Annotated in this window: 83 protein-coding genes and 2 tRNA genes; 34 read left to right on the forward strand and 51 right to left on the reverse strand. The window is 42.5% G+C overall.

Features of this window, described 5'->3' with window-relative positions; all coding sequences use genetic code 11:
- Nucleotides 1–161: 161 nt before the first annotated feature.
- From CQA49_RS01395 to CQA49_RS01410, 4 genes are all read right to left on the reverse strand, one after another.
- A complete protein-coding gene (locus CQA49_RS01395) occupies nt 162–1,082 on the reverse strand; it encodes an FkbM family methyltransferase (protein ID WP_115574257.1) in 921 nt (306 codons plus the stop codon).
- Between the two features lie 300 nt (nt 1,083–1,382).
- Nucleotides 1,383–2,735 carry a class II 3-deoxy-7-phosphoheptulonate synthase gene (locus CQA49_RS01400; RefSeq protein WP_115574179.1) on the reverse strand — a complete coding sequence of 451 codons (1,353 nt, stop codon included), beginning with the start codon at nt 2,733–2,735 and terminating at the stop codon, nt 1,383–1,385.
- A gap of 26 nt (nt 2,736–2,761) precedes the next feature.
- Complete coding sequence (rny, locus tag CQA49_RS01405; protein ID WP_258864152.1) at nt 2,762–4,327, reverse strand: ribonuclease Y; 1,566 nt, start codon at nt 4,325–4,327, stop codon at nt 2,762–2,764.
- Nucleotides 4,284–5,048, reverse strand: a complete 765-nt coding sequence (locus CQA49_RS01410; RefSeq protein ID WP_181882574.1) for a 5-formyltetrahydrofolate cyclo-ligase — start codon at nt 5,046–5,048, stop codon at nt 4,284–4,286. Before CQA49_RS01410 ends, rny begins: the two co-directional genes overlap by 44 nt.
- Before the next feature lie 71 nt (nt 5,049–5,119).
- Here CQA49_RS01410 and CQA49_RS01415 point away from each other — a divergent pair, with 71 nt between their 5' ends.
- The 4 genes from CQA49_RS01415 (at nt 5,120) to typA (ending at nt 10,162) form a co-directional block, all read left to right on the forward strand.
- Nucleotides 5,120–5,893, forward strand: coding sequence for a hypothetical protein (locus tag CQA49_RS01415; RefSeq protein WP_115574182.1), 774 nt, complete (start codon nt 5,120–5,122; stop codon nt 5,891–5,893).
- 21 nt (nt 5,894–5,914) lie between these two features.
- Nucleotides 5,915–6,925: a signal recognition particle-docking protein FtsY gene (gene ftsY / locus CQA49_RS01420; RefSeq protein ID WP_115574183.1), complete on the forward strand. Its 1,011-nt coding sequence runs from the start codon at nt 5,915–5,917 to the stop codon at nt 6,923–6,925.
- An 11-nt stretch (nt 6,926–6,936) separates the two neighbouring features.
- Nucleotides 6,937–8,286, forward strand: a complete 1,350-nt coding sequence (gene radA / locus CQA49_RS01425; RefSeq protein WP_115574184.1) for a DNA repair protein RadA — start codon at nt 6,937–6,939, stop codon at nt 8,284–8,286.
- 76 nt (nt 8,287–8,362) lie between these two features.
- The gene (gene typA / locus CQA49_RS01430; protein WP_115574185.1) at nt 8,363–10,162 is read left to right on the forward strand and encodes a translational GTPase TypA; all 1,800 of its coding nucleotides are present in this window, start codon (nt 8,363–8,365) and stop codon (nt 10,160–10,162) included.
- A 407-nt stretch (nt 10,163–10,569) separates the two neighbouring features.
- Here the strand turns inward: typA and CQA49_RS01435 are convergent, their stop codons facing one another.
- The 5 genes from CQA49_RS01435 to CQA49_RS01455 form a co-directional block, all read right to left on the reverse strand.
- The gene (locus CQA49_RS01435; RefSeq protein ID WP_115574186.1) at nt 10,570–11,319 is read right to left on the reverse strand and encodes a fumarate reductase iron-sulfur subunit; all 750 of its coding nucleotides are present in this window, start codon (nt 11,317–11,319) and stop codon (nt 10,570–10,572) included.
- Nucleotides 11,319–13,301, reverse strand: coding sequence for a fumarate reductase flavoprotein subunit (locus CQA49_RS01440; protein ID WP_115574187.1), 1,983 nt, complete (start codon nt 13,299–13,301; stop codon nt 11,319–11,321). The genes CQA49_RS01435 and CQA49_RS01440 overlap by 1 nt, the downstream gene beginning before the upstream one ends.
- Nucleotides 13,302–14,069: a fumarate reductase cytochrome b subunit gene (locus CQA49_RS01445; protein WP_115574188.1), complete on the reverse strand. Its 768-nt coding sequence runs from the start codon at nt 14,067–14,069 to the stop codon at nt 13,302–13,304.
- 191 nt (nt 14,070–14,260) lie between these two features.
- On the reverse strand, nt 14,261–15,970 hold the full coding sequence (locus CQA49_RS01450) for an ABC transporter ATP-binding protein (protein ID WP_115574189.1): 1,710 nt from the start codon (nt 15,968–15,970) through the stop codon (nt 14,261–14,263).
- A 21-nt stretch (nt 15,971–15,991) separates the two neighbouring features.
- Nucleotides 15,992–16,192, reverse strand: a complete 201-nt coding sequence (locus CQA49_RS01455; protein ID WP_115574190.1) for a heavy-metal-associated domain-containing protein — start codon at nt 16,190–16,192, stop codon at nt 15,992–15,994.
- A gap of 163 nt (nt 16,193–16,355) precedes the next feature.
- Here CQA49_RS01455 and rpmE point away from each other — a divergent pair, with 163 nt between their 5' ends.
- From rpmE to CQA49_RS01490, 7 genes are read left to right on the forward strand one after another with little or no spacing between them, the layout of a single operon-like run.
- Nucleotides 16,356–16,559 carry a 50S ribosomal protein L31 gene (rpmE, locus tag CQA49_RS01460; protein ID WP_066388536.1) on the forward strand — a complete coding sequence of 68 codons (204 nt, stop codon included), beginning with the start codon at nt 16,356–16,358 and terminating at the stop codon, nt 16,557–16,559.
- Between the two features lie 13 nt (nt 16,560–16,572).
- Nucleotides 16,573–17,589: a 16S rRNA (cytidine(1402)-2'-O)-methyltransferase gene (gene rsmI / locus CQA49_RS01465; protein WP_115574191.1), complete on the forward strand. Its 1,017-nt coding sequence runs from the start codon at nt 16,573–16,575 to the stop codon at nt 17,587–17,589.
- Nucleotides 17,586–18,410 carry an RNA methyltransferase gene (locus CQA49_RS01470; RefSeq protein ID WP_115574192.1) on the forward strand — a complete coding sequence of 275 codons (825 nt, stop codon included), beginning with the start codon at nt 17,586–17,588 and terminating at the stop codon, nt 18,408–18,410. The genes rsmI and CQA49_RS01470 overlap by 4 nt, the downstream gene beginning before the upstream one ends.
- Nucleotides 18,411–18,414: 4 nt before the next feature.
- Entirely contained in the window at nt 18,415–19,494 is a 1,080-nt protein-coding gene (locus CQA49_RS01475; RefSeq protein WP_115574193.1) for a hypothetical protein, read from the forward strand.
- Between the two features lie 3 nt (nt 19,495–19,497).
- Entirely contained in the window at nt 19,498–20,307 is an 810-nt protein-coding gene (locus CQA49_RS01480) for a hypothetical protein (protein ID WP_115574194.1), read from the forward strand.
- 26 nt (nt 20,308–20,333) lie between these two features.
- The gene (locus tag CQA49_RS01485; RefSeq protein WP_115574195.1) at nt 20,334–21,551 is read left to right on the forward strand and encodes an LL-diaminopimelate aminotransferase; all 1,218 of its coding nucleotides are present in this window, start codon (nt 20,334–20,336) and stop codon (nt 21,549–21,551) included.
- Nucleotides 21,548–22,828, forward strand: coding sequence for a homoserine dehydrogenase (locus tag CQA49_RS01490; RefSeq protein ID WP_115574196.1), 1,281 nt, complete (start codon nt 21,548–21,550; stop codon nt 22,826–22,828). The genes CQA49_RS01485 and CQA49_RS01490 overlap by 4 nt, the downstream gene beginning before the upstream one ends.
- A gap of 24 nt (nt 22,829–22,852) precedes the next feature.
- On the opposite strand, the gene yedF is transcribed toward CQA49_RS01490, so the two are convergent.
- From yedF to CQA49_RS01555, 13 genes are all read right to left on the reverse strand, one after another.
- A complete protein-coding gene (gene yedF, locus CQA49_RS01495) occupies nt 22,853–23,473 on the reverse strand; it encodes a sulfurtransferase-like selenium metabolism protein YedF (protein WP_115574197.1) in 621 nt (206 codons plus the stop codon).
- Between the two features lie 95 nt (nt 23,474–23,568).
- Nucleotides 23,569–24,525, reverse strand: coding sequence for a thiamine-phosphate kinase (locus CQA49_RS01500; RefSeq protein WP_115574198.1), 957 nt, complete (start codon nt 24,523–24,525; stop codon nt 23,569–23,571).
- 2 nt (nt 24,526–24,527) lie between these two features.
- Nucleotides 24,528–25,361 carry a carboxylating nicotinate-nucleotide diphosphorylase gene (gene nadC, locus CQA49_RS01505; RefSeq protein ID WP_181882580.1) on the reverse strand — a complete coding sequence of 278 codons (834 nt, stop codon included), beginning with the start codon at nt 25,359–25,361 and terminating at the stop codon, nt 24,528–24,530.
- Between the two features lie 59 nt (nt 25,362–25,420).
- Nucleotides 25,421–26,779, reverse strand: a complete 1,359-nt coding sequence (nhaA, locus tag CQA49_RS01510; RefSeq protein WP_181882575.1) for a sodium/proton antiporter NhaA — start codon at nt 26,777–26,779, stop codon at nt 25,421–25,423.
- 33 nt (nt 26,780–26,812) lie between these two features.
- Nucleotides 26,813–28,393 carry a phosphoglycerate dehydrogenase gene (gene serA, locus CQA49_RS01515; RefSeq protein ID WP_115574200.1) on the reverse strand — a complete coding sequence of 527 codons (1,581 nt, stop codon included), beginning with the start codon at nt 28,391–28,393 and terminating at the stop codon, nt 26,813–26,815.
- 41 nt (nt 28,394–28,434) lie between these two features.
- A complete protein-coding gene (locus CQA49_RS01520; RefSeq protein ID WP_115574201.1) occupies nt 28,435–28,905 on the reverse strand; it encodes a hypothetical protein in 471 nt (156 codons plus the stop codon).
- A 15-nt stretch (nt 28,906–28,920) separates the two neighbouring features.
- On the reverse strand, nt 28,921–30,594 hold the full coding sequence (locus CQA49_RS01525) for a 30S ribosomal protein S1 (protein ID WP_115574202.1): 1,674 nt from the start codon (nt 30,592–30,594) through the stop codon (nt 28,921–28,923).
- Between the two features lie 65 nt (nt 30,595–30,659).
- Entirely contained in the window at nt 30,660–31,721 is a 1,062-nt protein-coding gene (locus tag CQA49_RS01530) for an AI-2E family transporter (protein WP_115574203.1), read from the reverse strand.
- A gap of 26 nt (nt 31,722–31,747) precedes the next feature.
- The gene (locus CQA49_RS01535) at nt 31,748–32,899 is read right to left on the reverse strand and encodes an Opr family porin (protein ID WP_115574204.1); all 1,152 of its coding nucleotides are present in this window, start codon (nt 32,897–32,899) and stop codon (nt 31,748–31,750) included.
- A 111-nt stretch (nt 32,900–33,010) separates the two neighbouring features.
- A complete protein-coding gene (locus CQA49_RS01540) occupies nt 33,011–34,318 on the reverse strand; it encodes a polysaccharide pyruvyl transferase family protein (protein WP_181882576.1) in 1,308 nt (435 codons plus the stop codon).
- On the reverse strand, nt 34,315–35,817 hold the full coding sequence (locus CQA49_RS01545) for a Coenzyme F420 hydrogenase/dehydrogenase, beta subunit C-terminal domain (protein WP_115574206.1): 1,503 nt from the start codon (nt 35,815–35,817) through the stop codon (nt 34,315–34,317). Before CQA49_RS01545 ends, CQA49_RS01540 begins: the two co-directional genes overlap by 4 nt.
- Complete coding sequence (locus tag CQA49_RS01550; RefSeq protein ID WP_220271716.1) at nt 35,814–36,203, reverse strand: ATP-binding protein; 390 nt, start codon at nt 36,201–36,203, stop codon at nt 35,814–35,816. Before CQA49_RS01550 ends, CQA49_RS01545 begins: the two co-directional genes overlap by 4 nt.
- A 139-nt stretch (nt 36,204–36,342) precedes the next feature.
- Nucleotides 36,343–37,503 carry an FtsW/RodA/SpoVE family cell cycle protein gene (locus CQA49_RS01555; protein WP_115574208.1) on the reverse strand — a complete coding sequence of 387 codons (1,161 nt, stop codon included), beginning with the start codon at nt 37,501–37,503 and terminating at the stop codon, nt 36,343–36,345.
- A gap of 17 nt (nt 37,504–37,520) precedes the next feature.
- Here CQA49_RS01555 and CQA49_RS01560 point away from each other — a divergent pair, with 17 nt between their 5' ends.
- Nucleotides 37,521–37,730 carry a hypothetical protein gene (locus tag CQA49_RS01560; protein ID WP_147288639.1) on the forward strand — a complete coding sequence of 70 codons (210 nt, stop codon included), beginning with the start codon at nt 37,521–37,523 and terminating at the stop codon, nt 37,728–37,730.
- A 2-nt stretch (nt 37,731–37,732) separates the two neighbouring features.
- Here CQA49_RS01560 and CQA49_RS01565 read toward each other — a convergent pair whose 3' ends face one another.
- Nucleotides 37,733–43,321 (reverse strand): S6 family peptidase, encoded by a 5,589-nt coding sequence (locus tag CQA49_RS01565; RefSeq protein WP_115574210.1) that lies wholly within the window; start codon nt 43,319–43,321, stop codon nt 37,733–37,735.
- 222 nt (nt 43,322–43,543) lie between these two features.
- Between CQA49_RS01565 and CQA49_RS01570 the strand changes: the two genes are divergently transcribed.
- The 6 genes from CQA49_RS01570 to CQA49_RS01595 all read left to right on the forward strand — a co-directional run bounded on the left by CQA49_RS01570 (nt 43,544) and on the right by CQA49_RS01595 (nt 50,472).
- A complete protein-coding gene (locus tag CQA49_RS01570; protein WP_115574211.1) occupies nt 43,544–43,951 on the forward strand; it encodes a DUF1104 domain-containing protein in 408 nt (135 codons plus the stop codon).
- Nucleotides 43,952–44,099: 148 nt separating this feature from the next.
- A complete protein-coding gene (locus CQA49_RS01575) occupies nt 44,100–44,477 on the forward strand; it encodes a FixH family protein (protein ID WP_181882577.1) in 378 nt (125 codons plus the stop codon).
- Between the two features lie 13 nt (nt 44,478–44,490).
- Nucleotides 44,491–45,972 carry a TolC family protein gene (locus CQA49_RS01580; protein WP_115574213.1) on the forward strand — a complete coding sequence of 494 codons (1,482 nt, stop codon included), beginning with the start codon at nt 44,491–44,493 and terminating at the stop codon, nt 45,970–45,972.
- A 20-nt stretch (nt 45,973–45,992) separates the two neighbouring features.
- Complete coding sequence (locus tag CQA49_RS01585; protein WP_115574214.1) at nt 45,993–47,021, forward strand: efflux RND transporter periplasmic adaptor subunit; 1,029 nt, start codon at nt 45,993–45,995, stop codon at nt 47,019–47,021.
- A complete protein-coding gene (locus CQA49_RS01590; protein ID WP_115574215.1) occupies nt 47,018–50,176 on the forward strand; it encodes an efflux RND transporter permease subunit in 3,159 nt (1,052 codons plus the stop codon). Before CQA49_RS01585 ends, CQA49_RS01590 begins: the two co-directional genes overlap by 4 nt.
- A 50-nt stretch (nt 50,177–50,226) precedes the next feature.
- On the forward strand, nt 50,227–50,472 hold the full coding sequence (locus CQA49_RS01595; RefSeq protein ID WP_115574216.1) for an RNA-binding S4 domain-containing protein: 246 nt from the start codon (nt 50,227–50,229) through the stop codon (nt 50,470–50,472).
- Here CQA49_RS01595 and CQA49_RS01600 read toward each other — a convergent pair.
- Both CQA49_RS01600 and CQA49_RS09970 read right to left on the reverse strand, forming a co-directional pair.
- On the reverse strand, nt 50,467–51,630 hold the full coding sequence (locus CQA49_RS01600; RefSeq protein ID WP_115574217.1) for an MFS transporter: 1,164 nt from the start codon (nt 51,628–51,630) through the stop codon (nt 50,467–50,469). The two genes, CQA49_RS01595 and CQA49_RS01600, sit on opposite strands and share 6 nt — an antisense overlap.
- A gap of 131 nt (nt 51,631–51,761) precedes the next feature.
- Nucleotides 51,762–51,938, reverse strand: coding sequence for a hypothetical protein (locus CQA49_RS09970; RefSeq protein WP_181882578.1), 177 nt, complete (start codon nt 51,936–51,938; stop codon nt 51,762–51,764).
- 218 nt (nt 51,939–52,156) lie between these two features.
- Here CQA49_RS09970 and CQA49_RS01610 point away from each other — a divergent pair, with 218 nt between their 5' ends.
- The 4 genes from CQA49_RS01610 (at nt 52,157) to CQA49_RS01625 (ending at nt 55,254) form a co-directional block, all read left to right on the forward strand.
- Nucleotides 52,157–52,690, forward strand: coding sequence for a DUF308 domain-containing protein (locus tag CQA49_RS01610; protein ID WP_147288640.1), 534 nt, complete (start codon nt 52,157–52,159; stop codon nt 52,688–52,690).
- On the forward strand, nt 52,687–53,355 hold the full coding sequence (locus CQA49_RS01615; protein ID WP_115574220.1) for a uroporphyrinogen-III synthase: 669 nt from the start codon (nt 52,687–52,689) through the stop codon (nt 53,353–53,355). The genes CQA49_RS01610 and CQA49_RS01615 overlap by 4 nt, the downstream gene beginning before the upstream one ends.
- Before the next feature lie 100 nt (nt 53,356–53,455).
- A complete protein-coding gene (locus CQA49_RS01620) occupies nt 53,456–54,283 on the forward strand; it encodes a peptidylprolyl isomerase (protein WP_115574221.1) in 828 nt (275 codons plus the stop codon).
- Between the two features lie 47 nt (nt 54,284–54,330).
- Nucleotides 54,331–55,254: a class II fructose-bisphosphate aldolase gene (locus CQA49_RS01625; RefSeq protein ID WP_115574222.1), complete on the forward strand. Its 924-nt coding sequence runs from the start codon at nt 54,331–54,333 to the stop codon at nt 55,252–55,254.
- A gap of 163 nt (nt 55,255–55,417) precedes the next feature.
- Here the strand turns inward: CQA49_RS01625 and CQA49_RS01630 are convergent, their stop codons facing one another.
- Together CQA49_RS01630 and CQA49_RS01635 are read right to left on the reverse strand one after the other, a co-directional pair.
- Nucleotides 55,418–56,623, reverse strand: coding sequence for a cytochrome-c peroxidase (locus CQA49_RS01630; protein ID WP_258864149.1), 1,206 nt, complete (start codon nt 56,621–56,623; stop codon nt 55,418–55,420).
- Nucleotides 56,624–56,656: 33 nt separating this feature from the next.
- On the reverse strand, nt 56,657–59,410 hold the full coding sequence (locus tag CQA49_RS01635; RefSeq protein ID WP_258864150.1) for a TonB-dependent receptor plug domain-containing protein: 2,754 nt from the start codon (nt 59,408–59,410) through the stop codon (nt 56,657–56,659).
- A 295-nt stretch (nt 59,411–59,705) separates the two neighbouring features.
- On the opposite strand from CQA49_RS01635, the gene CQA49_RS01640 reads away from it, so the two are divergent.
- Nucleotides 59,706–60,125 carry a hypothetical protein gene (locus tag CQA49_RS01640; protein WP_115574223.1) on the forward strand — a complete coding sequence of 140 codons (420 nt, stop codon included), beginning with the start codon at nt 59,706–59,708 and terminating at the stop codon, nt 60,123–60,125.
- Between the two features lie 58 nt (nt 60,126–60,183).
- On the opposite strand, the gene CQA49_RS01645 is transcribed toward CQA49_RS01640, so the two are convergent.
- From CQA49_RS01645 to CQA49_RS01670, 6 genes are all read right to left on the reverse strand, one after another.
- Nucleotides 60,184–60,495, reverse strand: a complete 312-nt coding sequence (locus tag CQA49_RS01645; RefSeq protein ID WP_115574224.1) for a hypothetical protein — start codon at nt 60,493–60,495, stop codon at nt 60,184–60,186.
- 30 nt (nt 60,496–60,525) lie between these two features.
- Entirely contained in the window at nt 60,526–62,082 is a 1,557-nt protein-coding gene (locus CQA49_RS01650; RefSeq protein ID WP_115574225.1) for a DUF5644 domain-containing protein, read from the reverse strand.
- Nucleotides 62,075–62,557 (reverse strand): hypothetical protein, encoded by a 483-nt coding sequence (locus CQA49_RS01655; protein WP_115574226.1) that lies wholly within the window; start codon nt 62,555–62,557, stop codon nt 62,075–62,077. The genes CQA49_RS01650 and CQA49_RS01655 overlap by 8 nt, the downstream gene beginning before the upstream one ends.
- Nucleotides 62,558–62,567: 10 nt before the next feature.
- Entirely contained in the window at nt 62,568–64,415 is a 1,848-nt protein-coding gene (locus CQA49_RS01660) for a M3 family oligoendopeptidase (protein ID WP_115574227.1), read from the reverse strand.
- A gap of 56 nt (nt 64,416–64,471) precedes the next feature.
- Nucleotides 64,472–65,797: a histidine--tRNA ligase gene (gene hisS, locus CQA49_RS01665; RefSeq protein WP_115574228.1), complete on the reverse strand. Its 1,326-nt coding sequence runs from the start codon at nt 65,795–65,797 to the stop codon at nt 64,472–64,474.
- A 77-nt stretch (nt 65,798–65,874) separates the two neighbouring features.
- Nucleotides 65,875–66,336 carry a hypothetical protein gene (locus tag CQA49_RS01670; protein WP_115574229.1) on the reverse strand — a complete coding sequence of 154 codons (462 nt, stop codon included), beginning with the start codon at nt 66,334–66,336 and terminating at the stop codon, nt 65,875–65,877.
- Between CQA49_RS01670 and CQA49_RS01675 the strand changes: the two genes are divergently transcribed.
- The 3 genes from CQA49_RS01675 (at nt 66,319) to CQA49_RS01685 (ending at nt 69,992) form a co-directional block, all read left to right on the forward strand.
- Complete coding sequence (locus CQA49_RS01675; RefSeq protein WP_115574230.1) at nt 66,319–66,510, forward strand: hypothetical protein; 192 nt, start codon at nt 66,319–66,321, stop codon at nt 66,508–66,510. The genes CQA49_RS01670 and CQA49_RS01675 overlap by 18 nt on opposite strands.
- 27 nt (nt 66,511–66,537) lie before the next feature.
- A complete protein-coding gene (gene nadB, locus CQA49_RS01680; protein WP_115574231.1) occupies nt 66,538–67,983 on the forward strand; it encodes an L-aspartate oxidase in 1,446 nt (481 codons plus the stop codon).
- Between the two features lie 89 nt (nt 67,984–68,072).
- Complete coding sequence (locus CQA49_RS01685) at nt 68,073–69,992, forward strand: tetratricopeptide repeat protein (RefSeq protein ID WP_115574232.1); 1,920 nt, start codon at nt 68,073–68,075, stop codon at nt 69,990–69,992.
- Nucleotides 69,993–70,016: 24 nt separating this feature from the next.
- Here CQA49_RS01685 and pbpC read toward each other — a convergent pair whose 3' ends face one another.
- The 6 genes from pbpC to CQA49_RS01715 all read right to left on the reverse strand — a co-directional run bounded on the left by pbpC (nt 70,017) and on the right by CQA49_RS01715 (nt 77,834).
- Nucleotides 70,017–72,377 (reverse strand): penicillin-binding protein 1C, encoded by a 2,361-nt coding sequence (pbpC, locus tag CQA49_RS01690; RefSeq protein WP_115574233.1) that lies wholly within the window; start codon nt 72,375–72,377, stop codon nt 70,017–70,019.
- Nucleotides 72,378–72,431: 54 nt separating this feature from the next.
- Nucleotides 72,432–73,004 (reverse strand): aminodeoxychorismate/anthranilate synthase component II, encoded by a 573-nt coding sequence (locus CQA49_RS01695; RefSeq protein WP_115574234.1) that lies wholly within the window; start codon nt 73,002–73,004, stop codon nt 72,432–72,434.
- Nucleotides 73,005–73,102: 98 nt separating this feature from the next.
- Entirely contained in the window at nt 73,103–74,590 is a 1,488-nt protein-coding gene (locus tag CQA49_RS01700; protein WP_115574235.1) for an anthranilate synthase component I family protein, read from the reverse strand.
- A 3-nt stretch (nt 74,591–74,593) separates the two neighbouring features.
- Nucleotides 74,594–75,232: a tetratricopeptide repeat protein gene (locus tag CQA49_RS01705; protein ID WP_115574236.1), complete on the reverse strand. Its 639-nt coding sequence runs from the start codon at nt 75,230–75,232 to the stop codon at nt 74,594–74,596.
- An 18-nt stretch (nt 75,233–75,250) separates the two neighbouring features.
- Nucleotides 75,251–75,871 carry a tetratricopeptide repeat protein gene (locus CQA49_RS01710; RefSeq protein ID WP_258864151.1) on the reverse strand — a complete coding sequence of 207 codons (621 nt, stop codon included), beginning with the start codon at nt 75,869–75,871 and terminating at the stop codon, nt 75,251–75,253.
- 217 nt (nt 75,872–76,088) lie between these two features.
- The gene (locus tag CQA49_RS01715; protein WP_115574238.1) at nt 76,089–77,834 is read right to left on the reverse strand and encodes an L-lactate permease; all 1,746 of its coding nucleotides are present in this window, start codon (nt 77,832–77,834) and stop codon (nt 76,089–76,091) included.
- A 324-nt stretch (nt 77,835–78,158) separates the two neighbouring features.
- Here CQA49_RS01715 and CQA49_RS01720 point away from each other — a divergent pair, with 324 nt between their 5' ends.
- The 7 genes from CQA49_RS01720 to CQA49_RS01750 all read left to right on the forward strand — a co-directional run bounded on the left by CQA49_RS01720 (nt 78,159) and on the right by CQA49_RS01750 (nt 84,007).
- On the forward strand, nt 78,159–78,905 hold the full coding sequence (locus CQA49_RS01720; protein ID WP_115574239.1) for a (Fe-S)-binding protein: 747 nt from the start codon (nt 78,159–78,161) through the stop codon (nt 78,903–78,905).
- Between the two features lie 21 nt (nt 78,906–78,926).
- On the forward strand, nt 78,927–80,396 hold the full coding sequence (locus tag CQA49_RS01725) for a LutB/LldF family L-lactate oxidation iron-sulfur protein (protein WP_115574240.1): 1,470 nt from the start codon (nt 78,927–78,929) through the stop codon (nt 80,394–80,396).
- Nucleotides 80,389–81,072, forward strand: a complete 684-nt coding sequence (locus CQA49_RS01730; RefSeq protein ID WP_115574241.1) for a lactate utilization protein C — start codon at nt 80,389–80,391, stop codon at nt 81,070–81,072. Before CQA49_RS01725 ends, CQA49_RS01730 begins: the two co-directional genes overlap by 8 nt.
- A 2-nt stretch (nt 81,073–81,074) precedes the next feature.
- Nucleotides 81,075–81,701, forward strand: a complete 627-nt coding sequence (locus CQA49_RS01735; protein ID WP_115574242.1) for a ribonuclease HII — start codon at nt 81,075–81,077, stop codon at nt 81,699–81,701.
- 153 nt (nt 81,702–81,854) lie between these two features.
- The gene (locus CQA49_RS01740; RefSeq protein WP_115574243.1) at nt 81,855–82,700 is read left to right on the forward strand and encodes a fumarate hydratase; all 846 of its coding nucleotides are present in this window, start codon (nt 81,855–81,857) and stop codon (nt 82,698–82,700) included.
- An 18-nt stretch (nt 82,701–82,718) separates the two neighbouring features.
- Nucleotides 82,719–83,282, forward strand: a complete 564-nt coding sequence (locus CQA49_RS01745) for a Fe-S-containing hydro-lyase (RefSeq protein WP_115574244.1) — start codon at nt 82,719–82,721, stop codon at nt 83,280–83,282.
- Nucleotides 83,283–83,401: 119 nt separating this feature from the next.
- The gene (locus CQA49_RS01750) at nt 83,402–84,007 is read left to right on the forward strand and encodes a bacteriohemerythrin (protein ID WP_115574245.1); all 606 of its coding nucleotides are present in this window, start codon (nt 83,402–83,404) and stop codon (nt 84,005–84,007) included.
- Between the two features lie 58 nt (nt 84,008–84,065).
- On the opposite strand, the gene rimP is transcribed toward CQA49_RS01750, so the two are convergent.
- From rimP to CQA49_RS01805, 11 genes are all read right to left on the reverse strand, one after another.
- The gene (gene rimP, locus CQA49_RS01755; RefSeq protein WP_115574246.1) at nt 84,066–84,659 is read right to left on the reverse strand and encodes a ribosome maturation factor RimP; all 594 of its coding nucleotides are present in this window, start codon (nt 84,657–84,659) and stop codon (nt 84,066–84,068) included.
- Nucleotides 84,660–84,680: 21 nt separating this feature from the next.
- The gene (gene rbfA, locus CQA49_RS01760; RefSeq protein ID WP_115574247.1) at nt 84,681–85,040 is read right to left on the reverse strand and encodes a 30S ribosome-binding factor RbfA; all 360 of its coding nucleotides are present in this window, start codon (nt 85,038–85,040) and stop codon (nt 84,681–84,683) included.
- Between the two features lie 73 nt (nt 85,041–85,113).
- Nucleotides 85,114–86,532, reverse strand: a complete 1,419-nt coding sequence (gltX, locus tag CQA49_RS01765) for a glutamate--tRNA ligase (protein WP_115574248.1) — start codon at nt 86,530–86,532, stop codon at nt 85,114–85,116.
- Between the two features lie 12 nt (nt 86,533–86,544).
- The gene (locus CQA49_RS10595; protein ID WP_115574249.1) at nt 86,545–88,329 is read right to left on the reverse strand and encodes a methyl-accepting chemotaxis protein; all 1,785 of its coding nucleotides are present in this window, start codon (nt 88,327–88,329) and stop codon (nt 86,545–86,547) included.
- A 31-nt stretch (nt 88,330–88,360) separates the two neighbouring features.
- Nucleotides 88,361–88,597 carry a hypothetical protein gene (locus CQA49_RS01775; protein WP_115574250.1) on the reverse strand — a complete coding sequence of 79 codons (237 nt, stop codon included), beginning with the start codon at nt 88,595–88,597 and terminating at the stop codon, nt 88,361–88,363.
- Between the two features lie 19 nt (nt 88,598–88,616).
- Nucleotides 88,617–89,963, reverse strand: a complete 1,347-nt coding sequence (locus CQA49_RS01780; RefSeq protein WP_115574251.1) for a DUF3373 family protein — start codon at nt 89,961–89,963, stop codon at nt 88,617–88,619.
- A gap of 406 nt (nt 89,964–90,369) precedes the next feature.
- Nucleotides 90,370–90,456, reverse strand: a tRNA-Leu gene (locus CQA49_RS01785).
- A 36-nt stretch (nt 90,457–90,492) separates the two neighbouring features.
- Nucleotides 90,493–90,577 (reverse strand) — tRNA-Leu (locus CQA49_RS01790).
- Nucleotides 90,578–90,611: 34 nt separating this feature from the next.
- The gene (locus tag CQA49_RS01795) at nt 90,612–90,944 is read right to left on the reverse strand and encodes a F0F1 ATP synthase subunit C (protein WP_115574252.1); all 333 of its coding nucleotides are present in this window, start codon (nt 90,942–90,944) and stop codon (nt 90,612–90,614) included.
- Nucleotides 90,945–91,088: 144 nt separating this feature from the next.
- Complete coding sequence (locus CQA49_RS01800; protein ID WP_115574253.1) at nt 91,089–92,471, reverse strand: peptidase U32 family protein; 1,383 nt, start codon at nt 92,469–92,471, stop codon at nt 91,089–91,091.
- A gap of 93 nt (nt 92,472–92,564) precedes the next feature.
- On the reverse strand, nt 92,565–93,272 hold the full coding sequence (locus CQA49_RS01805; protein ID WP_115574254.1) for a chemotaxis protein: 708 nt from the start codon (nt 93,270–93,272) through the stop codon (nt 92,565–92,567).
- Nucleotides 93,273–93,534: 262 nt separating this feature from the next.
- Between CQA49_RS01805 and htpG the strand changes: the two genes are divergently transcribed.
- Entirely contained in the window at nt 93,535–95,433 is a 1,899-nt protein-coding gene (gene htpG / locus CQA49_RS01810; RefSeq protein ID WP_115574255.1) for a molecular chaperone HtpG, read from the forward strand.
- A 69-nt stretch (nt 95,434–95,502) separates the two neighbouring features.
- Here the strand turns inward: htpG and CQA49_RS01815 are convergent, their stop codons facing one another.
- A complete protein-coding gene (locus tag CQA49_RS01815; protein ID WP_115574256.1) occupies nt 95,503–96,456 on the reverse strand; it encodes an ABC transporter substrate-binding protein in 954 nt (317 codons plus the stop codon).
- Nucleotides 96,457–96,826: the final 370 nt, after the last annotated feature.

The following is a 96,826-nucleotide window of genomic DNA, read 5'->3' on the forward strand; positions in this document are numbered from 1 at the left end:
AGTGGGTATCAATGAAGTTAAAATATTTGGGAAAAAAGGAAGCCAAATGAATTTGGGAAACGCAATATTACAAATGGAAGGCTTAAAGTTGGCTTATAGAAAATAGTTTTTCACAAGAAAAATGAAAATTTCTTGTGAAAATTTAGATTCTCTCTTGCAAATTAATCCAAAACCTCGCAGTAAAGTGCTGTTTCAGTGCTTATACTAAAATCAAGTGGCTTATGGATTTTAAAGCTGTAGCCCAAATTCCAAGATTCTATCATGGGCTTAATCTCAAAGAAATCCGCCCCATTATGATAAATACTAATAAGCATCGCGGGCTTTTGAGCTTTTATCGTCTCCATCGCGCCCTTTAAAAACTCCTGCTCAAAGCCTTCAATATCAACCTTTATAAAGCCCACCTCGATATTATTTTCTTTCACATAAGAATCTAGTGTGATGATTTCCACTTCCTCACTTTTAAGCTCTTTATTAAAAGCAATATAATCATCACACAAAGTCGAACAAGCGCCATTTGTGTGCATACTTAGAGTTTGCTTTTGTGAACCTAAGCCTTTATTGATAGGCACAACGCGTGTGGCATTGTTAAGCTTAAGCGTCTCCAGCAAAAGCGTAAAATTTGATTTTGTCGCCTCAAAAGTGTGAATCTTTTTGTCGGTAAAGTCCTCAAAAATCACCGCGCTATCACCCATAAAACCACCAACATCAATAATATCTTTTTGTTTAATTTTTTGAAGATTCTTAAAATTCTCCATATTATGCTTATGCCAATGTACGCTTACTTCAGCACGCGGGCTAACAGGGAAAAAGTAGCCATTGTAATAAAAAAGTTTTTCAGACAATTGGCAAATATTTGGGAAAAACTCGGTATGTAGGCGTCTTTGCGTCTCAATCTCTTCATTTGTTAGCGACGCACAAACATTGCTTTGATTATAGTAAGCTTCCCTGTGGCGTGAAAGTATGCGATATATACATTCCTTACTTTGTGAATCTAGCCCTCTGCAAAGATTCTGTATTTTTGGGCTTTCTAAACCGCTTGTTTCTAGCTCGTCTAAAATATATTTTATAATCGAAAGTCCCATGCCTGCGGTATATAAAGCAAAAGCCTGCTCACTAGAAGATTTATTTTTATAAACTTTTAAGCCTAAAAGGTAATATTTATAAAGATATATTACCCCCCCCCATAGTAACGCCGCATGGATTAGCAATCCTACAAATTAATGGCAAGAAAAACATCCTTAGCGTTATTTTTCTTTCATTGCCCTTGCTTGCCCTCTCAATTCCAAAAAATTTCATTCTTGCTCCTTTTATTTTAATTTTGGCGCCGTGATTGTAGCAAGATTCTAAGAATTTGCAACGCCACAAATACCAAATCCCAGAATCTACCTACTTTGCTTAATCATATCCGCGATGAGAAACGCCATCTCAATTGCCTGCGTAGCATTAAGGCGCGGATCGCACTGCGTGCTGTAATTACACGCTAAGCCTTCTTCAGTAATTGCCTGCGAGCCACCCACGCATTCTGTCACATCTGCGCCTGTCATCTCCAAATGCACGCCCCCAGCGATGCTCCCATTTGCCTTGTGAATCTCAAAAAAGCTCTTCACTTCATCAAGCACACACGCAAAATCGCGCGTTTTGTATCCACTGCTTGCTTTAATCGTGTTCCCATGCATAGGATCGCAGCTCCAAAGTATCTCGCGCCCTTCACCACGCAGAGAATCTAGCAGTTTTGGGAAATTCTGCTTAATTTTCTCCGCGCCCATACGCACGATGAGATTTAGCCTACCTGCTTCATTTTGCGGGTTGAGTTTCTCGCAGATTCCCATCACTTCTTCTTTTGTAGCTGTTGGTCCGATTTTCACACCTAGTGGATTTTTCACTCCTGACAAAAACTCGATATGCGCTTCATCTAGCCCCCTTGTACGCTCACCAATCCAAAGCATATGCGCCGAGCAGTCATAAAACTCCCCACTTAGGGAATCTTCCCTTGTAAGCGCCTCCTCATAATGCAACACAAGCGCTTCATGCGAAGTGTAAAAATCCACCTCGCGCAAAATCGGAAACTTTTGAGAATCTATCCCGCACGCGCGCATAAAATCAAGCGCTTGCGTGATTCTGCTCGCTAACTCCTCGTATTTTTTCCCAAAGGCATTGTCTTTGACAAAGTTTAGATTCCATTTATGCACTTGATTAAGATCTGCAAAGCCACCTTGCGCGAATGCACGCAAAAGATTGAGCGTTGCGGCACTTTGATTGTATCCTTGCAAAAGTCGCTGTGGCTGGGCTAATCGCGCATTTTTTTCAAACTCCACGCCATTAATCAAATCCCCGCGATAGCTCGGCAATTCCACACCATTAATCGTTTCCGTATCGCTTGAGCGTGGCTTTGCGAACTGCCCTGCCATTCTGCCGATTTTGACAATCGGCAAACTCGCGCCATAGGTGAGAATCGCGCCCATTTGGATAATGACTTTAAACAAATCGCGGATATTCACCGCATTAAATTGTGAAAAACTCTCCGCACAATCCCCACCTTGCAAAACAAACGCTTCTCCCGCGCATGCCTTTGCAAGCTGGGATTTCAGCGCGCGTGCCTCACCTGCAAATACAAGCGGCGGGTAGCTTGAAAGCGTTTTTTCCACCTCCTCTAGCTCTCTTGTATTCTCATACACGGGGTGCTGTTTGATTGGCTTTGTGCGCCAAGATTGCTTATTCCATTTATTTTGCGACATTTTTTCCTCCTTAGATTTCTATTAAATTATTTAGCGTACTCAATCGCGCGCATCTCGCGGATAACGCTCACCTTGATTTCGCCCGGATATTGCAAAGTGCCTTCTATCTCTTTGGCGATTTCGCGCGCAAGCACCACGCTTTCTTCATCGCTTACCAAATCCGCGCGCACAATCACGCGCACTTCCCTACCCGCGCTTATCGCATACGCTTGCTTCACGCCAAATTTATCCATCGCAATTCGCTCTAATTCCTGTACGCGCTTTAAAAAGCTCTCCAACACTTCGCGCCTTGCCCCCGGACGCGCCGCTGAAAGCACATCCGCGGTGCAAACTGCCGCGCACTCAATACTTTTCACCTCTTCATATCCGTGATGAGCGAGTATGGCGTTAATCACCACAGGATGCTCTTTGTAACGCGAGCAAACTTCCACGCCTAGCTCGACATGATTCCCACCGACTTCTTGCGTCAAAGCCTTTCCTATATCATGCAAGATTCCCGCCCTGCGCGCTAATTTTTCATCGCCCCCTAGCTCACCTGCGATAATTGCCGCAAGATTTGCTACTTCAATAGAATGCCCGAGCGCATTTTGTCCGTAGCTTGCGCGGTATTTCATCTTGCCGAGCAGTTTTTTTAGTTCTGGGTGCATATAGCCTAGCCCCATGTCTAGCACGATATTTTCTCCATCTTGCAAAATCTGCTCCTCCATTTGCGCCTTTGTTTTTTCATACACTTCTTCGATGCGGGAAGGCTGGATTCTCCCATCTTCGATAAGCGCTTCTAAGGTTTTGAGCGCAATTGCGCGCCGATAGAGGTTAAAGCTACTTACAATAATCGTATTTGGCGTGTCATCGATGATAATATCCACGCCACTTATCATTTCAAGCGCTTTGATATTGCGCCCTTCTTTGCCTATGATGCGCCCTTTTAGCTCATCGCTTGGCAAAGTTAGCACATTTATTAAACGTTCCGTAGCAAACTCGCCCGCATAGCGCGTGGTGGCTTGCGCTAGGATATAATGCGCCTTTTTTTGCGCTTCTTGCTTTGCCTCAAACTCATAGCGCCGTATCATATGCGCCTTTTCATCTGTGAGCTCCTCATCAAGGTAGCCCAAAAGCATATCTTTTGCCTCTTGAATGGTGATGCCAGATTGATTGCTAAGCACTTTTAGCGCCTCTTTTCTGGCGGATTCATACTGCTGGCGCACCTTTTTATTTTCAGAATCCACATGCAAGATTCTATTTTCCAAGCGATTTAGGCGCTGGCGCTCATCGTTAATGCTTTGCCTCTCACGCTCAATGCTTGTTTTTAACTTTTCCTCATCTTTTTCTAGCGTACAAAGTTTTTGCTCATATTCCCTATTAAGCGCGTTTTGCTTCTTTTCATATTCTTGTCTAAGGCTGATTTCTTGCTCTTTATATTTAATTTTAGATTCATTTAAAAACTTCTCCGCCTCATATTCTATGGCTTTGGCGCGCGCTTTTGCCTGCTCTAAGAGAATATTTGCATTTGAGTTAAAAATCTTTTTCGCAACAAAATAAGTGATGACACTAGCGAGAATCCCAAAGGTTATACACCCTATCACTTCTAATATTATTTCCATACTCTGCCCTTTTACACCACATAGCCGCACTTACCAAACAATCCCCCTTCAAATCATGGGGCTGGCTAAGAATCTGCGCGCTCACGCAAGGAATGCGACTTACAAAAATGATAGGAATTTGTTTCTTTCTTGTGTATTTTTTTGCTGCAAACACTCTATCATACATTCCTTTGCCAAAACCTACACGCCCAAAGCTTCTATCAATGCCAAGAACCGGAACTACGGCTATATGAATTTTTGTTAAATTAAATTGAGATTTTGTGCTTTCATAAATGCCATACTGATTTTTTTGTAATGGCAATCGAAATGGTAGCATTTTAAAGCTTATTCCTTGTATATAAGGGATAAAAATTTTCTTTTTCTTTGCTCGAAGTGTGAAAATAAGCCTAAAAATATCGGCTTCAAACCCAAAGGGCGCGTAAAGTAAGATATTTTTACATTTAGAGACATTTTGTAATTTTTTCTCTTTTAAAAAAAATTTGCGCGCTTTAAAATCCCGCGATTTTTGAGAATCTAAGATATTTAAAAGCGTTTTATTAATGCGTGCTGACTGCGTGTCAAAGCGTGATTGTTGAAAATCTTGCGCTTTTTGCAATGTTTTGCGTGCTTTGGCTCGGAAGGCTTTTTTTGCGCATTCTCTTTCTAAACTCTCTAAAGGTGCGTTGGGATCGTGGCAGGGAGCGTATTTGGCAGGATTTTTCTTGCTAGTCAAAATATTCTCCAAAATTTTTGTATAATCATAACACACAAATTTCTTAAACCCTTTGCAGGAGACTTTAGCCCATGACAAAACTTAAAAAAAACTTCGCAAAATCCCTTTTGGCGCTTTTTTGTGGCGTTTGTATTGCGTGCATTTTTAGCGCGTGTAATGATGAAGAAAAAAAACAATCCAAAAGCCCGGAATCTAAACGCGATATTTTTACCTATATGACTTTTGAGCCAGATATGACTTTTGAGACAGACACCACTAGGCCAATGCATTGTCCTGTGGGTGTGATATGCGATCTCGGACCAGTTCGCATACCTTCAGATGAAGAGCTTACTATCGAGGTGCTAGATTCTCAAAGTGAAAAGCTTAGCTTTAGCACAAGAGGTGAGAAAAGCATTTTTGATAAGGACAAACCAACGATACTACTTTTTGTCGCTAAAGATTGCAAAAACTGCCTCAATCAAGCCCCGCACATCATTAATCTTGCGCAAAAATATGCTCCTAAAATAAATCTTTTTATCCTTTCTGCAGACGACCACTACGAATACTCTTTTGAAGCTGTCAATCTCTATAACACAAAAAAGCCGCTCGGTGTGTATTATAGTTTCAATAACACAAGGCGTTTGGACGAGTTTTTGCAAAAAGATATTTCTGAAGGCTATGTCGCGCTTTTTGATGCCAATGGAGAAAAAATCATCGATTATGTGGGGCTAACGCCTGAAGAGATGATTGAGCTTAGTATCCGCGATACGCTAGATTCCATGGGGGAAGACTTGCAAGAAAGTGCTGTCGGGGATTTACAAGCGCAAGAAAATACAGAATCTAGCGAAGTAGATTTAGCGCAATAACCCACATTTAAGGCTCATATGATGTTTTCACTCCTTAGCAACACGATGAAAAAAACCACGAGCAATATCACTTCCTTGCTCGGTGGCAAAAAAGAAAAAATCTCAAAAGAGCAGTTGGAAGAGATTTTGATTGAATCTGATATGGATTATGATCTTCTTGAAAAGCTTTTAGATTCCCTGCCTAGCAACATTTCACGCGAGCAGTTGGAATCTGCGCTGTTAAATTTGCTTGTGCCAAAAGAGGCGCAAAATAAGGCGCAAGATTCTCAAAACAAAGATTCCCAAAATAATAGCGCGTCAAATGACACAAACGCGCAAAACACACTTCAAGTAAAGCTCATCATCGGCGTGAATGGCGCGGGCAAAACAACCACCATCGCCAAACTCGCGCGATTTTACAAATCGCAAGGCAAAAAGGTGCTTTTGGGTGCTGGGGACACATTCCGCGCAGCCGCGATTGAGCAAATCAAATCATGGGGGCAAAAGCTAGAAATCCCTGTCATCGCCACACAGCATGGGCATGATTCTAGCGCGCTTGCCTTTGATGCGATAACGCATGCCTGCGCGAAAAAATACGACATACTTTTGCTTGATACCGCTGGGCGCTTGCATACGCAGACAAATCTAACAAATGAGCTTTTAAAAATTATCCGCGTGAGCCAAAAAGCCCTAGATTCTCAAAATACAAGCACAAAAATCGCTAAATATCTCGTGCTTGATGGCACGCAAGGTAGCTCAAGTGTGAATCAAGCAAAATATTTTACCGAGCATTGCGAGTTTCAAGCTAGCCCCCTACAAAATGGCGCGTCGCAAAATGGCACTTCACAAAATAGCGCGCAAGATGGAATCATCGTCACCAAACTTGATGGCACAAGCAAGGGCGGGGCGATTTTTAGCGTTGTAAGCGAGCTCAAGCTTCCTGTGCTGTTTTTAGGCGTTGGCGAGCGCGCGGAGGATTTGGTGCGTTTTAATCCGCAAGAATTTGTCAAAACACTGCTAGATTCTATTTTCACCACAGAATCTAAGGGCTAAAAAGGGAGTCTATGGCAAAAACAAAAGCGCTTTTTGAGTGCCAGCACTGCGGATTCCAAAGCTCAAAATGGCTAGGAAAATGCACAAATTGTGGCGCGTGGGAATCTTTTCTAGAATTAAAAGATGAACAAATAAAAGTGCTCAAATCCCTGCAAAGCGCACAAACTCAACTACAAAAAGCCACGCCAATAACTGAGATTCAATCCCAAGATTTGCAAAAATTTACTTCCTTTGAAAATGAGCTTGACATTGTGCTAGGCGGGGGAATTGTAAGCGGCGGGCTGTATCTCATCGGTGGAAGTCCGGGTGTTGGGAAATCTACGCTCTTGCTTAAAATCAGCGGAAATATCGCTAAAAATGCGCGCAAAAAGGTGCTGTATGTGAGTGGAGAGGAAAGCCCAAGTCAGATAAAACAGCGCGCTAGCAGGCTTGAGTGCGTGGATTCTAACCTTTATCTTTTAAATGAAATCAATTTAGAGCAAATCCGCGCAAATCTCTTGCAAGAATCTTTTAGCATGTGCGTGATAGATTCTATCCAAACGCTCTATGCGCCCGATATCTCAAGTGCGCCGGGTTCAGTCACGCAGGTGCGAGAAATCACCTTTTCGCTTATGCGTTTGGCAAAGGAACGCAATATCGCAATTTTCATCATCGGGCATATCACCAAAGAAGGCTCAATCGCCGGTCCGCGCGTGCTGGAACATATGGTTGATTGTGTGTTGTATTTTGAAGGCGATCCTAGCAGGGAACTTAGAATCTTGCGAGGCTTTAAAAATCGCTTTGGTGCGACAAGCGAGATAGGGATTTTTGAACTCAAAGAAAATGGGCTTGTGAGTGCGAAAAACGCTTCAAAGCTCTTTTTCTCGCAACGACAATCACGCGCAGGAAGCGCAATCAGCGTGATTTTGGAAGGCTCAAGGGCGCTTGTGATTGAGATACAAGCTTTGGTGAGTGAAAGCAGTTTTGGCAATCCTAAGCGCTCTTGCACAGGCTTTGACACAAATCGCCTCAATATGCTTCTAGCCCTTTTGGAGCGCAAAATGGAAATCCCGCTCAACCGCTATGATGTCTTTATCAATGTCACGGGCGGGATTAAGATAAATGAGACGAGCGCGGATTTAGCTGTGATTGCCTCTATCATCTCAAGCTTCCGCAATCGCGCGTTAAGCAACAAAACCGCCTTTATCGGCGAAGTGAGCCTCATAGGCGACATACGAGAAACGCACAATATCGACACGCGCTTAAAAGAGCTAGAAAGCTATGGATTTGAAAAAGTCGTGCTTCCTAAAAAACCCACGCAAAAATCGCAAATCAAGTGCTTTGAAGCCATAGAAGTCAATCAAATCGTAGAATGGATGTAGCGCAAAAATCAAATCTTAAGCTTAAGGATTCTATAATTGCGCCTTTTTTACTAAACTTCACATAAAGAGAAACCCCATGCAAAATATTCGTAATATCGCTGTAATCGCCCATGTCGATCATGGCAAAACAACCTTAGTAGATGGACTTTTGCGCCAGAGTGGCACATTTAGCGAGAGAGAGCAAATTGATGAGCGCGTAATGGATTCTAATGACTTAGAAAAAGAGCGCGGGATAACGATTCTTTCTAAAAACACCGCTATAAATTATAAGGGGACGAAAATTAACATTATCGACACGCCCGGACACGCGGACTTTGGCGGAGAAGTGGAGCGCGTGTTAAAAATGGTAGATGGTGTGCTCTTGCTTGTCGATGCGCAAGAAGGCGTAATGCCACAGACAAAATTTGTCGTCAAAAAAGCCCTTAGCTTTGGAATCCGCCCAATTGTCGTGGTAAATAAAATCGATAAACCCGCCGCAACGCCTGATAAAGTAGTCGATGAAGTGTTTGATTTATTTGTAGCGATGGGGGCGAATAACTTTCAGCTAGACTTCCCCGTGGTGTATGCTGCGGCGCGCGATGGCTATGCGATAAAAGAGCTAGATGATGAGAAAAAGGACTTAGAGCCGCTATTTGAGGCGATTTTGGAATTTGTCCCGCTTCCAAGTGGCGGGAGCGAAAATCCACTGCAAATGCAGATTTTCACGCTAGATTATGATAATTATGTAGGGAAAATCGGCATTGCGCGCGTGTTTAATGGCGTGGTGAAAAAAGGCGCAAATGTAATGCTAGCAAAAGGCGATGGCGAGAAAGAAACAGGGCGCATTACTAAGCTTATCGGATTTTTGGGGCTTGCGCGCACAGAGATAGAATCTGCAGAAGCTGGCGATATTGTGGCGATTGCTGGATTTAACGCCATTGATGTGGGGGATTCTGTCGTGGATCCTGCAAACCCTATGCCGCTAGACCCAATGCACTTAGAAGAGCCTACGATGAGCGTGTATTTTGCAGTGAATGACAGCCCGCTAGCTGGGCTTGAGGGCAAACATGTAACGGCAAATAAGATAAAAGATAGGTTGCTTAAAGAGATGCAAACAAATATCGCTATGCGTTGTGAGGAAATGGGCGAGGGGAAATTCCGCGTTTCAGGGCGCGGGGAATTGCAAATCACAATCCTAGCAGAGAACTTGCGCCGTGAAGGCTTTGAGTTTAGCATTTCTCGCCCAGAAGTGATTATCAAAGAAATCGATGGCGTGAAATGCGAGCCATTCGAGCATCTAGTAATCGACACGCCGCAGGATTTTAGCGGTAGCATCATCGAGCGACTAGGCAAGCGCAAGGCGGAGATGAAAGCTATGAATCCAATGAATGATGGCTACACAAGACTAGAGTTTGAAATCCCAGCGCGAGGGTTGATTGGCTATCGTAGTGAATTTTTGACGGACACTAAGGGTGAAGGAATTATGAATCATAGCTTTTTAGAATTCCGCCCTTATAGTGGGAGCGTGGAGTCGCGCAAGAATGGTGCGCTCATCTCTATGGAAAATGGCGAGACGACTGGATTTTCACTTTTTAACATCCAAGAGCGCGGTGTTTTATTTGTAGGTGCACAGACGAAGGTGTATGTGGGGATGGTGATAGGCGAACATAGCCGCGATAATGACTTAGATGTAAATCCTGTCAAAAGCAAGCATCTGACAAATATGCGCGCAAGCGGAAGCGATGAGGCAATCAAACTCACGCCACCGCGCGATTTGACGCTGGAGCGCGCGCTAGAGTGGATAGAAGATGATGAAATCCTAGAAGTAACGCCCCAAAATATCAGAATCCGCAAAAAAATCCTAGAGCCAAACCAGCGCAAGAGAGCGAAGAAATAATTAGAGATTCTATAAATTCCCAAACCGCGTTGCAGAATCTTAGAATCCCTAATAACAAAATACTCGCTTATATATACGCAAAGCAAAGGCGAAGCGGGATTCACTCCCGCAGACAATATATTTTAATGAATAGACTCTAAAAGCCTTGCATTAAAAATAGCCTAACGCGGATTATTCTACTAACCCTCTTTTATTGCCCTGCTTAAGCTACCCACCAAAATTGCGCCTTTACATAGAATCCTAATCTTTGTCAATTAAAATTTCGTATGTTTGCAAAAAAGTAGCGTGCAAGAAGTATATAAGGAATCTAAAGCGAGATAAAGTGCGATTTATCCGCGTGAAAAATATGCAGTTTTAAAAAATAGAATCTCCAAAGCTTGCACTTTAAAGATTCTATAAAGCAAGAATTACTTGCTCATACCCACCGCTACCATTTTACGGCGCAAATAAGCGATTTTGCTTTGCAGTGGTAATTCTTTCGGGCATACATCATGACAAGCAATAAGGCTCATACAGCCAAACACGCCATCATCATTGCCCACGAGCTCGTAAAAATCCTCATTTGTGCGCTCATCATGTGGATCAATCATAAAGCGCATCACCCTATTCATACCCGCAGCACCGATAAAATCTTCGCGCATTACCTTTGTCGCACAGCTGGCGATACAGCAACCACACTCGATACATCTATCAAGCTCAAAGACTTCTTGCGCGACTTCAGGCTCGATTGGCTCTTCAAGCTTTGCAATATCTACTTCTTTTTGAGAATGTATCCAGCCCTCCACACGCTTTGTCATACCTTCAAACCACACGCCAGTATTAACGCTCAAATCCTTAATAAGCTTAAACGCTGGCAAAGGCAAAAGCGTAATCACATCGGGCAAATCTTTTGTAAGCGTGCGACACGCAAGGCGCGGACGCCCATTAATCATCATTCCGCAACTTCCACAAATCCCCGCGCGACACACAAAGTCAAAGCTCAAATCCGGGTCTTGATGCTCCCTAATCATATTTAGCACGATAAAAATCGTCATAGAGTGCGCCTCTTGGATTTTGTATTCGCGGAAATGTGGCTTTGAAACTGCGCTTTGTGGGTCAAACTTCAGCGCCCTAATAGTTAGAATCCTTCCTTTTTCTTGTTGTTGTGTTGCACTCATTATTTGTCTCCTAATCGTTGATTTCTCGCTTTAAAGCCCGCCTGCAATTCAAAAGGCATAAGCGCTTCTTGCAGGGCATATCTATCGCCACCTTTTTCGTGGATAGCGCTTGTGATTTGCTCGATTTCAGCTTGACGCAAGGCACTTTGTGGATGCTCGATAATCATTCCCTTCGCGCCATAGCCTCTAAAGCCCGGAGCAATTTCCATTTTTGCGATATTAAGATCCTCATAGCTCACCGTTGGCAAAGTTTGATTTGGATCTTCCCATGAAGTGAGCGTGCGCTTTAGCCAATTTAAATCATCGCGTTTTGGGAAATCCTCGCGTGTGTGTGCGCCCCTAGATTCTGTCCTTTGCAATGCGCCAAGCGCGACACAAAGTGCGATTTTTAGCATTTTTGGCACGCGGTAGGCATCTTCTAGCTCTGGATTATCATGGAGCTTTTTATTTTTGACTTGGATATTTTTACTGCGTTTATAAAGCTCTTCTAAGCGCTTCACCGCATCTTCCAAGCCCTTGCCATCGCGGAAAATCCCCACATCTTCTTCCATAATCTCTTTCATCGCATTTTTTAGCACATACACATCTTCGCTACCTGAGTTATTAAGGAGGCTTGCGAGATAATCATGCTGTTTATTTACAAAAGATTCTATGGTGGCTGTGTTGATATCAGTTTCCGTGCTTTCGCAGTATTGCGCGAAATAATCCCCGATAATCATACCGCTTACAACCGCTTCACTCACAGAGTTCCCACCAAGCCTATTAAATCCATGCAAATCCCAGCATGCAGCCTCACCTGCGGCAAAAAGCCCTTGCAAATAGCTATGTCCTTGATAGTTTGTGCGGATTCCGCCCATTGAGTAGTGTTGCATCGGTTTTACCGGCGCCCAACCTTTTCTGCCCTCATCTGCTGGATCAATGCCCGCAAAGACCTTACAAATATCTTGCACATCGCGCAAATTGCGTTCGATATGCTCGCGCCCAAGAATTGAAATATCAAGCCATAAATGCTCACCATAAGGCGATTTCACACCTTTGCCCTCGCGGATTCTTTGAATCATTCTACGAGAAACGACATCACGGCTTGCTAGCTCCTTTTTCTCTGGTTCATAATCTGGCATAAAGCGGTATCCATCTACATCGCGCAAAATCCCGCCATCACCGCGACAACCTTCAGTGAGCAAAATCCCGCTTGGGAAAAGTGGTGTTGGGTGGAATTGCACCGCTTCCATGTTTCCTAGCTTCGCCACACCGCTTTCCATTGCGATTGCTAATCCTGTGCCTTCGCAAATAACAGCATTTGTGGTGTTTTTGTAGATTCTCCCATAGCCTCCTGTGGCGATCAATGTGCCTTTTGCCACATACGCGCAAAGTGAGCCATCGACTAAATCCCTCACCACCGCGCCATAGCATTTACCATCTTTGTGAATGAGGCTTAGGGCTTCTTTTCTGTCTTGTATTTCTACGCCGTTTTTATAGGCTTCATTTGCTACCGCATAAAGCATTGTGTGTCCTGTAGCGTCCGCAGTGTAGCATGTGCGCCATTTTTTTGTCCCACCAAAGTCGCGAGAGTGAATATAGCCATGTCGAAATTCTTCTTCGGTGATTGTGGTTTTTTGTGCGTTGATGATAGCAGTTCTGTCACCCTTTTGGATTCTCGTCCATGGCACGCCCCACGCTGCTAGCTCGCGGATTGCTTTTGGTGCGGTGGTGACAAACATTCTTGCCACATCTTGATCGCAACCCCAATCGCTCCCTTTCACGGTGTCTGCGAAGTGCAAGTCTTCATTATCGCCTTCACTCATTTTTGAGTTTCCTAGGCTTGCTTGCATACCGCCCTGTGCTGCGGCAGAGTGGCTTCTTTTCACAGGAACTAAGCTTAAAACTATGGTGCTTAAGCCTCTTTGCTTTGTGGCAATAGACGCTCTCAAGCCCGCTAGTCCGCCTCCAATAATCAAGGCATCACAATATACTACTTTCATTTATGCTCCTTTCCCTTGTGTGTGCTCATCGAGGATTCTGTATTCTTGAATGCTTTTGTTTGGATCTAGGCTTAGCCCGATTTTGACATATGAGGCATAAGAGAGAATCCCAAGTACCAAACAAACGATAGTAACGGCAAGTTTAATCGCGCGCAAGGTTTTAATCCCTAATCCTTCAAACCAGCCCCATTTAATACAAAGTCGATACAACCCAATTGAGCCATGCAACTCAACAGCAAAAAGCAAGAAAATAAAAAGTAGCCAAAAATCTTGATGCACAAAGCGATAGGAAGATGCGCTAGGTCCGATATTTTCTGGCTGTGTAAGCATAATAAAGACATGTGGCATTGCAAGGAAAAATATTGCAAATCCAGTCGCTGCCTGAATCGCCCAATAAGTCGTATCTCCATGCTTCATTAAATCCTTATGCACGCGTAATGCCAAAAACTGCTTGTAGTTAATCGGAAACTTCCTAAGCGCTAAAAATGCGTGCGCCACAAGCGCGATGATGACAATTGCAACGATACACGAAACAATGATAGGCTTGCCCTCACCAAAAATAAAGCTCCCCTCAAAAAACTTCGTAATCGCATACATTGCTTCTTTTCCAAGCAAAATGCTTGAGACAAAAAGCAAATGCGCCAACATAAATACTCCCAAAAATAGCCCCGTAGCACTTTGCCAAAAATCCAGCACCGCAGGCATTCTGCTTCTCTTGCGCTCAGGCGTTACCCCTGTGTAGCTCTCAATGACCTTCTCTTCGCGCATACTCCCTCCTTAAATGTTGTGTTGTGTATGTTCTCAAAAAACGAACATTTTTGATTGTAGAAAGAAAATGCTTTGAAAAAGTTTGAAAGTTAAAAATTTTTGCATTATTTAATAAAAGTTATCTTTTTTGTGTATTTTAGTTACTTTTAAAAGAAGCAAAACACAAGAAAGCAAAAAGATTCTCTTGTGTTTTATTTTTGCTTGTGGATTCTTACTACTTTGCCTTGATTTATTTCAATGACATTGTTTGCAAGCTCTATGGTGCTTGGGCGATGTGCGATGAGAATGATGATTTTGCCCTTGCGCGTGAGGTTTATGGATTGTTTGATTAAATCTTCAGTTTGAGAATCTAGCGCACTTGTGACTTCATCTAAGATTAAAATATCCGGATTGCGATACAGCGCACGCGCGATAGCTATTCTTTGGCGCTGTCCGCCACTTAGATTTGTGCCAAATTCATCAAGCATCGTGTGGATTCCCTGTGGCATTTGCTTGACAAAATCATACATCTGCGCACTTTCAAGCGCTTCTATCACTTTATTTTCGTCCAGCTCCAAACCATAAGCGACATTTTTTGCAATGGTGTCGTTGAAAATAAAGATTCTCTGTGTGACGATGGCGATATTTTCGCGCAGGCTTTGCTGTGTGTAGTTTTTGATATTTTCATTATTTATCAGCACTTCGCCACTTTGGCACTCATACAAACGCAAGATAAGATTTACCAGCGTGCTTTTCCCGCTACCAGATTTCCCCACTAGCGCGCTTACTTCATCGCGTTTGAAAGTGAGACTTACGCCTTTTAGCGCGTGTGCTTGCTCCTCATAGCTAAAGCTTGCGTTTCTTAGCTCAATAGATTCTATTGGTTTTTTGAGTTGCAACGATCCATCAGCAATGCCGGGCTTTCTATTTAGCACTTCAAAGATTCTATCACTTGCCACTAACGCGCCTTGCATACCACCCCAGAGATTTACAAGGCGCTTTAATGGTGTAAAAATCATCACCAGCGCGCCCGCAAATGAAGCAAACTCTTCAGCGCTAAATTTGCCCGCGTGAATGTCAATTGTAGCGATATACACGATAGTTGCAAGCGCAAGCGCGCCCAAAAATTCCATCAAAGGTGTAGTAAGCTCGCCCACGCGCACAGCTTTCATACTCACCTTTAAAAACTGCTTGTTTTGGTTTGCAAAATGCTCTGCCTCGAGCTTTTCGCCATTACTCGCTTTGATAATTTCTACATTATTAAAAATCTCTGTGAGCTTGGAAGTAATATCTGCGTTTTTTTCCTGCAGATTGCGCGCGTATTTTTTCATCTTGCGGATAATCATATTTATAGGGATAATAGCCAAAGGCATCACAATAAGCCCGATAATCGCAAGCTTTGGGCTTTGATAAAACACCACAAAAATAAGCCCCACAATCGTGGTAATCTCTCTAATAAGCTCGGTTATGTAGTTTGAAACCGCACTGCGGATAACGCCGATATCATTAGTAATACGGCTCATCAGCTCGCCACCGCGCATTTTGTTAAAAAAGCTTAGCTCAAGGCTTAGCATATGCGTTAGCATTCTATCGCGCATTTGACGCACGATATCCTGCCCGATGAAATTCATAAAATAGCTTTGGATATAATTTCCCCCAGCCTTGCCCAAATACACAACCACAATCGCCACAGGCATCGCAATTGCCAAAAGATTGTTATTTGCCATAGATTCAAAGCTAATAAATGGCACATCTTTTGGAATCTTCCCACTTAGCGTGCCAAGCAGTGGCTCTATCAAATACGCAACCCCAGCCGTGCAAGCAGCCGTTAGCAATGTCCCACACAGCGCGATAAAAAAAGACACCTTATGCCCGAGCATATAGGGCAAATAGCGCCGAAAAAATTGTATAAGGACTTTCATAGATTCTCTAAATTGTAGGTTTTATTTCACATCAAAACCAGAATCTAAAATCGCTTCTTTAATCTGCCCTTCATCTGCTGGAAGCTCATAATCAACTTCCACACTATGCGCGTTTAAATCAACTTGGATTCTCTGTATCCCATCAATTTCGCCTACAAATTTTTCAATCTTATCAACACATTTTTGGCAATGCATACCTTCAACTTGAAATGTCTTTGTCATCTTTTGCCTCCTTTAGAATTCTGCATTTTCTGCAATTTTTCAAAAAATTAGCGCATAGTGTAGTGAAAAATCTTTAATCTTTGGCTTAAACTTTGTTTTAATTATTTTTTGTTAAAATGCGCGTTTTTTCAAAATTTAAAAATCACTCCCTAAGGATACAGCAATGAAAAAAGGAATCCATCCACAATATGTCCCATGCAAGGTTACTTGCGTAACAAGCGGCAAAGAAGTAGAAGTGCTAAGCACAAAGCCAACGCTAAGAATTGACATCTCTAGCTTCTGTCATCCATTCTACACAGGAAGCGACAAAATCGCCGATGCGACTGGGCGCGTAGAAAAATTCCGCCAAAAATACAATCTCAAATAAGCGCGCAAAGTTTGTGCTAAGTCTTGTCCCCACGCCCATTGGTAATTTACACGACATTACTTTGCGGGCTTTGGAGCGACTTTTTGAAGCAGAAGTGATTCTGTGCGAGGATACGCGCGTAGGTAAAAAGCTCTATATGCTTTTGCAAGAGCGCGGGCTTTTTAAGATTCTCTCAAACACGCAAAGCCTAAGCGTGCAAACCACAAACAGCCAAACCCAACAAAATAGGCGTTTTCTCTCTTTTCATTCACATAATCAACAAGAATTTCTCGCCACACTTTCACAAGATTTTTTCACGCAAAAAGTTGTCTATGTCAGCGACGCTGGAATGCCTTGCATAAGCGATCCGGGCGCATTGCTTGTAAATTACTGCATAAGGCATAATATAGAATATGACATTTTGCCCGGCGCAAGCGCTCTTAGCGTGGCTTTTGCCTCTAGCGGGATAGAATCTAGTAATTTTTATTTTGGTGGATTCTTACCGCACAAAAAAAACGAGCGCAAAAGGATTCTCTCTTTTTACGCACGGCTTGAAATCCCCTGCATTTGGTATGAAAGCCCACATCGCCTATTTGATACATTGCAAGACATACAAGAAATTTTGCCAAATGCCTACATTTGCGCGTGTAAGGAACTTAGCAAGCTACACCAAAAGCACTATTTTGGGAATGCAAGCGAAATCCTTAAAATTTTACAAAATAGCAAAATCTATGGCGAATGGGTGCTATGCGTGCAAAATAGCGCGCATTATGAAAGTGTGGAAAAATTTTTACAAAGCTTTCAAGGCTTTAATGAGCGCGCAGATTCTCAAAAAAATATAGAACATTTAAGCCCGCAAAATGGCATTAGTGTGGAAGATATTTTAGCCCTTGAGCTTAGTCCAAAAGCAAAAGCAAAGCTCCTTTCAAAACTCACGCAAAAGCCTATCAAGCTTTGCTATGAGGAAATTTTACAATCTAGCGCATCAAAAACAGCGCAAGCACACGCACAAGATTCTAAGCAAAAAAAATCCCACAAAGGCGCGCGATGATACTTTTTGGCAAACAACCTGTAATGTACGCGTTGCAATACCACAATGATCTAATCGAGGAAATTTTGCTCGCCAAAACCTTGCCAAAAGAGCAATTTAGCGCGTTAAAAAAGTTTGGGAAGCCAATTTGCGTAGTAGATTCTAAAAAGGCACAAGCCCTTTCACATGGGCGCAATCATCAGGGAATCCTAGCGCGCGCAAAAGAGCTTGAGCTTAGCCCTTTAAACGCGCTAAAAAACCACGCGCATTTGCTCGCACTTTGTGGTGTCAGTGATGTGGGAAATATCGGCGCGATGGTGCGTAGCGGCTATGGGCTTGGGGTGGAAGGCGTGATTATCGGGGATTGTCATTTAGCAAAAAGTGCGATTGAAGGCATTGTGCGCACGAGTGCTGGCGCGGCGCTTGATATGCCATTGTGCGTTATTGCGCGCACGATTGAGGTGCTTAATGAGCTAAAAATCGCTGGATTCACTCTTATTGGCGCGGATAAAAATGGGGAAAATCTCAACACACTTTTACAAAATCATCAAAAAACGCAACAAAATCACACACAAAGCGTGCAAATTCCACAAAAAAGCGATAAAATTACCGCTTTACAATCTTTAGATTCTGGCATTTCAGATTCCCATAAAACGCCCAAACCAACGCAAAGTCTGCAAAAATGGGTGCTTTTTATGGGGAGTGAAAATGAGGGCTTGCACCCAAAAATCCTCAAAAAAATGGATATGGTGCTAAGCATTCCCATGCAAAGGGAGTTTAACTCGCTTAATGTCGCGCATGCGGCGGTGATTATACTAGATAGATTACTAAATAGAGGATAAGACAATGCGAAATCAGACATTAAACGAACAGCTCGCCTACCTAAGCGAAGTCGGGCTTAAAGAAATTAGCAAAACAACAAAACTCACTACAAACAAAATTGATGATATCTTGCAAAAGCGCTTTGATAAAATCGATAAAATCCGCGCGAAGGGCTTTATAGCGATTTTAGAACGCGAGTATAATCTCAACCTTTCAGAATGGCTCAAGGAATATACGATTTTTTTAAATAAAGAATCCACGCCCGCACAAAGCGACCCACAATCGCCAATCGCGCAAATCGATCTCAACACACATATAAAAAATCACACAAAAAAACAACCTACAGAATCCCAAACCACCAAACCGCTAGAAAATATCCATTCTCTCAAACTCCCAGAAAAAAAGCAAAACACCCAGCAAACAAAGCCCCGCACGCAAGAATCAAAAAGCATAAAAAACAATCCTCTTATTTTTGTTTTGCTTGTAGTGGTCGCACTCGGCGTGGTAGGCTACTTTGGGTATCGCGTGTTTTGGGACAATGCAAAGGAACAAAAACAAATTGCGCTCAATTCCAAAAAACCTAGCAAGCCAGCTTCAAATATTGAGTTTGCCACGACACAGGAAAACACCCAGCAAGAAAATACAACTCCACAAAAAGAATATGATGGAATCTATGTCGATTATGCTACTCTTCCAGATTCACAAAATCCGCAAGAAACGCAAGATTCTATAAATCAAGAAACAAGCACGCAAGGCACGCAAAATGAGAATCTGACCCGCACGCAAACACTCGCGCAAGATTTGCAAGAGCAAGCACTTCCACAGCAGCTTACCCTTATCCCAAATTCCCAGCTATGGGTTGGTATCATTGAGGTAGAAAGCCAAAAGGCAACGCATTTTAATCTTACCAAAAAGCAGGAATTTGCGCTTGATAAGCCTTTGGTGTTTGTGTTTGGACATAGTGATTTTACTTCGATTCTTGATGGGGAAAATTTCGCGCACAAAACGCGCAATTTTGTGAGATTCTACTTTGATGGCAATGAGCTAAAAGAGATAAATTACGCCACTTACAAACAGCTTTGCCCCAAAGATTATTGGAATTAACCCATGAAAAAACTTAGTTTTTTGCTTCTTATTTGCGCGCTATGTGGGCTTTTTGGCGATGCGCTAGATACAAAAATCATCAATCTCATTGGGGAAAAAAACTACCAAATCAACGCAAATTTTATAAAAACTATTTTTCAAGATAGAAACTCTTATTACAATAACGGCGGGCTTAGCATGAGTAGGATTATTTCCGCGCTTAAAAGTAATGGGCTTTTGCAGCTCAAATTTTCAAGCCCGCAAGAAGTGCAGCTTATCTTTAACGCGCGCACAAGCCCGATTTTGCTTAATCGCACGATTAATGACATTCTCGCAACGATGGGCTATTCTTACTTTAATGTCGCGCGGGCAGATTATGATTCTGGGATTTCGATGATTGAATTTAACTTCGCTACCGAGCATGCGCCTGATCCTGAAGTGATTTTAAGTGAATTAAATAAGCGCGGATTGGTCGGCATTGATATCACGCGCCACAGCCCGCAGAAGTGGGAATATTTGCTTGAGCTAAATAATTTGCAGATTCCAAATTCTCGCGCCATTTCGCAGAATCAAGCGCTCAATTTGCGCGATATTTCCGGGCAATATTGGCTCAATGTCCGCACTCAAGGCAAACTGCAAATCTCAAGCTCGCAAAAATGGTATCCGCGCATCGTGCTTTATGATAGAAATTTGATGATTATTAATTCTTATGTGAGTGAAGATTCTAAAAGCTCAATAAGCTTCAAAGTCCCGCAAGGTGTGAGCTTTATAATGATTACAGATTCTAATAATGCCGCCAATCTCAAAAATGGAATCTCCGTGCAGTTTGAATAGCTACATTACACAAAAGGTGGGAAGCGATGTTTGATGAAATACAATTTGAAAAAATAAGGCGATTGCCAAAATATGTCTTTGCTGCAATTAATGAAATAAAGCTTGCCATGCGCCAAAATGGCGAAGATGTGATTGACTTTTCCATGGGGAATCCTGATGGCGCTACGCCACAGCATATAATTGACAAAATGTGCGAGGCAGCAAATAAACCAAAAAATCACGGCTATTCCGTGAGCAAGGGAATTTATAAACTTAGGGTTGCGATTTGTGATTGGTATATGCGCGAATATGGCGTGAAGCTTGAGCCAAACACGCAGGCTTGCGTCACTATGGGGAGTAAAGAGGGCTACGCGCATTTGATACAAGCAATCACAAGTCCGGGCGATACTGCCATCGTAGCCGAGCCAGCCTATCCGATACACTCTTACGCCTTTATCCTCAATGGCGCAAATGTCATCAGTTTCCCCATAAAATGGAATGAAAAAATGGAGCTTGATGAGGAGGATTATTTTGAAAAACTCCTTGCCTCTTTGCAAGAATCCGCGCCAAAGCCAAAATTTGTTGTCGTAGGATTCCCGCATAATCCAACCACGACAATCGCCTACCTTAGCTTTTATGAGCGTCTTGTGGCGTTGGCAAAAAAAGAGCGTTTTTATATCATTAGCGACATTGCGTATGCGAAGCTTTGCTTTGGGGATTATAAAGCGCCTAGCATTTTGCAAGTGGAGGGTGCACAAGATGTGGCGGTGGAGTGCTACACTTTGAGCAAAACCTACAATATGGCGGGCTGGCGCATAGGCTTTGTGGGGGGAAATACAAAGATGATAGAGGCTTTGCAAAAGATTAAGAGCTGGCTTGATTATGGAATCTACACACCCATGCAAATCGCCGCGACAATCGCGCTCAATGGCGAGCAAGAATGCGTGGATGAAATCCGCGCGAAATACCAAAGGCGCATGGAGGTTTTGATAGAATCCTTTAAATCCGCTGGCTGGGAGATGGCAAAACCGCAGGCGAGTATGTTTATTTGGGCGCAGATTCCAGAATGTGCGAGGAGTTTAGGAAGTATGGAGTTTTCAAAGCGCCTTTTGCAAGAGGCAAAAATCGCCGTGAGTCCGGGAGTTGGCTTCGGACACCATGGTGAGGGCTATGTGAGAATCGCACTCATTGAAAATGAAAACAGAATCCGTCAAGCCGCAAAAAATCTCAAAGCCTTTTTAAAGCAACTAAAGGCGCAGGCGTGAAAAAGCTTAATATCGGAATTATCGGCGTTGGCGTTGTGGGAAGCGCTGTTATTAGGATTTTGGAGCAAAATAAGGCGCTTATTAGCGCGCGGGCGGGCGTTGAGTTTGTCATCAAAAAAGGCGTGGTGCGCGATTTGCAAAAGGCAAAAAAACTCGGAATCTTAGAGGAAAATAAGCTTAGCACGGATTTGGATTCTGTGCTAGAAGACAAAGACATCGACATTGTGATTGAGCTTATGGGTGGTGTCGAGCTAGCCTATGAGGTTGCAAAAAAAGCGTTGCAAAACAACAAAGCCCTAATCACCGCAAACAAGGCAATGCTAGCTTATCACCGCTATGACTTGGCAAATATCGCAAAAGAACTTCCCATAGGTTTTGAAGCAAGCGTGGGCGGGGGGATTCCTATTGTGCGCACGCTCAAAGATTCTCTTGTCTCAAATCATATCCTTGCCATTCGGGGAATCCTCAATGGCACGAGCAATTATATTTTAAGCCAAATGTTTAACCACAACAAGGACTTTGCAAGCGCGCTGAAAGAAGCGCAGAATCTCGGCTATGCGGAGGCTGATCCGACTTTAGATATCAATGGAATGGACGCAGGACACAAACTGCTTATTCTTGCCACGCTAAGTTTTGGTATCAACGCCCTGCCAGAGGACATTTTGATCGAAGGGATTGAAGGCATTACGCCTGATGATATGGAGTTTGCGCGTGAGTTTGGCTATGTGATTAAACTGCTAGGCATCGCAAAGCGTGAGGGGCAATGCGTGGAATTGCGCGTAAATCCTAGCCTTATCCCAAAAAATAGCATGATTGGTAAGGTTGATGGCGTGATGAATGGCATTAGCATTGTGGGGGATTGCGTGGGGGAAAGCATGTATTATGGCGCGGGTGCTGGGGGGAATCCCACGGCTAGCTCTGTGATTGCGGATTTGATAGAAATCGCGCGCGATACGCATTCTAGCATGCTTGGATTTTCGGGCAAGTTTGATGACACGCCACTTTTAAAGCCCATTGAAGAAATCCACTCACGCTACTATATCCGCCTTTACACACAAGATAAACCCGGCGTGCTTAGCCAAATCGCACAAATTTTGGGACAAAACAACATTTCTATAAAAGCACTTTTACAAAAAGAGCATGATACGCGAGGTGTGGCAAAGCTCCTTTTCTCCACACACACAAGCAAAGAATCTGACATTACCACCGCGCTAGATTCCCTGCAAAAGCTCCCAATCATCGTTGATACGCCTTATAAAATCCGCATAGAAGATTAAGCCTTAGGGCATTTGGCGCAGAATCTACAGGCTTACTACGCCTTCGCTTTTTATCATAGATTCCATTGTTTCAAGCGCATTGCCTATCATTCCAACCTTTAGTCGCTCTGTCAAGGCATAATAGCTCAAGCACGAGCCGCAAGAATAAATCTCCACGCCTATTTTTTCAAGCTCTTTTAGCACTTCCACGATTTCATCATTTGCAATCTGGGTATTATCAGTCGTCAGCAACACGCCACGATTAACAAAAATAATCTTTTGGGGCAAAACCTCGCTATTAATGAGCGATTTTAGCAGCGCGTTAATAAGCATCACACCAAGCTCGCCCTCACCCACCTTGTCACCACGCACAAAAAGCACTTTTGGCGTGATTTTATTGCTACGCTCTTTGTCTTTTGGATCAACCTTTGCCTTGATGAGAATCATATATTGCTCGCCTTGAGAATGCCCGATTTCAAACTCATAGCCCGCTGTGCGCAAATAGCGACTAAGATTTTCTTTCGCGCTTAGCGTATTGCCCAAAATCTCGTAGTTTGCGTGCTTGAGTGCTTCTTGTGTAACGCCCATCAGCGCCTTTTTTACCTTTACCACAGGCTCGGGGCATGGCAGATTACGCACATCAATTTGAACAACATTACTACTCATTTTCTCACTCCTTTTTTATTGCAAACACCCAGCCCAAGCGAAGTTGCAACGCATTTTGGTTTTTTTAAGATTCTAGCATATTTTGCCAGAAAAATTTAGTGCCATTTTTTGCAATGCAAAGACACGCGCCCTCTTTTAAATCTTCCAAGCTCTAAAAGGCTTATGCGTGCGCGCTTTGCGCTTTGCTTTAACGCACGCACTTTTTTAGAATCTAGCGCAAAAAGCAATTCATACTCTTCCCCACTTTGCAAACGCCATTTTTGCGCGCTTTTTTGTAACCTCACAAATTCCCTACTCGGCGTAAATCCAAGCTTTGCGCTTGTGGAAAAATTTTGCAAATCCTGCAAGATTCCATCAGAAATATCCATACACGCACAAAGCTTTGTCCCAATATAGCGCATAAAACTAGCGCGCAGTTTTGGGGCTAAAAAGCGCCCCTTAGCTTTTCTTTTTTCTTGCGTGCGCAAAAGCGCCAAAAGCTCTTTGTAACTGCCCCCAATGCTCACTTTCCCAATCCTTACGCGCTCTTGCGTGCAAAAAATTCGCTGATTTTTTTTCGCATTTGCGCGATACAGGGGCTTAGCGCATGTGCCAAAAAGCGTAATGTGAAAATCTAAATTTTCCCCAACCGCGCTATCACCGCCTAAAATCTCTATGTCAAATTCCGCGCTTATCTCCTTTATGCCCTCCACCATTTGCAAAAGCGCGCTTTTTTCTATGTCTTTTGGCAGCACAATGCTTAAAAGCGCGCTTTTTGGCGTGGCATTTTTAGCAATAATGTCTGAAAGATTGACTAAAAATGCCTTTTTTATCGCCTGCTTTGGGCTAAACCACGCGCGCTTAAAATGGATATTTTCGCAAAAGCTATCCATTGTGGCGATAGTTTGGTGTTTTTTTAGGGATTGCAGAGATTGCGAAGTGAGATTTTTAGAATCTAGCGCGTTTAAAACACACACATCATCATCTAGCACGCTTTTTGCGCCAGCACTTTTGCGCGCACACGCGCCACTTTTTTTCAAGGCATTAATAAAAAAATATTCCTTGCTTTGCATAGCTATTGCATCTGCAAGCTAAGATCTATCCAAGTGGCTTGATGGATAAGCGCGCCGATACTTAGCGCATTCACGCCACTTTTGGCATAGGTTGCGAGGTTTTGCAAAGTGAGATTCCCACTTGCTTCAAGCAAAATATGTCGAAATTGAGAATCTCGCAAATTCGCCACCTCGCGCACTTCCTCCGCGCTCATATTATCACACATCACGATATCCGCGCCTGCTTCAAAGGCTTCGCGCGCTTTTTGCAAATTTGGCACTTCGATTTCAATCTTACTTCCCCAAGGAAGTTTCTTACGCGCTTGAGCTACAAATGCGTGTAAATCCGTAATATGCGCCAAATGCGTGTCTTTGAGCATAAGTAAAGAATCTAGCCCAAAGCGATGATTTTGCGCGCCACCATTGCGCACGGAATATTTTTCCAGCGCGCGGAGCAAAGGGCGCGTTTTGCGCGTATCAAGGAGCGTGATAGAATTTAAATTAGAATCTGCAGATTCTAGCGCGCGGACAAATTCCTGCGTCTTTGTCGCAATCCCGCTACTATGCGAAAGCGTGTTTAAAAGCACGCGCTCAATTTGCAAAATTTTTAGATAACTTCCGCGTAAGATTCCTAAAATTGCGCCTTTTTCAAAATGTTGAGAATCTTTACAACGAAGCTCTAAGCTAACCCCAGCAAGCGCGCACAGCTCGCGCACATACAATTCACCGCTAAAAATCCCAGCCTGCTTTGCCATAATATGCGCACAAGATTCTCTATCCTCACTCACAAGCGCGAACAAATCGCCCCTGCCTAGATCCTCGCTCAATGCCTGCTTTAAAAACTTTCGCACAAAAATTCTATCATTTCCAAAGTCCATACAAACCCTTTGCCTTATTTTGCGCGCTTCAATTTTTTCTATCCATTTTTTAAGCTTTTTCTACCCATAAAAAATAAAAATATCGCGCCCAAAATCCCAGCCACGCTTGAAGCAAGCAAGATTGAAACTTTTGCGACATTTTGAGAATCTATACTATCAAACGCAAGATTTGAAACAAAAATCGACATCGTAAAGCCAATACCAGCCAGCACGCCCGCGCCAAAAATATGCGCCCAAGAAATGCCCGCGGGGCGTGAGGCGATCTTGCACTTTTCGCATAAAAAAGTAAAGAGCAAGATTCCCACAGGTTTGCCTATCACAAGCCCCAAAAACACGCCAAGCATAATATGATCGATGGCAAAATTCATCTCGCCTCTAATATCCACGCCCGCATTTGCAAAGGCAAAAAGAGGCATGATTAAATACGCGCAAAGTGGCTGCAATGCGTGCTCAAGGCGCATAAGTGGATTTTGCACATCAATGGAATCCCGCGCCAAAGTCCCAAGCATCTGCACTTGCTCATGTGTGAGTAGGATATTTTTACGCTCATTTTTTTCGATATTTTTGAAGTTTTGCGGAAGCTCATCAAGAAGCTTGATAAATTCTTGACTTTGCATTTTTGGCTTCACAGGGATACAAAATGCAAGCGCGACAGCCGCGATAGTAGCGTGTATCCCGCTATGATGCACGCAAAACCACAAAATCACGCCAAGTCCAAGATAAGGCGCGAGCGTGCGGATTCCAAGTTTATTAAGCGCAATAAGCGCGCCAATCACCACAACCGCGCAAAGTAGCCACACAAAATGCAAGCCCTCCGGCGATGGATAAGCCGTAGCTATCACAATCACCGCGCCCAAGTCATCAGCCACCGCAAGCGTGACTAAAAAAACCTTTAGCGCCATAGGCACGCGCTTGCCAAGCAATAAAATCACACCCAAAGCAAAGGCAATGTCTGTCGCCATAGGGATTCCAAAGCCATGCCAAGAATCTGTATTATAATTGAGCCCAAAATAAATAAGCGCTGGGACGATCATACCACCAAGCGCGCCAATGACAGGAAACGCCGCCTTTTTAAACCCGCTCAAATCCCCAAAAAGCACCTCGCGCTTAATCTCCAAGCCCACCATAAGGAAAAATAACGCCATCAAAACATCATTAATCCAATCATGCAACCTAAAGCCATAAAAATGCTCGCCAAAGCTAAAGCCAAAATTTTCATGCCACAGCCAAAAATAGCTCTCGCTCAAAAAAGAATTCGCCACAATCATCGCGCACACCGCACAAAAAAACAGCAAAATACCGCTGAAAGATTCGGCTTTGAGAAACCTTATAAAAGTTTGCGTCAAGCTCCGTTTAGTAATATCGTGCAAATACTCATTGTGCGTCGTGTTAGCCATTCTTTACCCTCGCTTGAAAAGATTCTAAAAACTTTAGCACACCACATAGCGCAAGCCAAGGCACGCTGGAATTGCCTTAAGCTCGCTCAATACGCCCTCACCCAAAGACTCATCAACGACAACCACCGCCAACGCCTCTTTATCCTTGCGCGCAAGGCGGAAATCCGCGATATTAATATTATGCTTTGCAAGTGTATTTCCCACTGCGCCGATAACTCCGGGCACATCGGTATTTTTGAAAAACACCATTTTGCCTTCCGGCGCAATGTCAAGCACAAAGCCATTCACTGCGGTGATTCTCAAATACTTATCCTCAAACACCGCGCCCTCCAAGCTAAAGCTCTCGCTTTGCGTGCTAAGGGTGAGTTTGAGATGATTTTTATAGGTTTGTGAAAGCTCTTTTGCGCTAAATTTCACTTCCAAACCGCGCTCTTTTGCCACAAATGGCGCATTGACATAATTAATATGATCACCCAAACTCGCACTAAGCGCGCCCACAAGCGCAAAAGTGCTAAGAGAATCTTTATACTGACTTACCTCACCATATGCTTCAATTTGCAAACTCACAAAAGCACCTTTATTTGCCTGTGCAGCGATAAAAGAAAGCTTTTGGATAAGCTCTAAATAAGGTTTAATGCTTGCGGGCAAATCCACTTCTTTAATAGGCAGATTGAGCGCATTTGGGTAGCTTGAGCCACGCGCGGATTCTATAGCGGCAAGGGCTGCTTCAATGGCGATTTTCTCTTGAGATTCTAGCGTGTTTGCACCGATATGTGGCGTCACATAGACATTTGGTAAGTCTAGCAGTTTATTATCAGTGGCAGGCTCTTTATTAAACACATCAATTCCTGCCCAGCGGATTTTCCCACTTTTTAGCCCATCAAACAAATCATCTTCGTTGTAAAGCCCGCCACGCGCGCAGTTGATAAGCACCACGCCATCTTTCATTTTAGCGATTTCTTTGGCGGTTATCATATTTTTTGTTTCGTTGTTTTTGGGCGTGTGGATAGTGATAATATCGCATTTCAAAATCTCATCAAAATCTGTGGTGTATTTGATGCCGAGATCTAGGGCTTTTGTCGCGTTGATATAAGGGTCGTAGGCGAGCACATCCATTTCAAACGCTTTCGCGCGCAATGCCACGCGTGAGCCGATATTCCCAAAACCAATAACGCCCAAGCTCTTGCCCTTGAGCTCCGTGCCATACCAATCTTCGCGATTCCATTTGCGCTCAATCTTTAGCTGGGTATTTGCGCCGGGGAAGTTACGCACGCTATTGATGAGATGCGCCATTGTAAGCTCGACTGCGGCGATTGTATTTGCGGTGGGGACATTCATCACAACAATACCTCTTTTGCTGCAAGATTCTATATCCACATTATCCACGCCCACACCCGCGCGCACGATGGCTTTGAGAGAATCCACGCTTTCTAAAAAGCGCGCATCCACATCAGTAGAACTCCTCGTAACCACCACATCAACGCCCTTTAAGCGCTTCAAAAGCTCATCTTTTGGTAGTGATGCGAGATTTTCAAACTCGATATCATTTTGCGCCTTGAGTAAATCCAACCCGCTTTGGTGTATATGATCGCATACAACAACTTTTAGTGCCATTTCCTCACTCCTTGTTTAATTTCTAAGATTTTGTATTATAGCTACTTTAGCACATATTGGATTCTGTAATAATCCAAATCTTCCAAAAACTTTTTTAGCACCGCGCTATCCTCGATAAACACCATCAAGCGTAGCTTTTCACCCATTTTGTAATAAGTGCTTTCAAGCTTGTGCTGTTTTAGCACCTGCGCGACGCAAAAATATTTATACTCATCAAGCTCTTCAATCTCAATGCTTCTAATACTTTTTGTATCATTCTCATCTGCAAAATCAAACTTTACAAAAAGTTCTGTGGCTGGGTATTGAAAGGTTTGATTCTGCGCGGTTGCATCAGAAAATCCCTCAAGCCATGCTTGTGAATCTTCTTGCGTGGTGAGATTTTCTAAATTTGGAATCTTAGATTCTATTGCTGGCAAAGGCGGGACTTTGCTCTGCTGATAAACGATATAAAACCCGCTAGCAAGCGCCACACACGCCAGCAAAACAACCACAAAATACAGGGCTTTTTTCATTGCTTAAAAGCTTTGCTATTTTGAATCGCTTATTTTATTTTTGATTTTATCCCCTAGCGTCATTCTCTCTTCACTTTGGCTTGCTTCAAACGCGCGCAAATCCTCTCGCTCTAGCTGTCTTTGGAGGTTACGCACGGAAGCGCGGATTCTATTTGCATACACATCAATGCTATAAAGCACGCATTTAAGCGCATCGCCGATTTTGAGAGTTTCTTTTTGCGCGTTTGGAATATCCTCATTTTTGATTAGCACTTCCACGCCATCGACATCAATAAACACGCCAAAATCCTTAATCTCAGTAATTGGACCCTCAACAATGTCATTTACCTTGTATTTTTGCCCAAAATCTTTTGCTGGGGAATCATCAAGCGCCTTTTTGCTTAGCGAAATGCGCTCATTTTTAGAATCTATTTTGATGATTTTTACTTCTACTTCATCGCCGACTTTGAAATTATCCTTGCATTTAAGCCCGCGCTCCCAAAATGCGTCTTCATTATGAAGCAATCCATCAACTGCGCCTAGATTCACAAACGCACCAAAATCAGTGAGTGTTACGATTTTACCCTTTAATACATCGCCTTCTTTATGCTCTTGCAAGAATCCAGCAAATGGCTTACGCAAAAGCTTTTTGAGCGATACGCGCAAGCGGCGATTTTTGGAATCTATCTCAATAATTTCCACATCAAGTTCTTGATTAAGCTTTAAATGCTCGCTTGGGTGCTTAATATTCTTATCCCATGAGATTTCAGAGATATGCAAAAAGCCCTCAATCTCATTGCCCAAATCCACAAACGCGCCATATTCCTCGATATTGCTCACCACTACTTTGATAGTGTAGCCCACTTCTAGCTCTTTTTCTACCTCTTTCCATGGATCTTCGCTCAAAGCCTTGTAAGAAAGCGCTAGACGGCGTTTTTCCTCATCATAATTGATGACTTTTACCTTTATCTTATCGCCAACTTTGAAAAATTTATCAGGATTTACCGGACCCCTATGGCTAATCTCTGTGTAATGGATAAGCCCTTCAACCCCTTCAATCTCCACAAACACCCCAAAAGGCGTGATTTTTTTGACTTCGCCATCATAGATTCTCTCACCTTCCAAAAGCTTTGTAACGACAACTTTTCTATTATCCTTATCAAGATCAAAAAAGCGCTTACGCGAAACGATAATAGAATTGCTTTGAGAATCCACATTTGTAATCGCCACTTTGTAGGTTTTACCCTCAACCTTCGCGCCTTCCTTAAAAGCACAATCTCTACGAGGCAAAAACACATCTACCCCCTCATAATCCATCACATACCCGCCTTTGTTTTTGTGTAAAACTTTCGCTTCGATGATTTTGTCTTTGTAGTTTTCGCCAAGCTCTTTGATTTTTTCCACTACCTTTTTTGAGCGCAACGCTCTTTTATAAGATATGCTTGTTCTGCCACCATTACGCATAACGCTTACTTCGATGCTATCGCCTTCCTTAAAAAGCAAGCCACCTTGAGAATCCTTAATCTCATCAAGTGGCATATAGCTTTCAAACTTGCTATTTGGCAATGCCACGATAACGCTTTCATCTGTTATCTTTATGATCTTACCTACTTGCAACGCACCCTGTGAGCTTACCTTTTCACTTGCATCAAGCAACTGCGCAAAGCTCTCTTCATTTTCATCAACGACATTGTCCAGATTCACTCTCATCTTAACCCTTTTTTATAAAATAAAATTAGCGTGCGCGATTTTAGCCTAGATATGCTTAATTTATCCTAGTCTTTTTGCGCTTTGATAGAATTTTCTTGAAATGGGAAAATTACCTTCCTATACACTCGCAGTAGCGCAATAAAAAGCGCTGTGATGATTGGACCTAGTATAATCCCCCAGAATCCAAACGCCGTAAGCCCCGCTAAAATCGCAAAAAATATCAAAAGCTCATTAATATGTAACGAAGTTTTGAGAATCCTCTTATTCACAATGCGGATAATGATAGGCTTAATGATATTATCAATAAAAAACGCAATAAAAATAAGACTATACAGCGCGATAAAAATCACCGCGTTATAATTCCCCAAATACAGCTCATACAGCGCTATTGGCACCCACACAAGCCCGCCACCGACAATTGGGATAATCGAGCAAAATCCATACATTATGCCAAAAAAGATTCCATCATAGCCAAAAAACGCAATCGCCACGCCAAAGCTTGAACCCTGCAACACGACATTAATCACCGAAGTGTAGCACACGACTTTTAGCGTGTTTATTACCTCGCTTAGCACATTTTGCACTTGGATTTTGTCAAAAGGAATGAGCGCAAGAAGGTATTCATACAGGCGCATACCATAAAAATAAAAGAAAAATAAAAACACCACGATAAAGCCCGTATCCACGACAAATTCTAAACTTCTCTTGCCGATAATTGAGCTAAGATTGAGAATCGAAGAAAAAAGCTCCGCGCCAGAAATCTTAGAAAGCGCCTCTTGCACGCGTATTTGCGCTTCAGGGATAATCTCACTCCAAGCAATAATCTTTTCTTTCAGCCCTTCAATAATCGCGCTAAAACCTTGCATATCAGCGCTTTTTATCATCTCAATAAGCGAGCTAAACACAAATATCACCGGCACAATGAGTATCAAGCACAGCGCGCACACGCTCAAAAATGCCGCGACTATTTCAGAGCGCACGAGTTTTAAGATTCTATGTTTCAAGCCAAAAGTCGCAATGCAAAGCAACAGCGCGATAAGCAGATTCATTAAAAAAGATTCGTATAAAAAATAAATCCAATACAGCGTGAAAAAAAACACACCCCAGAAAAAATAAATCGCTTTCATAAATCTTTCCCCGCCTCACTTTCTCTCTAAAATTTAAACTGCAAAAACATTCTACCTAGCACATAATTGCGCCCATCACTTGCGAAAATATAATCATCAAGCATAATATTTGCATTATTAAACATACCTATGAAGCCCCCGCCAAATATCACATCCGGCGCGATTGTGATACGCGCATTTGCCTCCCAGTTGAAAATATATTTCGAGCCAATGCTTGTGTTTCTAATTGCAGATTCTAAAACAAGGTGATTTTCAAAAGTGTATTCCAGCACGCCATAAAGCGTATTTGCATCAGCGTAAAATAGCCCTTCTCTACGCTCAAAAGGGCTACTTTGCCCGAAAGCATCAATGCCGCTTATGCCATTTTTTGACACGCTCATAAATCCACCGCCAAACTTCACGCCAGCCCATTTCACGCCACCTTCTACCCACACAAGCGCGCCATCGCCATCAGTGCGCGAAGATTCTATAACTTCATTTCTACCAATATAAGAAAGCAAATGCACATTTGCATACAGCGTAGAATCCCCTAAAGTCGGCTTTTCTAGCATAAGCTTAATCCCAAAGGCGCTAAAGCGATTTGGTGCAATATAAAAATATGGCGAAATTTTGATAGGTGAGGCAGGAAGTGCCAACATCAAATCTCCAAAAAACACGCCACTTTTGCCGAAAGGATTGCGATATTCAGACATACGATAATTTGTCACATACGCATTTGCATTAATCCACAAAAGCCGCACAGCAGCATTTTGATTAAGCGCGTATTGCACATGCGCGCCTTGATTATAGAACTGCACCCATTCCGCGGTGGTGTAAAAGCGCCCAGCTTGCACTTTGATTCTGTCATTGCGCTCAAACTTCCCATAAAGTTCAGTCAAAATAAAATCATCTTTTGTAGAGTTAAAATCCCCGCGCGTGTATTCATACATCCGCATAGCCATCCACATAGAGCCACCAAAGCTAATGCCAGAACTATTTGTGGGCGTATCATAGCCAAGTGAAACATTCACATCAGCAAAATTCGTGCGCCGCTCTGTCATATTTTGAAAATACAACCCAAAATGCCCGCGAGGCTTCCCCATCATAAGATATTCGCCCACACTCTCCGCACCAAGCCTTGTGAGTAGCGCCAAAACCAGCACCAACAACCCAGCCTTAATTGCTCCTTGTTTATTCAAAACCAAATCCTTTTGTGTATGCTTAATCCAAATCTAAAATGTTTTTGTTTCAGCAAAAAGGATTCCAAAAAATTAAAAAATAAATACTAAATATTGCTTAAGGCTCGCAATTTAGGAAATAAACGCAAAAACTTCTTTTTGCAAAAATACCTTTCCTTTCTCCACAAACGCATTGATTTTAGAATCTACACTTTGCCAATCAATACTATCACGCTTTTGCAAAGTAGCACTTATAACTTCTTGCACTTGCGAAATATCAGTAAGAACGCGATTTTCTAACCCGCTTACCTTTAGCAAAGTCTCTAGGCGCGTATGTGCGTCATCACTTTTTAAGCGCAGATAATAAAAAGGTGTATGCATGATAATCGCAAACACGCAACCATGAAAAGAATTTGTAATCATCATTTGAGAATCTCTCACTGCGCCGAGCCATTCCTGTGGTGTGGGAAAAAACTGCGTTTGTAAGTCGTATTTGCATGAGAAATCTGGGTGCGCATTGGTGTATAAAAATTGATATTGTTTGATGATTTCCATAAGAGCATTTTTGTCAATAAAAGTCTCCGCACCAAGCATATAAACAAAAATATCATTTTGTACTTGAAGTGGGGAGAGAATGCGTTCATAATCTGCCTTTTTTAAAAGCATCGTAGGATCTGCCACGCACACACCTTGCAAGCCCAAACTTTCAAGGATTCTCACCCCCTGCTCTTCGCGCACACTTATCGCATCAAAATCACTAAGCGCCTTGCGCGCATATTCCTTGATACTTTTTGACTTATCTATATTATCTGAGATTTCTTTTAGTCCAAAGCTCGCAGCATAAGAGACTTTGCGCGCATGCAGTTTGGATTTATCAACAAAATTTAGCATATAATATTCCGAGCGTTTTTTGACGGCATTATTTAAGATATTATCCACACTCCAACAATTCCACACTTGATCACTCCCCGCGATATAAATATCTGCCCACATATCATCTTTATAGCCCTCATAATCCCTAATTTTTAGCGGGATAAGATTGATATTTGCCTCTCTAAACTCTAAAAATTTACGCTTAGATTCTATATCTTGTATATATTGCGAAAAATATTCATAGCCCATCATTTCAGTAAGACGACTATCGCGTTCCCATTGCATAAAACTTTCCTTACCTAGCAAAAGTCTTGCTTTAAGTCTTTTTATTGCTTTGAAAGCTTTTTCGCCAAATATTTTTAATATAAATATCTTTATATATTTACGCCATGAAGATTTGGAGGCAAAAAACGGAGACACATTTAACTGCCTCACTTCCGCATTGATCCCATTTCTTGCGATTTCATCGCGCAAATAGCGTTGCAACGCATAGGCTTGCAACACCTGCCCGTAATTATGCCCATCCCAATTAAAAGTCACCACACCAATAGTTACTGGTTTTTTCATCTTGCTATCCTTTGTTTTAGTTTTTTGATACGAGGTTTGAGGAAGTCCTTTGCCCTGCGTGGAAGCAAAAGCAAAATGACTTTTTTGATGCATCGTTTTACAAAGCGCACAAGGCGCGTCAAAAATGGAGTTTTTGTGAGTTTGTATAGGAGATTTACCGCCTTGCGCGCCGCCTTTTGGCGCGCAAGGCTTTGTAAAGATTCTGTGCTAAATTCTTTACATTTGCGCTCATACAAGCCTATGATTTTGGCGAGAATCTTTTTGCGTCTTTTATTGATAAAGCCACTTTTGATAAGCGCAGGATTCCCGGATAGCACGGCATGTATGCTTGATTTTTGCACCTTAGCAAATGGCGTGATGGAATCTAGCCATTTATGCGCGTTTGCGTTATTAAAAATCACACAGCTAATGCCCTTGTCATCCACAAATTCCGGGTGGAAATTCCTCACGCCCCAAAAATCGCCAAGCGTGATATCCGCGCCACTTCGCATATCTTTGGAAAAACAATTTTCGCAACTAGGGCGCGTGATCGTGTGTCCCAAAAACCCCGTGTAGTAAGGCGATAAAGTGTGTGGTATTGTCTTTGTCTTTGTCTTTGTCTTTGTCTTTGTCTTTGTCTTTGTCTTTGTCTTTGTCTTTGCGGCAAAAATGCCCCTCTCCCAACCATAATCTTTACCGCGGAAATTAAAATCAAGTAGCTTAGAATCCTCCCCCTCAAGCATGCTTTCTTTGTAGATTCTCCATATTTTTGGGCTCGGCACAGAGTTGCAAATCACTTCGATTGTAAGGAGGTTTGGGTATTTTTTACGCAAAAACGCATTAAGCCCGTGAATCTGGCATTGAACGCCACTAAAAAGCACAAGCCTACCCGCGCGCAAAAATTCTTTAGCTTTGATGAAACAATCACCAATGGGCGATTCCACATATTTTGAGCGGCGGAAATTATCAAGCTCTTGTAGGGATTCTATAAAGCTGTGGCGCACTTCGAGGTTTGCCACACCATTTGTTGTATCGCCTGCGCGGGAGTGAATCCCGCTTGGCTCCGCTTCGCGCGCATACTCGGCGTTTTTTGGTTGATGAGATTCTAAGATTCTGTCTCGCTGGCTGGAAGTTTGGGAGCTTGTTTTATCAATTGTATCGCCTGCGCGGGAGTGAATCCCGCTTGGCTCCGTTTCGCACATATACTCGATATTTTTTGGATTCTTAGATTCTGCGACGCTATTTGCTTCTTTGAGGTTTTTTGTGGATTGCTTTAGATTCTCTAAATCTTCGCAATGAGACGCGAAGTTTTCAGAATCTGGTTTCACATACCCCGCGCCAAACACCACACCGCCCTGCTCCAAAACTGCGCGCGCCAAAAGGCTAAACACGCCACCGCTTGAGCTTTTTAGGCGCAAGGAATCATCATTTGCCTTAATTGCATAGGCTTGCGGGATAAACTCCGCGCTAAAATCTTGCGCGCCTACTTGATTTTGCAAAACAGAATCTAGCGCACTCACGCGCTTTTCTCCTGCTGTCGTATGGTTAGAATCTGAAAGGTTTGTGTTGGTAGAGTTAGGGGATTGTGTTTTTTGCTTAGTAGATAATGCCCCCCCCCCCCTAGGGCTATTTTCGCGTTTTCAAGCGCGATGAAATGAAGTGTTTGATTTGGCGCGACTTTTGGGAAAGCGGATTTTTTACGCACGCTATCATAAGGCGCTGTATGTAAAAATGGCAATGTCGGGCAGACAATCTCGCACTGCTTGCATTCCGTGCAAGTCACCTCATCAACATGCGGATATATAAAGCCCTCAAAATCCTCGCGCATCTCTATGCTATCGTGCGGACAGGCGCTATAGCACGCATGGCAACCACAGCATAACTCATATTTTGGCAAAATCGGCAAAGTCATTCCTTGAAAATAGAATCTAAAAAAGTCGCTATTGTAGCCAAAAATCTTTAAAGGCTTTTTAAGGGCAATGAATCAAGGTAAAATATGCACGCGAAGCGGAGCTTTGGCGGACTTGTTCGCCAAAGTGATATATTTAAAGATGCGCTTTGCGTGAAATGCTTAAAACTAAGCCAATGGCAAGGCAGTTTGCAAGCAACGAGCTTCCACCATAGCTGATAAATGGCACCGCGATGCCCTTAATCGGCGTAATACCAGAAATCCCAAAAGCATTGATGATAAACGAAAACGCAAGCAACAGCGCCACGCCCACACAAAAAAGATAATAAGTCATATTTTGCACGCGATTTGCGATTTTAAAAATATAAAAAAGCATCGCACAAAATAGCACCACGACAAAAAACAGCCCCACAAAGCCCAGCTCCTCGACAATCCCAGCCAAAATAATATCCGTATGCACTTCGCTTAAAAAGCCAAGTTTTATCACGCCTTCACCCAAGCCATTGCCGAAAAATCCGCCATTTGCGATGGCATTGCTCGCGTGGTAGATTTGATAAGGCTCAGGAAGATTTTCTACGCGCAAAGATTCCGCCAAACCTTGAGGCAAAAGCGCGAGGATAGAATCTTGCGCGTTCGCCCACCACAGCTTCACACGCATAATGCGATGCGGACTTGTCACAATCGCCACAAGCCCCACACTTAGCGTTGTCAGCATGATAATCCCCAAAAGTCGCAAGCTCCCGCCCGCAAAAAGTAGCATAAATCCAAGTGTAAGCGCAAGCACAATCACCTGTCCCAAGTCATTTTGCAAAACCGCTATCAGCACCACCGCCACAAAAAACAGCGCCAAATACGGAATAAAAGTCTTAATCTCATCAATCAACCGCACATGCTTTTTGGTGCTAAATTTGCGCGAAAAGCTCCACGCCAAAAAATACACAAAGCCGATTTTGAAAAATTCCGAAGGTGCGAGAGAAAAGCTAGGCAGGCGAATCCAGCGCTTTGCACCACCAGCGGAACTTACCAAAGAAGTTGGCAAAAAATGCATCCCAATCATTAAAATGAGCGAGAGCAAAAACAGCGCAAGCCCGATTTTTTTGAAACTTTCATCTGGCTCAAGTTGCGCGAACAGCCACATCAAAAGGATTCCGATGATTGCGACGAAAAGCTCGCGCTTAAGAAAATGAAATGGCTCGTAATTAAAAAAACCCACCAAATACACCGCAAGCGAATACGACATAAGCACGCCCACGCAAATAAGGCTAATGCTAATAAAAAAAAGTCGTTTGTTTGCCAAAAGGATTCCTTAAATTTGTGTTTGCTTTATGCGCGTGTCCTTGTGCGCGCGTTTTGCCAAATCTCGCTATTTTTTTGCGCGTCTCTAAAAATTTTTGCACGCCTAAAATCCGCGAACTCTACCTAAAAAAGCTTTTTATGTCAATACAGCCGCTATTTGTGAGCTTGCAAGATATGCGGATTCTAAAGGTGGATTCTAAAAATTCCAGCCAGCGCGATAGAATCTAAAATTAAAATCTATAACTCACGCGCACATCGCCCCTCGCGCCATAGCTCCCTAGTGTATCTGCCATAAGTGCGAATCCATAATCAATGCCAAATCCCTTGCCTAAGCCACTTTGCCCGATGAAATTTAGCATAAAATTTGTATTTGCATACGCCAAATCATACGCGATGAAATTTTGCGCGTTGCTTAGGGTTACAAATGCCTGCTTTTGCGTATTTAGCAAGCCTTGACGCGCTAAAAGTTGCAACGCATAAGAGGAATTTTTCCCGCTTAGCACATATTCCGCGCCAACGCCAAGCGCAAAAAGAGCGTTGTTTAATTGCTTTTGCTTGTAATTTTGACTGACAAAGCCATTATCTACATTGTAGCTTAACGCCAAAAGTGCGAGAGGCTTTAGCGTGTGCGTAAAATGCTCGCTTTGAGACAAAAGAATATTGTATTTGTAATAAGCGTGAAAAAGTGCGCCTGTCGTGGTGTTGCTAGCATTTTCGCTCACACTTAGCGTGCTTGAGAAGCTGCGCTTTGTATCCAAAAACATAACATTGAGATTCCCTTGTGCCTCGTGCTTTGCGCGTTTAAAGTTCGCATAGAATCCAAGATTGTAATATTTCGCGCTGTCTTTGATGTCAAAATTTGCAAAGTTTGAGCCACCAAAGCCAAACATAACGCCCGCCAGCAAGCTAGATTGAGAAAAATTGAAGATTCTGTCATAGCCTATATTTGTGCCATAAAAATTGCTCGTCCCATTCCCGCCAAAGTAGCCACCGCCGGCATTAAGCCAAACATTATTTTTATATTCAAGCTCCTTTTTAGCGCGCTCTAGCTCTAGCAAACTTTTTGCAAACCCCAATTCATCGCTACTTGCAAGATAGATTTTTTTAGAAAGTTTTCGCAAAGCCTGCGCGTGCGTGGTTTGCACCTGCAAAATACGCGCATTTATAGACTCGTTACTTGAGAAAAGTATTTGATTGCTTAGCGTTATTGGCGTGCTTTGAGAGATTTTTTGCAAATCAGATTCTATGCTGCTTACATATTGTGTCAAAAGCGCGTTATCATCAGTCCGCACTGCCCTATCTATCGTATCATCATTGCTATTGTGTCCCAAAATTGCCTGCAAAATAAGAATGCGAGAATCCACCTTGCCAAGCTCGCTCAAGCTCTTTGGATCATCTTGCAAAAACTTCACCTTAATCTCATCGCCAACAACCTTACTCACCACATACAGCTTTTTGTCCTCATTAGCGAAAATAAAATCGATGCGCTTGTCCAAGCGATTGTCGTTAAGCTTTGTCGCTAGAGCAAAAGTATGGTAAGTATTTAGCACAAGATCCTTATCATCGCGCGCCACACTAGAATCTAGCCTCACGCTAAGCTTTGCATTTTCTTGCAATGTCAGCTCCTTATCCACTTGTAACGCAAAAAAACGCGTAGAATCTTGCGTTTGCATGGTATTTGCGCCGACATTTTTTAGCTCCAAATTTTTTGCGATAGAAATATTCGCATCAAGGATAAATGGGCTGTGCACGCTATCTTGCGTGATTGAAAGAGTGTTGAAATGCACGCGCGAGCTTTCATCGCCTAAAATATAGTCATTTGCGCCTGCATTTGGGATATTCCCCGCGCTCAAATCCCAAGAATCTGCAAAAATTTGGCTATTTTGATACGCCTCAAGCTTAAAGCCCTTATGTGTGGAATCTAAAAACAAATTCACCAAAGCATTTTGCGCGCTTAGCGTTTCAATCTCAAGCACAGAATCCTTTTGTATAGAAAGATTGAGCGTTTGCAAATTTTGAGCCAAAAGCGTTGTGGTTTTAAGCGTGGAATTTTCAGTAAGAACAACATTTCTTGTATCATTTGCACCTAAAATTTTAAGGCTACTCGTCGCAGTGTCAGTAGGCGTGTGATAAAGCCCTTCAAAGCTAGAGTTACCGCTTAGATAGAGGTTTTGATTTAAGACTTGCTCGCTTTGCTTGAGTTTTGAGGCATTTTGCGCGTAGAGATTTTCTCCAAAATAGCGCGCCACCTGCACGCTTGAGCTATCAAAGACAAATTCGCTTACATTTAGTTTTGCGCCAGAATCTACATTTAGCGCGAGTGTTGAAAGGCTTTTGGCATAGATTCTCTGCGCGCTAAGGCTTGCGCTGTCTTTTAGCGTGATAGCGTTATGCGCGGAATCTAGATTTAGCACGCCATTATTTAGGTTTAGCGAGGCGGTGTCGCTTAGAGTGACGCTGCTTGTGAGGCTTGCTAGATTAGATTCTATTTTGGCATTTTGGCTTGCGGTGATATTGATAGTTAGCGTGATATTTTCGTAAGCTTTTTGTAAGGATTCTTGTGTGGCTTGCGCGCTAGTTGAAGCGCCAGAATCTGCACGCGCGCCAGAATCCAAAGCCACAGAATTCAAAGTTGCAGAATCTATAGCCGTAGAATTTATGATGGCTTGCAAACTCATCTCGCCCCCGCTAAGCTCTATATCAAAACTTTGCGCGCTTCCAAGCGCTATGCTAAACGCCGAGTTATTGCCGAGTATTTTTTGCGCCCCAAAGGTGGAATCTTTCTCCACGCTTAGATTTATATTCATATTTGTAGCGCTTAGATTCCGCGCGCTAAGGCTTGCGCCACCATTTACAAAGATGTAAGTTTGGTTAGAATCTAGCGCATTTGTCTTGTCATTTTTGCTAGGACGCGCGCTATTGAGAGAGAAAATCATATCTTTTGTGACATTTAGGCTCGCCTTGTCATTTAGCTGTATCAGCGCTCCAGCGAGATTTTGTGCGGTGAGATTCTCATTTAGCGTTAGTTTGGTATTTTCACCGCTTAGTATGACTTCATTTTTTAGTTTGCTAGTTTCACTTTGCCCGCTCGTGTTGGTGTCTTTTAGCGTGAGATTTTTTAGCGTCACGCTAGAGCCACCAATAAGCGCGATATTAGCGATGAGATCTTTATTTGCTCCATCCACGCTAGAGCCATTGCGCGCAATTAGGTCATAATTAGTCGGCTGACTTGTAAATCCTGCAGAATCTAGCGCGCCAAGGCTGAAGTTATTTGCATTGTCAAAAACAAACGACTGCTTGATTTCAAAACTAGAGCCTGCCTCGATATTAAAGCCACCAAGCGCGCTTAGCCCGCTGATGATAAGATTATCAACGCTTGCACTACTTGCGCCGCTAAGCTTTATGCTCGCCTGCTCCTTGCTAAGCGTGAGATAGCTTGCCTTTAGACTAGCGCTGGCACTTAAATCAAGGCTCGCGTTAAAATCATGTATGCTAGATTCTATCGCTGCGCCACTTGCGGTGATTTTGCCTTTGTAGCTTATGGTGTCGTTTGCCTCATTTTCTAGCACGCCCTTGCTTACTTCTTGATAGAAGTTAAAGCCATTACCGCGCGTGTTGCTCCCATCGCTTCTGTCGATGAAATGATTTATTTTGCCGCCAAAATTTAGCTTAGAGCTTGCATCTGCTGTGATGTTAGATTCTAAACTAGCGCTACGCCCAAGGGTAAAGTTTGAGTTTTTTAGCTCGATCCCACCAGCGATTTTAAAGCTTCGCTTATCCCAATCAGGCTGCTGCAAGGTAGAAGGGCGCGAGAGATCCATCCATGCAGGCAATGTATAGCCTGTCTTTTTCTCCGCCTCCTCGACTTGCTTTCGCACTGCTTCATCGACCACCGCATGCGCTGTGGGGTGTCCTTGCAAGATAATATTAGAATTTTGAGATTCTAGCTTGCCATCTATATTGATATTTCCATCAAATACAAGGCTTTCATCGCCTTTGGTGGCGTTTTTTTGGATAAGGTTTAGATTGCCTTCAAAGCTTGCATGCGCGATATAGTCCGCTTTTGTGGTTGTTTTGTTGCCACTTTTATCATAGCTAAAGCCTTGTATGCTGAAGTTTGACGCGGTGCTTGCGGTATTTGTTATCACTGCTTTTGCGTCATTTGCAGAGATGACATTGAGGCTTAGGCTATTGCCACCTAGATCGAGTTTCCCGCCATTATTGCCAAAGTAAAATCCTAGATTATTTACAGAATCTTGCGCTAGTATGTAGCTATTTCCACCACTGCCGCCACCGGCGCTTTGCTTTATCGCGCCTAGTGCCTCTGCTTTGCCCTCTGCAAGTGCGAGAATCCCGCGCCCGCTGGTGATATAAATACCATCATACGCCTTTGTGGTTGTATCCAGCAATACTTTACCCTCACCCAAACGCATATAGCCTAGCGCGCCACTAGTCGCAGGCGTGTAGTTGGTTTTTATGATAAGCGTGCCTTCACCGATTTTATGAAGCGCTTGATTCTGCCCGAGTGCCTCATTTTTTAGCGCCCAATTCACCTCCACATTTTTACCCACATCAAGCCCCAAGCCCTCATAGCCAAAATGCACCTTATCAGCGGTGAAATCATAAGTCGTGGCATTCGCCTCATCTTTGAAAATAAAGCCGATATTTTGCCCCTTGATAAGCGAGCCAAACTTCACGCTCCCACCACCGCTAAACTCTATATCTTTGTTATCATAAATACTTTTTGAATCCTCGCCATTACCACTTTCTTTTGTTATATAGCTAGAAATTAGCGTATAGCTTCCATTTGCTAGATTGATAGATTGCGTATGTTCCTTTTTTAGCTTCTCAAAATCCGCTTGCGCCGCAAAGCTTAGGCGTGTGTTGTTCGGACCCTCCGTGCCAGAAACGACGCCTAGCACCACCCATTTGCCCTTCGTGCTATCATAGATATAAAATGCACCGCCGCTATCGCCCATGCTTATGGTGTTTTTAAATGTCTGATTTACGCCTAGCTGTATATTTAGCCCGCGCCCATCGGTTTTTTCATTTTCACCCACGGAAGTGAGATTGGCAAATGAGCTGTAGCCTTTCACAAAGCTAAGTGTGCTTAGCACACCGCCTAAGCGCCCATCTTCTGTCATAGGCAAATCACTTGTCAAATAATCCCTTCCAACCTGCAAGCTAAGCAGTCCCGAGCCTGCGCCATAGGCGTAGAGCGTGCCACCATTTGCGTTTTTTATCTCCTCTAGGCGCTCATTTAAAATCTTTTCATTTGCCTGCTCAAGCGCTACTTGTTGGCTGTATTGCGCAGTGCCGGGCTGTTTGATGACAGCATGCGAAGTTGTGTGATTAGTAATGTCAGTTTCTAGCAATTCTGCCTCGCCCTCGATAATAAAGCGATTAAACCGCAAGAATTGAGAATCTAGCCCCTGTCCCAAAAGCTTGCCCGCCACTTCATAGGTAGTCTGCCCCCACTTGCGCCAGCCGGTTTGATTTTCAATCGAGCGGATATGATTAGCAGTCACGGCGTAGCTCCCGCCAAGTGAGGTGAAAGAGCCAAAATTACTTTTTGCAGAAAAATCCGGGATTGAAGCTAAATTTGAGGCATTTGTGCTTGCATTTGGGAAGCTAAACTCCGAGCCATCTTTGCCCTGCAAAGTGATATTTTGCGCGCCTATTTGAAATGCGCCCTTATTCTGCCCAAAATCCAAAAAATCGCGATAATAAAAATTACCAATATCCACACTTTGCGCATATAAAGGCGCCATTGACACCGCGCCTAGCATAAGTAGTATAGAAGCATTTTTTGCTTGCATTGTATCGCGTCCTTTAAATCTTAGAAAAACCTTGTGTGGGGGAAATTATACATTTTTAGCTTTAAATTTACGCGCTAAAGTCATAAAAATCTGCCTTATGGGGCAAAACTTCACGCTTTTTGCTCTTAAATTTTCTCAAAATAAAATTACTTTTGCTAAGAAATTTTTAAGCTTAAAATACTTAGAATTCTAAGTTTAATTCTTACTTTTAAAGGAGTGGATATGAAAGTTCAAGGTTTAGGAATGGCAGTTTTAGCAAGCGTTTTTGCGCTAAGTATGGCTTATGGTGCAGATTATAGCAAGAAAAGCGAATCTGAGCTAATCAAGCTCAATGGCACACTTAAAAAAGTTGAAGATGCGGTGGATTTAAGACTTGAAATCAAAAAGCGCATTGCAAAAATGGACGACAAGCAAAAGCCAGATTTTGTAAAAAAGCTTAAAGATTCTTATGAGAAAAACACCGGCGATATGAAAGTCAAAGACCTACGCAAGCTTGAATCTGACACAAAAGAAGCATTTGCAAAAAGAATCCAAAAACTTAGCGACGCTGAGAAAAAAGAGCTTGGCTTGAGCGAGGAAGGTCACGCTTGCCCTATGCACGGGGATGGCGAGCACGAGCACAAGCATTAATTTTATCGCAATTTCATCGCTTAAGATCCCTACAATTTGGGATTTTAAGCGCCTTAAGCTTAGGCTATTTGCTTTTTGTGTAGGCAAATAAGCTAAACTTAACACCCTTTTTTACCCCTTAAATTTAGCAAAATAAATGGAGGCAGCAATGCAAAATATATTGAAAATCTTTCTTTTTGTGGCGTTGATTTTCTCGCAAGCTAGCGCGTTTGAAAAGGTTTTGCAAACAAAAGAATATGAAATAATTTTAAGCGCACCAAAAAACTTCACTTCCGGCAAAAATGAGTTTAGCGTAAGCATCAAACAAAATGGCGATGAAATCGAGGCAAGCGATGTGGCAGTGAAATTTATGATGCCAGAAATGCCCGGAATGCCAAAAATGAGCGAAGATTCACAAATAAGCAAAGATGGCGAAAAAGCCTATAAAGGCGTGGTGCATTTCCCGCATGGTGGCACTTGGCAAATCCGCGCAAGCTTCAAAATCGACGACAAAAACTACCTCGCCAAAGGAAGCATTGATTTTTAAGTAAGGCTTACATTTGCGAAAAAAATTCTTGCGCGCTTTTTTTATTATTTTCTTGCAGGGAATCTTGTGTGGCGTGTGCGCTGGCGAGGTGGATTCTGCAAAAAATAGCAATTTAGCGCAGCTGCAAGCCCACCTAAATAATAATCCAAAAATAAAAGAACTAGAGCTAGAAATCGCCTCTCTCAAAGCACGAGCAAAGGCGGAGGCAAAATGGGATAATCCAAATTTTAATCTAAATTATAGTAATGCTGAAATCATGCAACCTTTTTTGCTAGGTGCAAATGATATGCAAAGCATAGGCATTGGGCTAAGTCAGAATCTTGACTTAAATCTAAAGCGTTCTTTTAAGTCAAAAATCACGCAAAAAGAAGCAAATCTAAAACTCCTAGAGCTAGAAAATCTAAAAAATGAATATGCTTTTTCACTCATTTCAGCTTATATAGAAGCGCAAAAAAATCAAAAAATCCTCTCTCTAACCCAAGATTCTATAAAAAATCTTGATACGATTTTAGATAGCTTTAAAATTTCAAGGAATTTTAATCCCCTGCAAGTCCAAAAACTAAAGCTTTTAAAAGCTCGCTTACAAATAAAGCAAAATGAGATTATTAACGCACTTGAAAACTCCCACATTGGTGCTAGTGAGATAAGTTTTGAGAGTATAGATTCTACAAATCCCCAAAAAGCATTGCAGAATCTACAAATCTTATCAACAAAAAATGGCGAAGTATGCGCGCGAAGCGGAGCCGAAGCGGAATTCACTTCCGCGCAGGCGATACAATGTGAGGGAATAGAATCCAAATATTCAAATATTGCAGAGACAAAAAATAGCACAGAATCTCCACATAATCACTCAATGCAAAATCAAAACTCTGCGCAAAACTCAAACTTTATTGTTTCAATCCAAGATTCTATGTTTGAAAATCTTGCAAAAGCCATAAAAAACAAGGCAGAAAAAGAGCAATTTTTACAAGAGCTTTTAGCACAAAATATTGAAATTAAAATAGCACAATTGCAAAGTGCAATTGCTTCAGATTCTGTGCGCCTTGCAAAAAAATCCCTAATCCCAGATTTAGGGCTCAATATAGCCTATATGTCGCGCTATAATCGCGCAGATTTATTTGCAGTGGGTATCTCAATGCCCCTACCAATTTATGGAAAAGAGGTAAATGTTATTAATCAAAATAAGAGCCAAGAGCTTTTAGCACAAACGCAGATTCTAAGCACAACAAATAGGATAAAGCACACAAGCCTTACGCTTTTATCTCAATTTAAGCAATTAAGTGAGAATCTAGACATTATCCAAAATACATTGCTCCCTGCAAATAAGGAAATAATTAACCTCTATAAACACCATTCAACAAGCCAAACTAGCGGATTTGTAGAACTTTATAATGCCTTAAATGAGGAAATTGATACAGAAATTTTAAGGATTCAAATTCTAGCGAACATGGCAATTATTTATTGGAATCTAGAGAGGCTTAAGGGCAATTTATAGAATCTATTAAAAGGAAAAAAATGAAGAAATTTTTAATTTTGTTGCTTATGCTAAACTCCTTATTCTTGGGATTAAATGCAGAATCTAGCACGCAAAATACAGTAAAGCAAGGCAAAAAAACACAAAATAAAATTGGTATTTTCCCAACCACAATTGTTAAAAAAATGCAAGTAAAAGATTCTAAAAGATATTATGGAAAATTACAAGAAAACGAAGGGAGTGTATATAGCCTAAGTCTGCGTGTAGATGGCTTTATACAAAAGCTTTTCGTGCAAAATACTTACACAAAAGTGCAAAAAGATTCTAAACTTTTTACGCTTTTTTCTACTGAATTACTTGATGCGCAAAGTGAGCTTTTAGCAGCTTCTGGAAGTCATTTTAAAGGGCTTGCAAGGGAAAAGCTAGAGCTTTTAGGTGTGGATAAAAAAGAGATTGCAAAGATTCAAAGCGGGCATAGAATCTTAAATGAAATCACATACTACGCGCCAATAAGCGGCTATATTTTTACAAAAAATGTAAATATTGGAAGTGGTGTAAAAAAAGGAGAGGAAGTTTTTAAAATAGTCAATTTAGATTCTTTATGGGTGATAGCAGATATTAATGAGGAGGATTTGAGCTTTTTGCAAAATGCGCAAAATAAGGCTTATGTTGAGGTTGAAGGAGTTAAAGGAAGGAGTGAAATTGCTTTAGAGCTTATTTATCCAAATGTGGTTGATAATTTTTTAAAAGCGCGTTTTATCTTGCAAAATAAGTTTTTAGACGGAGATAAAGTGCAGTTTTTCCCAAATTCTTTTGCTTATATTTTTATAGAATCTGCCCCAAGAATTGCGCTTACACTGCCAAAAACAGCCCTACTTTTTAAAAATAATAAATATTTTGTTTTTATAAAAGATGATGAGGAGTTTTTACCGCAAATTGTGGAAGTGAAACGCATTCTAGGAAGTGATTTATATGAAGTGATAGAGGGGTTAGATGAAGGTGATGAAGTTGTGAAAAATGCTCTTTTTGTACTAGATTCTGATGCACAAAATAATGGAGATTTTGAATGAATTTTACAGAATCTGGTGAATCTAAAAACTCACAAAACAGCCCACAAGAGCAAAAAAATAAAAGCATAGATTCTATAATTTTATGGAGTGTTAAAAATAAATTCATTATTTTAATTATGGCTTTTTTGCTGCTTTGCTCCTCAATTGCGCTTTTGCCAAAATTAAAGCTTGATGCCCTGCCCGATTTAACACCGCCGCAAGTTATTTTGCAAATAGAATTTCCAAATCAAGCCCCAAAAACAATTCAAGAACAAATCGTATATCCGCTTATGAGCCAGCTTTTAGCAATTGCAAATGTGGAAAATGTGCGCGGAATTTCTGGCTTTGAAAATGCGCTTATTTATGTGATTTTCAAGGATAAGACAGACCTTTATTGGGCTAGAAGTAGAATCTTAGAGCAACTTAGTCAAACGCAAAATATCCCCGCACAGGCTAAAATCTCACTAGGAAGCGATTCTACTTCTGTTGGCTGGGCGTATCAATACGCACTGATAAGTGAGGATAAAGATTTAGGCGAGCTAAAAAGTTTGCAAGATTTTTATTATAAATACGCACTTTTAGGCATTGATGGTGTGAGCGAAGTAGCTAGTGTTGGGGGATTTGAGCAAAATTATGAAGTAAGCGTGGATAATGCAAAGCTGCTGCGCTATGATTTAAGTTTGCAAGAAATTATAGATTCTATTAAGCGAGCAAATAATGATAGTGGCGGTGGCGTGCTAATTGAGGGTGGATTTGAAAAAATAATAAAAGCAAAGGGCTATATCAAAAACACGCAAGATTTAGAAAATATCATTATAAAAACGCAGGGCAATACACCACTTAGAATTAAAGATATTGGCGAAGTGAGAATCCTGCCTGCTACAAGGCGGGGTGCTGCTGATGTAAATGGTAAAAAAGAAGTTGTAGGTGGCATTGTCATGGTGAAATATGGCGGGAATACTTATGAAACTTTGCAAAGAATAAAGCAAAAAGTAGAACAACTTAATGAAAATAGCGAAGTGCAGATTAAGCCTGTTTATGATAGAAGCGAGCTTATAGAAAAATCCATTTTTTCACTTACAAAAACGCTTATTGAGGAATGCCTTATTGTGCTTTTGATTACAGCGATTTTTTTACTGCATTTTAGAAGCGCTCTGGTGGTGATTATCACACTTCCACTTTGCGTGCTTTATAGCGCGTTTTTAATGTGGGTTTTTGATATACAATCAAGCATTATGAGCTTAGGGGGCATCGCAATTGCCATTGGAGCAATGGTTGATGCGGCAATTGTAATGATAGAAAATGCACATAAGAATCTAAGCATACAAAATTCCTATTCAGATTCTACTCGGCAAAAAATAATTATCTCAAGCACAAGGCAGGTTGGCGCACCTATCTTTTTTGCTTTAATGATAGTCGTTGTTTCATTCCTTCCAATTTTTGCGCTTAGCGGACAAGAGGAAAAGCTTTTTGCGCCATTAGCTTTGACAAAAACATTTACAATGCTTATTGGAGCATTACTCTCAATCACCATTGTGCCAATTTTAATGCTTTTTTTCATTAAAGGCAAAATTTTAAGCGAGGAAAAAAATCCGCTAAATCTCTTTTTTGTTAAAATCTATCGTAATTTATTGCTTTTTACTCTGCGTTTTAAATGGATTTTCCTCTCTCTTTGCGTGGTTATTTTAGGGCTTTCATTCTACGCGTATAAAAAGCTAAATTGGGAATTTATGCCCCAAATTAATGAGGGTATAATCATGTATATGCCTGTAACAAACACAAATCCTAGCATCGATACAGCCCTTGCATATTTGCAAAAAGTAGATTCTATTATTGCAAGTTTTGATGAAGTGGAGAGCGTCTTTGGCAAAGCTGGTAGGGCAAATACAAGCACAGACCCAGCACCTCTTTCAATGTTAGAAGTCTATATTCACTTAAAACCAAAGGAGCAGTGGAAGGAACAAATAAGCTATGCGGAGCTAAGAGATAAGCTAGAATCTGCCCTGCAAATAAAAGGGCTTACAAACTCTTGGACTTATCCCATTCGAGGTAGGACTGATATGCTTTTAACGGGCATTCGCACGCCTTTAGGTATAAAGCTTTATGGAAATGATACAAAGATTTTGCAAGATTTTTCACTAAAAATAGAATCTAAACTTAAAAATCTAGATTCAACACTTTCAGTATTTGCAGAGCGTGGAAATAGCGGATATTACATTGATATAGAAATAGATGATGAAAAATTAGCGCGCTATGGTGTGAGCAAAGATTCTATTTTCACTCTTTTAAATGCAGGCATTGGCGGGATTGAGCTAAGCAGAAAAATTGATGGTGTAAAAAACTATCCAATAAGCTTGCGACTACTTGATACGCAACGCAATGATATAGAATCTATTAAGGAAATTTATGTAAAAACTTCGCGTGGATTCCGCCCCTTAAGAGAGCTAGCTAAGATTTATTATGCAAATGAACCAAGCGAGCTAAAAAGTGAAAATGGTCTAAGTGTAAATTATATCTATATTACACCAAAAGAGCATGTAAGCGCAAAAGCTTATAAAGACGCAGCTAGCGCTTTGCTTTCTGATTTAGAGCTGCCAAGCGGATATTTTTATGAGTTTAGTGGAGAGAGTGAGTATATACAAAAGGCACTAGAGACATTACAATATATTATCCCGCTAAGTATTTTTGTGATTTTTATTTTAATTTTTCTAGCACTAAAAAATATTGCCTATACATTTTTATGCTTTTTTAGCTTGCCATTTGCTATTTTTGGTGGCATTGTGGCAATTGATTTGTTGGGGTTTAATCTTAGCATTGCTGGTGTTGTTGGGCTTTTAGCCCTTTTGGGGGTAGCAAGTGAGACTAGCATTGTTATGCTTTTATATTTGCAAGAAGCACTAGCGCAGATGAGAGAAAATATAAATAATCCCACAAAAGAGGATTTAAAACAATGCGTATTAAAGGGAGCGGCACTGCGTGTGCGTCCAAAACTAATGACTGTTTTTTGCATTATCGCTTCACTTTTACCAATTATGTTTTCTCAAAATGTTGGAAGTGAAATCACGCGAGCAATTGCCGCGCCAATGCTAGGGGGCATGATAAGCAGTAGTATTCTAACGCTTTTTATTATTCCGATTTGTTTTTATTTGTTGCATTTGAGGAAAATTGCTCGTTAAATAAAGAATCCACGCTACAATACACCAAAAATTAACCTTAAGGATTCCTCTTGCGTATTGATAAATTTCTTAACACGACAAATATTTTAAAACGACGCGCAGTGGCGCAAGATATGTGCGAAAATGGCGTGGTGCTGGTAAATGGCGCTGTGGCAAAAAGCTCAAAAGAAGTCAAAATTAATGACACCATCACCCTGCGCTATTTAGAATATGAAAAAAATTACCGCGTGCTAGATATCCCAACGACAAAAAGCGTGCCAAAAGCGCAAAGTGCGCTGTTTGTCAAAGAGTTATGAGCCGATAACTTTGCATTTATTTGCAAGGATTCCAAAAATATTGAGCGCAAATGCTACGCAAAGCACAAGCACAATACCCTGCACATAGCTTTCGCTCAAATCATGCAAAACGCCGATTAAAAATGGACCGCTTGCAGCAATAAGATAGCCAAAGCCCTGTGCCATAGAAGAAAGCTTTGTCGCAATGGCAAGTGTGGCGCTCTTTTGCGAAATAAACAAAAGCGCTAGCCCAAAAACCCCACCCATCGGGATTCCGATACAAAGCACGCTCACAATCATCGCACTTTGAGAATCAAAAAAGAGCACCACCACATAGCCTATCGCATACAGCCCGCACAAAAACGCCATATAAAGCGATCGATACATCTCACGCAAACGCCCTAGCAATAATGGACCAAAAAATGCTACAGGCATGGAAATAAGCTGCATATAAAGCAAAATATTTGTCCCATACTCCAAACTATAGCCTTTTGAAGCAATAATCACAGGAAGCCATGTAAAAGTGCTATACGCCACAAAGCCCTGCAATCCCATAAATAGCGTAATTTTCCACGCATCAAATTCAACAAAGAGGCTTTTTGTCGTTGCCGGTTTTGCCTTAGGGCGCGAAAAGCGATGATTTTTCACTTCTGGTAGAAAAAGCACAATTGCAAAAAGTGCAAAAACCACCCAAAATGCCATTGCGATTCTAATCCCAAAAAGTGCGATAAGTGGCAATGCCAGCAGAATCCCGATGATAGAAGAGGCATTAAGCACAAGCGAATACACGCTCATCATCGCGGGTGTTTTCTTGCCAAACTTTTTGCGTATGAAGCTTGGCACAAGCACATTTGCCACCGCAATGCCCGCACCCAAAAGCCCCATACCAACAAAAAGCCCGCCAACTCCGCCAAAGCTCCGCACAATCTCACCAAGCGCAATACAACACAGCGCGATAAACAAAAGGCGCACGCTTGAAAAATACGCCACCACAAAAGAAATGCTCCCAAACGCAAGTAGTGGGATAGAATTTAGCAATCCTGCCACAGAGCTTGAAATATTAAAATATTCCTTAATCGCTTCAATGCTCGGACCCATAGAATTTATAGGCGCGCGCAAATTGAGCGTGATAGCCACCATAATTGCAAAGCTTAGCCAAAAATATGTTTTCTTATTCAAAGCCTCTACCTCATAGAATCTAAACCTTTTTAAAGCTTATTCCCTCGTTAGCTTGAAAAGCGCATACACGATATATGAGCTCATCGCGCTAAAGCTTGCAAGGGCTAAAATCGCTGTAAGGATTCCAATCATTACATTTCTCCTATTTTGTGGATTTCTCTAATAAGTATCCTCACGACAAAAAGCAAAAGCCCAGAAGTTACTATCAGGCTCACGCTCACAGACACAGCTTGTATAGAATCAAAAGTTTTGTAATGCATTATCACAAGGGCAAGGATTCCAAAAAGTGCAAGTAGAAGTGCTATCATCACGGACTTTAAGACACGGGCTAGGGTTTTTGTTTGTTCTTTTTTACTCATGGCTTGCATTGTATCACAATAAAACGCGTTTAAGTGAAGCTTTAGAAAAATATTTTATAATTCAGCCTTTATTCTTGCTTTTAGCGCTTAAAGCAAGCTCTCTAAACGCCTCTACTTAAGGTGCAGCGAGAGATTGGGAAATTTTAAATTTAAGGGAGTATGTGATTTTGAGAAATAAAAGTTCTATTGCGTTACTTATATTGAGTGCTTGCTCTATCGTGCTAGGCGTGGTGTGTATGGCTTATCCAGCAAAGACAATGCTTACCATTGCATTTTTTGGCGCGCTGTTTATTTTGCTTTTAGGCGTTGGTTGCGTGTTTTTCTATTTACAAAGCATGCGCAAAATGGCGTGGATTCTCATCGATGGGATTGTCTCTATTCTTATCGCCATCGCGCTTTTTGTCGCGCTTATTGTTGGGGGTGAAGAGATGGGCGAGCAAATTATCGCGCTTATCATCGGCATTGGCGTGCTTTGCAATGGGATTTTGTGGATTCTCACTGCGCGCTCTTTCAAGCAATTTGATGGCTCGGTATTTCTCCCCACACTTAGTTTTGGCGTGATATGCGTTGTGCTAGGCATTGTGTTTGCGATATTCCCGCAGATTCTCTCATTTTTGATAAGTATATTTTTAGGGATCTTGCTCATCATTTTTGGAAGCTTGGGATTAGTGCTAGGATTTGCTAGCAGGAGGCGCTTTTGAGAGAAGTTGTGCTTATAGGGACGAAGGAAAATAGCGAAGTAAAAAGCCTTGTAGTGAGTGAAATCGCTTATGAAGACATCGCACCAGATGCGTTGGAAGGCGTTGATAGCCTTATTTTTACTTCAAAAAACGCCATTCTTGCCTTGATAGAATCTGCCAAAAAACACGAACCTTTACGCGCGTGGGTGAATATCCCAAGCTATGTCATCGGACATGCAAGCGCAAAAGCCTTGCAAAATGCCGGCGCAAATATCGCACATATCGGCAGTGACGCGCATGGAGCGAATTTTACCAAAGAGCTTATCGAGCTTTTAGCTGATAAAAATCCGCTCTACTTGCGCGCACAAAATATCGTCTCAAAACTTGATGAAAAGCTTATAAGCGCAAATATCAAGCTAAAACAAATCGTAGCCTATATCAATCAACCAAAAAAACTTGATAGCGCACTAAAGCCAAAGGGCGATAGTGTGCTTATTTTTACTTCGCCTAGCGCGTTTGCGTTTTTCAAGCAAAACTTTGGGTGGAATCCAAACTATGTGGCGGTGGCTATTGGTATGACGACTTTTAGCGCGTTTGATTCTGATATAGTGGCGTTTGTAAGCCAAAAGCAAAATATCGAGGGTTGCATTGAGCTAGCCAAAGATTTGGCACAGAAATTGCCTTAGGGTAAGTCAATAGTTTGTTAAGATTCACAAGCTACAATACGCGTTTTTAAGGTTTTTAAAGCCTTGAGATTAAAGCAAATTTAAAAAAATGGAGTGGATTATGAAAAAATTACTTTTAAGCTTGGCGTTGGTTGGGATACTCTCACCTGCATTGATGGCAAAAACTTATGCGACGGTAAATGGCAAAGCGATTACAGAAAAGGACTTTGAGGGCTTTAAGCAAGAGTTCCCAAACTTTGATTTTGACAAATTAAACGAGCAAGAAAAACAAATCGTGCTTAATCAAGTCATTGATGAGCGCATCGTCCTTGATGCAGCACGCGCGGAAAAAATGGACACGACAAAAGACTACACTGATAAAGTCGAGGCGTTTAAAAAGCGCTTATTGCTAGATTCTTGGATGCAAAAGCAAGCTCAATCAATCCAAATGCCAAACTTTAGCGATGAGCAAATCCGCCAAATTTACAAAGAAAATGAAGCGCGCTTTATCGATCAAGAGGGCAAGGCACGCCATATTGTCGTAGCAAGCGAAGATGAGGCAAAGGCTATTATCGCAGAGCTTAATAAAGTTAGAGGCAAGGTTGAGCCAAAATTTATCGACTTAGCAAATCAAAAAACAATCGATCCTGTGGGCAAACAGCAACAAAACGGCGGAGATTTAGGGACATTTCACCGCGCGCGTATGGTGCCTGAGTTTTCAAAAGCAGCATTTGATTTAAAACCCGGCACTTATACCAAAACACCTGTAAAAACGCAGTTTGGCTACCATGTGATTTATTTGGAAAGCAAAACTGAACCAAAGGTGATTGGCTACGATCAAGCAAAGCAAATTATCATGCAAGATATGCAAATGCAAGCCTTTAATCAAGCAATCGGCGAAAAAGTCCAAGATTTACGCAAGAACGCGAAGATTCAAATAAGCAAATAATAAGATTCTATTTTTGAAACTTCTATTTTGAAATGTAAGGAGGAATCATGCTAGTAAGTGGCAGTGAAATTTTGCTAAAAGCCCACAAAGAGGGCTATGGCGTGGGCGCGTTTAACTTTGTAAATTTTGAAATGCTAAACGCTATCTTTAACGCCGCGCTTGAGGCAAACTCGCCCATCATCGTGCAAGCAAGTGAGGGCGCGATAAAATACATGGGAATTGATATGGCAGTAGGGCTCGTGCAAATCCTAAGCAAGCGCTACCCACAAATCCCAGTCGCGCTCAACCTCGATCATGGCACTAGCTTTGAATCTTGCAAAAAAGCGATTGACGCGGGCTTTACTTCGGTGATGATTGACGCTTCACACCACCCATTTGAAGAAAATGTCGCAATGACTAAAGAAGTCGTGCAATACGCGCATTCTAAAGGTGTGAGCGTAGAAGCAGAGCTTGGGCGTCTCATGGGGATAGAGGATAATATTTCAGTCGATGAAAAAGACGCCGTGCTAGTCAATCCAGACGAGGCAGAAGAGTTTGTCAAAGAGACAAAGGTTGATTATCTAGCACCCGCTATCGGCACAAGTCATGGGGCGTTTAAATTTAAAGGAGAGCCAAAGCTTGATTTTGCACGTTTGCAAGAAGTCAAACGCCGCACCAACATTCCGCTAGTTTTACATGGCGCAAGTGCAATACCGCAATATGTGCGCGAGGCATTTCTAGCCACTGGTGGCGATCTCAAAGGTAGCAAGGGCGTGCCTTTTGAATTCCTCCAAGAAGCAGTCAAAGGTGGGATAAATAAAGTAAATATCGACACGGATTTGCGTATCGCTTTCATGGCGGAAGTGCGCCGCGTGGCAAACGAAGATCCCACACAATTTGACTTGCGCAAATTTTTCACGCCCGGAATGCAGGCAATGCAAAAAGTCATCGTCGAGCGTATGCAAGTGCTAGGCTCTGCGGGCAAAGCTTAGTAATTTCAAAAAACACAAAATCAAATTTAAAGAGAATCTAAGAGATTAGCCCTTTAGATTCTCTGCAACTCCTACTAACTTTTCACTTCATTTTTTCTAATTTCAAGCACCCTTTTCATTGCTTCATTGCACACGCTTATTTTTTAAGCACTTTAAAATCTTTTCAAAGCGTTTTTAGAAATGCCTCAAGCGCATCGATTTCCTCTCGCGTAAGGTTAAGCTCTTTTAGCAAAGGTGAAGTTTGCGGGAACAATGGATCATTTTTTTGAAAATCCATAGGCTCTGGGCGAAACATTCCGAAATTATACGCATTGAGCACACCGCGCAAAGTCGGAAACAATCCATTATGAAAATATGGCGCAGTTTTGCGCACCTCGCGCAAAGTCGGCGTTTTAAACGCACCCATATCGCTAGGATTTTTACTCACATTATAGCGCCCAAAATCCTCGTATTTCTCGCGCCCATAGTAAGTTAGCCCAAGATTGTGGTATTTATGATCGCTAAACTCCACACCATTGTGGCAATTCATACAGCGCCCCTTTGTGCGGAAAATATGCAGTCCTAGCACCTCATCATCTCGCAACATTCTAGAATCCCCGCGCATAAATCTATCAAAACGCGAATTTTTGGGCATTAATGAGCGCTCATAAGTGGCAAGCGCTTGCGCTAAATGCTTAGGCGTGATAGAATCCTGCGCGCTAGATCCTCCAAATGCCTCTCTAAAGGCTTTTTCATATTCTTTGCTCGCCTTTAGCTTTGCGATGACATTTTGCATGGAATCTGCCATTTCTATGGGATTTTCAATCGGCATAAGGCTTTGAGATTCTAAATCCTGCGCGCGTCCGTCCCAAAATTTCTCTTTCCCAAAAGCGCTCATCACCACACTTGGCGCGTTGCGATTGCCCAAAGCGCGATTATGCCCAAAGGATACACTGCGTGCATTGCTAAAGCCAAGCTCGCTATCATGGCAGGTAGCGCACGCGATTTGCTCAGAAAGCGAAAGAATCGGATCGTAAAAAAGCTTCTCGCCAAGCTCGGCTTTTGCGCGCGTGTAGGGGTTAGATTCCGGATATGGTGGGGTATCTGGCAAAGCGCCAATCTCACGATACTCCACGCCATCATCTACCCACGCGCGCTCCCAAAACTGCGGCTCTTTGAGATACATTGCACGCAAAGCATTGATATACTCTTTCTTATCCTTGTTTTGGGTATCTTGCATTTCTTTAGAATCTCGCGTATCCAAATCCGCCAAAAACTCCCTAATCTCATCACTTGCTTGAGTGGGCGCATAGTGCTTCACCCCCTGCCCTAGCACCAAAAGCCCGACAATCACCACAGTGCCACATATCCAAGCAGCTACATACTTCACGAACTCCCTCCCTTGCTTACTTGCCTAAGATTCTTAGTATTTATAGCCCACTTCTACCCAAAACTGCCTTCCCACTTCATACACAGGCACGGCAGAGAAGTTAGCACTACCAATCGTGCTAGTAAGGTTATAAACAGCCATATTCCTATTATCTAGCACATTGAAAATATCAAGATTCACAAACAGCGTATTTTGTCCCGCGATATTAATATCAAACCCAAAGCGCATATCCCAAGTAAAAGCACCTCGCACATTAAATGGCTTAAAAGTATCAACAGGCTCAAGCACGCCATCGCCATTTGTATCAAACTGGTCTCTATTAGCCTCCGAGGTGCTAGCCATCACCACATAACTGCTTCTATATCTAAAAAAGTTATTCCATAATAACCTAACTTTCCCAAAATCAATATTATGCGTCGTTGTCAGCCTAAAAGTATAAGGGCGCACATAGTTATCAGCCGGTCTATCAGCATATCGTATCAGCTGCCCGTCATAGCTTATCCATTGATTTGCCAGCTGTGCGCTAGTTAAATTATCCGCGTAATCCGCGTAGTTTCGCTTGACATTTGTCCAGTCAAAAGCAAATAACACATAATTTTTAACACGCCAAAACTCTAGCGCCTCATTTTGTTGCAAACTAAGCGTGATAATATCGCTATCGCTTCTGCCTTCGTTTATGTAGGCAAATCTCAAGTCAGAAGTCAAACCGGGGCTATTAGACCGGCAATTTAAAGCGCTTAGATTCCCATTTGGATCAAAGCACCCACGCCTAATTTCATCTCTGCCAAATCTATGTATATATTTTGCGCCTAAGTTAAACATATAGATTCTCTGCACCACGCCAGCCATAAGCTCATCGCTGTAGGGAACGCGCAGTTTGCTGAAGTTTGTGTCATTTTTATATTGCACTGCATCGGTTTCCAATGGAGTAGTTGGATCAAATCTACTAAGTTCATATTCTAGCGCACTGCGCCCATCCATTAGTGCATAAGTAAAAAGATTTCTCCCATAGTATCTATTCGCACCAAAGCTAAGCTGTGTCGCAAAATTTCTACCGCTTTCCCATTCCGACCATGGCGCGATATAGTTTAGGCTAAATCTCGGTGCAATGGGCGCTTTCCCCATATAAGTATCATAATCTAGCCTAAGCCCCAGCCTCATATTAATATCACCTGCCCTCCCCATGCTAAACTTCATAGAATCTTCCACAAACAAAGCTGCGGTGGCATTATCCACATTGATTTTTCCAGCTTTATAAAGCGTGCCTCTATATATATATTGTCCGTTGTTATCAGCCCAGCTTGCAGGCAAGCCATTCGTATAAACCGGCGCATTCGAGCACCATTCCGTATCCGTGCATATTTCCCCTTGTGCCATAGGACGCGTGAAGGCAGAACCGCTAAAAATCGTATCCTCATAACGCCTATAATACGCATTTACATAGCCAACCTCTGCACCTGCATTAAATTTATTTTCCCAAAAACTAAAAAGCGTCAAAGGCTCAAAATCCTGTATGGCTTTCAGCGTGAAATTAATCTGCCTTGTATCCACATTCCCATAGCCACCCTCGCCATTACTGCCGTTAGGATTCCAGTTTTTATCTGCACTATAGCGCCAGCCTTTCATATGTTGCGCCGAGCCACTTCTTGAATTTTCCAAAAAGTTAAAATTCGCATTCACACTTAGCAAGCCCAGCCTATTTTCCCACATAGTTTTTAGCCCCGCTTGATGCCCGCCACTTTGCAGGTTAAAATCTGAATCCTTAGTATTTACGATGAAATATTGATTATAAGAAGGCACATAGGCGTAACTCGCCTCCACTCTTAGCGATTCCCCAAAGTCATAATAACCTTTGAGGAAAAAATTATAACTCTGCCTCTTTTGCGTTTTCCTCGAGCTATCAAGGGTAGAATCTATCTGCGTTCCTGTATAAGCATTCAGCGGGATAAAGCTCTGTGTCGTCGTAAAGCTCGCAATAACACCACTTCTATCATTTATCTTAGATTCAAAACTTGAGCGCAGAATATGCTTTATGAAGTTTGGCTGGCTTCCCGCGCTTGTAGAATTTAGGAAGTTTTCATAAGATTGAGCATTTGGCGCATAAATATGATAATTTGTCATAGAAAACGCGCCGGGTGCGGCGTTCCCTTGTGTGACTTGATAGCTTATTTTTGCGCCAAATTTTTTGGTCGCACGCCTTGTGTTTGCCTCAACAACACCACCGGTAAATCCACCATACGCCGCGCCTATGTTAGAATCCTGCACTTTGATAGATTCCAAAAGGCTTGTATCAATACTAAGCCCTTGGCTTCTTCCGGGAAGCGCAGTAATATCCACGGGATTTGAGCCATTTGAGCCGGCTGGATCTAAGTCATTGTTCATATTAAATCCATCTAGCTGGAAGTTATTTTGATAAAACAGCCCACCACTAATGCTGATATTTGCCGGATCGATTTCGCCGGGTGTCGTGGAGCGCATTTGCGCGTTATCATACTGCACATTTGGTAAAATCCGCAAAATGCTCGTAATGTCGCCATTCCCGCTGGGGTTAGAATCTAGCATCTTGCGATTGAGACTTTCCCCACTTTGGAACTTTTCCAAATCCGCATTCACGCTACTAACCGCTGTAATTTTATTCAAGCGCACCTTTTCTTTTGGCGTCGCAGATTCTGTGCTATTAGGAGAATCTGCCCCAAGCACTTGCGTCTGCTCGGCTAGCGCTATTTGCGCCAAAGACAGCGCACACAACCCTATCAATTTAAAATGTTTTATTACTGAAATCATCATGCTACCTCTTTTTTAAAATTGCAAAATTTCTTTTGCAACCCGCACTTTACATAAAAAAAAAAAAAAACGAAGCTTAATTTTTCACTTTTTTCTCAAAATTTTTTGAAAATTAGATAAAAAGTAACATTTTTTAGAAGCATTCTCATAATTGGAAAATTATAGTGACAATGAAGTAAAAATCTTACTTTCTCGCGTTGTTTGAGGTTTAAGATTCTGCAATTTTGCGCTTGAAATTTAGACTTTAAAAAAATTTTAGGCTATAATGAAAGCTTTGAAAATCTCCAAAGGTGTAGCAATGGAAAATCTCTCGCCACAGGCATTTTTTATATTAGTGAGTTTTTTTTCTACGATTTTGATTATGCTCATTGTGTTGCTTTATTTTTTCGGTCCTTCGCCCAAAAAGCACACGCAAACCGCAATGGAGGAAAAGAGCACAACGCATACGATTGATTCTATCATGGCGATTTTGGATAATCAAAAAAGCACGCCGCAGCAATTGCAAAAGGCTGTCAATATGTTTTTTGATGAGTATGATTCTATGGATTTGAGCGATTATAAGAAAAAGGCTTTTCTTTTCGCGCTGGTGGTGCATAAAAATGTCTCTACAGAGTTGATTTTGCAGGTTGATGAGGATTTGAAAAAGCTCAATCCCGACTTAGAGCGAGACTTGGCTAAAACGCTCAATCGCGCGCTTGATGCAAGGGGGGGGGTATAGTTATAAATTTTTCAGAGATTCACAAGTTTCTTTAAGCTTCATCAGCAAAATTTGGTTCTTATATCTTTTTATTAATTTTATTTTCAAAATCTCTTCGTAAGCGCTCTTCTTGCTCGCGTGCGGTTTGTTTAGCGCGCTTTTTCTCTTCTAAGCGCTCTTTTTCTATCATCAGCTTGCGTTCCCTGCTCTCGCGGATTTTCTGCATATATTGTTCGCGCCTTTGGGGATCTTGGTATTGGATTGGCTTCATAAACATCACGCCCAGCACAATCATAAAAAACACAAGCGCCATCGATGGATCGCTCCCGCCAAAGTGAAACCACAGCGCGCCCACAAGTGCCGCAGTGAAAAATTTCAAAAACAATTTCATTGTAAGCTTGCTCCTTTAGGGCTTTGATTTTTAAGAATCTAACGCGCGCAAATATAGCTCAAGGTGGCTAATGATAGGAATCTTGGCATAATCTTGCGGCAGGCTTTTTTGCGCATTTTTCAAGCCATTAAGCCAGCTAAGCGACGAAGTGGCAATGTAATCAATGCCGAGATTTTCTAAGTCAAGCAATTGCTTGCTAAAGCATTTTTGCGCTAAGTTTTTATCCTGCATGGTGGCGAAATTTGCTGGCGCTGGCATATTTGCACGCTTTGTAAATGAAAAAGAAGTAGCAGGATTAGCGCTTAAAAATGCGCCTTTTTGGGCATTTAGATTCAAAGTGGAATTTTCAAGCAAAGAATCTAAAAGCGCGATTTGATTTTCCTGCATTTTAGGCGCGTGAAACTCCACGCCTTGCTTTTCAAGTAATGCAAAAAGAGAATTGTCAGATTCTCGCAATTCCCTTTGCACGCTTAGCGCCCACAAATACGCGTCCTCCTCGATAAACACAAGCAGTGCATTGTACTTTTGGGCAAGCGCAAGATTATATGCCATATCAAAAAATGCACGCTCTAAATCCCGCAAATTCTGCCTAGCACCTTTATAAGCGCGCAGTTTTGGGGGGTTAGCAAGAAGCTTGAAGCCTTTTAAAAGTAATTGCGCATTTTTTTGCAATGTTTTAAATTGAGGCGTTTGAAGCCCGCGCGCATACGCGCTAAAAAGCAATATTTGAGAATCCGCACTATACGCGCTTGCAGGATTTGTGCCTAGCGTATCATTTAGCAAGCGTGATTCATTAAGTGGCAGATGAAGGGTTTTTTTAAAAAAACAGCATTTTAAAAAACAACACTTTTTGGCTTTAAAATACTGCGCCATAAGGCTAAAAATCGCCTCACTAATGGGCGCATTATCTGCAGTTTTGGCAAAGTTTAGCAAGCCATTTTTATGCGTGGCGATATACTCTATCAGCGCGTGGCTTTGCGCCTTATAGAGCTTGCACAAATGCCACACATAGTAGAAAAATCCATCGCCCAAATATTCATCACATTTCTCATTTTCGATATTTTCCTGTGCGCTGGTAAAATTATATTTCAAAAATGGCAAAAGCGCTTGTGTGGCGTGCTTTTCCTCTATAAATGAAAACTTTTGAAAAAATTCTTTATACTTAGGAAGCAACGCATCATAATTAAGCGAAAAGTCTTTCAGCGCGTATTTTATGCTTAATGGCTCGCACACTAATTCCCTGCCAAATTCCGCCACAACGCTAGAAAGCGCGCAATCTTTAAAAAACGCCTTGCCATTAATGCGAAAAGCTGGGATTTGAGAATCTATACCTAGAAAATCGCTAGCTGGAAAATCACCATCTAAACAAGCGCCTTTTTGCGTAAGATTCTCCTGCGCACTTGTAAATATGGGCGCAAAGTTTTGCTCCAAAGCAAAGTCCGCGCCATGCGCTTGATTTGCTTGAAAAAATTTCAGCAAATCACTAAGGCAAAAAAGCGAAGATTGCGCAACTTCTAGCTTTTGATAATATGGCAAATAGTCCCTGCCCGCTTCAAAGCGAAAAAGCTCAACATAAATTTTATTCATCGCTATCCTTTAAAAGGTGGAAATTTGCTGGGTTTGATGCAAGCGCTAAAAAAGAATGCTCCAAGCCCTCCTCTATCTCCTCCTCGCTGGTTTCTAGCTTGTTGTAAAGCTTAGAATTGCCCACATTGACAAAAAGCGAGACTTCTTGCAAAAGCTGTGGATCTTGCAAGAGAATCTGCACAACTCCTTCATACTCAATGCTTACTACACTGCCAAAATTTTGCGAGCCAAAGCCCGCCTCAAAGCTAATGCAATGCGTCTCAAACTCGATGCTCTCAAAAGTGTAGCCCGCAAGCACAAAAAGGCTAAGCTCATCAATATCTTTTGCAATATCTTCTGGCAAACTCGGATCAAAATGCGTCTTTGAAATATCGCACAAAATACTAAAAGAAATACCCTCCTGCACCAAAAGCGCGAGAATCTCCTTTGCGTGCTTTATGAGAAGTTTTTGAAGTTGTGGATTTTTTAACACCATTTACGCACCTTTAGAGTAATTCCTCAAACTCGCTAAATAACTTATACACTTCATTCATACCAAGCGCCCAAAATTCAGAATCTTCGATATTAAACCCAAATTTTTTAATCAAATCTTTTGGACTTTTGCTCCCGCCAAGAGAAAGGAACTCAATATAAGTTTTGATAAATTTTTCCCTCTCCTGCTTGCTTTGCGCCTTTTTGTATAAGCCAAAAAGTGCTAGCACGAGCAACTGCCCATAAGAATACGCATAGCAGTAAAATGGTGAGTGAATAAAATGCGGGATATAGCTCCACCACGAATCGTAATTTTTGGTAAGTTTGAGAGAATCTCCAAACATTTTTTTATTCTCTTCAAACCAAATTCTATCAAATTCCTGCGAGCTCAACTCGCCTTGTGCGCTATGGATTGCGCGCTCAAAGTTTGTCATCACAATTTGGCGGAAAAGCGTTGAAAACACATCTTCTAACTTGCCGGTATAAAGTGGTAACAATTCCTCTTTGCTAAGTGTTTGCTTCAATCTATCAAAAAGAAGCATTTCAGCAAACACAGACGCGGTTTCTGCGGTGGTAAGCGGTGTGTCCATATTGAGATAGCCGACTTTTTTACTAAGCTCTTGATGCACCATATGCCCGAACTCATGCGCGATTGTGAAAGCATCGCGCCTTGAGTTTGTGTAATTTAATAACACAAATGGGTGTGCGCTTGGCACACAACCATGACTAAACGCCCCGCCTCGCTTATTTGGCTTAGGATGAGAATCTACCCAACCATTTTTAATCGCCTCTCTTGCGATTTTGCCAAAAATCGGGCTAAACTCATCAAATGCTTCTAGCACAAGCTTTAGCGCTTCATTATAGGGCAGATTCGTAGCTTTACTTTGCTTTTTAAACTCTAGCGGTGCGTATCTGTCGTAATCTTTAAGCTCTTTAATCCCAAGCAGACGCGCTTTGTGGCTGTAATATTTTTGCACCACGCCAAAATTTGCATTCACCACTTCGATGAGCTTATCCACGCTTTTTTGCGAGATAGAGTTTGAGAGATGGCGCGCGCTCTCGCTCCTTGGATACCCGCGCAGTTCTTTTTCAAGCGCGACATCTTTACGCACGACATTAAGGATATAGGTTAGCAAATGGCGCGATTTGTTTAAACCCTTTGTGAAGCTTTTTTGCGCACTTTTGCGAGTTTTACGCTCGCTATTATGCAATAAAGAAAGTATTTCTTCCTCGCTTATTTGCTTTTTGCCAAATTTAAAGCGCATTTGCGCTAAATGCTCATCAAACAAGCGCGCAAAGCCTTCACACGCAATGGGCGAGGTTTTTAGCAGAATCTGCTCTTCTTTGAGCGTGAGCGTATGCTTTGCATGCACGCCTAGTTTTTGCAAGTAGAAAGCATAGCGTGGCGCGCTTTTGGCGATTTCTCCACGCAAAGAATCGCTAAATCTCGCAATCTCTAATTCAAAAAAAAGCAAGTCGTTATGCGCCTTTTGTGCGCGCTCTTCAAAGTCAGCATACAGCGCGCCTTTGCTCGTATCTTGCGCGAAAATTAAAAACGCATAAGTGAGAATGCGCCCTGTTTGCTCGCAAAGATTCTCATATTCTTTGATAATGGCCTCAAACTGCGCTGGCGGGATAGAATCTAGCTTGTTACAAAATTTTTTATTAAAGGCTTTGCAGTCATTTTGAAGCTTATTGCACGCGCTTTGGGCGTGCTTTTGAGAAGGGAATAAAGCTTTTAGATTCCATTCATTTTGCGTTGGAAGGGGAACTTTGCGCGCGGGATTATTTGTCGCGTTAGTTTTTTGTAGGCGTGTATTTTTTGTGCGCGTTTTTGGCGCGCTTTTAGAATCTGTATTCATCGCTAATCCTTTTAGGGTTTAAGCTAGCATTTTACCCTTACATTTTAAGTTTTTGCTTAATCCTCTTTAAGCAATTCTAATGCCTTTAAAAAACTAATATCCTCCATTTGCATACCGCTTGTCATATTTTTGAGCGTGACGCTTTTTGCCTTAAATTCACTCTCTCCAATCACCAACACAAACTCATGCCCGAGCGTATCTGCGTAGCTAAAGGGCTTTTTGAGCTTCACAATATCAGGGTAAATTTCAATCGCAATGCCAGAGCGGCGGAAAGATTCTGCCAAAGCATGCACATAGCCCAAATATTCCTTATCCATACATACGAGCAACGCGCGCGCGGAAGTGGATTTCCCTCCGATGAGATTGAGCTCTTTCATCGCAGCAAGCAATCTATCCACGCCAATAGACGCGCCCACACCGCTCATTTTTTGCTTTGAAAAAGTTTTTGTGAGGTTATCATACCGCCCGCCAGAGCACACACTTCCGATGCTAGGAAGCGTATTTAGCACCGTTTCATACACAATACCTGTGTAATACCCAAGCCCGCGCGCGATAGAAAAATTCACACGATAGCAGTCTTTATCCATTTGCAAAGGCGCGAGAATCTTATACAGCATCTCCAAATCTTCAATGCCTTCTTTTAATTCATCATTCCATTCTTTCAAATACGCAATGCTTTTAAAAAATTCCTCTCCAGCGCCATTTTGCTTAATGCTTGTGTATTGCAAAATTTCTTGCGCCTTTTCTTTTGTAATGCCAACTTCAGAATTTAGCTCATTTATCACGCCTTCAACACCGATTTTATCAAGCTTATCAATCGCGCGTAGGACAGCATTTATCATCTTAGCTTCAGAGATTCCAAAGTGCTTGCAAATACCATTTAGAATCTTGCGATGATTAAGCCAAATGCTAAATTCATCAATGCCAAGATTAACAAGCGCGGCATAAATCACCTGCAAAATCTCCGCATCACAAGAAAGCGACTCGCTTCCGATAAAGTCAAAATCACATTGCGTAAATTCCCTATAGCGCCCCTTTTGCGCGCGCTCCCCGCGGAAAACACTGCCGATTGCATAGCGCTTAAAAGGAAGCTCTAGCTCATTTTGGTATTGTGAAATAAAGCGCGCTAGTGGCACGGTCAAATCAAAACGCAACGCAATATCGCGCCCACCGCGATCATTAAAGCGATAAAGCTCTTTTTGAATCTCCTCACTTCCCTGCTTTACCAAAATATCCGCATACTCGATATGTGGCGTTTCAATCGGCATAAAGCCAAATTTCAAAAAAACCTCGCTCACTCGATTAAGCAAGGTATTTTTCGCCATAGCCTCCTGTGGTAGCCTATCCTTAAAACCACTTAGCGTGCGCGGGGTAACTAACATCGCATTCTCCTAATTTTTGGCAAAATCAAAGCGGGCATTATACAAAAAATCTTTTAATACGCCCTTTTTGGCGCTTTTTAGTTGGCATTTTTGATGGATTCTCTTATGCGCTCAAAAATCGCGCTAAGTTTAGAATCTTTGCAATGATTGACAAAATCACCTTGCGCGTGTTCTTTGAAAGTAGCTTGGGCGGGCTTTTTGGGTGCAAAATCTTGGCAAAAAGAAGGCAGAGGCTTTTTATATTTGCGCGAGACAAAGGCTTTGGCGTCTTTTAGCTTGCTTAATGTGGGGAATTTATCCGGATAGCTTTGCAAGGCATTTATTATTCCTTTAGCGGTATAATTAAACTCTTGACAAAAAGCTGGGTGCTTGGCGACAAAAAAGAGAATCTCATCTTTGTAATAAATAAAATCTAGCGCATTTTTTAAATGTGGCGTGAGATACGCGGCTTTAAAAAGCGTTATTTCATCATAAACAGCAAGCGCGGAAAACTCCGATTTGCGCTTTAATATGGAGATAATATGACTCGATTTTTTCATGTTTTTCATGGCGTAATGATAGCATATTTGCTCGCCCTTGTGGTGTGCATGAGCGCGTGCGGGTATAAAAACAAGCCCTATTATAGCGAGGAGTCAAATGATGCGCCTACGAGCTCTTCGCAGATTGAGAGCATTCAGCCAGAGGTGGCGCAAGAAGATGAGGACGCATTTTAGGGATATTAATTTTTAAGGACTTAAATTATGGCATTGCATTATGATGTGATAATTATCGGTGCAGGCGTGGCGGGGCTGTATTGCGCGAAGCATTTGCCTAAGAATCTAAAAGTGCTAATTTTGTGCAAAAGTGAGCCGTGGGAATGCAATACTTTCTACGCGCAAGGTGGCATTAGCGTGGCGCGCGATACTAATGATATAGCCTCTCATGTGAAGGATACGATTTTAGCCGGAAGCGAGCTTAATGATACTCAAAGCGTGCAAAAGTTAAGCGAAGAGAGTTTAAAGATTTTGCAAGAGCTTGTGGATTCTGGATTAGCGCTTGATAGAGAGCCAAATGGCGCGCTTGCCTACACGCAGGAAGGCGGACACAGCCTGCCTAGGATCGTGCATGCTGGGGGCGATGGCACAGGTAGAGTATTGCATACATTTTTGATACATTCCTTGCAGCACACACTTTGGAAAAGCGCGCGCGTGGTGGATTTGCTCTTAGAAGATGATGTGTGCTATGGTGTAAATGTCGAAACAAAAAAAGGCATGGTGCAAATTTATAGCAATCATGTCGTTATCGCAAGTGGCGGTGTTGGCGGGCTTTTCAAATACCATACAAACGCTTATACGATAAGTAGCGACTTACAAGGCATTATTTTAGAGCATGGCTTGGAGCTGGCAAATATGGAAATGTTGCAATTCCACCCAACCGTCTATGTCGAGGCAAAAAGCGCGCGCAAGCTCCTTATCAGCGAGGCTGTGAGGGGCGAAGGCGGGAAAGTGATAGATTCTCAAGGCAAGCGCTTTTTGTTTGAATACGACAAAAGAGGCGAGCTCGCCCCGCGTGACATCGTGGCACGCGCGATTGTGGATTATTGCACGAAAAATAATGAAAGGGCATTTTTGGATTTGAGCGCTTTTAAGGGCGAGACTTTTAAGAAAAGATTTCCAAATATTTACAGGGAACTAAGCGCGTGCAGGCTTGATATACCCCATGAGCTTGTGCCTATTTCGCCGGCATTTCACTACTGCATGGGCGGGATTTTGACAGATATGAGCGCGCGTGTAAAAGGGGTAAAAAATCTCTATGCAATTGGTGAATGTGCCTATAATGGCGTGCATGGGGCTAATCGCCTTGCGTCAAACTCTTTGCTAGAAGGGCTTGTGTTTGGTAAAAGCGCCGCGCTTGAAATCCTTAACTCCACGCGCGCTAACCCCACGCGCCATTTTCCGCTTTTAGACGAAGCGCTAGAAAAAGAAGGTGATATGCGCCTAAGGGACTTGCTGCGCGAGATTATGTGGCAAAAAGTTGGCGTTATACGAAGCAAAGATAGCCTAAATAGCGCGCTTGGCGGGATTGAGGTAATGTTAGAATCAAACATCGGACGCATGCTAAAGCTCCGACTCCTTGTCGCGCGCAACATCGTGCAGTCCGCCCTAAAACGCCAAAAAAGCAAAGGCGCGCACTATCGCGTGGATTGAAAATTAAACGCGTAGGACAACCAAAACCCCTTTTCAAACTTGGAGCGGATTTTGCTTAATCAAACATAAAATCCACAAGGCATGATTTTATGGAATTAATCGATCTTTGGCAAAATGAGTTGGAGCGCAAGAAGCAGCTTTGCGCGCAAAGTCTTGAGGCTGGCGAGTATGGCGCGTGCGTGGAGCTGTGCGTGGAGATTTTAAGCCAATACCCCGAGGATATACAAAGCTGGAATCTCGCTGGGCTTGTGATGTTACAACTCAAGGACTTTGGGCGGGCGCAAGAGTATTTCGAGCAGGGGCTTAGCCTTGCGCGCGCGCGTTTGCGAGATTCTCAAAAACAAATGCAAAACCTAGATACGCAAGAACTCAATAATGATAACGCATTGCTTCAAGAATTCCAGCTAGCGTGGGGATTGTGCGAGGCTTTGTGGCTAAATTTGGCAGAATCTTTTCGCAGAAATAACGCACCTTTAGAATCTGTGAAAATCCTGCACCTTGCGCTAGAGGAAATGCCCCTGCTACGCGAAAATGCGACCTTACATTTTAATCTTGCAAAATCCTACATTGACGCGTCCATGCCTATAGAATCCGTGTCGCACTACACCACCGCCCTGCGCCTTAGCCCAAATGATTTGGGTGTGATGTTTAATCTTGCAAATGCGCAGGTGCGCTTGGAGCATTTTTCTGAAGCGATTGAGCTTTATGAGGAGGCATACAAGCGCGGATTTTCCCATGCTGGGCTGAATCTGGCTAGCATTTACACAAAGCTTGGTTATTTTTCGCAAGCACTCGAAATTTTTGAGAATCTGCAACCACATTTTAGCAATGACGCGGACTTTTTCTTTAACTATGCGAATGTGCTAGGCTATACAAATGCGGACTTTGCGCGTGTGAAGCAGTATTTTGAGCGCGCTATAGAGCTAGATTCTCAAAGGGTGGAGTTTTTTACTAATTACGCGCATTTTTTGCTGAAAAATCACCATTTTAGCGAGGGTTTCGCGCTATATGAGATGCGAAAAAAGTTTGAAAATATGTTGCCTTTAAGTCTGCCAAATCTATGGAATGCGGGCAAAGAGGATAGACAAAGCTTTAAAAATAAGGTCGTGTGCGTGCATTATGAGCAGGGTTTTGGTGATTGCATTATGTTTGCGCGGTTTTTGAAGCCTTTGCAAGTTTATGCGAAAGAAATTATTTTCCTCGTGCAAGAACCGCTAAAAAGGCTTTTTGCTGATATTTTTAGCACGCAAGATTTGAATGTGCAAGATTTCAATATACAAGATTTCAATATACAAGATTTTCATACCACAGAGGGTGCGAGCCTTGCGCCTATTAAGGTTTGCACGAGTTTTATAGAATCTGAAAGCATTTTTGAACGCATTGATATAAGCATTTCCCTGCTGTCCTTGCCCTTAGCGCTTGGGATAGAGACGCAAAAGCAAATCAGCGCAAATGCAAACTACTTGGCATATCAAACAATGCTTAGGCGCGCGCTTGCACGGGGAAGCGATGAGGAAATTTATGGGCGCAAGCCTGAAGTGCTAAAGATTGGCGTGTGCTGTGAGAGTAATTCTGGGTTTAGCGAAGTGAAGCTAAAAAATATCGATCCAAAGGCGCTTTTTGCGACTTTGCGCGCGTGCTTTGGGAATGAAAAAAAGGTTGCGCTTTTTTCACTCTCAAAAGTTAGCGTAGAAAAAGAAGTGTGCGAGGAATTTATACTTACTGATTGTTGTGAGCAAATGGGCGATTTTTTAGACACGAGGCAGATTTTGGAGCGTATGGATTTGGTGATAAGCATTGACACAGCCTTGGCGCATTTGAGCGCGAGCATGGGGAAAAGCACGCTTATTTTACTTCACAAGCGCTATGATTGGCGCTATGAAAATGGCGTAAATACCTCGTGGTATGAGAATCTGTTGGGATTCACACAAAGCGAAATGGGCAAATGGGACGATGTGCTAGCGCATCTCTCTAGTTACCTTGCTGGCGTGTATGGGGAGTATGTGTGAGATTCTAAGATTTAGGACAGCAAATTAACGCACGATTTCAAAGCTCACAGAATCTTCACTGCCATCTTCTCCCACGACATAGATATTATGTATGCCCGCTTCTAGCGTGCTTTCAATTGTCGTGGTATCTGAAGATTGAGGGAAAAATTGAGAATCTATATAGAGAAAAAACTTTTGCTTCCTAAGATTTGCAAGGCGAATGATGAGCTTTTGCTTGCCCTCAAAGTCGATTGGCTCGATGATTTTAAGCCCATTGCTAGGATAGAGAATCCTAAGCGCACGCGTGGGCTTAGAGCGCAGATGCGCCTGCAAATTGATATTTTGCAAATTATAGTAATTTAGCACACTTATTGGCAGATTGAGCCGTGCGATTTTGCGCGCCTGCAGGAAGTTTGGATCTAGCGAATTTACCTCATTGCCTTCCATATCCACCCACACACTTTGCAAAAATGGCGAAACGCGTAAAGGCGCGGAATCTATCGGATACAGCGCGTTTAGAGATTCCACACCTAGCTCTTTTAGCTCATCACTTAGCGCATAGCCTGTGGGAGAATCTAGCACAATAGGCTTTAGCCCCTTTGGCACAAAGTCAGAATCCAACCCCTCTAGCTCACCCAAAAGCTCAAAAAGCAAGCCTCCAGCGGATTTTGCACCAAAGAGATTGCTATTTGGCTCACCTGTGAAATTTCCCACCCACACCACAAGCGTATATTTTGGTGAAGTCCCAGCCGCCCACGCATCCTTCCGGCCATAGCTCGTGCCACTTTTCCATGCAAAGATTTTTTTATCTTTATGGAAATTTTCCAACCCCACGCGCTCTACGCGCTCTAATCCTGCGAGCGTGAGATACGCCGCGCCTTCACTCAAAAAACGCCTCGCGGGATTGCTTGTGTTTTGCGCTGAGTGAATATTTTGCGACACTTGCGAACTCGGCAGATTCTCTAAATTGCGCGGAAAATAAGAAATCTTTTCAAACAACCCATAATTCCCCAACCCTAGGTAAATCGTGGCGATATCTTCCACGCTAAGCTCCTTTGTCCCAAGGATTAGAGACAACCCATAGCGCGCGTAATTTTCATCGCTAAAGCCTAAAATTCCTTTAAGCGTGAAAAAAAACTTCTCATAGCCATATTCCTGCAACAAATGCACGAAAGGGACATTGAGCGACTGGGCGAGTGCATTTTGCGCGCTTATAAGCCCGTGGTAGCGCTTTGAGGCATTTTGCGGGGCAAATGCGCCAAAAAAAAGCGGAATATCTACAAGCTTTGAGTAAGGGTGCAAAAGCCCCTCGTCAATGCTAAGCCCATACAGCAGGGGTTTGAGCGTTGAGCCCGGACTGCGATAGGCTTGGATTCCATCAATTTGCCCATAATTTTCCATATCAAAAAAATCCTGCGAGCCCACATATGCAAGCACTTCCTTACTTTGCGTATCAACAAGAAGCGCACTAAGATTTGCGATCCCCTCATTTTGCAGGCGTTTAGCATACTGCTTCGCGCGCGATTCGAAGCGATTTTGGATTTGCTTATCAACGCTACTTATAAGCGTATGAGTGTGAGAATCCTTAAAAAGTCGCAGGGCGAGGTGCGGGGCTAAATTTGTGCGCGGGATGAACTTTGAAGGAATAGGCTCATTTTGCGCGAGGTGGAGAATCTGCGCGTCAAAATGCCCCTTTTTATGCAAGCGCTCTAATAACGCATCGCGCTTTATTTTGAGCGTGTGAGGGTTTTTTTCAAGGTTAATGAGCCCGGGCGCATTTGGCAAAACCGCTAAAAGCGCTGCCTGCGCCCAAGTGAGATTTTCCATCTGGTGAGGCTGCAAGCCAAAGTAAAAAAGCAACGCACTAGAAAATCCGAGCAAATTGCGCCCATAAGAGGCGTTGTTAAGATACAGCTCTAAAATCTCATCTTTGCTATACAGCCACTCAAGGCGCGTGGCGTAGATGATTTCATCGATTTTGTTTTTGTAAGTGCGGGGTTTATTGTTAAGAAACTTTGCCACCTGCATGGTAATAGTGCTCGCACCCGCGCGCCTAGTGCGTGAAAAATTATTCCTTAGCGTGCGCGCAATCGCCAAAAAATCCACCCCGATATGCGAAAAAAAGCGCTTGTCCTCATATTCTAGCACCGCGACTTTAAGCTTATGCGGGATTGGCGCGCTGGCTTTTAAATGCCACTGCTCGTTTTGGTTTAAAAACACGCTTAGAAGCTCGCCATTTCTATCTAGCAAAACCTTGCTGTAATCGCGCACAAAAGGATCGCGCGAAGTGCGAAAGTCGCCAAGCAGAGAATCTACATAAAAAAATTTATAGAAAAAATAGCCCACACAAAATGCGCAGATTCCAAATATTGCGAGTTTGAGAGAAGTTTTTACACCAACGCGCAAAGGCACTCCTTGCAGGATTTTTCAAAAATTATAGGCTTTAAAAAGTATGGGAATCTACACCTTGCAAAGGCGCAAGAGATTTTGTATCATCTTTTCACCCATGGGCGTGAGGATAGATTCTGGGTGAAACTGCACACCAAAGATAGGATAGCTCTCATGCTCTATCGCCATAATCTCGCCATCACTCGTGCTAGCGGTAATTTTAAGGCATTGCGGAAGTGGGGGAATGGCGCAAAGCGAGTGATAGCGCGCCACCTGCATAGAATCTGGAAATCCCACAAAAAGGCGCGAAGTCGTATCAAGGCTCACAAGCGAAGTTTTGCCATGCATGATGCTTTTTGCATAGCTGACTTTCCCGCCAAAGGCGCACACAATAGCCTGATGTCCCAAACACACGCCAAAAATGGGAATCTGCGCGCCAAGCTCTTTAACTACCTCAATGCAAACGCCCGCATCTTCTGGCTTGCCAGGACCCGGTGAAAGCACGATGAGAGAGGGCTTGAGCGCGATTATTTCTTGCGTGTTTAGCGCATCATTGCGCACGACTTCAATCTCCACGCCAAAAGAGCCCAAAAGCTGGTAGAGATTGTAGGAAAAGCTGTCGTAATTATCGATTAAAAGTATCATTTAGGCTTCCTTTTTGTGGATTCTAGTAGTAGATTCTGAATGGATTAAAAGCACGCGCTTTGCATTAAATTTGCAAAAAAATCTAATCTATCCCCTCTCTAGTCTATACCATCTTGCGCCATCTTAGCGGCATTTAGCACGGCTTTTGCTTTGTTTTGACATTCTTCAAATTCTTTCTCCGACTGGCTTTCTATTACAATGCCCGCACCTGAACGAATACAGAGATTTTCGCCTTTTTTATACATTAATCTAATGGCAATGCAAGTATCCATATTCCCCGAAAAGTCAAGATACCCAATCGCCCCGCCATAAATCCCGCGCTCGCTTCCCTCAAGCTCATGGATAATCTCACACGCGCGGATTTTTGGCGCACCGCTAAGCGTGCCAGCAGGCAAAATCGCCGCGATTGAATCTAGGGCATTTTTACCCTCTGCAATTTGCGCGCTGATAGTCGAGCCAATATGCATAATGTGAGAATTGCGCTGGATTCCCATATATTTTTCCACCTTCACGCTCCCAATCTGCGCGATTTTCCCAAGATCATTGCGCCCCAAATCCACAAGCATATTATGCTCTGCAAGCTCTTTTTCATCATTTAGCAATTCCTGCTCAAGGCGCTTATCCTCCGCTTCATCACTCCCACGCGGACGCGAGCCAGCCAGCGGATAAGTGTAAAGTTTGGTGTTTTCTAGCTTTACAAGCGTTTCAGGCGAAGCTCCGGCAAGCTCAATATCATCGCTACAAAAATAAAACATATAAGGCGAAGGGCTAGAAACGCGCAAGATTCTATACGCGTCAAAAAGGCTGCCTTGCGCCTTTGCGCGCAGTGGATTTGAAAGCACAACTTGAAAAATATCGCCCTCTTTTATGTATTCCTTTGCCTTTTCCACCATTTGAGAGAACTGCTCTTTGCTGAAGTCCGCTTTTAGCTCATTAGAAAGCTCTAAAGGCGCAATCTCGCATTTTTCCCCACTATGCAAAAGCGTGCGTAGAGAATCTAGCTTTTCCACGCCTTGCGCATAGCTAGATTCTAAATTTTCAAGCTCGATATTTGTGATAAGCACGATTTTTTGCTTGAAATTATCAAACGCAAGAAGCGTATCAAAAAGCATCAAATCCACATCGTTAAACTCGCTATTTTGTGCGTTAAAATCAAGGCGTGATTCCACATAGCGAATATATTCATAAGAAAAATACCCCACAAGCCCACCGCTTAAAGGCGGCAAACCCTCTATTTTTGGGCTTTTATAACGCGCTAAAATCTCTTCAATCGCCTTTTTTGGCTCGCCACTAAACTGCTCAACTCCTTGAAAATCCTTAATAGAAATATCCCAATTTTTGCACACAATCTCTAAGCTGGGCTCAAATCCTAAAAAGCTCCAACGCCCCCAGCGCTCCCTATCCTCGACACTTTCTAACAAAAACACATGCTTTGAGTGCGCTTTTAAGATTCTAAGCGCTTCAATGGGCGTCAAAAAGTCAGAAAAAAGCTCTCTTGCGATAGGCACGCGCTTATAGGTGTTAAGATTTGGGATTTGTAAGATTTGCTCTAAGCTAGGATAAATGGCGTTGTGCGCGTTTTGCATGGATTAATCCAAACTTTTATACATTTCGCAACCTTCTTGCAAGCCCATATCGCAGCTTTGCCCAAAGAAGCTTTTTGCGGTAAGCTTGTTTTTCCCAACTCCCCTACCCTTATAATACATTCTGCCTAGATTCACACACGCTGTGGCACTTCCGCCAATGCAAGCCTTTTCATATAAGCTTGCCGCATAAGCGACATCTTTACTCACAAGTATGCCCCGCTCTACCATACGCGCGAGATTATTACAAGAATCCGCCTCGCCTTTAGAACATGCCGCTTGATAGAATCTAAACGCAACTTGAAAGCTTTGTCTCACGCCCAAGCCCTCTTCATACAGCCCACCAAGATGCGTGCAGGCAAGCAAATGCCCCTGCTCGCAAGCGATTTTGTAATAATACGAGGCTTTAGAATACCAATGCGCGCCACGCTCACCCTTTGCATACAACGCGCCGATTTTGTAGCAATCCTCGATATTTCCGCTCGCGCAAGTTTCTTTGAGCGCTTTAATAGCTTGTGCAAGCTGTGGAGATTCGTAATTTTTAGAGCTATCATCTGCGAGCTGTGAAGTTTTTTGCAAGTCTTTATTACACGCGCCTAGAAGCACGATTAACGCGCCAAAAATTAGGATTTTTGCTATTTTCATACTTTCCCTCGCGCTAGATTATTTGAGATTGAGCTGTTTGTATTTATCACAGCCGGGCTGATAGCCAAAGTCACAAGAAAGCCCAAAATATTCTTTTCCCATGCTTTTGTCCTTTTTCACGCCTTTGCCCTCCATCGCCAAAACTGCGAGATTGTAGCAGCCCTTAGGACTTTTGCCAATGCAGGCATCAGTGTAGTAAAGCCCTGCTTGCACGGGATCTTTTTTCTCGATTCCATAGCCGTTTTCAAACATTACACCTAGATTGTTGCACGCATCTGCATTGCCCCTCTGGCAAGACATATCGTATAACTCTAAACTTCTTTGGTAATCCTGTCTCACGCCCAAACCTTGGAAAAACAAAACGCCCAAATTATTGCACGCTGGCAAATATCCCGCACTGCACGCGCTTTCATAATAACTCACGCTTTTATGATAATCCTGCTTGATATTTTCACCATTGCTATACAAAATCCCAAGCTCATAGCATGAAGGCACATCGCCATTATCACAGCTTTGCGCAAAAAGTTGCAACGCACGCTTTACATTTCCCTTATTAAGCTCATTGCGCGCTTCTTTATTCTCAGCCATTAGCGCACTTGCAAAGACGCATAAAAGCACAGCATAAATACAATGTTTCATTCTCATTTCTCCTTTAGCCTAAGCTTTTTCAAGGCAAATTAACGCGACATTCTAGCAAAATTTCGCAAAAACTGCGCAAAAAAGCATAAGAGTTGAGAATTGTGCTTTGGGAAAGATTCTAAATAATCCGCTCGTAAGCGCAAACCGAGATTTTGCACTGCAAGATCTCTAAAAATTTGCAAAGCAAATTTTTATGCGTCATCAGAATCTTTTGACCTCACGGAACAATAAACGGAAACGCAAATGCTGTGATAAGGCAAGCTACACCGCTACCAAGCGCGAGGATTAGCGAGTATTTGAGCGTGTAGCCGAGTACTTGTGCCTCTTTCCCCACAAGCCCCACGACAGAAGCCGCCACTGCGATGCTTTGCAAAGAAATCATTTTCCCTGTCGCGCCACCTATGGCATTTGCAGAGAGCAAAAGCACTTCATTAATGCCAAGCTGTCCGGCGGTGAGCTGCTGAAGCGAGCCAAAAAGCACATTTGAGCTTGTCACACTTCCTGTCAAAACCACGCCAAGCCAGCCCACAATGGGCGAAAAGAATATAAAGCTTTCCCCTGTTTTTGAAAGCGCAAGTGCCAATGTAGCCGAAATCCCGCTGTAGTTTGACACATAGGCAAAGGCTAGCACAAGGCAAATCGTCACCACCGCAAGATACATTTCCTTAAAAGTCTCGCTAAATGCGCTAAGCGCGACCTTTGGCTTAATCTTTAAAATCATAGCGGTGCAAAGCGCAGCAAGGAAAATCGCGCTCCCAACGCTGTTTATAAGTGGAATCTCAAAAAGCGATTTTACTGCCTTTGATTCTGCGACAATTGGCGCAACTTGATAGATTTCGCTTAGCTCTTTAAAGTTAAATTTCAGCGTCAAAAACTCTAGCGCCCCGCCACTTGCAAAGAGCGCATTAAACCAATCCTGCGTCCAAATGACAATGATAAAAATGAGAATCCCAAAAGGCGCGCCACTTAATAAAGTCTGCTTTACGCTTATGGTGCGTGGTTTTGGCGCGTTGAGTGATTCTATCAAAACTTTGGAATCTAGTGAATCTTGCGCGATTTTTGAATCAACGCCCTGCACGCTTTTATTTTCAGCAAGCATAATGTTTTTTGGCTTCCAAACTTTCAAAAATGCGCCAAGCGCGGTGATAGACACGATGCCCGCGGTAATATCTGGCAATTCTGGACCAAAAAATGACGCTGTGATGATTTTCGCACTAATAAAACTAAATCCAGCCACAAAGCACGCAGGTGCGCTTTCCCTAACGCCCTTAAATCCGCTTAGCAAAAACACAAGCAAAAAGGGAATGCAAAATGAAAAAGGTGCAAGCATAATAGCCGACATTGTGGAAATTTTGAGCGCATCAACTTGCACCAAATTTGCAAGCGCGGTAACCGGAATCCCAACCGCGCCAAAAGTCGCAGGCGGAAGGTTGGCAATCAAGCAAAGCCCGGCTGCTTGAATGGGCTTAATCCCCATTCCTACAAGAAGTGCGGCGGTAATTGCCACAGGACCGCCAAAGCCGATTGTCCCTTCCAAAAACGCGCCAAAGCAAAATGCGATGAGAATCACCTGCAAGCGCATATCAGGCGTTATTGTGATGATAGATTCTCGCAAAATATCAAAATAGCCAGATTTCACCGTGAGCTTGTAGAGGAAAATCGCGGCGATAATAATCCAACCAATGGGATAAAGCCCAAAAAGCACACCATAAAGCAGGCTATAGAGGACTTTTAAAATCGGCATATCATAGGCAAAAACTGCCACCAAACTTGCCAAAACCACGGACAAAAACGCCGCGCTATAGCCTTTAAGCTTAAAACCCACAAGGCACACAAAGAAAAAGATAATCGGCACAGCCGCCACAAGCGCGCTTATAAAGATATTGTCAAAGGGATTGTAGTTTTGCTCCCAAATTGCGCTACTTGCCTGCGCTAGGCTTCCTAAATCAGCTAAAGTCTCCATTAACTCCTCCAAAAAACAAATTCCAAAAAATCTCGCGCATTATAATGCAGAAAGTAAATATTTTATAAAATATTTTGCATAAAGTTTAAATTTTATTTTACTTTTTTACACATTTTCAGTTTTTATTTAAGTTTAAAATTTGCCAGATTCTGTGGAAAGTAGGCAGATTCTCGCCATTGTTTCAAAGTATATAAAAAACCTTTCAAACTAAAATAAAAAGCTACGAAAAAGCAATTTATTTGCAAAATTTTCTTTTTATAGAATCTCATTAATCACAGCATTATAAAATCTAGCCCGTCACAATTTCACATAAGGAAGGAAATCATGCAGGAATCAAACAAAGTGTATTTTTTCTCCACCTGTATCGGTGCTGCGGCGTGTTCGAATACTTGCATAAATGCTATTAAGCTTTTGCAAAAAGAAGGGGTTGAAGTCATTTTCAAAAAAGACCAAACCTGTTGCGGACAGCCCACTTTCAACTCTGGCTACTATGAGGAAACCAAAAAAGTCGCCTTGCATAATATGAATCTTTTTGAGCAAGATATTCCCATTATCCTGCCAAGTGGCTCATGCACGGGAATGCTAAGGGTTGATTATCTTGAGCTTTTTGAGGGCACGGAATATGAGGAGCGCGCGCGCAAGTTTTGTTCTAGAATCTATGAACTAAGCGAATACCTAATCAAAATTGGCGCAAGCTACGAAGACAAGGGCGCGCCAACCTCGATAACTTGGCATAGTAATTGCCATGCGATGCGCGTTGCAAAATGTATAGATTCTGCGAAAACGCTTTTACGAAGCTTGAAAAATGTCGAGCTTATCGAGCTAGAGCGCGAAGAGGAATGCTGCGGCTTTGGCGGGACATTTAGCGTCAAAGAGCCAGAAGTTTCAAACACAATGGTAAGTCGCAAAATTGAAGACATAAAAGCGCGCAACGTAGAATACATAATCGCGGGCGATGCGGGCTGCGGGCTAAATATCAGCGGTGCGATGAAAAAGCAAGGCGTGAGCGTGAAATATATGCATCTCTACGACTTCCTTGCCACGCGCATTGGCATTGCGGATTCTAAGTAGATTCTTAAAAAGGAGGGGAAAATGAGCGCTACACACAATCAGCCAACAGGCAAAGAGCTTAAGCAAAAATACCACGAAGCCATCAACGAGGGGCTAAACAACAAGCAACTACGCACAAACCTGCTCAATGCGATGGATACCCTGCGCGGGAATCGCAAGAAGCTTATAAACGCGCGATTTATCGACTGGCAAGCCTTACGCGATAAAGGCAGGGAGCTAAAACAAAAGAATCTGCGCCATTTAGATGAAATCCTAGAAACCTTTGAAAAAAACGCCACGAGAAATGGCATGAAAGTGCATTGGGCGCGCAATGCCAACGAAGCAAATGAGATTATCTTTAACCTCATGCAAGAGAAAGGAATCTCAAAGATTCTCAAAGGCAAATCAATGGCAAGCGAGGAGATTCATTTTAATAAATTTTTGGAATCTAAAGGCTTACAGGCGATTGAAACAGATTTAGGTGAGGTGATTTTACAACTTTTGGGTGAGACGCCCGTGCATATCGTTGTTCCAGCGATTCATAAAAACCGCTATGAAATCGGCGAACTTTTTCATAAAAAAATCCCAAACGCACCTTTAGAATCTGAACCAGAAAAGCTCAATGGCATTGCGCGAACATATATGCGTAAGGAGTTTGAGGGCTTTAAAATGGGGCTTAGTGGCGTGAATTTTGGAATCGCAAATGAGGGCGCGATATGGCTTATCGAAAACGAAGGAAATGGGCGTATGAGCACCACTGCACCAGATATTCATGTCGCAATTTGCGGGATTGAAAAGGTGGTGGAAAGCTTTGAAGATGCCGCGATTTTGGATACTTTGCTTGCCCCCTCCGCGGTTGGCACGCCTATCACTTGCTATAACAACATCATCACTTCCCCGCGCAAAGATGGCGAGCTTGATGGACCAAAAGAAGTGCATATCGTGCTGCTTGATAATAATCGCTCAAATATGTTGCAAGATTCTCATTATTACCGCGCGATGAGCTGTATCCGCTGTGGAAGCTGTCTAAACCACTGCCCGGTGTATGATAAAATCGGCGGGCATGCGTATCTTAGCACTTATCCCGGACCTATTGGCGAGGTGATTAGCCCGCAACTTTTTGGAATCAACACCTGCTCGCCTATGCTTGATTTATGCTCGCTTTGCGGGCGTTGCTCGGAGGTTTGCCCGGTTGAAATTCCGCTAGCGGATTTAATCCGCGATTTACGCAGTGAGCGCGTAGGACAGGGGCGTAAAACGGTCGCTGGGAATGATGGTAGCACGCAAAATCCCGCTGAAATTAGCCAAATGAGGCAGTTTGCTGTTATGGCGACAAGCCCGGGAAAATGGCGTTTTGCGATGGGTATGGTTGGGACTTTTGGATTCTTAGGTAAATTTGTCGCGCCGTATTTGCCACTTATCAAAAACTGGGTGAAATACCGCGAATTCCCGCAAATCAGTGGCGGGCTACATACAAAAGTTTCAAAAATGCAAGGGGTGATTTATGAATAACACAGCAAATACCGCAAGAGACGAGATTCTAAGTAGGCTAAGTACTTCTATTAGTAAAAATACGCATATCCAAAATCACGCACCTCACTTTGAGGGCGCGATAAAGATTGAGGGCGAATTGCTTGAGACTTTTAAGAAAAATCACAGCAACAACAAGGGCATTATCGTAGAATCTAGCAAAGAAAATCTGCCCGCCACGATTGCAGAGATTTTGCGCGAAAATGAGGCAAAAGAGGTGCTTTATAATGTTGATATTGATGTGGATTCTAGCGCGCTTAGCGCGAGTGTGGGGGCTAGTGCGAATCTTGTGCCTTACACAAAAAGCGTTGATGAAATCCGCTCGCAACTTTTTTCTATCGATACTTCCATCGTGCAGGCGCGTTGCGGGGTTGCGGATTTGGGGATTTTGTGTTTGAGTGCGAACAAAGACGCCCCGCGCCTAAGCTCGCTTATCACCAATACTTGCATTTATCTGCTCCCAAAGGAAAACATCGTTCAGCATATTTTTGCAGGAATTGAGTTTGCAAAAGGCTACGAGCGCAAGCGTAGCGGGGATTCTAATTATCTGCCGACAAATATTATCTTTGTCGCTGGACCTTCGCGCACGGCGGATATTGAGCTTATCACCGTTTTTGGCGTGCATGGACCGCGCAAAACTTATGTGGTGCTGTATTAGGCGTGATTTGCGGGATTGATGAGGCTGGGCGCGGGTGCTTGTGCGCGAGCCTTTTTGTGTGCGGGGTGGCAGGTGAAGAAAGCGCGCTAGAAAATCTTGGCATTAAAGATTCTAAAAAACTCACGCAAAATGCGCGCTTTGCCAAAGCAGAAATTTTACAAGAACTCGCGCAAAAAGGCGCAATCGCTTATAAACTTGTAGATTTGAGCGCGCAAGAAATCGACACGCTTAGCCTAAGCGCGTGTATGCAAAAGGCATTGAGAGAGATTATAAATCATTTTGCAAGTTTTGACTTTAAGACAGAATCTAAGCTTTTTGTCTTTGATGGGAACACGACTTTTGGACTTCCTAGAAACCTTGCAGATTCTCACACGAACACGCGGATTTCACTGCAAACGCTCATCAAAGGCGATGATAAAAATCTCCTTATTTCTGCTGCTTCAATCCTCGCAAAAAGCGCGAAAGATTCTCAAATGATTGCGCTTGATAAGATCTATCCGCAATATGGCTTTGCCAAACACAAAGGCTACGGCACAAAAGCCCATATTAGCGCGATTGAGGCATTTGGACTTACGCCATTACATCGCAAAAGTTTTTGCAAAAATCTTTTCACCCCAACGCTTCTATAATCAATCTCAAAATCTCAAAACTCCCAAAAAAGCAATCAAAAAAGCAAAAATTACCCCCTACAAAGCAAGATATGGCGAATAATCCTAACCTTAATACATACTTAAGCAAAGTAAGTATAGACTACAAGCGCAATACAAAATAAGGGGGAAACAATGAGAGAGGTGCAATGCCAAGACATCACACAAGCAGTCGCAAAACTCGCGATTGAAGCTTGTTGCGTGCAAACAGATGACATAAAAAGGGCGTTTAAAAAAGCAAAGGATTCTGAAACTTCACCTTTGGGGAAAAATATCCTTGACACGCTTATCGAAAATGGCAAAATCGCGCAGGATAATATGATGCCAATCTGCCAAGATACCGGCATGCTGGTGGTTTTTGTCGATGTGGGGCAAGATGTGCATATTGTGGGTGGCTACCTAGAAGATGCGATAAATGAAGGTGTGAAAAAGGGCTACACAGAGGGCTATTTAAGAAAATCTGTCGTAAGCGAGCCACTTTTTGAGCGCAAAAACACCACAAATAACGCGCCCGCAGTAATCCACACAAGAATAGTGCCGGGAGATAAAATCCATATCCAAGTCGCGCCAAAAGGCTTTGGTAGCGAAAATAAAAGCATTCTAAAAATGCTTGTGCCAGCTGATGGCATTGAGGGCGTGAAAAAGGTGTTTTTAGAAGCTGTCAAATTAGCCGGACCAAATGCCTGCCCGCCAATGGTGATAGGCGTAGGCATAGGCGGGACGATGGAAAAAGCCGCGCTTTTAGCCAAAAAAGCCGCTGTGCGAGAGACAGATTCCAAAAATCCAGATCCACGCTATGCAAAGCTAGAAGATGAATTGCTAGAAATGGCAAATGCCACAGGCGTGGGACCGCAGGGCTTAGGCGGGATCACTACGGCATTTAAAGTAAATGTAGAGTGGTATCCAACGCATATCGCAGGACTTCCCGTAGCAATCAACATCAACTGCCACGCAGCGCGCCACTGCGACGCGGAACTATAAGCTTTCAAGGAGGCAACAATGAGCAACACACAAATAAGGAAAATTACCGCACCTTTTGATAAAGAAGTCGCCAAAAGCCTAAAAGCTGGAGAATCTGTGCTGATTTCTGGCACGATTTTAGTCGCAAGAGACGCCGCGCACAAAGCCCTAACCGAAGCCTTGCAAAGAGGCGAAAAACTGCCGGTGGATTTACGCGGAGAGACAATCTACTATCTCGGACCAAGCCCTGCAAAGCCCGGGAATCCTATCGGCTCGGCTGGACCCACCACAAGCGGGAGAATGGATAAATACACGCCAACTATCATAAAACAAGGCATTAGCGGTATGATAGGCAAAGGCTATCGCTCGCAGGAAGTGGTGGATTCTATGGTGGAAAATGGCGTCGTGTATATGGTGGCTGTAGGTGGTGCTGCCGCGCTTATTTCCAAAACGATTAAAAAATACGAAGTGCTAGCTTATCCAGAGCTCGGACCTGAAGCGGTGGCGCGCATTACGATTGAAAATTTCCCAGCGATTGTGGCGATTGACACGCAGGGGAATAACTTTTATGAGGTTGGGCAAAAACCTTATAGAAAAATTTAAGGAATGAAACATTACAATAGGAATTTTTATTTTATTTAATTTTAAGAATTGCCGATTCTAAATGCTTGAAAGCAAGAGAATCTGCGATTCTATCAATCAAAAACAAGGAACTTTGTAGAATGGGTATGCCTGCGTGGAGTGATGAATACTCCGTCCATAATGACACTATTGATAGCGAGCACAAAAGGCTTTTTGAACTCGCTGAAAAAGTCTATCAAATGGCGCATAAATCAACAAATCGCAATGAAGTCAAAGGCGTGCTAAGCGAGTTTTTCGACTATATGCGCGAGCATTTCTCGCATGAGGAAAAATATATGCAATCTATTGGCTATCCGCATTTAAGCGAGCATAGCAAGATTCACAAAACCATCATGGTGGATATGGCGCATTTGGTGAAAAATGCTCATTCCCTGCGTGAGCTTAAGGAAAAACTGCTTGTTATTACGCGTGATTGGCTTATCGGGCATATTATGCAAGAGGATATGAATATCGAGCGGTGGCGCGCCCTGCAAGTAGCGGATAATAATATCAAGCAAATTTTTGGCGACAGCAAAACAAATGGCGAGTTTTGCAACCTTGCAGACAAACCAAAAAGCTACATTTATCAATGCCATTGCAAAATCCACAGATTCCAAAAAGAAGCCCACCAAAAGCTACAAAAACTAGAAACTAATGTACTATGCAAAGAATGCAAATATCCGCTAGAATTCTTGCGTGAAGAATAGGCACTAGCTAAGATTCTTTTTAAAAGATAAAAGCACGCTAGATTCTCATCAAATACGCTTAAAATCTAAACACACTTTTTGCTTTTTTAATCTCTGCAAATGGGATAAAAATTTTTTCTTTTGTAGTAGGTGCTGTGGCGTTTTTGCTTGTGCGTGATTTATTAGAATCTACTATTTCTAGCAAAAGCGCGCCTGTAAATTCCGCGCTATTCGCATTTTCATTTACTCCGACAAGTAGCCCGCTTGTCTCGCTTTTATCCGCGCACTTAATGCTAACTTCCTCAAGCAAACTATAAAAAAAATGCTCCTCTTTTTTTAGCACGCGCTCTAGCCCCGGTGAGCTCACTTCCAAAAAATACGCGTTTGCATGCGCTAGCTCCACATCAAGCATAGGCGAAAGCGCCTCGCTAAAATGCGCACATTCCTCAAGCGTGATCCCCTCTCGCTTTGGCAAAGATTCCAACTCGCTAGATTCTATAAAATCCCGCGATTGCAGGCTTTTTAGCGCTTTCAAGCATTCAGAATCCAGCTCTTTAGTCAAAAACACGCGCAAAATGCTATGCTCATTTTCCTTCACCCATGCCATATCATAAAGCACAAAGCCCATAGATTCCGCAAGTGCGCGGATTTTTTGCTCCAAATCCACCTGCATTTATTTCCTTTTTAAAATTTCTTATTCCTCTTTTTGTCGCTCTTTGGCAATTTGCGCAAAAATCGCGTCCAGATTCCCACTCTCACGCATAGAATCATCAAAATAAAAGCTAAGCTCCGGGCATTTAAACCACGAAGTCGCGCTTAGCGCGTATTCCCTAAGCATTGGGCTTGCTTTTTTGAGCGCACTCAAAATCCCCGCGCGCTCACTTTGAGCAATATCACTAGATTCAATAAACACCTTCGCATGATACTTGCCAGATGAGCACAGCACGCGCGTGATGGAAAGCGCATTAAGCTTAGGATTGGCAAGCTCGCTAAGCGCAAGATTTAGCACCTCTTGCAAAAGCGCTTGTGTTTTTTGCAGTTTGATTTCATTCATTCTCACGCGCCTTGCATTTTATATTTTCGCACTTCTTTAGCCTGCATTTCCACACCTTGCGTTTTGCTCTATTTTAGCTTGGATTTTTTGCAAGCAAAGATTCAATGCGCGCACAAGATTCACTATTCCCTAGCACAAAAAGCGCGCAAGGCACGCCTATGCCCCCGCCTTTACCCAAAAGCGCTAAGCGCACAAGGGGCATACATTGCCCGAGTTTTAAATTTTTGCCCTCGCAAAATGTATGTAAAAATTCCTCGCATTCCTGCTCGCTTTGAAACTTTGCATTTTTAAGCGCCTCGCTCAATGCACGCAAAAACTCCGCCCCTTGAGAATCTAGCTTGCTTAAAAGCTTAGAATCATACTCTTTAGGCGCATTCAGCACTTCATTGAAATTCTTTGCAAATTCCACAAGCGTTTTGCTCCGCTCTTTTAGCGCGTTAAAAAGTGCCTCGCGCGCAGATTCTCTCTCTTTCTCTTCACGCTCACTCACAAAGGAAAAGCTTTGCAAAGGTTGCGCACCAAAATCAAGTAGCAAAGATTCTAATTTTTGCGCTGGGGTTTGCTTGATATAGTGATGATTGAGCCAAAGAAGCTTTTCTTCATTGTAGCTTGAAGGCGAGGAATTAAGCTTGTAAGGATCAAAAACTTCCAAAAGTCGCTCCATGCTGAAAATCTCTTCATCGCCATAGCTCCACCCAAGACGCACCAAAAAATTTAGCAACGCCTCTGGCAAATAGCCTAGATTCTTATATTCCATCACGCCCATCGCGCCATCGCGCTTGCTTAGCTTTTTACCCTGCGGATTAAGAATCATCGGCACATGAAAAAACTTCGGCACTTCAAAGCCTAGTGCTTGATACACCACGATTTGCTTAGGCGTATTGCTTAGGTGATCATCTCCGCGTATGACATCACTCACGCCCATCAACGCATCATCAATCGCCACGACAAAATTATAAGTCGGGCTACCATCACTGCGCGCGATAACAAAGTCATCGATCTCGCTCGCATCTACGCTAATGCGCCCTTTCACGCCATCTTCAAAGCTAATCACCCCTTGCAATGGCGCTTTTATCCTCACCACCGGCGTAATTCCCTCCGGTGGCGTGCCTGTAAAATCACGATAGCGATTGTCGTATTTCCACTTCTTGCCCTGCGCTTCTGCTTGCGCGCGCAAAGTCTCTAACTCCTCTTTGCTCATATAGCAATAATACGCCTTGCCCTCCTCTAGCAGCTGCTTGACATAGCGCGCATAGAGTGCGAAACGCTCGCTTTGATACACGATTTCCCCATCATGTTCTAAATCCACCCACTCAAAGGATTCCACAATTGCTTTTGCCGCATCGTGGGAATTGCGCGCTAAGTCCGTATCCTCAATGCGCAATAAAAATCTGCCATTATTTTTGCGTGCGTAGAGATAGTTAAAAAGTGCTGTGCGCAAGCCTCCAATGTGAAGGTAGCCCGTAGGCGAAGGGGCAAATCGTGTCGTCATCGCGCACGCCTCCTAAAATCCATTAATAACTTTGCTTAATATCGCGTCGCTTTCTTTAAGCTTCTCAGAGCGTTCAACCACGCTTTTAATAACCTCTGAAGACTTATGCAAAAGCCCATCAATTTCATTGAGTTCATTAATAATCCCGCGCGTTTGCTGTGTGATAGCAGCAGAGCCCTTAGATTGCTCGTCTGTATTTTGCACCACTTCAAGCATAAAGTCTTGAATCGTCTGAATACTTTCCTTTGAAGTGTCTGCCTCACGCGAGAGATCATTAAATGTCTTAGAATTTTGCGCAATTGAAGCGCTAATTTCATCAAGCGACTGCATTACGATATTTATGCGCACTTCGATTTCATGCAGGCTTTTTTGCGTGGATTCTGCAAGTTTGCGCACTTCATCAGCCACGACTGCAAAGCCCCTGCCATGCTCACCTGCGCGCGCAGCTTCAATCGCAGCATTGAGCGCGAGTAGATTTGTCTGATCCGCCACATCATAAATAAGCGAAGAAACATCTTTAATCTGCGTTACGCTTTCGCTCAAGCTTTGAAGTTTAGAGTTTAGCTCATCTTGGCTCTGCACCGTTTGCTCTAGCTCTCGCAAGAGTGAATTTACATGTGAGCTTGTATCATCAAGGTAGTTTTTGCTTTGTGAGATTCTCTGCTGTGAGGCATTTGAAAGCTCAATGTTAGAATCTAGCGCCTCCACAATGTTATTTCCTGACTGCGTATTCTTGCTCGTGCGCGCAACAATGTCTTTAATGTTTTTTTCTAAATCCGCAATATATTGATTTAAGCGCATAATCTCTTCTGTTGTATGCCCCGCGACCTCGATAGTCTGCTTCATCTTATCAATGAAAGAATTAATAAAAAGGCTTACAATATGAAGTTCATCTTTTTCGCCCCTTCCAAGGTGTAAAGTCCCACCTGCACGAAGTTTTTCCCCACCTTTGCTCACATCTTGCAAATAGGAAACCACACTTTGAGAATCCGCCCCAAAGCGTCTTAAGATTTTAAAGATAATAAACACAGTCGCCACTGTGATAAGCAAAATCACCAACAACATAAAGAAAATAAAATTTGACTGATTTTTTGCAAAATCTCGTATAGAATCTAGCGTTCCTAGATTTTCCAGCACCGCAGAAAGAGAGGTAGAATTTTTACTCAAACTATCGCCAATCTCTTGTATGCTCTTTGTCGAGCTGTCAAGCTTTTTGCTCACACCACTTGTCGTATCATAAATGCGCTCAATCAAAATCGAATGGATCTCTTGAAAATATTTTTCCAAATTTAGGCACAAATCCCTAACATTTTGAGAATTAAGCGCGCTTGCGATTTTAGGATAAAAGCTTTGCAAATCCGCGTCATTTTTAATAAAACTATCATTCCAGCTTTTTGTCATTTGCAGAATAATATTTCTATTGTTTGCGTCATTTGGGTTGATAAGAAGCGAGATAAGCTTTGCGTTAATTTGCCCGATAAACTCAAACTGCTCGATAAGCTCCTCATAAGAATCCATCGTTTGCTTTGTCTCGGTTATATGCCCTTTCATCGTGTTGATTTGCCCTGTGGCGTGAGTAGAAAGCTCGTTTAGCGCATTGAAGTTTTCCTGCACACTTTGCAAGCTTTTTGCTTCATAGCTTACAAAGTCTGAAAAAGTGGATTTAAACCAAAAAAAGGAAAGTGCCAAAAGCACAATTAACGCTGACAAAGTCGAAAGCCCGGTATTGAGCTTACTTGAAAGGCTAAGATTCTTAAATCTACTTAATATGCCCTCTTTCTTAGCATTTACACTCAATTGACACCCCTTTTTCTATATAAGTTTAAATCTATTTACCAGCGACTTGCTCTTTGTTTGGATTGTCCGCAGCTTGCGCTACCATACAACTTTCCAACGCCTTTGCATCTGCGCTATCAGTTACCTTTTTTGACACCCAGCGCTGAATCTGATTCATTGTTTTTGAAGCTGGATCTGGCGCATCATATTTTTGCATTAAAGACGCACAATCCGCCAACGCAAAACTCGGGATTACCGCCATTAGAGCGATTGAAAGATATTTTTTCATAGGTTTCTCCTTTCTTTAATTAGAATCGTAGCAAATACGACAATGCAAGATTCTGATTTGTAGTGCCTGTAGGCTGTGTCTCTGCGAAAAGTGGAGCTACGCCATATTTATTGTATTGATTTGTGTAGCTTAGGCGGAAAAATTGATTAATATCAATTTGGAAAATCGCATACACATCATGCACATCACCGCGTGTATTGCGGAAGTTAAATGGATCATTTACACTCACACGAGAGAATGCATACCAATACTGGCTACCATGGAAATACTCATATCCAAGCTTGAAATGTGAGCTAAAGTCATAGCGCAAGCCTACATGCACTGCATAGCCAGATTCTTCAGCAAAAAGACTTGGTGCGCTTGGACCTAAATTTGTCACATGTGAATTTGCACCCTGTGAGTAAGTATAAGATACAAACCAATTTAATCCACTGCCTAGCAATCTGTCATTTTCAAAATGCACATTAAGATAGCGGATATCACCAAGATTTACTGCATCTTTATTGCCTACAAGACCTGTAAGGCTAGAATTTACAGCAAGCAAACTTGCACTCGGTGCTGAATAATTGCTAAGGTTGATAAAAGTTAGCATCGCAAGGCTTGTGCCAAAGCTTTTTGGCAAAAATGGTGTTTCAAGTGTCCCAAATACGATATTTGCATCTGCTGTAGTTGATTTAGAGCTAGAGAAGATACTTCCCGCACCTGCAAACTCTGTTGCATAAAGTGGCTGATACACTTTTGAGAATCCAAGGCGCACCGCTACATCTTTATTGTCTTTAAAAGGATTGTAAGTAAGCACACCACCATCACCAAGCGCATTTACCGCCAAAGCTGGATAGGTGCTCATTCTAGCAGAGCCATTGCGGAGGTTTGAGCCCGGACCATCAGTCCCCGGCAAACGACCAACCGTCAAAGCAAAGTGATTACCTAAAAAGAGATCCACATATGCGCGCTCTACATAAATCGCTGAGCTTCCGCCTACACCACGCCCCGCATCAAGTGAGCCGATAACAGGACTTGTAAAAGTCAAGTCGCCAAATGCCTTTGTCATTGAAAGACGCCCTGTGAATTTTGTGTAGTTGTTGATATCTGCTTTCATATTGAGATACAATCCCATAGCCCATTTATTTGCCTGTGTTGTGTTTGTGTTAGTAGCTGGGTTTCTTGTGAAAACATTATTCATTGTAGCGTTGAAGTCAAGTCCAAAGCGGATTTTATTTAGCTCTGCTTTTGTCTCTACTTCCTCGACAAACTTTTCTAGCTCATCGATTTGCTTTTGCAACGCCTTCTCGTCTGCCAATCCCGCTGAAGCAAAAAGTGAAGCACTTAATGCACCTACAAGGAAGCTTGAAGTTACCTTTTTCATTCTTTCTCCTTAATTTAAGATTAAAATAGAGCCCGAATTATACAAAATTAACACTAAAGAAAGCTTAAAATACAAAAAAGTTTTAACTTTATTTAACAAACCCTGCTACAAAATTAAACTTTTTTAAGCATTTTAGACGAGATGATACAAATTACATTATAAAAATATATGCTTGTTTTAATAATGCACAAAAAGTAGACTAAATACGCCATTCTACCTACTATTACCAACACAACAAGCAACTTAAAAACAAATTGCAACAAAATTCCAAAAAAGTAAAGGTTTTTTTAACTATTAGTATAAAAATAAATATAGGGAAATTTAAAATCTAAAATTTATTAGTAAAAATAAATTGCCTTGTTGGTGCTTGCAATAAAGTGTTTTGAGTGAATTTGAAAGTTTCAGATGGTGCCGAAGGTCGGACTCGAACCGACACAGAGTTGCCCCTACTAGATTTTGAGTCTAGCGCGTCTACCAGTTTCACCACTCCGGCAGGAAGTGTGTTTTGCAAATATTTTAAAAGTTTCAATGGTGCGCTGAGCGAGATTTGAACTCGCACGGGTCGCCCCGCCACCCCCTCAAGATGGTGTGTCTACCAATTCCACCACCAGCGCAGTTGCAGATTCTCTAAAGAGAATCTGCGTTTTTTTACGCAGCTGCGATAAATCCAGCTGGTAAAAATGGATTTGTGTAAAGCGCGATAATCGCCAAAACAAGTGTATAAATAACTTGTGCTTCAATAAGAGCAAGTGCAATAAACATTGTTCCAAGCAATTTACCGCTAATGCCGGGATTACGCGCTGTGCCTGAAATTGTCGCTGCTGCTGCGTGTCCCATACCGATAGCACCACCAAGTGCTGCGATACCCACACCGATAACCGCGCCTGCTACTGAAAACGCTGCAACTGTGTCTGCTCCGCTAGGCTCTGCACCAAATGCCAACCCAAGCGCACCAAAAAATAGCACGAGAAAAAACTTCATGTGAAACTCCTTAAATTCAAATCTCAAAGCCTTTCGGATCGTTCCCCTACTTTGGACTTTGGAAGTCGAAAGTCTAGCGCGGGATTTATAAAAATTAGTTTAAAGCACGCAACTTAAAGTAAAAATTTTTAAATTTAAGCCCCTTTACGCCTCGATCTTTTGACGCAAAAAGCTTAGCGGTGGCAGGGCGCTAGGTAGTAAAAAGTAGTTTGTATTCCCGCTGTGGATAGAATCTAACTCCTTACCATTTTCTAGCACAATCTTAAAAAGACGCAAATAATACTCCCCGCCCTCTTTGTAAATCTCGCCAATGTTATTTTTCACGCACACGATTTCGCTTCCCAGCGGTGCGACAATCTGCTTTGGCTCATTTGGGAAAATGCTAAATTTACAAAGCGCTTTTGTCCCGCATTCGCTCACCTGCGCATTGACTTGATAGCTCCCCTCGCTTATGGCGGTTTGGTGATTTTGAGTATTGAGCTTTTCATATGGGCGGTGGATAATGTAGCCATCTGTAAATCCGCGATTTTTAAGCGTGTTTAGCTCATCTTGATAATGGCTACTTTGCAGCTCGCGCGCGCTGTAGTAGTCATCAAGTGCTTCTTTGTAGGTGCGCGCAGTGATAGCGGCGTAATATGCGGACTTCGTGCGCCCCTCGATTTTAAGCGCGTCAATGGCGTTGGAATCTAAAATCTCTTTAATATGACTTGCAAGATTGAGATCTTTTGAGTTAAAAATATGTGTGCCGATGCCCTCCTCTTCCTCTAGGCGCATCATCACGCCATTATCGGGGTTTTTGACATAAAATTCGCGCCCATCAAAAGGCACAAGTTTATCGCTTTGCAAATCACGCACAAAATATTCATAGTCAAATCGGCAGTCATTCGCGCAACTTCCGCGATTTGGTACGCGTCCATTTTGCAAGGCAGAGATAAGACAGCGCCCAGAAAAGGCAAAGCACATACTTCCATGCACAAAAATTTCTAGCTCTAAATCCGGCAGAGCTTTTTTAATCTCTACCGCGTCTTTCAAGCTTAGCTCACGCGCGCAAACAATGCGCTTTACGCCCATTTCATAAAATACCTCCGCATCAAGGACATTGAGCACATTTGCTTGAGTGGAAAGATGCACAGGAATATGTGGCGCGATAGATTTTGCGAGCTTCACCACACCCGGTGCTGCGATGATAAAGGCGTCAGGCTCTAACTCTGCCATTTTTTCAATATGAGATTCTAAAAGCTTTAATTGCGCGTTGAAGGGAAAACCATTGATTGTGACATAAATTTTTTTTCCAAGATTATGCGTGTAGCGCACAGCCTCCGCGAAAGTTGGCATATCAAATTCTTTGCCCGCGCGCGTGCGAAGTGAAAAATGACTCACCCCGCCATACACGACATCCGCGCCAAAGTTAAGCGCAATTTTGAGCTTTTCAAAGCTTCCGGCGGGGGAAAGCAATTCTGCGCGTTTTTTATTATTAGAAGTGGCTTTATTATCAGAAGTAGATTGCGTGGTGCTTGAAATTTGCATAGTTTTCCTTAAATTTTTTACATATATTTTGCTAGATTCTTAAATGATGCTAAAAATAAATTGATTTTTCAAAAATGCGGGAAAAGTCAGAATCTACTTATTCCCAAAAGACGCGATGAGCGCTTCGATCTCATCGTCATTGGCGACATCTGCCTTGTCATCGCCCGCGATATACACAGCCGAGCTTACGCGCTTGCTATCATCGATCTTGCCCTCAAAGAGCGAGTTCATATACTGCGCGAGCGCACGCATCACATTTATCACGCGCTCGATTTTTTGGCGATGGATGTCTTGGTATTGCATCAAATCCATCGCCTGCATGCACGCATCTGCGATATCATCGCAAGAAGAGTTGATTTCTTTTGAAAGTTTTTGCGCTTCTTTCACTTCTTCTAGCGCGTTTGTAAAGCTTTGGATATGTGGAAACGCCTCGCACAGCTTATTAAAAAGCTCTTCTTGAGATTGCAAAATCTTTTTAAGCGCCTTATTTTTCTTCGCTGCTTCATCTGATGAACTACTCATAATCTCGAGCTGATCGAAAATCTGCGTGCCTTTAGCTTCAGAATCTTTTGTCACATCATCAAGCTGATGCACGACTTTATGATCTTCTGTAGGTGGCGGTGGTGGCCATTTCTTATCCGCTTCTACGCGGTAATTTGATAGATCGCCAAACTCCCCTTCTTCCTGTGTTTTAGAATCTTTGGGGTCGCTAGATTGCGCTTCTTCACCTTGCGCGCCATCAAGAGAATCTAGCGTATCTTCCCCACCATTCATCAATGCGTCTAATTCTTCTTGCGTCATTTTTTTAAACCTTAAAAAACAAAATTTGTATCGCATTATAGTATGTTTTGTTTTTTCTTTTGTTAAAACTTTCATTTTTTATGAAAAAATTTTATGAGAAAAGATTCTGTATTTTGCAAACTTTAAGGGGTTTTTATAATAAAAGTTTATAGCACTTGTATAAAGATTATTAAATTTTTTCGCTCAAATATTAGCAATTTTTAGAATTTTGTGCTAGAATCCGCACTTTTATTTTCAAACACAACTAAAAAAGGAGCAATTTATGGCAACAAAACATTCTTTTCAAACTGAAATTACACAACTTTTGGATTTGATGATTCACTCACTCTATTCAAATAAAGAGATTTTTTTACGCGAGCTTGTAAGCAACGCATCTGACGCGCTGGATAAGCTTTCTTATCTCACACTCACTGATGAGAAGCTCAAAAAGCTTGATTTTTCCCCGCGTATCGACATTAGCTTTGATGAAAATAAGGGCATTATCACCATCAAAGATAATGGTATAGGTATGAATGAGGCGGATTTGAAAGAGCATTTAGGCGTGATTGCAAAATCCGGGACAAAAAGTTTTCTTTCTCAACTAAGTGGTGATAAGAAAAAAGACAGCGCGCTTATTGGGCAGTTTGGCGTGGGCTTTTACTCGGCATTTATGGTGGCAAGTCGCGTCGTGGTGCAAAGCAAAAAAGCCGGCGAGGACAAAGCCTATGCGTGGGTGAGCGAGGGCAAAGGTGAATATGAAATCGGCGAATGCGTGCAAGAAGACTTTGGCACGCAAATCACGCTTTATCTCAAAAAAGATGAAAAGCACTTCGCCTCACGCTGGGAGATTGAAAATATCATTAGCAAATATTCCGAGCATATCGGATTCCCAATTTTCTTGCATTACAAAGAAATGGTGAGCGAGGAAGAAGCAGATTCTGCGGAAACTAAAGATTCTAAAGACTCCAAAAAAGAACTAAAGCAAAAAGAAGTCGAGCAAGTCAAGCAAATAAACTCTGCCAAAGCCCTTTGGAATCTGCCAAAATCAGAGCTCAAAGCAGAGGACTACAAAGAATTTTATAAAAGTTTCGCGCATGATAATGCCGAGCCTATGCGCTGGGTGCATACAAAGGTAGAGGGGAATTTGGAATACACCACGCTTTTTTACTTCCCATCAAAAGCGCCATTTGATCTCTACCGCGTGGATTATAAAAGTGGCGTGAAGCTGTATGTCAAGCGCGTGTTTATCACAGATGATGATAAAGAGTTATTGCCGACATATTTGCGTTTCGTGCGCGGGGTGATAGATTCTAGCGATTTGCCTTTGAATGTCAGCCGTGAGATTTTGCAACAAAACAAGATTTTAGCAAATATCAAATCCGCCTCGACAAAGAAGATTTTGAGCGAAATCTCTGCAATGACAAAAGATGAGAATCTTTACAAAGAATTTTACGCGCAGTTTGGCAAAGTGCTAAAAGAAGGGCTTTATAGCGATTATGAAAATAAAGAAAAACTCTTAGATCTTTTGCGCTTTGAAAGCGATAAAAACGCCTTTATCTCGCTAAAGAGCTATAAAGATTCTATGCCAAAAGAGCAAAAAAGCATTTATTATCTTTTGGGCGAAAATAAGGATTTGTTAAAAAATTCTCCGCTCCTAGAAAAGTTCCAAAACAAGGGCTTTGAAGTGCTTTTGCTTAGTGATGAAATCGATGGAATGGTGATTCCTATGGTTGGCGAGTATGACAAAGTCCCGCTCAAAAATATCAGCTCAAAAGACGCGATAAGCGAGATTGGCGATGATGGTGTCGATGAAAAAGTGCAAAAAGAATTTGAAGGCATAATCAAGGCTTTCAAAGACGCACTAGGTGAGCGCGTAAGTGAAGTAAGCCTAACAAGCCTTATGCAAACAAGCCCGCTAAGCCTTATCAAGCAAGATGACAATCCGATGATGGCGCAGCTTTTCGCACAAATGGGGCAAAAAATGCCAGAATCTAAACCCAGCGTGGAGCTAAACATAAACCACGCGATTTTCCAAAAGCTCAAAAATGTGAAAGATGACGCGAAAATGGCAAAGGTGGCAAATCTGCTTTTTGACAGCGCGCTTATTGTCGAGGGGCAAAGCCTGCAAAGCGCAAAGGACTTCAGCACACAGCTTAATGATGTGTTGCTCGAGTGGCTTTAAACGCCCTCGCACTTTGTTGCGCTATATTTTCAAACTCACCTAAAAAAGCACAAAAAAATGGGGGGGGGCTTATTTCCCCTCTATGCGCTTAAATTCCTCATCGCTTAGTGGCGACAAAAATTCTAGGAAAAAATCTTGCGCGATTTTTTGCGCCTGTGCATCACTCACAAGCTCGGGTTGCACCTTTGCAAACGCCCAGATTCTGCCGATTGTCTGCATTACATTTGGTGGTTTTAAAAGCCAATTGCTCGGCGTTGAAGGCGCATAATACAACTTTTTATTTTTCACCGCAGAGAGAATCTGCCACTGCTTTGGTGGATTTTGTAAAAACCTTTTATACAGCCCAATCTCGCGCACAAAGATAATATCCGGATCTTTTAGCGCGAGCGTTTCAAGATTCACATTCACAAATGAGCTAGAATTGCTAAAATCCGAACAAGAAATCGCATTCACCCCGCCAATTTTATACGCCAAATCCTCCTCGCCCTCTTTAGCACAACTCGTAGAAAGCCCCTCACCAAGCGCAAAATAAATCTTTGGGCGCTTTGTGACTTGCGCATTTTTCTGCTCTAAAAACTTTTTGTTCGCGCGCACGACTTCCGCAAACCTCTTTGCCCTCTCTTGTATGCCAAGTGCCACACCCATTTGCTCGATTGCCTCATCGACTTTTTCTAAGTCCCAAGTTTCAACCTCGATTGTCTTAATCCCAAGCTTATTGTAAGGTTTCATAATCTCGGGTGCTGTGCCTTTTGCAAAAAAGATAATATCAGGCTTAAGCGCCACCAACGCTTCAAAAGATGCCGGATTGCCCTGCATAATGCCCCCAAGCACGGGTAATGTGCTTGCATTTTTTGGCATATAGGGCAAATCCTCCGGGTATGGCTTGTAATTTAGCCCGATAATCCCTTGCGGATACAAAACCTCCAAAAGTGCCGTAATTGGCGGGCTCATACCAAACACCCGCAAATCCTTTGCGCCCAACAAACTTACACAAAATACCGCTATTATCAACAATGCACGCATAAAGTCTCCTTTTCTTTAAATCAAATTATTGCTCGAGCATTTTACCCTTTTTTGCATAGATTCTTAGCAATTTTTAGAATCCATTTAAACACCACAAGCGCAAACCTAAAAATTTGCAAAGCAAATTTTTCAATCAAATAAAATGCAGTGTGCGGCACGCACTTTCTAGCGTTGTCGGGGGTTTGGGGGCGAAAAGCACGACTTTGAGCGGGGGATAAGGGGAGCGACTTCGCAATTCAAGCCCCCTTGTCCCCCTGCAAAAAAGAAATATAGAGAATCTAAGTGGGATTGAGCCAAACAAAAGGATTCTGAAAAATAGAATCTTTAAAAAGGAATTAAAAAATTAAGATTCTAAAAAGCTGGATTCTAA

Source organism: Helicobacter sp. MIT 00-7814 (assembly GCF_003364115.1).
Classification (GTDB): domain Bacteria; phylum Campylobacterota; class Campylobacteria; order Campylobacterales; family Helicobacteraceae; genus Helicobacter_F.

What these genes read in the sequence shown, in the direction of transcription:
- CQA49_RS01395 (WP_115574257.1), bottom strand. Translation starts at nt 1,082, where the DNA reads ATGGGACTTTCGATTATAAAATATATTTTAGACGAGCTAGAAACAAGC.
- CQA49_RS01400 (WP_115574179.1), bottom strand. Translation starts at nt 2,735, where the DNA reads ATGTCGCAAAATAAATGGAATAAGCAATCTTGGCGCACAAAGCCAATC.
- CQA49_RS01415 (WP_115574182.1), top strand. Translation starts at nt 5,120, where the DNA reads ATGACAAAACTTAAAAAAAACTTCGCAAAATCCCTTTTGGCGCTTTTT.
- ftsY (WP_115574183.1), top strand. Translation starts at nt 5,915, where the DNA reads ATGTTTTCACTCCTTAGCAACACGATGAAAAAAACCACGAGCAATATC.
- radA (WP_115574184.1), top strand. Translation starts at nt 6,937, where the DNA reads ATGGCAAAAACAAAAGCGCTTTTTGAGTGCCAGCACTGCGGATTCCAA.
- typA (WP_115574185.1), top strand. Translation starts at nt 8,363, where the DNA reads ATGCAAAATATTCGTAATATCGCTGTAATCGCCCATGTCGATCATGGC.
- CQA49_RS01435 (WP_115574186.1), bottom strand. Translation starts at nt 11,319, where the DNA reads ATGAGTGCAACACAACAACAAGAAAAAGGAAGGATTCTAACTATTAGG.
- CQA49_RS01440 (WP_115574187.1), bottom strand. Translation starts at nt 13,301, where the DNA reads ATGAAAGTAGTATATTGTGATGCCTTGATTATTGGAGGCGGACTAGCG.
- CQA49_RS01445 (WP_115574188.1), bottom strand. Translation starts at nt 14,069, where the DNA reads ATGCGCGAAGAGAAGGTCATTGAGAGCTACACAGGGGTAACGCCTGAG.
- CQA49_RS01450 (WP_115574189.1), bottom strand. Translation starts at nt 15,970, where the DNA reads ATGAAAGTCCTTATACAATTTTTTCGGCGCTATTTGCCCTATATGCTC.
- CQA49_RS01455 (WP_115574190.1), bottom strand. Translation starts at nt 16,192, where the DNA reads ATGACAAAGACATTTCAAGTTGAAGGTATGCATTGCCAAAAATGTGTT.
- rpmE (WP_066388536.1), top strand. Translation starts at nt 16,356, where the DNA reads ATGAAAAAAGGAATCCATCCACAATATGTCCCATGCAAGGTTACTTGC.
- CQA49_RS01470 (WP_115574192.1), top strand. Translation starts at nt 17,586, where the DNA reads ATGATACTTTTTGGCAAACAACCTGTAATGTACGCGTTGCAATACCAC.
- CQA49_RS01475 (WP_115574193.1), top strand. Translation starts at nt 18,415, where the DNA reads ATGCGAAATCAGACATTAAACGAACAGCTCGCCTACCTAAGCGAAGTC.
- CQA49_RS01480 (WP_115574194.1), top strand. Translation starts at nt 19,498, where the DNA reads ATGAAAAAACTTAGTTTTTTGCTTCTTATTTGCGCGCTATGTGGGCTT.
- CQA49_RS01485 (WP_115574195.1), top strand. Translation starts at nt 20,334, where the DNA reads ATGTTTGATGAAATACAATTTGAAAAAATAAGGCGATTGCCAAAATAT.
- yedF (WP_115574197.1), bottom strand. Translation starts at nt 23,473, where the DNA reads ATGAGTAGTAATGTTGTTCAAATTGATGTGCGTAATCTGCCATGCCCC.
- CQA49_RS01500 (WP_115574198.1), bottom strand. Translation starts at nt 24,525, where the DNA reads ATGCAAAGCAAGGAATATTTTTTTATTAATGCCTTGAAAAAAAGTGGC.
- nhaA (WP_181882575.1), bottom strand. Translation starts at nt 26,779, where the DNA reads ATGGCTAACACGACGCACAATGAGTATTTGCACGATATTACTAAACGG.
- serA (WP_115574200.1), bottom strand. Translation starts at nt 28,393, where the DNA reads ATGGCACTAAAAGTTGTTGTATGCGATCATATACACCAAAGCGGGTTG.
- CQA49_RS01520 (WP_115574201.1), bottom strand. Translation starts at nt 28,905, where the DNA reads ATGAAAAAAGCCCTGTATTTTGTGGTTGTTTTGCTGGCGTGTGTGGCG.
- CQA49_RS01525 (WP_115574202.1), bottom strand. Translation starts at nt 30,594, where the DNA reads ATGAGAGTGAATCTGGACAATGTCGTTGATGAAAATGAAGAGAGCTTT.
- CQA49_RS01530 (WP_115574203.1), bottom strand. Translation starts at nt 31,721, where the DNA reads ATGAAAGCGATTTATTTTTTCTGGGGTGTGTTTTTTTTCACGCTGTAT.
- CQA49_RS01540 (WP_181882576.1), bottom strand. Translation starts at nt 34,318, where the DNA reads ATGAAAAAACCAGTAACTATTGGTGTGGTGACTTTTAATTGGGATGGG.
- CQA49_RS01565 (WP_115574210.1), bottom strand. Translation starts at nt 43,321, where the DNA reads ATGCAAGCAAAAAATGCTTCTATACTACTTATGCTAGGCGCGGTGTCA.
- CQA49_RS01570 (WP_115574211.1), top strand. Translation starts at nt 43,544, where the DNA reads ATGAAAGTTCAAGGTTTAGGAATGGCAGTTTTAGCAAGCGTTTTTGCG.
- CQA49_RS01575 (WP_181882577.1), top strand. Translation starts at nt 44,100, where the DNA reads ATGCAAAATATATTGAAAATCTTTCTTTTTGTGGCGTTGATTTTCTCG.
- CQA49_RS01585 (WP_115574214.1), top strand. Translation starts at nt 45,993, where the DNA reads ATGAAGAAATTTTTAATTTTGTTGCTTATGCTAAACTCCTTATTCTTG.
- CQA49_RS01590 (WP_115574215.1), top strand. Translation starts at nt 47,018, where the DNA reads ATGAATTTTACAGAATCTGGTGAATCTAAAAACTCACAAAACAGCCCA.
- CQA49_RS09970 (WP_181882578.1), bottom strand. Translation starts at nt 51,938, where the DNA reads ATGATAGCACTTCTACTTGCACTTTTTGGAATCCTTGCCCTTGTGATA.
- CQA49_RS01620 (WP_115574221.1), top strand. Translation starts at nt 53,456, where the DNA reads ATGAAAAAATTACTTTTAAGCTTGGCGTTGGTTGGGATACTCTCACCT.
- CQA49_RS01625 (WP_115574222.1), top strand. Translation starts at nt 54,331, where the DNA reads ATGCTAGTAAGTGGCAGTGAAATTTTGCTAAAAGCCCACAAAGAGGGC.
- CQA49_RS01635 (WP_258864150.1), bottom strand. Translation starts at nt 59,410, where the DNA reads ATGATGATTTCAGTAATAAAACATTTTAAATTGATAGGGTTGTGTGCG.
- CQA49_RS01640 (WP_115574223.1), top strand. Translation starts at nt 59,706, where the DNA reads ATGGAAAATCTCTCGCCACAGGCATTTTTTATATTAGTGAGTTTTTTT.
- CQA49_RS01645 (WP_115574224.1), bottom strand. Translation starts at nt 60,495, where the DNA reads ATGAAATTGTTTTTGAAATTTTTCACTGCGGCACTTGTGGGCGCGCTG.
- CQA49_RS01650 (WP_115574225.1), bottom strand. Translation starts at nt 62,082, where the DNA reads ATGAATAAAATTTATGTTGAGCTTTTTCGCTTTGAAGCGGGCAGGGAC.
- CQA49_RS01655 (WP_115574226.1), bottom strand. Translation starts at nt 62,557, where the DNA reads ATGGTGTTAAAAAATCCACAACTTCAAAAACTTCTCATAAAGCACGCA.
- CQA49_RS01660 (WP_115574227.1), bottom strand. Translation starts at nt 64,415, where the DNA reads ATGAATACAGATTCTAAAAGCGCGCCAAAAACGCGCACAAAAAATACA.
- hisS (WP_115574228.1), bottom strand. Translation starts at nt 65,797, where the DNA reads ATGTTAGTTACCCCGCGCACGCTAAGTGGTTTTAAGGATAGGCTACCA.
- CQA49_RS01675 (WP_115574230.1), top strand. Translation starts at nt 66,319, where the DNA reads ATGACTCGATTTTTTCATGTTTTTCATGGCGTAATGATAGCATATTTG.
- CQA49_RS01670 (WP_115574229.1), bottom strand. Translation starts at nt 66,336, where the DNA reads ATGAAAAAATCGAGTCATATTATCTCCATATTAAAGCGCAAATCGGAG.
- nadB (WP_115574231.1), top strand. Translation starts at nt 66,538, where the DNA reads ATGGCATTGCATTATGATGTGATAATTATCGGTGCAGGCGTGGCGGGG.
- CQA49_RS01685 (WP_115574232.1), top strand. Translation starts at nt 68,073, where the DNA reads ATGGAATTAATCGATCTTTGGCAAAATGAGTTGGAGCGCAAGAAGCAG.
- CQA49_RS01695 (WP_115574234.1), bottom strand. Translation starts at nt 73,004, where the DNA reads ATGATACTTTTAATCGATAATTACGACAGCTTTTCCTACAATCTCTAC.
- CQA49_RS01700 (WP_115574235.1), bottom strand. Translation starts at nt 74,590, where the DNA reads ATGCAAAACGCGCACAACGCCATTTATCCTAGCTTAGAGCAAATCTTA.
- CQA49_RS01705 (WP_115574236.1), bottom strand. Translation starts at nt 75,232, where the DNA reads ATGAAAATAGCAAAAATCCTAATTTTTGGCGCGTTAATCGTGCTTCTA.
- CQA49_RS01710 (WP_258864151.1), bottom strand. Translation starts at nt 75,871, where the DNA reads ATGAAACATTGTATTTATGCTGTGCTTTTATGCGTCTTTGCAAGTGCG.
- CQA49_RS01715 (WP_115574238.1), bottom strand. Translation starts at nt 77,834, where the DNA reads ATGGAGACTTTAGCTGATTTAGGAAGCCTAGCGCAGGCAAGTAGCGCA.
- CQA49_RS01720 (WP_115574239.1), top strand. Translation starts at nt 78,159, where the DNA reads ATGCAGGAATCAAACAAAGTGTATTTTTTCTCCACCTGTATCGGTGCT.
- CQA49_RS01725 (WP_115574240.1), top strand. Translation starts at nt 78,927, where the DNA reads ATGAGCGCTACACACAATCAGCCAACAGGCAAAGAGCTTAAGCAAAAA.
- CQA49_RS01730 (WP_115574241.1), top strand. Translation starts at nt 80,389, where the DNA reads ATGAATAACACAGCAAATACCGCAAGAGACGAGATTCTAAGTAGGCTA.
- CQA49_RS01740 (WP_115574243.1), top strand. Translation starts at nt 81,855, where the DNA reads ATGAGAGAGGTGCAATGCCAAGACATCACACAAGCAGTCGCAAAACTC.
- CQA49_RS01745 (WP_115574244.1), top strand. Translation starts at nt 82,719, where the DNA reads ATGAGCAACACACAAATAAGGAAAATTACCGCACCTTTTGATAAAGAA.
- CQA49_RS01750 (WP_115574245.1), top strand. Translation starts at nt 83,402, where the DNA reads ATGGGTATGCCTGCGTGGAGTGATGAATACTCCGTCCATAATGACACT.
- rimP (WP_115574246.1), bottom strand. Translation starts at nt 84,659, where the DNA reads ATGCAGGTGGATTTGGAGCAAAAAATCCGCGCACTTGCGGAATCTATG.
- rbfA (WP_115574247.1), bottom strand. Translation starts at nt 85,040, where the DNA reads ATGAATGAAATCAAACTGCAAAAAACACAAGCGCTTTTGCAAGAGGTG.
- gltX (WP_115574248.1), bottom strand. Translation starts at nt 86,532, where the DNA reads ATGACGACACGATTTGCCCCTTCGCCTACGGGCTACCTTCACATTGGA.
- CQA49_RS01775 (WP_115574250.1), bottom strand. Translation starts at nt 88,597, where the DNA reads ATGAAAAAATATCTTTCAATCGCTCTAATGGCGGTAATCCCGAGTTTT.
- CQA49_RS01780 (WP_115574251.1), bottom strand. Translation starts at nt 89,963, where the DNA reads ATGAAAAAGGTAACTTCAAGCTTCCTTGTAGGTGCATTAAGTGCTTCA.
- CQA49_RS01795 (WP_115574252.1), bottom strand. Translation starts at nt 90,944, where the DNA reads ATGAAGTTTTTTCTCGTGCTATTTTTTGGTGCGCTTGGGTTGGCATTT.
- CQA49_RS01800 (WP_115574253.1), bottom strand. Translation starts at nt 92,471, where the DNA reads ATGCAAATTTCAAGCACCACGCAATCTACTTCTGATAATAAAGCCACT.
- CQA49_RS01805 (WP_115574254.1), bottom strand. Translation starts at nt 93,272, where the DNA reads ATGACGCAAGAAGAATTAGACGCATTGATGAATGGTGGGGAAGATACG.
- htpG (WP_115574255.1), top strand. Translation starts at nt 93,535, where the DNA reads ATGGCAACAAAACATTCTTTTCAAACTGAAATTACACAACTTTTGGAT.
- CQA49_RS01815 (WP_115574256.1), bottom strand. Translation starts at nt 96,456, where the DNA reads ATGCGTGCATTGTTGATAATAGCGGTATTTTGTGTAAGTTTGTTGGGC.